General features: G+C 66.2%; 96 protein-coding genes, 1 tRNA gene and 1 other RNA gene (2 of these 98 cut by a window edge). 49 read left to right on the forward strand and 49 right to left on the reverse strand.

The genetic code is table 11. The features are described from left to right. On the reverse strand, positions 1 to 1,041 hold the beginning of the coding sequence (locus OCH7691_RS23365; RefSeq protein ID WP_176245098.1) for a hypothetical protein. Its footprint begins 2,313 nt before the window's first position; only the first 1,041 of its 3,354 coding nucleotides appear in the window; it begins with the start codon at positions 1,039 to 1,041; its stop codon lies beyond the left edge, outside the window. Positions 1,042 to 1,046: 5 nt separating this feature from the next. On the opposite strand from OCH7691_RS23365, the gene OCH7691_RS22980 reads away from it, so the two are divergent. After that, positions 1,047 to 1,367, forward strand: a complete 321-nt coding sequence (locus tag OCH7691_RS22980; RefSeq protein WP_139839745.1) for a hypothetical protein — start codon at positions 1,047 to 1,049, stop codon at positions 1,365 to 1,367. Positions 1,368 to 1,832: 465 nt separating this feature from the next. Here the strand turns inward: OCH7691_RS22980 and OCH7691_RS15680 are convergent, their stop codons facing one another. The 7 genes from OCH7691_RS15680 to OCH7691_RS15710 form a co-directional block, all read right to left on the reverse strand. Beyond that, on the reverse strand, positions 1,833 to 8,174 hold the full coding sequence (locus tag OCH7691_RS15680; protein ID WP_085884540.1) for an Ig-like domain-containing protein: 6,342 nt from the start codon (positions 8,172 to 8,174) through the stop codon (positions 1,833 to 1,835). A 785-nt stretch (positions 8,175 to 8,959) separates the two neighbouring features. After that, positions 8,960 to 10,102 (reverse strand): glycosyltransferase, encoded by a 1,143-nt coding sequence (locus OCH7691_RS15685; protein ID WP_085884541.1) that lies wholly within the window; start codon positions 10,100 to 10,102, stop codon positions 8,960 to 8,962. Beyond that, positions 10,089 to 11,294 carry a glycosyltransferase gene (locus tag OCH7691_RS15690; protein WP_176245099.1) on the reverse strand — a complete coding sequence of 402 codons (1,206 nt, stop codon included), beginning with the start codon at positions 11,292 to 11,294 and terminating at the stop codon, positions 10,089 to 10,091. The genes OCH7691_RS15685 and OCH7691_RS15690 overlap by 14 nt, the downstream gene beginning before the upstream one ends. Positions 11,295 to 11,534: 240 nt before the next feature. After that, positions 11,535 to 12,500 (reverse strand): division plane positioning ATPase MipZ, encoded by a 966-nt coding sequence (locus tag OCH7691_RS15695; RefSeq protein WP_085884543.1) that lies wholly within the window; start codon positions 12,498 to 12,500, stop codon positions 11,535 to 11,537. Between the two features lie 404 nt (positions 12,501 to 12,904). After that, the gene (locus OCH7691_RS15700; RefSeq protein ID WP_085884544.1) at positions 12,905 to 16,375 is read right to left on the reverse strand and encodes an adenylate/guanylate cyclase domain-containing protein; all 3,471 of its coding nucleotides are present in this window, start codon (positions 16,373 to 16,375) and stop codon (positions 12,905 to 12,907) included. 222 nt (positions 16,376 to 16,597) lie between these two features. Continuing rightward, a complete protein-coding gene (locus OCH7691_RS15705) occupies positions 16,598 to 17,716 on the reverse strand; it encodes a glycosyltransferase (protein WP_176245100.1) in 1,119 nt (372 codons plus the stop codon). Between the two features lie 5 nt (positions 17,717 to 17,721). Further along, positions 17,722 to 19,818 (reverse strand): Gfo/Idh/MocA family oxidoreductase, encoded by a 2,097-nt coding sequence (locus tag OCH7691_RS15710; RefSeq protein ID WP_085884546.1) that lies wholly within the window; start codon positions 19,816 to 19,818, stop codon positions 17,722 to 17,724. A gap of 271 nt (positions 19,819 to 20,089) precedes the next feature. Here OCH7691_RS15710 and OCH7691_RS15715 point away from each other — a divergent pair, with 271 nt between their 5' ends. Then, positions 20,090 to 20,569 carry a MaoC family dehydratase gene (locus OCH7691_RS15715; protein WP_085884547.1) on the forward strand — a complete coding sequence of 160 codons (480 nt, stop codon included), beginning with the start codon at positions 20,090 to 20,092 and terminating at the stop codon, positions 20,567 to 20,569. 6 nt (positions 20,570 to 20,575) lie between these two features. On the opposite strand, the gene OCH7691_RS15720 is transcribed toward OCH7691_RS15715, so the two are convergent. The 3 genes from OCH7691_RS15720 to OCH7691_RS15730 all read right to left on the reverse strand — a co-directional run bounded on the left by OCH7691_RS15720 (position 20,576) and on the right by OCH7691_RS15730 (position 23,279). Next, positions 20,576 to 21,376, reverse strand: a complete 801-nt coding sequence (locus tag OCH7691_RS15720; protein WP_085885125.1) for a DUF169 domain-containing protein — start codon at positions 21,374 to 21,376, stop codon at positions 20,576 to 20,578. Positions 21,377 to 21,392: 16 nt separating this feature from the next. After that, positions 21,393 to 22,697: an NADH:flavin oxidoreductase/NADH oxidase family protein gene (locus OCH7691_RS15725; protein ID WP_217808076.1), complete on the reverse strand. Its 1,305-nt coding sequence runs from the start codon at positions 22,695 to 22,697 to the stop codon at positions 21,393 to 21,395. Positions 22,698 to 22,859: 162 nt separating this feature from the next. Beyond that, positions 22,860 to 23,279: a PaaI family thioesterase gene (locus tag OCH7691_RS15730; RefSeq protein ID WP_176245101.1), complete on the reverse strand. Its 420-nt coding sequence runs from the start codon at positions 23,277 to 23,279 to the stop codon at positions 22,860 to 22,862. Positions 23,280 to 23,491: 212 nt separating this feature from the next. On the opposite strand from OCH7691_RS15730, the gene OCH7691_RS15735 reads away from it, so the two are divergent. The 3 genes from OCH7691_RS15735 (at position 23,492) to OCH7691_RS15745 (ending at position 27,766) form a co-directional block, all read left to right on the forward strand. Then, entirely contained in the window at positions 23,492 to 25,615 is a 2,124-nt protein-coding gene (locus tag OCH7691_RS15735) for a VTT domain-containing protein (RefSeq protein ID WP_085884549.1), read from the forward strand. A gap of 8 nt (positions 25,616 to 25,623) precedes the next feature. Then, positions 25,624 to 26,325 (forward strand): endonuclease/exonuclease/phosphatase family protein, encoded by a 702-nt coding sequence (locus tag OCH7691_RS15740; RefSeq protein ID WP_085884550.1) that lies wholly within the window; start codon positions 25,624 to 25,626, stop codon positions 26,323 to 26,325. Between the two features lie 85 nt (positions 26,326 to 26,410). Next, on the forward strand, positions 26,411 to 27,766 hold the full coding sequence (locus OCH7691_RS15745; RefSeq protein ID WP_085884551.1) for a tetratricopeptide repeat protein: 1,356 nt from the start codon (positions 26,411 to 26,413) through the stop codon (positions 27,764 to 27,766). 24 nt (positions 27,767 to 27,790) lie between these two features. Here OCH7691_RS15745 and OCH7691_RS15750 read toward each other — a convergent pair whose 3' ends face one another. Further along, the gene (locus tag OCH7691_RS15750; RefSeq protein WP_176245102.1) at positions 27,791 to 29,134 is read right to left on the reverse strand and encodes an alpha/beta fold hydrolase; all 1,344 of its coding nucleotides are present in this window, start codon (positions 29,132 to 29,134) and stop codon (positions 27,791 to 27,793) included. Between the two features lie 180 nt (positions 29,135 to 29,314). Beyond that, on the reverse strand, positions 29,315 to 29,758 hold the full coding sequence (locus OCH7691_RS15755; RefSeq protein ID WP_085884553.1) for a winged helix-turn-helix transcriptional regulator: 444 nt from the start codon (positions 29,756 to 29,758) through the stop codon (positions 29,315 to 29,317). 95 nt (positions 29,759 to 29,853) lie between these two features. Here OCH7691_RS15755 and OCH7691_RS15760 point away from each other — a divergent pair, with 95 nt between their 5' ends. The 5 genes from OCH7691_RS15760 to OCH7691_RS15780 all read left to right on the forward strand — a co-directional run bounded on the left by OCH7691_RS15760 (position 29,854) and on the right by OCH7691_RS15780 (position 35,934). After that, a complete protein-coding gene (locus OCH7691_RS15760) occupies positions 29,854 to 31,245 on the forward strand; it encodes an MATE family efflux transporter (RefSeq protein ID WP_176245103.1) in 1,392 nt (463 codons plus the stop codon). Positions 31,246 to 31,307: 62 nt separating this feature from the next. Then, the gene (locus OCH7691_RS15765; RefSeq protein ID WP_085884555.1) at positions 31,308 to 31,949 is read left to right on the forward strand and encodes a glutathione S-transferase family protein; all 642 of its coding nucleotides are present in this window, start codon (positions 31,308 to 31,310) and stop codon (positions 31,947 to 31,949) included. A 71-nt stretch (positions 31,950 to 32,020) separates the two neighbouring features. Next, complete coding sequence (locus OCH7691_RS15770; RefSeq protein WP_085884556.1) at positions 32,021 to 32,410, forward strand: YbaN family protein; 390 nt, start codon at positions 32,021 to 32,023, stop codon at positions 32,408 to 32,410. 235 nt (positions 32,411 to 32,645) lie between these two features. After that, positions 32,646 to 34,700: a hypothetical protein gene (locus tag OCH7691_RS15775; protein ID WP_139839746.1), complete on the forward strand. Its 2,055-nt coding sequence runs from the start codon at positions 32,646 to 32,648 to the stop codon at positions 34,698 to 34,700. 271 nt (positions 34,701 to 34,971) lie between these two features. Continuing rightward, the gene (locus OCH7691_RS15780) at positions 34,972 to 35,934 is read left to right on the forward strand and encodes a sulfotransferase family protein (protein WP_085884558.1); all 963 of its coding nucleotides are present in this window, start codon (positions 34,972 to 34,974) and stop codon (positions 35,932 to 35,934) included. A gap of 57 nt (positions 35,935 to 35,991) precedes the next feature. Here OCH7691_RS15780 and OCH7691_RS15785 read toward each other — a convergent pair whose 3' ends face one another. The 3 genes from OCH7691_RS15785 to OCH7691_RS15795 all read right to left on the reverse strand — a co-directional run bounded on the left by OCH7691_RS15785 (position 35,992) and on the right by OCH7691_RS15795 (position 38,263). Next, entirely contained in the window at positions 35,992 to 36,723 is a 732-nt protein-coding gene (locus tag OCH7691_RS15785; protein WP_176245104.1) for a TylF/MycF/NovP-related O-methyltransferase, read from the reverse strand. 335 nt (positions 36,724 to 37,058) lie between these two features. Then, positions 37,059 to 37,553: a VOC family protein gene (locus tag OCH7691_RS15790; protein WP_085884560.1), complete on the reverse strand. Its 495-nt coding sequence runs from the start codon at positions 37,551 to 37,553 to the stop codon at positions 37,059 to 37,061. Between the two features lie 26 nt (positions 37,554 to 37,579). After that, positions 37,580 to 38,263, reverse strand: coding sequence for a glutathione S-transferase family protein (locus tag OCH7691_RS15795; protein WP_217808077.1), 684 nt, complete (start codon positions 38,261 to 38,263; stop codon positions 37,580 to 37,582). A 273-nt stretch (positions 38,264 to 38,536) separates the two neighbouring features. On the opposite strand from OCH7691_RS15795, the gene OCH7691_RS15800 reads away from it, so the two are divergent. After that, the gene (locus OCH7691_RS15800; RefSeq protein ID WP_085884562.1) at positions 38,537 to 38,947 is read left to right on the forward strand and encodes a cupin domain-containing protein; all 411 of its coding nucleotides are present in this window, start codon (positions 38,537 to 38,539) and stop codon (positions 38,945 to 38,947) included. Positions 38,948 to 39,023: 76 nt separating this feature from the next. Next, positions 39,024 to 39,668, forward strand: coding sequence for a PAQR family membrane homeostasis protein TrhA (gene trhA, locus OCH7691_RS15805; RefSeq protein WP_085884563.1), 645 nt, complete (start codon positions 39,024 to 39,026; stop codon positions 39,666 to 39,668). Between the two features lie 98 nt (positions 39,669 to 39,766). On the opposite strand, the gene OCH7691_RS15810 is transcribed toward trhA, so the two are convergent. Further along, positions 39,767 to 39,843 (reverse strand) — tRNA-Met (locus OCH7691_RS15810). Between the two features lie 600 nt (positions 39,844 to 40,443). Here OCH7691_RS15810 and OCH7691_RS15815 point away from each other — a divergent pair. Together OCH7691_RS15815 and OCH7691_RS15820 are read left to right on the forward strand one after the other, a co-directional pair. Continuing rightward, on the forward strand, positions 40,444 to 41,955 hold the full coding sequence (locus tag OCH7691_RS15815) for a putative bifunctional diguanylate cyclase/phosphodiesterase (protein WP_176245105.1): 1,512 nt from the start codon (positions 40,444 to 40,446) through the stop codon (positions 41,953 to 41,955). Between the two features lie 237 nt (positions 41,956 to 42,192). Next, positions 42,193 to 43,914: a putative bifunctional diguanylate cyclase/phosphodiesterase gene (locus tag OCH7691_RS15820; RefSeq protein ID WP_085884565.1), complete on the forward strand. Its 1,722-nt coding sequence runs from the start codon at positions 42,193 to 42,195 to the stop codon at positions 43,912 to 43,914. A 23-nt stretch (positions 43,915 to 43,937) separates the two neighbouring features. Here the strand turns inward: OCH7691_RS15820 and mnmA are convergent, their stop codons facing one another. Continuing rightward, positions 43,938 to 45,065, reverse strand: coding sequence for a tRNA 2-thiouridine(34) synthase MnmA (gene mnmA / locus OCH7691_RS15825; RefSeq protein ID WP_085884566.1), 1,128 nt, complete (start codon positions 45,063 to 45,065; stop codon positions 43,938 to 43,940). Between the two features lie 196 nt (positions 45,066 to 45,261). Between mnmA and OCH7691_RS15830 the strand changes: the two genes are divergently transcribed. Beyond that, positions 45,262 to 45,924, forward strand: coding sequence for a hypothetical protein (locus OCH7691_RS15830; RefSeq protein WP_085884567.1), 663 nt, complete (start codon positions 45,262 to 45,264; stop codon positions 45,922 to 45,924). Here OCH7691_RS15830 and OCH7691_RS15835 read toward each other — a convergent pair. Next, positions 45,890 to 46,849 (reverse strand): flagellin, encoded by a 960-nt coding sequence (locus tag OCH7691_RS15835; protein ID WP_085884568.1) that lies wholly within the window; start codon positions 46,847 to 46,849, stop codon positions 45,890 to 45,892. The two genes, OCH7691_RS15830 and OCH7691_RS15835, sit on opposite strands and share 35 nt — an antisense overlap. 23 nt (positions 46,850 to 46,872) lie before the next feature. After that, complete coding sequence (gene flgK / locus OCH7691_RS15840; protein ID WP_085884569.1) at positions 46,873 to 48,969, reverse strand: flagellar hook-associated protein FlgK; 2,097 nt, start codon at positions 48,967 to 48,969, stop codon at positions 46,873 to 46,875. Positions 48,970 to 49,469: 500 nt separating this feature from the next. Here flgK and OCH7691_RS15845 point away from each other — a divergent pair, with 500 nt between their 5' ends. The 14 genes from OCH7691_RS15845 to OCH7691_RS15910 all read left to right on the forward strand — a co-directional run bounded on the left by OCH7691_RS15845 (position 49,470) and on the right by OCH7691_RS15910 (position 65,812). Then, a complete protein-coding gene (locus tag OCH7691_RS15845; protein ID WP_085884570.1) occupies positions 49,470 to 51,197 on the forward strand; it encodes a flagellar hook-length control protein FliK in 1,728 nt (575 codons plus the stop codon). 17 nt (positions 51,198 to 51,214) lie between these two features. Further along, on the forward strand, positions 51,215 to 51,913 hold the full coding sequence (locus OCH7691_RS15850; protein WP_085884571.1) for a flagellar hook assembly protein FlgD: 699 nt from the start codon (positions 51,215 to 51,217) through the stop codon (positions 51,911 to 51,913). Positions 51,914 to 51,976: 63 nt separating this feature from the next. Then, the gene (locus tag OCH7691_RS15855; RefSeq protein WP_085884572.1) at positions 51,977 to 53,302 is read left to right on the forward strand and encodes a flagellar hook protein FlgE; all 1,326 of its coding nucleotides are present in this window, start codon (positions 51,977 to 51,979) and stop codon (positions 53,300 to 53,302) included. A gap of 148 nt (positions 53,303 to 53,450) precedes the next feature. Then, positions 53,451 to 53,750, forward strand: a complete 300-nt coding sequence (gene sciP, locus OCH7691_RS15860) for a CtrA inhibitor SciP (RefSeq protein WP_085884573.1) — start codon at positions 53,451 to 53,453, stop codon at positions 53,748 to 53,750. A gap of 307 nt (positions 53,751 to 54,057) precedes the next feature. Next, complete coding sequence (gene fliF, locus OCH7691_RS15865) at positions 54,058 to 55,707, forward strand: flagellar basal-body MS-ring/collar protein FliF (RefSeq protein ID WP_217808081.1); 1,650 nt, start codon at positions 54,058 to 54,060, stop codon at positions 55,705 to 55,707. Positions 55,708 to 55,722: 15 nt separating this feature from the next. After that, positions 55,723 to 56,736 (forward strand): flagellar motor switch protein FliG, encoded by a 1,014-nt coding sequence (fliG, locus tag OCH7691_RS15870; protein WP_085884575.1) that lies wholly within the window; start codon positions 55,723 to 55,725, stop codon positions 56,734 to 56,736. Positions 56,737 to 56,746: 10 nt separating this feature from the next. Continuing rightward, a complete protein-coding gene (locus tag OCH7691_RS15875; protein ID WP_085884576.1) occupies positions 56,747 to 57,367 on the forward strand; it encodes a FliH/SctL family protein in 621 nt (206 codons plus the stop codon). 18 nt (positions 57,368 to 57,385) lie between these two features. Then, positions 57,386 to 57,757: a flagellar motor switch protein FliN gene (gene fliN / locus OCH7691_RS15880; RefSeq protein ID WP_085884577.1), complete on the forward strand. Its 372-nt coding sequence runs from the start codon at positions 57,386 to 57,388 to the stop codon at positions 57,755 to 57,757. 22 nt (positions 57,758 to 57,779) lie between these two features. Then, the gene (locus tag OCH7691_RS15885) at positions 57,780 to 58,547 is read left to right on the forward strand and encodes a motility protein A (RefSeq protein WP_085884578.1); all 768 of its coding nucleotides are present in this window, start codon (positions 57,780 to 57,782) and stop codon (positions 58,545 to 58,547) included. Between the two features lie 22 nt (positions 58,548 to 58,569). Then, positions 58,570 to 59,940 (forward strand): sigma-54-dependent transcriptional regulator FlbD, encoded by a 1,371-nt coding sequence (gene flbD, locus OCH7691_RS15890; protein ID WP_085884579.1) that lies wholly within the window; start codon positions 58,570 to 58,572, stop codon positions 59,938 to 59,940. Between the two features lie 86 nt (positions 59,941 to 60,026). Further along, positions 60,027 to 62,081 (forward strand): flagellar biosynthesis protein FlhA, encoded by a 2,055-nt coding sequence (flhA, locus tag OCH7691_RS15895; RefSeq protein ID WP_370853123.1) that lies wholly within the window; start codon positions 60,027 to 60,029, stop codon positions 62,079 to 62,081. A gap of 12 nt (positions 62,082 to 62,093) precedes the next feature. Next, the gene (locus tag OCH7691_RS15900; protein WP_085884581.1) at positions 62,094 to 63,170 is read left to right on the forward strand and encodes a flagellar biosynthesis protein FlhF; all 1,077 of its coding nucleotides are present in this window, start codon (positions 62,094 to 62,096) and stop codon (positions 63,168 to 63,170) included. Next, positions 63,167 to 63,997 carry a MinD/ParA family protein gene (locus OCH7691_RS15905; protein WP_085884582.1) on the forward strand — a complete coding sequence of 277 codons (831 nt, stop codon included), beginning with the start codon at positions 63,167 to 63,169 and terminating at the stop codon, positions 63,995 to 63,997. The genes OCH7691_RS15900 and OCH7691_RS15905 overlap by 4 nt, the downstream gene beginning before the upstream one ends. A gap of 3 nt (positions 63,998 to 64,000) precedes the next feature. Beyond that, entirely contained in the window at positions 64,001 to 65,812 is a 1,812-nt protein-coding gene (locus OCH7691_RS15910; RefSeq protein WP_085884583.1) for a hypothetical protein, read from the forward strand. A gap of 60 nt (positions 65,813 to 65,872) precedes the next feature. Here the strand turns inward: OCH7691_RS15910 and OCH7691_RS15915 are convergent, their stop codons facing one another. Both OCH7691_RS15915 and fliI read right to left on the reverse strand, forming a co-directional pair. Next, complete coding sequence (locus OCH7691_RS15915) at positions 65,873 to 66,298, reverse strand: flagellar export protein FliJ (RefSeq protein WP_085884584.1); 426 nt, start codon at positions 66,296 to 66,298, stop codon at positions 65,873 to 65,875. Positions 66,299 to 66,319: 21 nt separating this feature from the next. Further along, on the reverse strand, positions 66,320 to 67,645 hold the full coding sequence (gene fliI, locus OCH7691_RS15920) for a flagellar protein export ATPase FliI (protein WP_217808083.1): 1,326 nt from the start codon (positions 67,643 to 67,645) through the stop codon (positions 66,320 to 66,322). A gap of 221 nt (positions 67,646 to 67,866) precedes the next feature. Between fliI and ctrA the strand changes: the two genes are divergently transcribed. Beyond that, on the forward strand, positions 67,867 to 68,586 hold the full coding sequence (ctrA, locus tag OCH7691_RS15925) for a response regulator transcription factor CtrA (protein ID WP_085884586.1): 720 nt from the start codon (positions 67,867 to 67,869) through the stop codon (positions 68,584 to 68,586). 89 nt (positions 68,587 to 68,675) lie between these two features. Here the strand turns inward: ctrA and OCH7691_RS15930 are convergent, their stop codons facing one another. Together OCH7691_RS15930 and OCH7691_RS15935 are read right to left on the reverse strand one after the other, a co-directional pair. Continuing rightward, positions 68,676 to 69,326: a CheB methylesterase domain-containing protein gene (locus OCH7691_RS15930; RefSeq protein ID WP_085884587.1), complete on the reverse strand. Its 651-nt coding sequence runs from the start codon at positions 69,324 to 69,326 to the stop codon at positions 68,676 to 68,678. Positions 69,327 to 69,443: 117 nt separating this feature from the next. Continuing rightward, on the reverse strand, positions 69,444 to 70,109 hold the full coding sequence (locus OCH7691_RS15935; protein ID WP_176245106.1) for a histidine phosphotransferase family protein: 666 nt from the start codon (positions 70,107 to 70,109) through the stop codon (positions 69,444 to 69,446). A 72-nt stretch (positions 70,110 to 70,181) separates the two neighbouring features. Between OCH7691_RS15935 and OCH7691_RS15940 the strand changes: the two genes are divergently transcribed. The 4 genes from OCH7691_RS15940 (at position 70,182) to OCH7691_RS15955 (ending at position 76,723) form a co-directional block, all read left to right on the forward strand. Next, positions 70,182 to 70,364 (forward strand): DUF3553 domain-containing protein, encoded by a 183-nt coding sequence (locus OCH7691_RS15940; protein WP_085885127.1) that lies wholly within the window; start codon positions 70,182 to 70,184, stop codon positions 70,362 to 70,364. A 42-nt stretch (positions 70,365 to 70,406) separates the two neighbouring features. Beyond that, positions 70,407 to 72,122: an NAD(P)H-dependent oxidoreductase subunit E gene (locus tag OCH7691_RS15945; RefSeq protein WP_085884589.1), complete on the forward strand. Its 1,716-nt coding sequence runs from the start codon at positions 70,407 to 70,409 to the stop codon at positions 72,120 to 72,122. Beyond that, positions 72,119 to 74,875: a formate dehydrogenase subunit alpha gene (gene fdhF, locus OCH7691_RS15950; protein WP_085884590.1), complete on the forward strand. Its 2,757-nt coding sequence runs from the start codon at positions 72,119 to 72,121 to the stop codon at positions 74,873 to 74,875. The genes OCH7691_RS15945 and fdhF overlap by 4 nt, the downstream gene beginning before the upstream one ends. Before the next feature lie 147 nt (positions 74,876 to 75,022). After that, positions 75,023 to 76,723, forward strand: a complete 1,701-nt coding sequence (locus tag OCH7691_RS15955; RefSeq protein WP_085884591.1) for a formate--tetrahydrofolate ligase — start codon at positions 75,023 to 75,025, stop codon at positions 76,721 to 76,723. A gap of 30 nt (positions 76,724 to 76,753) precedes the next feature. On the opposite strand, the gene mobA is transcribed toward OCH7691_RS15955, so the two are convergent. Together mobA and OCH7691_RS15965 are read right to left on the reverse strand one after the other, a co-directional pair. Continuing rightward, the gene (gene mobA / locus OCH7691_RS15960; RefSeq protein ID WP_085885128.1) at positions 76,754 to 77,383 is read right to left on the reverse strand and encodes a molybdenum cofactor guanylyltransferase MobA; all 630 of its coding nucleotides are present in this window, start codon (positions 77,381 to 77,383) and stop codon (positions 76,754 to 76,756) included. Further along, on the reverse strand, positions 77,377 to 78,246 hold the full coding sequence (locus tag OCH7691_RS15965) for a formate dehydrogenase accessory sulfurtransferase FdhD (RefSeq protein WP_085884592.1): 870 nt from the start codon (positions 78,244 to 78,246) through the stop codon (positions 77,377 to 77,379). The genes mobA and OCH7691_RS15965 overlap by 7 nt, the downstream gene beginning before the upstream one ends. A 129-nt stretch (positions 78,247 to 78,375) precedes the next feature. Here OCH7691_RS15965 and OCH7691_RS15970 point away from each other — a divergent pair, with 129 nt between their 5' ends. The 3 genes from OCH7691_RS15970 to OCH7691_RS15980 are packed head-to-tail and all read left to right on the forward strand — an operon-like array spanning position 78,376 to position 80,451. Then, on the forward strand, positions 78,376 to 79,128 hold the full coding sequence (locus tag OCH7691_RS15970; RefSeq protein WP_085884593.1) for an SDR family NAD(P)-dependent oxidoreductase: 753 nt from the start codon (positions 78,376 to 78,378) through the stop codon (positions 79,126 to 79,128). A 41-nt stretch (positions 79,129 to 79,169) separates the two neighbouring features. Beyond that, positions 79,170 to 79,952: a 3'(2'),5'-bisphosphate nucleotidase CysQ gene (gene cysQ / locus OCH7691_RS15975; RefSeq protein ID WP_085884594.1), complete on the forward strand. Its 783-nt coding sequence runs from the start codon at positions 79,170 to 79,172 to the stop codon at positions 79,950 to 79,952. 13 nt (positions 79,953 to 79,965) lie between these two features. Further along, complete coding sequence (locus tag OCH7691_RS15980; RefSeq protein WP_085884595.1) at positions 79,966 to 80,451, forward strand: YajQ family cyclic di-GMP-binding protein; 486 nt, start codon at positions 79,966 to 79,968, stop codon at positions 80,449 to 80,451. Positions 80,452 to 80,460: 9 nt separating this feature from the next. On the opposite strand, the gene OCH7691_RS15985 is transcribed toward OCH7691_RS15980, so the two are convergent. Both OCH7691_RS15985 and OCH7691_RS15990 read right to left on the reverse strand, forming a co-directional pair. Then, positions 80,461 to 81,279 (reverse strand): FTR1 family iron permease, encoded by an 819-nt coding sequence (locus OCH7691_RS15985; RefSeq protein ID WP_085884596.1) that lies wholly within the window; start codon positions 81,277 to 81,279, stop codon positions 80,461 to 80,463. Positions 81,280 to 81,304: 25 nt separating this feature from the next. After that, positions 81,305 to 81,649, reverse strand: a complete 345-nt coding sequence (locus OCH7691_RS15990) for a cupredoxin domain-containing protein (RefSeq protein WP_085884597.1) — start codon at positions 81,647 to 81,649, stop codon at positions 81,305 to 81,307. 151 nt (positions 81,650 to 81,800) lie between these two features. Here OCH7691_RS15990 and OCH7691_RS15995 point away from each other — a divergent pair, with 151 nt between their 5' ends. Then, entirely contained in the window at positions 81,801 to 82,217 is a 417-nt protein-coding gene (locus tag OCH7691_RS15995) for a VOC family protein (protein WP_085884598.1), read from the forward strand. 199 nt (positions 82,218 to 82,416) lie between these two features. After that, positions 82,417 to 83,091 carry a type 1 glutamine amidotransferase domain-containing protein gene (locus OCH7691_RS16000; RefSeq protein ID WP_085884599.1) on the forward strand — a complete coding sequence of 225 codons (675 nt, stop codon included), beginning with the start codon at positions 82,417 to 82,419 and terminating at the stop codon, positions 83,089 to 83,091. 51 nt (positions 83,092 to 83,142) lie between these two features. On the opposite strand, the gene OCH7691_RS16005 is transcribed toward OCH7691_RS16000, so the two are convergent. After that, entirely contained in the window at positions 83,143 to 84,993 is a 1,851-nt protein-coding gene (locus OCH7691_RS16005; protein WP_085884600.1) for a feruloyl-CoA synthase, read from the reverse strand. 9 nt (positions 84,994 to 85,002) lie between these two features. Then, a complete protein-coding gene (gene acuI / locus OCH7691_RS16010) occupies positions 85,003 to 85,995 on the reverse strand; it encodes an acrylyl-CoA reductase (NADPH) (RefSeq protein WP_085884601.1) in 993 nt (330 codons plus the stop codon). Positions 85,996 to 86,431: 436 nt separating this feature from the next. Here acuI and OCH7691_RS16015 point away from each other — a divergent pair, with 436 nt between their 5' ends. Then, positions 86,432 to 86,695, forward strand: coding sequence for an usg protein (locus tag OCH7691_RS16015; RefSeq protein ID WP_085884602.1), 264 nt, complete (start codon positions 86,432 to 86,434; stop codon positions 86,693 to 86,695). Between the two features lie 126 nt (positions 86,696 to 86,821). Next, complete coding sequence (locus OCH7691_RS16020) at positions 86,822 to 87,892, forward strand: outer membrane protein (RefSeq protein ID WP_176245107.1); 1,071 nt, start codon at positions 86,822 to 86,824, stop codon at positions 87,890 to 87,892. 12 nt (positions 87,893 to 87,904) lie between these two features. On the opposite strand, the gene OCH7691_RS16025 is transcribed toward OCH7691_RS16020, so the two are convergent. Genes OCH7691_RS16025 through OCH7691_RS16035 form a run of 3 tightly spaced genes read right to left on the reverse strand, consistent with a single transcriptional unit; the run spans position 87,905 to position 90,995 of the window. Beyond that, positions 87,905 to 89,239 (reverse strand): dihydroorotase, encoded by a 1,335-nt coding sequence (locus tag OCH7691_RS16025; protein ID WP_085884604.1) that lies wholly within the window; start codon positions 89,237 to 89,239, stop codon positions 87,905 to 87,907. A gap of 17 nt (positions 89,240 to 89,256) precedes the next feature. Next, positions 89,257 to 90,036, reverse strand: a complete 780-nt coding sequence (locus OCH7691_RS16030; protein WP_085884605.1) for a glycosyltransferase family 2 protein — start codon at positions 90,034 to 90,036, stop codon at positions 89,257 to 89,259. After that, positions 90,033 to 90,995 (reverse strand): glycosyltransferase family 9 protein, encoded by a 963-nt coding sequence (locus tag OCH7691_RS16035; protein WP_217808088.1) that lies wholly within the window; start codon positions 90,993 to 90,995, stop codon positions 90,033 to 90,035. The genes OCH7691_RS16030 and OCH7691_RS16035 overlap by 4 nt, the downstream gene beginning before the upstream one ends. Between OCH7691_RS16035 and ygfZ the strand changes: the two genes are divergently transcribed. Beyond that, positions 90,973 to 92,055, forward strand: a complete 1,083-nt coding sequence (gene ygfZ, locus OCH7691_RS16040; RefSeq protein WP_085885130.1) for a CAF17-like 4Fe-4S cluster assembly/insertion protein YgfZ — start codon at positions 90,973 to 90,975, stop codon at positions 92,053 to 92,055. The genes OCH7691_RS16035 and ygfZ overlap by 23 nt on opposite strands. Then, positions 92,048 to 92,650 (forward strand): DNA-3-methyladenine glycosylase I, encoded by a 603-nt coding sequence (locus tag OCH7691_RS16045; protein ID WP_085884606.1) that lies wholly within the window; start codon positions 92,048 to 92,050, stop codon positions 92,648 to 92,650. Before ygfZ ends, OCH7691_RS16045 begins: the two co-directional genes overlap by 8 nt. Before the next feature lie 48 nt (positions 92,651 to 92,698). Here the strand turns inward: OCH7691_RS16045 and OCH7691_RS16050 are convergent, their stop codons facing one another. The 5 genes from OCH7691_RS16050 to OCH7691_RS16070 are packed head-to-tail and all read right to left on the reverse strand — an operon-like array spanning position 92,699 to position 98,164. Then, complete coding sequence (locus OCH7691_RS16050) at positions 92,699 to 94,153, reverse strand: M81 family metallopeptidase (RefSeq protein ID WP_085884607.1); 1,455 nt, start codon at positions 94,151 to 94,153, stop codon at positions 92,699 to 92,701. A gap of 35 nt (positions 94,154 to 94,188) precedes the next feature. After that, positions 94,189 to 94,704, reverse strand: a complete 516-nt coding sequence (locus tag OCH7691_RS16055) for a TRAP transporter small permease (protein ID WP_085884608.1) — start codon at positions 94,702 to 94,704, stop codon at positions 94,189 to 94,191. Positions 94,705 to 94,713: 9 nt separating this feature from the next. Continuing rightward, positions 94,714 to 95,697, reverse strand: a complete 984-nt coding sequence (locus OCH7691_RS16060; RefSeq protein WP_085884609.1) for a TRAP transporter substrate-binding protein — start codon at positions 95,695 to 95,697, stop codon at positions 94,714 to 94,716. 28 nt (positions 95,698 to 95,725) lie between these two features. Beyond that, positions 95,726 to 97,012 carry a TRAP transporter large permease gene (locus OCH7691_RS16065; RefSeq protein WP_085884610.1) on the reverse strand — a complete coding sequence of 429 codons (1,287 nt, stop codon included), beginning with the start codon at positions 97,010 to 97,012 and terminating at the stop codon, positions 95,726 to 95,728. Between the two features lie 3 nt (positions 97,013 to 97,015). Beyond that, positions 97,016 to 98,164, reverse strand: a complete 1,149-nt coding sequence (locus OCH7691_RS16070) for an NAD(P)/FAD-dependent oxidoreductase (protein WP_139839747.1) — start codon at positions 98,162 to 98,164, stop codon at positions 97,016 to 97,018. Positions 98,165 to 98,280: 116 nt separating this feature from the next. Between OCH7691_RS16070 and OCH7691_RS16075 the strand changes: the two genes are divergently transcribed. Then, positions 98,281 to 98,934 (forward strand): helix-turn-helix domain-containing protein, encoded by a 654-nt coding sequence (locus tag OCH7691_RS16075; RefSeq protein ID WP_217808090.1) that lies wholly within the window; start codon positions 98,281 to 98,283, stop codon positions 98,932 to 98,934. Positions 98,935 to 98,956: 22 nt separating this feature from the next. Here the strand turns inward: OCH7691_RS16075 and OCH7691_RS16080 are convergent, their stop codons facing one another. Both OCH7691_RS16080 and OCH7691_RS16085 read right to left on the reverse strand, forming a co-directional pair. After that, the gene (locus OCH7691_RS16080) at positions 98,957 to 99,964 is read right to left on the reverse strand and encodes a dipeptidase (protein ID WP_085884612.1); all 1,008 of its coding nucleotides are present in this window, start codon (positions 99,962 to 99,964) and stop codon (positions 98,957 to 98,959) included. 98 nt (positions 99,965 to 100,062) lie between these two features. After that, positions 100,063 to 101,064, reverse strand: a complete 1,002-nt coding sequence (locus OCH7691_RS16085) for a DUF6635 family protein (RefSeq protein ID WP_085884613.1) — start codon at positions 101,062 to 101,064, stop codon at positions 100,063 to 100,065. 148 nt (positions 101,065 to 101,212) lie between these two features. Between OCH7691_RS16085 and OCH7691_RS16090 the strand changes: the two genes are divergently transcribed. Then, positions 101,213 to 101,644 (forward strand): sll1863 family stress response protein, encoded by a 432-nt coding sequence (locus OCH7691_RS16090; RefSeq protein ID WP_085884614.1) that lies wholly within the window; start codon positions 101,213 to 101,215, stop codon positions 101,642 to 101,644. 129 nt (positions 101,645 to 101,773) lie between these two features. Continuing rightward, positions 101,774 to 102,652, forward strand: coding sequence for a mechanosensitive ion channel family protein (locus tag OCH7691_RS16095; RefSeq protein ID WP_085884615.1), 879 nt, complete (start codon positions 101,774 to 101,776; stop codon positions 102,650 to 102,652). 339 nt (positions 102,653 to 102,991) lie between these two features. Here OCH7691_RS16095 and OCH7691_RS16100 read toward each other — a convergent pair whose 3' ends face one another. Then, positions 102,992 to 103,687 (reverse strand): SPOR domain-containing protein, encoded by a 696-nt coding sequence (locus OCH7691_RS16100; protein WP_085884616.1) that lies wholly within the window; start codon positions 103,685 to 103,687, stop codon positions 102,992 to 102,994. 356 nt (positions 103,688 to 104,043) lie between these two features. Here OCH7691_RS16100 and OCH7691_RS16105 point away from each other — a divergent pair, with 356 nt between their 5' ends. After that, the gene (locus OCH7691_RS16105; protein WP_085885132.1) at positions 104,044 to 104,688 is read left to right on the forward strand and encodes an HAD-IA family hydrolase; all 645 of its coding nucleotides are present in this window, start codon (positions 104,044 to 104,046) and stop codon (positions 104,686 to 104,688) included. On the opposite strand, the gene OCH7691_RS16110 is transcribed toward OCH7691_RS16105, so the two are convergent. The 3 genes from OCH7691_RS16110 to OCH7691_RS16120 form a co-directional block, all read right to left on the reverse strand. Further along, positions 104,647 to 104,847, reverse strand: a complete 201-nt coding sequence (locus OCH7691_RS16110) for a hypothetical protein (protein WP_085884617.1) — start codon at positions 104,845 to 104,847, stop codon at positions 104,647 to 104,649. The two genes, OCH7691_RS16105 and OCH7691_RS16110, sit on opposite strands and share 42 nt — an antisense overlap. 234 nt (positions 104,848 to 105,081) lie before the next feature. After that, positions 105,082 to 106,746: an acetolactate synthase large subunit gene (locus tag OCH7691_RS16115; protein WP_085884618.1), complete on the reverse strand. Its 1,665-nt coding sequence runs from the start codon at positions 106,744 to 106,746 to the stop codon at positions 105,082 to 105,084. A 134-nt stretch (positions 106,747 to 106,880) separates the two neighbouring features. Continuing rightward, positions 106,881 to 107,087 (reverse strand): DUF4169 family protein, encoded by a 207-nt coding sequence (locus OCH7691_RS16120; protein ID WP_085884619.1) that lies wholly within the window; start codon positions 107,085 to 107,087, stop codon positions 106,881 to 106,883. Positions 107,088 to 107,224: 137 nt separating this feature from the next. Here OCH7691_RS16120 and OCH7691_RS16125 point away from each other — a divergent pair, with 137 nt between their 5' ends. Then, the gene (locus tag OCH7691_RS16125) at positions 107,225 to 110,545 is read left to right on the forward strand and encodes an AsmA family protein (protein ID WP_085884620.1); all 3,321 of its coding nucleotides are present in this window, start codon (positions 107,225 to 107,227) and stop codon (positions 110,543 to 110,545) included. On the opposite strand, the gene OCH7691_RS16130 is transcribed toward OCH7691_RS16125, so the two are convergent. The 5 genes from OCH7691_RS16130 to ssrA form a co-directional block, all read right to left on the reverse strand. Beyond that, positions 110,542 to 110,814 carry a ribbon-helix-helix domain-containing protein gene (locus OCH7691_RS16130; protein WP_217808092.1) on the reverse strand — a complete coding sequence of 91 codons (273 nt, stop codon included), beginning with the start codon at positions 110,812 to 110,814 and terminating at the stop codon, positions 110,542 to 110,544. The genes OCH7691_RS16125 and OCH7691_RS16130 overlap by 4 nt on opposite strands. Beyond that, complete coding sequence (locus OCH7691_RS16135) at positions 110,811 to 112,220, reverse strand: class II fumarate hydratase (protein WP_085884621.1); 1,410 nt, start codon at positions 112,218 to 112,220, stop codon at positions 110,811 to 110,813. The genes OCH7691_RS16130 and OCH7691_RS16135 overlap by 4 nt, the downstream gene beginning before the upstream one ends. A 30-nt stretch (positions 112,221 to 112,250) precedes the next feature. Beyond that, positions 112,251 to 113,861: a fumarate hydratase gene (locus tag OCH7691_RS16140; protein ID WP_085884622.1), complete on the reverse strand. Its 1,611-nt coding sequence runs from the start codon at positions 113,859 to 113,861 to the stop codon at positions 112,251 to 112,253. A 61-nt stretch (positions 113,862 to 113,922) separates the two neighbouring features. After that, complete coding sequence (locus OCH7691_RS16145; protein WP_085884623.1) at positions 113,923 to 114,402, reverse strand: SspB family protein; 480 nt, start codon at positions 114,400 to 114,402, stop codon at positions 113,923 to 113,925. Positions 114,403 to 114,543: 141 nt separating this feature from the next. Next, positions 114,544 to 114,874: a transfer-messenger RNA gene (ssrA, locus tag OCH7691_RS16150) on the reverse strand. A 78-nt stretch (positions 114,875 to 114,952) separates the two neighbouring features. Here ssrA and thyX point away from each other — a divergent pair. Beyond that, positions 114,953 to 115,343, forward strand: the 5' end (the start) of a protein-coding gene (thyX, locus tag OCH7691_RS16155; RefSeq protein ID WP_085884624.1) for an FAD-dependent thymidylate synthase. 545 nt of this gene lie beyond the right edge of the window; the window shows 391 of its 936 coding nt (coding positions 1-391); the start codon lies at positions 114,953 to 114,955; its stop codon lies off the right edge, out of view.

The following is a 115,343-nucleotide window of genomic DNA, read 5'->3' on the forward strand; positions in this document are numbered from 1 at the left end:
GCCGTTGATGTGGGCGACGAGGGCCTTCCCGGCAGGGACGTCGCCTTCGGCGAAGACATGGCCGAAGGTATAGTGATCGGCCGCTTCCTGCTTGTTGCCGTTGTTGGCAAGACGGATGGAAACGACTTCGTTCGAACCCTTCGCCTGGTCGAGTTCGGGTGCGTAGAGCAGGCCCTTCTGATTCAGCTTGCCGACCGACTCGTAGAAATCACCCGGAATGTCCGGCAGCTTGTCGACATTGCCCGACGAACTGTTTCCGGAAGAGCTGTTGCCCGACGAGCTGCTGCCCGAGGAACCCGATTTGCCGCTGCCGGACGAACCGGAACTGCCGCCGGACGAACTGGAACTGCCGCCGGAGGAACTGCTGCCGCCGGAGGAATTGCCGCCGGATCCGGCCGAGCCGTTGTTGTTGTAGACGTTCGTCTCGTGGCGGACGTCCCCGCCGTTCATGTAGCTGCCGCCGCCGTAGTTGCCTTCGTTCAGCGTGCCCGGGACGTAGCCGGAGTTGCCGCCTGTGTAGCTGCCGCCCGTGTGGCTGTTTCCGCCGGCGGCGCCGCTGCTGTAGACCGGCGTGCTGCCGCCGCCCGAAGAGTGGATCGTCTGCTCGTGCGACATGCCGCCGCCGACCGCCGAGTAATTGCCGCCACCGCCCGGCTGGCCATGCAGTATGTCGCCGCCATTCATCGGGTTGAAAGCGCCCTGCTGCCAGCTCGGGATGCTGAGACCCGGATGGCCGGCCTCGCCGCCGCCGTTGCTGATGTTGGCGTACCAGTTGTTGATTGCGCCGTTGGAGGAACCGTCCGCCGCGCCCGTGGTCGCCGTTGCATGCAGCGGACTTCCGGACCCGGATCCGCCGGCGGTCGCCGCTCCGGCCCCGGTGTGACCCTCCGTCGCGATCCTGAGAAAGGCTTCCATGCCGCTGGCGCTGAACTGCGAGCCGAATAGCCCCGCGCTCTGCGACGATGTCGAATTGCCTGCCTCGTTCATATACGAGGCGAGCAGATCGAAAGTAGCCATGAAATCGCTATAGTGGGAAGGCATGTAAAATGCTCCAGTTCGTCGTCCTACTGCATGCGCGCCTGCTAATCAGCGGTGCGCCTGCTCCTGATTACCGGGTCAACGCATGTCGTCGACCGAATGAATTGAAAAGGATCCCTGCAACCGTTCCGCCCATCGTCAGTGCCGGCAGCGGCGATTACGTATGTGGTATTACCGCTCGGCAATTTCACACACGCTTTCCCTTCGCCACACTTGGCGCTGACCAGATTCTCGTTCTGCTGCATGGTCCCCTGACCGACCCCAATCATCGTCCAGAGCGACCCGCCGAATTGATCTCCCCCAACCGGCTGGTCGCCCTCGGTTTCTAGCGAACCCTGCCAAACGTAGTTAACAAATTCGTTAACGCTGGGGCACCGTCGGATCGGACCGGCCTTCCGACAGTTAAGGCAATGTCTGAAGTAGAGCCCGCAACGTCTTGCGGACCCTGCCCGATCTCGACAATTGGCGTAGAGAATATATGCGCAATATCAAGCACTTAGGCTTGCAAGTGCATTTTTGCAACAGTGAAACAATAAGGCAAATACAGTGCTAGCTGCGAATCACTTGCCGAAATATTTCCGACAATCATCACAACTTTGTCACAGGCGGGGAAAGTGAAGAAATCGCGGACCAGCGAAAAGACCGGACATGCGATCAGTCAAGCCGCACCGGAGATCGCCGGCGACCGGTCGGTCGCCTCGACGACGGGGTGATTCCAGGAGCGGATTGGCACTGATCGGACATGACAACGGGGCCGGCTTGCAGCCGGCCCCGTGTCGTGGTGCCAGTAAGGCTCAGTTGAAGATGAAGTCGGAGGCCGAGAGATCGTCGGGGTCGACACCGAGCAGGGTAATATGGTTCCCGTTGCCGAGATCGATTACCGCGTCGCCGTCGCTATTGGCCGAAATCGCCGCCAGGGCATCCGCTCCACTATCGATACCGTTGCCGTTCATGTTCGCCTTCAGAACGATGTCATCGAGACCGGTCTCGAAGTCTTCAATAACATCCTTTCCGGTTCCGTTGCTATCGAAGATGAATTGGTCCGCACCGGCACCGCCGTTCAGAAGATCGTTGCCGGAGCCGCCGGTCAGCTGATCGTTGCCCTTGCCACCGAACAACTGGTCATCGCCGGCATTGCCATAGAGCTTGTCGTTGCCGTCGCCGCCGAACACCCAGTCGGCGCCGCCGCCGCCCGAGATCACGTCATTGCCCTTCAGGCCATGCAGGAACTCGTTGGCATTGGTGCCGGTGAGCGTGTTGGCCGAGTCGTTGCCGATGATGTAGTCCTCTTCACCGAGACGATCGCCGTCCGACCCGATCAGCGGCGCGAGATGGAAGACGCCGTTCTTCTCGTAGTTGGCGTGCATGCTCACCGTCTCGCCGACGACGAACCCGAAGGCCTCGACCGCACCATCGACACCGGCATCGATCATCGTCGCCAGCGCCCCGGCGGCGATCGCCGGATAGCCGTCCGCCGCGTTCGGCGTGCCGACCAGGCTGGTCGAACCGTCGTTCGAGTCGGTGTAGAGCTGATCCCAGGAACTAAAGTGGGTTCCCGTCTGTTCATCACGGACGAAGATACGATACGAGGTCGCAACATATGGATTGAAACCCTGTTCCTCGGCCAGGAAGCGGCCAACGGTCCAGTTCGCCTTCCATTCGAGCATCGTCTGCGCGAGGTCGTAGCCGCGGGACGCCAGCGTGCCCATTGCCATGGTGAAGAAATCGTCCTCCCACGGCGCCACGGCACCGGGTGCCACGTAGCGGTCGCGCCAGATGAAGCCTTCGAGTTCGCCGGCGGAGTCGTAGGCGCCGTCGATGACGTACTTCTGCACGTAGGCCTCGAGATTTTTGTCGAGGATCGATTCGAAGTAGCCCTTCATCTGGTCGTCGTCCGGCAGGATGTAGGCCGCGTCACCAAGGTTCCGCATCGTCCATGCCTGGCCGCGCACCTGGTTACCGCGCTCCATCAGGCCTTCGCCGTCCTCGCGGTAGTTCGGATCGACCGCTCCGATCGTCCAGGAGACCTGGGCCTTGAGCTCGTCGCGGTAGTACTGCGAGCCGGTGATCAGGTAGGGCACGTAGTTGAGGGCCGGCTGATGCGCCGAGTCGGGCTCCCACCCGGTGCCGGCCGCGGACGCGCCGCCCACCGGGGTGGTCGCGTTGCCGACGTTGGCACTCCCCAGGTAAAGGCGCGGATGATCCTCGACGCTGACCACGTCGCCGGTCGCCTCGTCGATATAGTGCCACGGGACCGAACCTGAAGCATCGGCGTTGCGGAGCATGACCGCTTCGGCGCGCGCATCCTGCGACAACAGGTAATCGACGGTCCAGGCCGGCATCAGGCCGATATCGTCACGGCCGCCCGGCGCCGGCATGCTTTCCCTGACACCCGCGTTCGACATCGGATCGTTGTCGTTGACCAGGCCGTCGTAGGCACTGACGACCTCGCCTTCGCGGGCACCCATGGAGGTATCGATGGCCGGGATCGCGCCGGTCTCGATCAGGTAGTCGACGTCGTAGATGACCTGCACGCTGTTGCCGCCATCGGATTCGACCTGGGCATGCCAGGTGCCGTTCTGGTGGTGCTGCAGGTTGTTGTGGCTCTCGACGACCTGCCCGTTCTGCTTGATCGACACGTCGTAGGTGACGTTCTGGGTATCGATCGAGAAGGTGTGGCTGTTGCTGAACACCACATCGGTCGTGACCGTTCCGTCCGCGTTGGCGCGGATGTCGAAGCGCACCTGGATCATGTCGGTGACGTCGACCTGGACCGAATATTCGCTGGTCAGCGGACCGTTCAGCCAGGTCGTGTAGTCGCCGCTCTGCAGGGCGTCGGCGAGCACGTCGGCAGCCTCGATGTGGTACGACTTGGAGCCGAATTTCATGTCGACATCGACGTCGTAACCGCCGTCGAGGATCGAGGCGATGCTGACGGACCCCGTCGGCGCCGGATCCGATGACGTCTTGAGCATGACGTCGATCGCCTCGCCCGCATCGAGGGCCGGGCTGGCAACCGTCAGTACCGCGTGGCGCACGGAACCGTCGTCATGGGTCGCCTTGACATCCATCTGGAGCGGCACTTCGACGCCATCGATCATCGCCGTCAGACCGGTGCCGGACGGCACGTCGCCCTTGGCGAATACCTGGCCAAACGTCTTGTAGCCGGAGTCCTCGGCGCTGCTGCCGTAGTTGTAGAGGCGAACCGCGACCACGTCCTCGGCTTCCGCCGCCTGGGTGATATGCGGCGCCTTCAGTACGTTGGCACCGGTCAGGCCCGGCGTCGAGATCGAGCCACTGCTGTCGACCGGGATCGGATCGGCCGGGACCGGGTCGGTCGGCGTCGGATCAGTCGGCGTCGGGTCCGTTGGCGTCGGGTCGGTCGGCGTCGGGTCGGTCGGCGTCGGGTCCGTCGGAGTCGGGTCGGTCGGCGTCGGATCGGTCGGCGTCGGATCGGTCGGCGTCGGATCGGTCGGCGTCGGGTCCGTCGGTGTCGGGTCGGTGGGCGTCTGACCGCCGTTCCACTCGCCGATCGTCTTGTCACCGTCGGCGAAGCGCAGCACCTCGATGTTCGAAAGCGTGTCGGTGCCTTCGCCGGTACCGTTCGACTTGACGACATAGTCGCCATAGGCGTTCTTGCTCACCGTGTAGTCGGAGGCGTTGCCGCTGTAGACCGCGACGTCCAGGCCATCGCCGCCGTCGAGCGTGTCGTTGCCGGCGCCGCCCTCCAGCGTGTCGTTGCCGGCATAGCCATACATCTTGTTGGCGCCGAGATTGCCGACGATCCGGTTGTCCAGATCGTTGCCGTGAACCGGCCAGGCCTCGGAACCGGTCAGGATCAGGTTCTCAACATTGTCCCAGAGCTTGCCGGTCTTGTAGGTGTCGAGATAGACGGTATCGATACCTTCGTTCGCCTTTTCCTCAACCGAGTCACCGTAGTGGGCGTAGTAGGTATCGTTGCCCTTGCCGCCGCGGAGCGTGTCCCAGTAGGAAAGGCCGTCCAGCCGGTTGTCGCCGTCGTTGCCGATCAGCAGGTTGCGGTTGGCGTTGCCGGTCGCGTTGATGTTGGCGCTGCCGACGAGACGGATGCTCTCGATCTCGTAGTTGTACTCGATCGAATAGTCGACCGAACTCACCGCCGTATCGAAGCCGCGGGCATAGCGCTCGCCGATGACATCGTTGACGTTGTCGACGAGATAGCTGTCGTCGCCCGAGCCACCGTCCATCCAGTCGGCCCCGGCGCCGCCCGAGATGACGTCGTTGACGCCGTCGACGCCGTAGATCCGGTCATTGGCGTCGGTGCCGAGGATCGTCGGGGTGACGCCCCAGTCGAGATTGCCGGAAACCGGGTCGACCGTGATGATCACCGTCGCCGTCGCCGTCGCGCCCTGGGCGTCCGTGGCCCGGTAGACGAAGGTGTCCTCGCCGCTGAAGCCGTCCGCGGGGACATAGGTCAGCGTGCCGTCGGCATTGACCGTGACAAGACCATGGGCCGGCTGCTGGACGATGCCGTCGATGGCCAGCGCATCGCCGTCCGCGTCGACATCGTTGGCCAGCACGTCGATGACGATCGACTGGCCGGCATCAACGCCGATGAAATCGTCGGTCGCTTCCGGCACCGCGTTGATCTTGTTGACCAGGACGCTCGCCGTCGCGATCGAGAAGCCGCCGTTACCGTCGCCGACCCGGTACTTGAAGCTGTCCTCGCCGTGGAAGCCTTCCGCGGGCGTATAGGTGATGGTGCCGTCGTTGTTGATGAAGACGGAACCGTGCGCCGGCTGCTCGGTGATCGCCTGGATGCTCAGCGCATCGCCGTCGCCGTCACTGTCGTTGGCCAGCACGTCGATGACGATCGAGCTGCCCTGGTCGGTCGTCGCGACATCGTCCGATGCGGTGGGACCGACATTGACCGCCGCCACGTCGATCCGCACGGTCGCCACCGAGGAGCCGCCGTTGCCGTCGCTGACGCGATAGCTGAAGCTGTCCTCGCCGGTATAACCATCCGCCGGAACATAGGTGATGGTGCCGTTTCCGTTCACGGTCACGACGCCGTGCGACGGCTGGGAGGCGATGCCGGAAACGGTCAGCACGTCACCGTCGGCGTCGCTGTCGTTGGCCAGCACATCGAAGGTGACAGGCTGGCCGGCCTTGGCCGCGACCGCATCCGCGGCCGCCTCCGGGGCCTGGTTGACCGCCGTGACGTTCAGCTCGACCGTGGCCGTGGAACTGCCGCCGCGGCCGTCGCTGATCTCGTAGGTGAAGCTGTCCGCGCCGTTGAAGCCGGCGGGCGGCACATAGGAGAAACTGCCGTCGGCATTGACGGTGATCTGGCCGCCCTCGGCGGTCTCGCCGGTGAAGGCCACGACCTGGAGTTGGTCGCCGTCGAAGTCGCCGTCGTTGGCCAGAAGACCGCCCGCGGCCGCGACGCCGAAGGTGTTGCCGGCGACCGAATAGCTGTCGTTCGCGGCATCAGGACCGTTGTTGCGGCCATCGAGGAAGACGGTGCGGTCGGCGAAGCGAACCTCCTCGACACCGCCCACCTTGATCGTGTCGGTACCGTTCGAGAAGGAAACCTCGACCGCCTGGAAAGTCGGCTGCTCGCCGCGATGGCCGGGCACGCGAATGATCTCGGTTTCGGCCTGCTTCTGGTAGTCGCCGATATTGCCGTCGATCGTCACGACGTCATAACCGGCACCGCCAAGAAGGACATCCTCGCCGCCGCCGCCACTGATGACGTCGTCGCCGTCATGGCCGACCAGCACGTTGTCACCGGCATCGCCGATGATCATGTCGTCGCCGCGACCGGCCACCACGTTCTCGATGCCGATCAACGTGTCGACGCCGATGTCCGGGTCGCCGGAGGCGACGCCTTCGGCCAGGTCGACGCGGATCGACTCGTCGGCGCTGGTGTAGACCACCCAGTCCTTGCCGCTGCCGCCGATCAGGGTGTCGTTGCCACGGCCGCTGCCGCCGATCAGGACGTCGTCGCCATCCGCGCCCGAGATCGTGTCGTTGCCGTCGCCACCCTCGAGAACGTCGTCAAGGTCAGTGCCCTCGACGTGAATGTCGGCACTGCTGCCGAACAACGGGATCGAGGGATCGTCGGTCGCCAGGATCTTGTCGGCGAACTGGATGTACTCGACCTTGTAAAGGGTATCGATGGTCTGCTGGTCCTTGGAGATAACGACGATCTTGCCGTCCTCCAGCCGGAAGACATCGAAATCCGCGCTCTGCGCGAAATAGGCGGCCGTGTCGTTGCCGTTGCCGCCGCTCAGGTAGTTGATCCCGGTGCCGCCGTTCAGGATATCGTCGCCGTCGGCGCCATAAAGCGAGTCGTCACCGTCGCCGCCGAACAGCGCGTCCGCGTCGGCGCCCCCGTGCAGCAAGTCGTCACCGGCGCCGCCATAGAGCGTGTCCTCGCCGTTCTGGCCCTTCAGGACGTCGTCGCCATCGTCGCCATACAGCATGTCGTCGCCGGCTTCGCCATAGAGCCGGTCGTCGCCGTCGCCACCGTTGAGGACATCGTCGCCGGTACCGCCGTAGAGCTTGTCGTTGCCGGCATCACCGTAAAGTTCGTCGTCGCCGTCCTGGCCCTTGAGCAGGTCGCTGCCCTCGCCGCCGTTCAGTTCGTCGTCGCCGTCACCGCCATAAAGCTTGTCGTCGCCGCCGTCGCCGAAGAGCTGGTCGTCGCCGTCATTGCCGCGAACGGTATCGTTGTTGTCGCCGCCGTGAACCTCGTCGTTGCCGGCGCCGCCACGGACGTCGTCATTGCCGTCGCCGCCATAAACGATGTCGTCGCCGTTGCCGCCGTTCAGATAGTCGTTACCGGCGCCGCCATCCATCTGGTCGTCGCCATTCTGACCCTCGAGGCGGTCCGCCCCGTCTTCGCCATGGATCTCGTCGTCGCCCGACCCGCCGCGTATCGTGTCCTCGCCGGCGCCACCATAGAAGGTCTCGTCCTGGCTGCTGCCGGTCATCTTGTCGTCGCCAGAGGTGCCGTACCTGGCATACATGTCCCAGGCGCTTTCGAGGCCGAACAGATCGATCGGCCAAAGGCTGTTATTCGCAGTCGTCCCGCTGGACTGGTTAAACAGGCTGTACAGGGAATTCATGAAATCGTCGTAGCGAGAAGGCATCGGTTACAACTCCAGTTCGCGGGCGTACTGCGCAATCGCGGTCTTGCGTAGGCACCAATTCTCGGCGCCGGTTCTGATCTACTGGTGAGCGGTCCGGTCTGATCGTTCAGATCCGTCCCCGCGTTCCAGCCCCCTCCTAAAACACGTCCCCTGATCGCCTTGACGATATCCCGGACCCGAGGCCGGCCTCACATCCGGCCGGGTCAGAGAGCTTCAGAGTTGATTGAGGTTTTAGGCCGAAATTCCTAAAAAGGTATTAAGCGAAGCAAATAAAAATCGATAACATTTTAGACAAATTCCCATATCGAGAGACAGAACAGGTTGTTTCAGACAATACAATTCCCTCTTCGGAAATTTTTCCGAACCTACATTCCATGTTATTTTGGGGTGATCTAGTTGATTATTGTCTTATTGAATGACTTCAACAGACAAAAATAGAAACTGATCTTCTAAACACAAGTACAGATGAAATCGGTCATCTAGCGGTTCACTAATCATGGTGCTACGCAAACTTACCTATTTTCTACTCACTGAGCATTATTACTGGTCGCCTTCGACGGCCTTGCCGCCGATCCGACAGCACCCGCCCGAACCGCGCCCCAGGGCGCATGGCGAATGCTGTCATGACGCCGTTATACCGCCGTCGCCGGGGCGGCAGTGTGGCTTGTGTGTGTCAAGAATGGCGCACACGCCCGGGCCTGCATGCCCGTCGGGTGGCATGACGATCGGTTGAATGGATCGGGGGGAAGTGTGCGGGCCGCGTAAGCGCGGCCGCGCGGGGCGGCTCAGCGTCCGGCCAGGACCTTGTCGTAGACGGCCTGCATCAGGGCCATCCGTCGCGTGAAGCTGTGCTCACGCTCGACGCGCTCGCGCGCCGCCACTGCAAGCCGCCGGCGCAGGGCGGCATCGCTGCAGAGCGGCGCGAGCCCCTCTCGGAGGCCCTCGGCGGAACCCGGATCGACGAGCCGCATGTCCCCGTCATCGCGCCCGAAGGCCGGCATCCCGCCGACCCGGGTCGAGAGAATCGGGACCTCCATCGCCATCGCTTCCAGGATGACGTTCGGCAGTCCTTCCCGGTGGCTCGAAAGACAGAATATGTCGAAGCCCTCGAACAGGCTGCGGGTATCCTGCGCGAAGCCGAGCAGGCGTACCCGGTCGGCCAGCCCGAGGGCGGCGATCTGCGCCTCCAGCGAAAGCCGCTCCGGGCCCTCGCCGGCAATCCGGAGCTCGAGATCGTGGCCGTCCCGGATCAGCCCGCCGACCGCCTCGATCAGCAGGTCGAAGCCCTTCTCGCCGGACAGGCGGCCAACCGCGCCGATGACCAGGCGACCGGGCGGCGTCTGCCGTCCCGGGGCGTCCTCGGCCGGAACCCGGCGACGGAACTCCTCCGTGTCGATCGCGTTCTCGATCAGGTGCATCCGGTCCTCGGCGACCCCGGCCGAACGACCGGCGGCGAACAGGTCGTCGGACACCGCGACGACGGCGTGATGGCGCGGCAGCGTCCAGCGGTCGATCGCGTAATAAAGGCCGGTGCGGCTGGTGTGCGTGACCCAGCCATGCATCGTGGTGACAAGGCGAAAGCCCAGCAACGGCCTGAGCAGGACACCGATGAGATTGGTCTTGTAGTCGTGCCCGTGCCAGATGCCGATCTTCTCTTCGCGGCAGATCCGGGCCAGCCGCCACAGGGTCCGCGGACTGAGCGCCCCGGCGTCGCCGATGCCGATCAGCGGACAGTCGCGTTCCCTGGCCCGCGCCTCGATAACCGAGAACTCGGAATCGCCCGGCGCGTGCAGGTAGCAGGCGATCGCCCGATAGCGCGCCGGATCGAGATGGCGCGGCGAGTTCAGAATCGTCTTTTCAGGCCCGCCGCCCGCACCGCTGACGATCCGGGTATGCAGGATGCCGACCGGAGCGTCAAAGCGGCCCATGCTCACCCTCACTTGAAAACCCCTGCAGCAGGGCTTCGAATTGCGTTGCCTTGGCGGCCCAGCTTTCCGCCTCCAGCGCCTCCCGTGCCCGCGCCTGCCCCGCCGGCAACGGCGCACCGGCACGTTCCAGGCACAAGTCGGCAAAGCGCGCCGGATCGGACGTCAGGTCCATTGCCGCCGCCCAGTCGCGGTTGGCCGGCAGCTCCGCCGCCACGACAGGCAGGCCGGTTGCCAGATATTCCTTCAGCTTGAGCGGCTGCATGGCCCGCGTTACAGGCAGGTCGCCATAGGGCATCACCAGGACGTCGGCCCGGGCCGCCTCGGCCGGCAGTTCGGAAAGGCCGACCTGGCCGACCCATTCGATTCCCGGATGGGCGAGCAGCGCCGGGTCCACGTCGGAGCGCGGGCCGACCATGCGCAGGGTCGCGACCTCGGCAAGCTTCAGGCAGATCGCGCTGTCGAGACGGCCGTCCGCGAGGCCCCAGAAAAGCAGCACCGGCTTTTCCTCCGGCCGACGCGGACGTCGCCGTGTCACCTGCCGCCAGAAATCGAGATCGACGCCGTGCGTCAGCATGGCCGGTGAATGCCCGAGCGTCCGCATCCGCCCGGCGAGATGACCGGAGACCGCGATCACGCCTCGCATGTGGGCAACCAGGTCGCGTTCCATCGTCACCAGGGTCTGCTTGTCCAGCCCGGGCCATTCGCTCAGGTCGTCGACGCAATAGTAGACCCAGTTGAGATCGGCCGTCCGCTCCGCCAGATCGGCGACGATCGGCACCGTGGTGATCACAGCGAGCGGGCGCGGCGCGCGATAGAGAACGTCGTGCAGGGCGCGCAGGAAAAGCCGGCGGTTCAACGCGCGCTCGGTCCGGCTGGCAAAGCCGGGCCAATGCACCGGCGCGTGGATGTCGGGTGCAAGCGACGTATCCGTCGCATTCCTCTCGTCGGCAGCCGGGCGCGGCCGGCCGCCTGAAATCCATTCACGCAGTTTCTCCGCCGCGCGCGCCAGATCCCGCATGCTGAGTGACGGTCGCCGGGTTCCGATCGTGTTGACCCAGTCGACCTGGTAGCTCGGCAGGAGATGCCCCAAGAGATGCTGGCTCGATGACGGGTGACGCCCCCAGTCGTCGCTGAAGACAACCAGTCGCGGCCTCACGCCGGCGGTGGCGTTGTCCGCTCCCCCGGCCGCCATGTCAGGTTTTCCTATCGCCTTCGGCGAAAGCGCTTTCATCACGTCACTCTACTCGGCCGCTATCGGGAATGCCGGCCGCCCCTGTCTGTCCGGGACCCTACCGGCCAAGCAATAACGATTACTGAACATGACGGAGATCGGACTGGCGGAAGCCGGCACGGGCCGGCTGACGTATGGTCGAACGGGCACCGGCGCCAGCGGGCGGCGCGATCACGTCGGGCGGCGCGACGCGTCCGCCTCTCAGGCCGCCGCGGTGCTCGCCCCTGTCCCGGCGCCCTCGGTACCGAGGAAGGCGGACGGTTCGTCGAGCCGGCGAAGACGCAGCGACGAGACGAGGTTGCGGACTTCCTGGCGCGCCGCGAGGTGACTCATCGACAGCGGCATGTCGACTCCGGGACGGGTCAGGTCGAGCAGGGTCAGCCCCTTGTGGAACAATTCGCGATAGATCACCCGTTCGCAGAAACCGGGCGCGACGCGATAACCGAGCCGCGGCGCCAGATCCTGCAGGACCGTCGCCATGCGGCGCTTGTTGTGGGCGTCGATATGGGTCAGGCGGTTGCGCATGATGACCCAGTCGATCCGGTGGCCGTCGATCGTCGAACGGCGCTTGCGCTGCGACCAGACCATCTCGCTGTACCAGGTCGGACGCAGGAACTCGCCGCTTTCCGGGTCGAGGCGGGCGATCAGGTCGAGATCGATGAAGCTGTCGTTCATCGGCGAGACCAGGGTATCGGCGAAGGAATGGCAGATCCGCGCGATCAGGTCGTCGCTGCCCGGGCAGTCGATGACAACGAAATCGTTCTGGAAGATCAGTTCCTCTAGCGCCCGGCCGAAACGCTGGATCTTGCTGTTCCGTTCGCTCAGCGCCTGGGTCAGATTGCTCGGCGGGATCGCGCGGATATCCGGCATCGGCAATTCGATGCCCCGGTTCCGCGCGAAGGCGGCGCGGTTCTCGAGATAGCGGGCAAGCGTCTGCTGCCGCCCGTCGAGGTCGATGGCGCCGACGCGATAACCGCGATCGACAAGGGCGACCGACAGGTGCATGGCGGTCGTCGACTTGCCCGACCCGCCCTTGATATTGCCGAGCACGATGATGTAGGCGCGGCGGACCGACTTCTTCTTCGGGCCTTTTCCAACTTCCGGGATACCATCGCCGAGGATGTGATCGTGCGGCAGCTGTGTACGCAACTGTTCGAGAATATTCATCCAGTGCCCTCAGACCTCGTTCGCGACCAAAGTCACAACATCTGAACTACAGCGATTGATCCACTATTCAGCGCACGATTTGGAACGCCGTTCCAACTAATCAAGATCGACAAATCGCCCGCGATGCCGGGCACGTTGGGTTTATCGCGTTTCCCGGCGGGTTTCAATACATTGCGTATGTAGAATAGACGCTCACCACATGTTGTGCCGGGATTTCCTCAAGGCTTTTCCGGGGCTTAGCATGAGCGCCTCACACCGCATTGAAGCCTCCGACGAATTCGTCTCGCCCCGACGACGCGGTGCGCCGCGCCGCGCGAGGTTGCCCGCGTGAGCGCGCGTGATCATCGAGGCTCACTGCTGAACAGCCGGGGACACGCGGCGGCGCGGAAATACCGGCTTAGAAGTCATCCGAGTTCATCCAGCAGCGACTGCGCGCACTTGAGGTCCGCCGTCTCGAACCCTTCGGTGAACCAGTCGTAGATGGGCCTCAAGAGATCGCGGGCATCGTCAGGCTTGCCCTGATCGAGCCACAGGCGCGCCAGATTGGTCGCGGCCCTCAGTTCCCACCCCCTGGCATTCTGGGCTTGGGCAACCGCGATGGCTTTCCGGAAACAGGTCTCGGATTCGGAAACATTCGCGTTGCCACCATTGAGGAGAAGCTGACCCTTGATCCGGAGGAGTTCGGCCTCCCAGATTCGTTCACTCGTCCGGGTTATCTCACCCAGAGCGTCGGCGACGATGGCCAGACCGTCTGCCGTCTGCCCATCCTGGCCGTAGGCAGGCGCCAACATGGACAGCCAGAGAGGGTTCACCAGATTCGAGCCAACCGCACGACAGGCATCGATGGTCACGCGTATGCGGGTGATGTTCTCGACGGCCTCTCCTTCTTCAAGATCGAGCAGCACCCGATGAAGGGGAATTCTGTTGAAATGGATATATTGCGGGAAACCTTTCTCAGTGGCCATATCCACTCCGGATGTGGCATGTCTCCGCGCCATTTCATGCTCGCCGCGCATCAGACAGATTACTGCCGAAGCACAATGCACAAAGGCTTCGCTGAGCGGGTGGTTCAGTTCCTGCGCCAGCTTCAAGCCTCGCGTCGTCGATTCCCGTGCCCGATCAGGAAAGCCAAGCGCAAAAAGGCACCAGGCGTTGAAGCAATAACTGCCGACGCCCATATCCGCCCCGCCGAGGCCCGCGGCAAATGCTCTGTGAATGGCGCTGTCATAGGACGAACTTGCGCGGTCCAGGCACGCGTGACCGGCTTCAAGTTCACCAAGGAATGTCAGGGCATAGCCAAGCGACCGGTCGGCGGCCAGATCGGGGCCGGGCACTTTGCGCGATCCCGCCAATTTGACAAGATACTCGGCAAGTTCGCGCGATCTCTTCAGGTCCGCGCGAACGAAATAAATGACGGACAGCCCTTGCACGATGGAGAATTCCTTCTCCACGTCTGCCATCTCCCGACACAATGCAAGCGCCCGAAGGTAAGCGGTTTCCGCCCGCACAGCCGCGTATCCTTCCGCGGCGATCAGGACCTGGCCCATCGACATCTGCATCGACAGCTCGAGTCGGTCGCGCGCACTCCCTTCCGGTAGAGTTTCGACCAGTTCCAGCCCTTTGGACAGATGGGCGATGGCTTCGCTGTGCGCCGACATGCGTATGGCGCGCGCGCTGGCCCTCTGGAAATAATCGACAGCGTTCTCGCCCTTGCCCGCCTCCAGATAGTGATGGGCAACCAGTTGCGGGCTCATCTCGACAATCTCCGGGAAGCTCGCTTCCATGAGCTGCGCTACCTGCAGGTGACATTGCTCGCGGGTCCGGCGCAGCAGCGAGCCGTAGGCCGCATCCTGAACAAGGGCGTGCTTGAAGATATACCTGGCGCGCGGGGGCCGCCCCCGCCGATACAGCAGTTCGGCATCGACCAATTGTTGAAGCCCATCCTGCAACACGCTGTCGCTGGTGGCCGACAAGCCAGAGATCATTTCGTAGGCGAATTCCCGCCCCAGGACCGAACCTAGCTGGGCCAACTCGCGAACCTGGGGAAGCCGATCCAGGCGCGCCATCAGGGATTCCTGCAACGTGTCGGGAATGCTCAACGAGGAGAGCGGCCCGGTCAGCACCAGACGGTCCCCGATATCCCGGAGGATGTCGGACGCGAGGATGGTCTTGGTCAGTTCCTCCACATACAACGGCACGCCGTCCGCCTTGGTAACGATGTGATCGATCACATCCTCGGGCAAGGTATTCCGGCCCGCGGTATTGGTGATGAGCGCCGCGGCATGCTGGGCTTCCAGACGATTCAACGTGATCGGCGTGATGTGCGAGCGCGCCGGCCAGGGCGGGATGAAATCCGGACGGGCGGTGAGAAGCATGAGCAGCGAAGCGGTCGGCACCTGATCGATCTGCACGCCGATCAGTTCCAGCGTCGACGGGTCCGCCCAGTGCAGGTCTTCCCAAATCTGCATTATCGGCCGACGTTCCGCCTCTTCCAGGATCATGGCAATTACAAGGTCCTGGATCCGCTGTTTCTGCTGTTGTGGCGTCAATGCGAGCGGCGGATAGCGGTCCTCCGGCAAAGGCAGGCTCAACAGCGCCGCCAAGAGGGGTACTGTCTCGCTGGTCGGTTGTTCGAAGTCCTGAAGTGCCACCTCCAGCTTGCCCAGGCGCGCGCCGGTGTCGTCTTCAGGCTGCCAGCCGGCCAGCCGCTTGAAATATTCGATGACCGGGAAAAATGCGCTGTTCACGTGGTAGGGCGAGCAACGCAAGACGATCTGCGGCAAGCCCTCTGCCCGAATTTCAGCCCGCAGCCCGTCGACCAGGACGCTCTTGCCGATGCCGGCTTCACCGCTGATCGTCACAGCCTGCCCGCGTCCCTCTTCCTGAACGCTTTGCCAGGCACGGCGCAGCAACCCAGACTCTTCCTCGCGCCCGACGAGGGGCGGGAGGTCCGCCGCGCCGTCAGGATCTTCGTGCTCCGCATCACGCGCCGCGTCGTCGCGGAGCCCGAGCACGCCCCAGGTCTTGACCAAACCCGGGATGCCCTTCAACTCGCGGGCACCGGTGTCGTCATAAATGAACGCGTCGCCCGAAAGTTCCTTGGTTAGCGAGCCGATGACGATCCCGTTGCGGCCGGCGACACCCTGCAAACGGGCTGCCATGTTTGGCGCCTCGCCAATCACTGTTCGTTCCTGTGCCATTCCGTCGCCGACGACCTCGCCGACCATCACGACGCCGGTGGCAATCCCGATCCGTACGGCAATCGCGATATCCTTGTCTCGACCGAGCGTCTGGTTCAGCCCGGCCATCGCCTCGACGATGGCCAGCGCACTTCGCACCGCTCTCTCGGCATCCCGCTCAAGGGATTTCGGGTAACCGAAATAGACCAGGATGCCGTCGCCCATATATTTCGCGACATAGCCATCATATTTCCGGACGAGCCTGGTGCTGGTTTCCTGATAGGCACGGATGACGTCTTGCAGGTCCTCCGGATCGAGCTTGGTCGAGAGAGCGGTCGAATCCGCCAGATCGCAGAACATGACAGTCAGCGGACGCCGTTCCGCATCCGTCGTCGTTGCCGGTGCGGGACGCTCGGGCGCGGTCCCGGTCGGGGCAAAAACCGTTGGCGTCTGTGCGGACGCCCACGGATCGGTTGGTTCCGGAACGTTGATCGGGGTTGCCGGAACCTGCAGGCCGGTTTCGGCAGCGATCGCCTTCAACAGTCGCAGCCGGTTGCCGAGGGAAACACCTAACTCCCTTAGATGGTCCTCCGTCAGATAGCCAAGAACGTCCAGACCGACGTCATTATCAGCAAAAATATCTGCATATTTTGCGAGTCCCAAATCCTGCAGCCATGCTCTCAAACCATCGTCCAATTTCCGAACTCCCTGAAATCGAACTTACCAAAAAACTCAGGGAAACCTATCAGTAATCGGGAATATTCGATCCTAGTCGCTGGAAACTATTGCGATTGCTCGGCGGATGACCGACGCGTCCCGGACCGGTTCTTCCGGGCCACAATCGGTTTGTGCGACGAGATTGCCCCGGCGGTCGGGGGTCAGCGGGTCTTCAGCCGGATCGGCGGCCGCCGGAATAGCCTAGACCCCGATCAGCTCGCGAAAGAGGGTGTCATAGCGGTTCGTCATGGCGGATTCGGAGAATTCCGCATCGACCCGAGCGCGGTTAGCCGCGCCCAGCGCATGACGGAGATCGCCGCGCTCCAGCAGCATCGAAAGCGCCGCGGTAAGCGCGCCGCGATCCTCGCGGGCGACGACGAAGCGCCGGTTGCGCTCGGCCAGCATCGCCTTCACGTCGCCGACATCGGTCGAGACCGCCGGCAGGCCAGCCGCCATCGCTTCCAGCAGGCTGATCGGCATCTGCTCGGTGTCGGAGGACAGGGCGAACACGTCGAAGCGCCTCAGCGCCCCTTCCGGCGCGTTCATACGGCCCGTGAAGATCACCCGCTCGGCAACGCCCCGGACCGACGCAAGATTCTCGAGCGCCGCCCGCTCGCCACCCTCGCCGACCAGCACCAGGTGGACATCGGGCTTGCCCTCGATATCGGCGAAAGCCTCGATCAGGCGCGCGAAATTCTTCTCGCCGCGCAGCGCGCCGACGCTGCCGATCACCGGCACACCGTCGGGCAGGCCGGGAATGGCAACGGGATTCGCGGTGGCGAACCGGTTGATGTCGACGCCATTGACGATGCGCAGCACATTCCGCGCCGGCAGGCGCCAGGTCTCCGTCGCGATCCGTTCGAGGCCGGTCGAAGGCACGACGACGGTCGCGCGCGGCAGCACGTGACGGCGGAAATGCACGCGCCGGGGAATCTGCCTGCCGTTCGCCTCTTCCGGCCCGAATCCGTCCTCGAAATGGAGATGGGGCAGCCGCGGCCCGAGCCGGTTGGCGAGCGCCCATTCCATCGCCCCCCAGTTGTAGGTGACGAGAAGGTCCGGCTTCCGTTCCTTCAGCAACTGCCGGAATCGGCGCAGGTTGCCGAGGCTGAGACCGCCGCCCTTCCGGACGTCAGGCGTCAGCTTTTCGAACGAGACCCGGGGCGCCAGCAGTTCGGCGCAGTCGAAGCGGCTATCCATCGAGACGATGTCGTGCCGGTAGCGGCCGGCGAGCGCGTTGGCAATGACCGTGAAGCGGACTTCGGGGCCACCGAAGGCAAAGGTCGAGAAGGCGTGCAGCAGCCGATATTCGCGCGCCGCCATCTGCCTCATCCCTCGCCGTGCACGTCGAAGGCCTTCCTCACGAATTCCTCGCGGGCGGCGATCGGCGTCCAGCCAAGGTCCTTCTTGATGTCCGACGTGTCGAAAGTCGCCGGCAGCCCGTTGGAGCGGGTCTCATGCACGCCCGGATAGGGTCCCCGGCGCCCGGTCAGGTATTTCACGCCCCATTTGAAGCTCTCGACCACGCCCTGCTTGGCGATCGATTGCGAATGGTATTCGAGCGGCCGCTTCAGCACCCGGGCGAGTTCGTGGGTATATTCCCGCGCGCTCATCCGGACGTCGCTGACCACGTTGTAGGTCTTGCCCTCGACCGCCTCGGCGTCCATGGCCCGGACCACGGCATCCGCGACTTCCTCGGCCAGGACCAGCGGCAGGGGATTGCGGCCGTCGTTCCAGCCCAGGCAATGCGGTTCGCTGTTGTAGAAGCCGACGCCGCTGTGGAACGGGCTCGTTCCCTCGCCGATCACGACACCCGGCCGCAGGATCACGACCGGCAGCTTCTCGGTCCGGTACATGGCGAGCAGCGCCTCGTCGGCGAGCGCCTTCGCGCGCGAATAGTCGTTCCGCTTGTCGAGCCGCGAATCGATCGCCCGGTCGCCGGTGATCCGCTCACCCGGCGTGCCGAGATAAAGCGAGGCGATGGTGCCGAGATGTATCAACCGCTTCGTGCCGGCGGCGAGACAGCAGGCCCCCAGGGTTTCCGCCCCGCCGACGATCGCCTTCCGCATGCCGTCCCAATCGGCGGCGCCGCCACCATGGGCCAGGTTGATGACCACGGGCGCCAGCGCGACGGCCTTCTCCAGCGCCGCGCGATCGGTCACGCTGGCGCGTACGATGGCGACATTCTCGTGCCCGAACAGCGGCGGGAGGTTGCGCGTGTTGCGGGCCATGACGGCGACCTTGCGGCCGGCGGCGACAAGCTGGCCGACGACGGCGCGGCCGATGAACCCGGTCCCGCCGATCACGAGCGCGTCGTACGGCCCCTTGCCGGCCTCGCGAACCTCGGTCCCCTCCGGCGTCTTGATCCGCGCCTTGCGGATCGCCTTGTCGCAAAAGCCGACGAGGCGCCGCCCGAGCGCGCCGTCAAGCGTCTCCGGCGAGCGCTCGAGCGCACCGTAGAAGGCCTCGATGCTGCCCTTCATGCTGAGGAAGAAGGGGTCGGAACGCCGTTTCAGCTTCAGCAGCGCGAGCGAGTAGTTCGCGAGGTTGGCGTGGGCCTGCCGGGCTGTCTGCCAGGCGAGATCGACGCCGGTCACATAATGGTCGAGCGCCTCCAGATAGCGGCTCGGGCGCTTGGCGATGACCCGGTTCTGCAGGTAGTCGACGCGCAACTCGCCATCGTCGCAGAGCGCAGTGATCGTCCAGTTCGGGTAACGGGCGCCAAGCGAGACGGCCAGATCCGCGTTGACGCTTTCGCCATTGAGGGTGAAGCGCCAGTCGGTCTGCAGGCTCACGCCGCCGAAATCGCGCATCGGCTCCGGCGTCGCCTTGAAGTCGCGGATCGCGCCGATGAAGTCGTCGATCTGCGACAGCGGATGGACGACCTGTTCCAGCAGCAGGTTCTTCGGCTCGTTGAACATCCAGTGTCCGAACTGGCGTCCCTCCATCTGGCCGACCGGCATGAAATAGTTGCAATGCAGGTAGCGGAGCCGGCCGAGCCGTCCCTCGTCGAGAATCTGCCGGGCCCGAAGCTGCGCCGGATGGCGGCGGAAATTCTGGTTGACCGAGAGCGCGACGCCCCTGGCCTTCGCCAGCTTCTGCAAGGCCTCGCAATCGGCCTCGCTTTCCGCCATCGGCTTCTCGAGGTAGACGTGAAGCCCCGCCTCGATCAGTTCCTCGGCGACCGGCCGGTGCAGGTTTGGCGGCACCAGCACATGGGCGACGTCGACCTCGACACGCTCCATCATCTCCGCGATCGAGGCGAAGCTGCCGGCGATGCCCCATTTCGCGGCGACCTGGCGGGCCCGCTCGACCGCCGGGTCGACGATCGCGACCACCCGCGCGCCGGGGAGGGTCTTCAGGGCCTCGGCGTGGAGGTCACTGATGAATCCGGCGCCGATCAGCGCGATACGTCGTTCTGCCATGGCCTCGAATGTTCAGTCAGTTGAAAAGACGGCACCCGGATAGCCTCGCGACTCCGGCTGTGCCAAGAGAAAACACGGGAATGCTTACAGAATCCCTTATATGGATCAGACGGCGATGATCGACGCCGCCCGGACGGTCGCCGGCTCAGTATCGCCGATCGGATACATATCGCGAAATCGCGACCGGTATGCATCGAACCGGCGCCCCGACTTGGCGCCGGCCGCCATTCTCTGCTAGAGGGAAAGACCCCCGCCGCACGGATGGCCGTCCATGGAACCTCCCTTCGATCCCGCCCGCCACCGCTTCGCCGAGAGCCGCTGGTTCGAGGATTTCGCGATCGGGGAGCGCTTCCATATCCCGTCCAGGACCATGACCGAGGCCCTGTTCGCCGCCTTCCAGCTGGCCTCCGGCGACAACGATCCGATCCACTACGACCGCGACTATTGCCGCCGCAAGGGCCATCCGGAAATGCTGGCACACGGCATGCAGGTCTTCATCCAGAGCGCCGCCGGGGCCGGCGTCTTTCCGGCGCTTGTCGCCGATTCGCTGGTCGCCATGCTCGGCTGCAGCTTCCGCACCCTGAAACCGGTCTATGTCGGCGACACGCTCTACCCGGAACTGTTCGTGCAGGAACTCACGCCCCAGAACACGACCGGTGTGCTGACGCTCGCCGCGACCATCCACAACCAGAAGGGCGAGCGCGTCCTCGACGGCGAGCACCGTTACCTGATCCGCAAGCGCGCCGCCTGACCCGGATCAGCGTTCGCCGTAGCTCCGGGTGATGCTGGTCATCGGCGATTTCTCGATCCCGTGATTGGGGATCGGGTAGCGGAGACCGTTCCGGCTCAGCGACTTCAGCCCCTCGACCACCGCCGGCAGGTAGCTCGGCGGCAGCGCGATCAGCAGTTCGTCGTCCTGCACGCCGCCGAACTTCCGTTCCGCGTAACAGGGGATCGACAGCGAAGGCTCGCCGGTCGCGAGCGCCCTGCCCCAGGAATCGGCGCAGGCGCTTTCGCCGACGCAGGAGAATTCGAGCTTCTTGTAGCCGATGTACTGCAAGCCGTTGACGAAGGTGATCATCTGCCCGGGCGTGCCGTAGATCAGGCAGATATCCGGGTTGTCGAGCCGGCCCGAGGTCAGTGGCGAACAGGCCAGCCCCTCGTAATCGCCGTAGGAGGCGCAGCTCATCGCCGCCTGGTGGCCGGCGCTGTCGGCCAGCGTGCCATACCAGACCCCTTCGAAATGATCGCCGCTCAGGAACTTCTCGTCGCGCGGATGCAGGCCGACAACCGCGCCGCACTGCGGCCCCATCAGGTTTTCCATGGTGATGCCGATGGTCCAGCCGATCCAGCGCGACTGCCCGACGATCTGGTCGGTCGCCATCTTCTCCGCCGGGTCGGGCCGCCGGATGCGCGGCACCGCCTCCATCTCGGCGACGGTCCGGAAGCGCTTCATGCCGATCGGCAGGGTTTTCAGCTTCAGGTAGCGGTTGAAATCGTCGACGAGCGCCGCGTAGTCGTACTCGTTCGCGTCGTCCCAGCAGTTGGCGGTGGTCATCTCGCTCACTCCGATCTCAGGAAGCACCCTGCCCGGTGCGGATCAGCGCCGCGGCGGCGGCGCGTTCGTTGGCGGCATAGTCGCGGAAGGCCTGGATGACGCCCAGCCCCTCGTCGGGATCGTCGCCGGCCCCCATCCGCAGGAGCTGGAGGCAGAACCAGCCCTGGATGCCCCAGGCCAGCATGGCGCGCGCCCTGTCGGCGGGGATCGCCGAATCGACCGGTCCCGGATGCTCGCGGAGCCGGCGTTCCCAGGCGATCGTGCCGTCGCTTTCGCCGGACAGCAGGAGACGCGGGAAATCGGGCTCGACGCAGAGTGGCCGACCAAGGCCGATCACGGAGATGCCGTCCTGCTCGATCGCCTCGACCATCGCTGCGCGGTTGCGGAAGCCGCCGGTGACCATCAGCGGCATGGTCGCGACCCTGGCGATCTCGGCGGCGTAGGCGAGGAAATAGGCCTCGCGCAGCCGGGTCGATTCGGGCAGCCCCTCGCGATAGGCGCTTTCCTTGCCGCCCATCATGCGCGGCTGCTCGTAGGTGCCACCGGAAATCTCCAGCAGGTCGACCGCTTCCGCGTTGAGCAGGCCGACGACCGTCTTGCAATCCTCGAAGGAGAAACCGCCCTTCTGGAAATCGGCCGAGTTGAGCTTGACCGAGACCGCGAAGTCCGTGCCGACGCGGGCACGCACGGCGCGGATCACCTCGATCAGCAGCCGGGCGCGTTTCCCTGTCGTCCCGCCCCAGTCATCCTCGCGCCTGTTGACCGCCGGCGACAGGAACTCGGAAATCAGATAACCGTGCGCGGCATGGATCTGAACGCCTGTGAAGCCCGCCTCTTCCGCCACGCCGGCGGCATGGGCAAAGCGGGCGACGATGTCGAGGATCTCCTCATGCGTCAGCGCACGCGGCACGCCGTAGCCGTCGCCCGGCAGATCGAGAGCGACCGCGGAGGGCGCGACAGGCTCGGTCGCGATGCTCTTCGGCGTCTGCCGCCCGGCATGGTTGAGCTGCATCCAGAGCTGGTTGCCAGCGACCGTGCCGGCTGCACCATAGGCGCGGAGCGCGGCCATCGCCTCACCGTCCTGCGGGCCATCGATCACCACGTTGCCCGGACGCTCGAGATAGCGGCGGTCGACCAGCACGTTGCCGGTCAGGATCAGCCCGGCGCCGCCCTCAGACCAGCGCCGGTAAAGCCTTTCATGCGCCGCCGTCGCCCGGTTCCGCGGATCGGCAAGCCCCTCCGTGAGCGCCGCCTTGCACAGCCGGTTGGGCAGGACCGCGCCGCAGGGCAGGTCCAGCGGCATGTTCAGGATATCCGGCACGATCGCTCTCCCCCGGGATGTTTCTTTGCGCCGACCTGACCGCCGGCCGGGCATTTCCAGGCGGCAAGCATCCACGACGGCGGGACCGCCGGTCAATGGCCGGCGCCGGAATGAACCGTTCCGGGCGAGCCGTCCGGCGCGGCGGGGGACCGGCCGTTCCGATTACTTCCGGCCGGCGGAGAGCTTGTAGGTGACGGTCGCGCGGGCGATCGGTTCGCCCTTGTCGTCACGCACCCAGACATCGGCGACATGGATCGAGCCGCCGCGGCGGATCACCTCCGCCTCGCAGACCAGCGCCGCCGCCATCGCCGCGTTCAGGTAGTTGATGGTGAAGCCGATCGTCGAGCCACGCGGGTTCTCCGGCAGCTTCTCGGTGTGCCAGAAGGCCGCGGTCGCCGTCGCATCGACCAGCGCGGCAATGGCGCCGCCATGGACCATCTCGCCGACGGTGACATTGTGGTCGGCGAAGGGCATTTCGAAGACCGCGCGCCCTTCCTCCAGCGTCACGCATTTCATGCCGAGATGGCGGCCAAACGGCGCCCCGGCGACCATGGAATCGATCCACTCCTTCAGCTTCGACATTTTCGCTCCCATATCTGTTCGAACGCCGGGCGCATCGTCGCGGCGAGCGGTGGCGTCCGCCATCGATAAGGCCGGGCCCGTACGCTGGCAATTACCTGCCGGGTCATGAAACCGGCCATGCCGATCCCTGGCGGGGAACCGTCGCCGCCGCAGGAACGTTATGAAAAGGGGCGTGCGTCTGTCCCGGGGGAAAATCGATCAAGAAACCGAGAATGGCGGAAGAAGAGAACGGGCTCCTGCAGGAAGGCAGCAATTGCTGGCGCCGCGTCGAGGCGGAACGCGCGGCCCTGCTCGTCGACGGCGACAACTATTTTCCGGTCCTGCGGCGGACGCTGATGACCGCGGAGAAGTCGATCTTCATCATCGGCTGGGATGTCGACAGTCGCTGTCGCCTGTGCATCGGCGAGGTCGCCGATGACGACGCGCCGACGACGCTTGGGCCGTTGCTGAACTGGATCGCGGTGAAGAAACCGGAATTGCGGGTTCATGTGCTGCTCTGGGATTATTCCATCGTCTATGCCGCCGAGCGGGAAACCCTGCCGACCGTCAGTCTGGACTGGGCGACGCCTGCCAATGTCCGCGTCTGCCTGGACGATTCCTGTCCGGTCGGCACCAGCCACCACCAGAAGATCGTCGTCGTCGACGATGCGATCGCTTTCTGCGGCGGCCTCGACCTGACGATCCGCCGCTGGGACCGGCGAGCGCACAAGGCGGACGATTCCGATCGCATCGATCCGTCCGGCGCCCCCTATCGCGCCTTCCACGACATGCAGATGATCGTGAACGGCGAAGCGGCCCGGGCGCTCGGTGAATTGTCCCGCGGACGCTGGCGGCGCGCCACGGGCAGGCCGGCCGCGGCCCTGGCGAAGCAGACCATTGCCTGGCCGGAGGGGCTGGAGCCGGACTTCAGGGGCGCGCTGCTGGGCATTGCCCGCACCGAAGCCGAGTTCGAAGATCACCCCGAGGTCCGCGAAGTCGAACAGCTCTTCATCGACACGGTCATGGCCGCCGAGCGGACGATCTACATCGAGAACCAGTTCATCACCGCCCGGCGGGTCGCCGAGGCGCTGGCCCGCCGGATGGAGGAGAGGCCGGAACTCGAACTCGTCATGGTCGCCCCCAAGCTCCATCACGGCTGGCTCGAGGAGAATTCCATGAATGGTGGCCGCCAGCGATTCCTGCGACGGCTGGCCGAGGCCGGCGTCGCCGACCGGGTCCGCCTTCTCTATCCGGCGATACCGGACGACGAAATCGGCGAAGGCGTCATGGTACATGCCAAGTGCATGATCGCGGACGACCGCTTCCTCCGGGTCGGCTCCGCCAATCTCGCGAACCGTTCCATGGGAACCGATACCGAGTGCGACCTCCTGGTCGAGGCGCGGAACGAGGAAGACCGGGCCGCCATTCGGCGGTTGCGGAACGGCCTGATCGGCGAACATTGCGGGCGCACGCCTGACGAGGTCGAGGCGGGAATCGATGAGGCCGGCTCGCTGCTCGCCTGGCTGGACGACGGCGCGGAAAGCGACCGCGCATTGCGGCCGATCGATCTCGATATCGGCACGACATCGGGACTTGGCATTGCCGTCTCCGAACTCGCCGACCCGGAAAACCCGGTCGATCCCGGCCTGCATCTCGGCGACAGCTTCAACGGCCAGGTGAAGCGGCCGCTGAAACCGTGGATCCGCCCCGCGCTGGCCGGACTGCTGCTGCTCGCGGTCGGCCTGGCCTGGGCGCTGACGCCGCTCTCGGAATTCGCCAGGCCGGCAGCACTCAAGGACTGGCTCGCGGCGAACGCGGGCGGCGACATGTCGGCGCTGGCGCTGCTTGGAATCTATCTGGTCGGCGGTCTGCTCGCCTTCCCCATCACCGTCCTGATCGCCGTCACGGCGATGCTCTACGATCCCCTCACCAGCTTCGTGCTTGCCCTGACGGGCAGCCTGCTGACGGCAACCGTCACCTACCTGGTCGGCTGGGCAACCGGGCGCGGATTCCTTCGCGGCGTAGTGGGGCGCCGGGTCAACCAGGTGAGCCGGGCGCTGGCGAGCCGCGGCGTGATGTCGGTGACCGCCTTGCGGCTCATGCCGATCGCGCCCTTCACGGTGGTCAATCTGGTGGCGGGCGCCAGCCATATCCGCTTCACCGACTACCTGATCGGCTCGATTCTCGGGCTTGTGCCGGGGATCCTGGTGATCACCGCGTTCGGCCACCAGCTCGCGCGGCTGGTCGAGGCGCCGACGATTTCCGGGCTGTCGCTGCTGGCGCTCTGCGTGCTTGCCTGGCTCGCGGTCACGCTCGGCCTGCAACGGCTGGTGCATCGCTTCGGGCCGAGGAACTGAGCGTCCGCATGACCTCCGGATTTCGCGTTGCAACCTGGAACATCCACGGCTGCGTCGGCACCGACGGAGTGTTCGATCGCGAACGGACCGCGGGCGTCATCAAGTCACTGGATGCCTCGATCGTCGCCCTGCAGGAGGTCGACGACGGCTGGCGCGGCCCCCCTGGTCTCGACATGTTCGAATTCCTGCGCACCCAGATCGGCGATCACGCTGTGCATGCCCGGGCGATCATCGCCGCCGACGGGCATTACGGCCAGATGCTGGCCAGCCGCTGGCCCTTCGTGGAATCGCGGATCCACGACATTTCCGTGGCCGGCCGCGAGCCGAGGCGGCTGATCGACGCCGTCATCGATACCGGCGCGCGCCACTGGCGGATCCTCGCCACCCATCTCGGCCTGCGGCTCGGCGAACGCGGGCGTCAACTCGACCATATCCGCGACGTGCTGGCCAAGGAGCGCGGCCTGCCGACGATCCTGCTCGGCGACTTCAATGTCTGGTATCCGCGCTCGCGCGCGCTCAAGCGGCTCTCCGGACACATGCCCTGCCGGTCGTATCACGCGACCTTCCCGTCCCGCTTCCCGCTTTTCCCGCTCGACCGGATCTGGTCGGACGCAGTCGAGGCCTGGGAGCATTCGGCGACGGTCACGTCGGCGCGTCCGGCTTCCGACCATCTGCCGGTCGTCGCACATTTCCGCGAGCCGCCCTGCTGAGCTGGCAGCCGATGCCTGCGCCTATGGCCGATGACGCACCGATCCGCTACCGTCCGACAATACCCGGACAACGGAGGAGGCGGCGATGGCGGTCTTCCACGATGCGCGCGGCTACCGGATCAGCACGGACAACGCGCTGGCGGCGGCGGAGATCTTCACCGCGCTCGAGAACTTCCTGCACTGGCGCGCGGACCTGATGCCCCATGTCAAGGCGGCGCTGGCCGCAGATCCCGCCTGCGGCTTCGCCCAGGCCCTGCACGGCCTGCTGCTCTACGGCACGCGGAATGCCGCCTTCCGCCCGATGGTCGTGGACTCGCTGAAGGCCGCCAACGCCGCGCGCGGCGCGATGAGCGCCCGCGAAGGGCGCTACGTCGATGCCCTGGCCGCCGCGTCGGCCGGGCGGATCACCGAGGCGGTATCGGTTTACGAGCAGATCCTGGCGGCCGACCCGACCGATCTCCTGGCCCAGCGGCTGGCGCAGTTCGAGCTTTTCTGGCTGGGCGAGATGGCCTGGTCGGCCGACATTTCCGGTCGCGTCGCGCCGGCCTGGAACGAGAACATTCCCGGTTACAGCGCGCATCTGGGCTGCCGCGCCTTCGATCTGGAGGAAACACACCAGTTCGGCGAGGCCGAGCGGATCGGTCGGGAGTCCGTCGCGCGCGACCCGGCCGAGGTCTGGGGCACGCATGCCGTCGCCCATGTTCTCATCATGCAGGGCAGGCATGCGGACGGCATCGCCTGGCTTGATGGCCTGAAGGACAACTGGGCCATGGCCAACCAGATGTCGCTGCATCTCTGGTGGCATCGCTGTCTGTTCCACCTCGAGCGCGGCGAAACCGACGCCGCGCTGGCGATCTACGACGCCTGGGTGCGGAACCGGGACCTGCCGGTACTGAAAGGCATGCCCGATCTCTATATCGACATGCAGAACGGCGCCTCGATGCTGATCCGGCTCGAACTGCGCGGCATCGATGTCGGCGACCGCTGGGACGAACTTGCCGAACTCACCCTGAAACGGCTGGACGATCATTCTAGCCCGTTCACCAGCGCGCATTATGTAGCGATCCTCGCCGCCGCCGGGCACTTCGCCGAGGCCGAAACGGCGATCGCTTCGATGACGACCTTCGCCCATGCCGACGACGGCACGCTCGGCCCGGTCTACCTGGCCGCCGGTATCCCCGCCGCCAAGGCGGCGCTGGCCCATCGCAAGGGCGACCATGAGGCCGTTATTCGGCATCTCCTGCCGGCCCGGCGGGCGCTCTGGCGGATGGGCGGGTCGCATGCCCAGCGCGACCTGTTTTTCATCCTGCTGGTCGATTCGGCGTCGAAGCTCGACCGCCGCGACATTCTCTCGATCGCGCTGGCCGATATCGCCGGCGCGGGCTTCGTCGACGTGCCCGGACGGGTCGCCTACCGGGACGCGGCGGCCGCGCTCGCCTGAGCGAAGGCGACCGCCGGCACCCTGTCAGTAGGTGAGCTGTATCCAGACCGTATGGCCGTCCGCGGCCGGCCAGCTCCTGGCCGCGATGGTCTCGCCGTTATAGCTGCCGACGACCGTTGCAGGCTCGGCCGAGTCGAGAGTTCTTGTCGTCTTCCAGACCATCGGGACGGCGGTGTCGGGAATGTCCGCGGGCATCTCGCCGCCGAGCGCGATCTGGTCCCGCTGACGGCCGAAATAGCCGCGCGGCCGCATCATGTTGACCGCCGCCACGGCCCCTTCGGCACCTTTCGGGGCCGAGACGAGGCGGAGATTGAGGATTTCCGACGAGCGGGGGAACGGCGAGCGGTAGATGTGATGTGTGCCGTAATCGCCTGCCTCGATGACGAACTCGTAAGTGGTATCCGCCTTCGCCTCGAACGGACCCCAACGGCCATCGTCGCCGACCGTCCTGTCATGAACGGCTTCACCGACGCGCTCGCCGGTGTCGGGATTGGTCTCGAAGACCATCACATGGGCACCGGCGACCGGCTGGTTGGTCGGACGATCGTTGACCCAGCCGCTGACCTCGCCATTCAGCACGATCTGTTCTTCCGCGACCACGTCGTTGGTCATCGGCGCCCGGCCGGTGATCGTCTTGTACATGATCGCGAAGGCCTTGGCCGAATAGCCGGTCTCGCGATGGTCCGCCCCCTCGATCACCAGGTTGGTGGCGCCGCGCAGGACGGCGGTATCGTGATCGATGCCGGTCGGCTTGCCGGCCATGCCGATCGCCTCGCCGGTCGGCTGGGCATAGAGGTCGAACTTGTCGGAGCGGATCGTCACCGTCTCGATTCCGGGAGTGACCTCGGATCCCGCATTCAGTCCGGAGAGGAAATTCCCGGCCCCGTTCCACTCGCTGCCCATGCTGACGCCGGGGAAGGAGAAGACGCCGTGGTTGAGACAGCCGGTCAGGATCAGCAGCCCCGCATTGGCCGCGCCGCCGCCGTTGCGGACATAGTTCCGGATCGTGTTGCAGCCGCGCGAATTGCCGATCAGAACGACCTTGTCGGCGCCGGTCTCGAGTTTCGCCCGGGCCACCGCGCCGGCGAGCTGGGCGGCGACATCGACAGTGGTCGAGCGGTTCTCCTCGGGCTTGGTGTCGTCGTTCCCCGAGCCCGGATGGTCGAGGTCCACGGCATAGATCCGATCGCGCGGATAGCCGTTCGATTCGAATCGCCAGACCTGGACGATCCAGCGGCCGGCGGTGTCGCTGTCACCGTGAACAAAGACAATCGGCATTGGTTCGGCCGCTGCCGCGAAACCGGGACCGGCGGTCCCGGCGACCCCGGCGGCGAGCAGGATCGCCCCGGCCATGATCAGTTTGCGCATGCTTCCGTATCCTCCCATTGCAGCCGGGCACGATCTTTTCTCCGTCGGCCGGCCTGCTCCACCCGCATTCTCCGGGCCGCCTACCATAACAGGTCGAGACGGTCCGATCATCGCGGCGCGGTAACAAGTTCGGGAAGAAGGGGTAACGGGAAGACGCAGATGCCCGGAAATTATTCCCGGTTAACGAGAATGACGAATGACCTCGAGGGCGCGGTCGTCGATCGCGATCCCGTCGTCGTCCCGGCAGAAACGCAGCGAAACCGGACGGCCGCTGCCCCGTTCTCGGGTCACCACGCGCCTGCCCTCCGGCGCCGGAAGCCAGCGGTCGCCCCATGCGGCGAGCGACAGCAGGGTGCGCTGCAGGTCCCGGCATTTTGCCGTGGGCGCATAGCCTTCCCGCTGGGTGCCGGGTAGCGCGACACGCTCCAGCAGCCCCATCTCCACCATCTCGGCCAGACGGTTTGTCAGCAGGTTCCGCGAGAGCCCGAGACTGTCCAGGAACTCGCCGAAGCGACGTTTTCCGTTCAGGGCGTCGCGGATGATCAGCAATGTCCACTGGTCGCCGACGATGGAGAGACTCTGGGCGATGGGACAGCGGTGCTGGGCATAATTCCGTGCGGTCATGGGCCCATGCTATTCGATTTGGTTGACTTTTTGAACCGAAACCGGCATCTGTCAAAATATATAGTTCATTTTTTGAACTCATGGAGACGAGGCTGGTGAAGCAGAGCACCGACTGGATCCTGACGGCACCGATCGGTGCGACCCTTGCGCGATTGGCGGCACCGAACGTGGTCGCCATGGTCTTCATGTTCGCGACATCGATGGCCGAGGCCTGGTATGTCGGGCATCTCGGCACCCCCGCCCTCGCCGGCCTCGCGCTCGCCTTCCCGATGTTCATGCTGACGACGATGCTGTCGGCCGGCGCCGTCGGCGGCGCCATCGCCGGCGCGGTCGCGCAAAGGCTCGGCGGCGGTGACCGGGAGGGCGCGGAGACGCTGGCATTTCATGCCATCCTGGTGGCTGTGTTTCTGGCCGCGGCCTCTGCCGCGCTGTTCATCGGCGCCGGCCGTCCCATCTACGTCGTTCTCGGCGGCACCGGGGCGGCGCTGGAGCAGGCGCTCGCCTATTCGGACATGTTTTTCGCCGGATGCGTCGCGGTCTGGCTGAGCAACTCGCTTTCGAGCATCATTCGCGCGACCGGCCGCATGCGGATCGCCGCCACGGCGATGATGACGGCCGCCTCGATCCAGGTCGTCGTCTCGGGTCTCCTGGTTTTCGGCATCGGTCCGCTGCCCGTGCTCGGTATCGCCGGCGCGGCGATCGGAGCGGTCGTCGGCTACGGCATCGCAGCGCTGTTCCAGATCGTCTATCTGGCGAAGGCCTGTCCGGAAATCACCCTGCGCGCCCACGGCCAGACTATTGCCTTCCGTCATTTCGCAAGTCTGCTCCGCGTCGGCCTGCTGGCTTCAATCTCTCCGCTGTCGTCGATCGCGACCGTGGTGGTAACCACGGGCCTGGTCTCGCGCCTCGGCGAGGAAGCACTCGCCGGCTACGGCATCGGGGCCCGGCTGGAATTCCTCATGATCCCGCTGATCTTCGGCATCGGCGCGGCCCTGATCATGATGGTCGGCGGCCATTTCGGCGCCGGCGCGATCGCGCGCGGCAAGCGCATCGCCTGGACCGGTGCGTTCGGCGCGGCCGCGATCACCGGCGCGATCGGCATCATTCTCGCCCTCCACCCAGGGCTCTGGGCCAATCTCTTCAGCCAGTCCGAAGCGGTCCGGGCCGCCTGCGCCACCTATCTCCGGATGGTCGGCCCCTTCTACGCCTTCTTCGGGCTCGGGCTGGCGCTCTATTTCGCCTCCCAGGGCGCGCGCAGGGTGTTCTGGCCGGTTGTCGCCTCCGTGCTCCGCCTCGGCGTCGTCTTCGCCGGCGGGCTCTATCTCTTCGCCGACGCCGCACCGCAGCTCGAATGGCTGTTCGCGCTGGTCGCCGCGGCGATGGCGGCCTATGGCGTCGCCACCGCGATCGCGATCCGCTTCGCCGGCTGGGGCCGGGGCCACGCGCCATCGCCGGCAGGCGCCCCGGCCGGACACCGGACCGCGTGACAAATGTCCGGCTTCGCGCCACTCTCGGGCCGCCTGCAACCCAGAAGCGAGCCAGAGAGCCGATGTATACGCTGCATTACTATCCCGGAAACGCCAGCCTGACGCCGCATATCCTGCTCGAGGAAATCGGCGCGCCGTATGAACTGGCACTCGTCGATCGCCAGAAGAATGCCCAGAAGAGCGCGGAGTATCTGAAGCTCAATCCGAGCGGACGCATTCCGGTGCTGATCGATGGCGACCTCGTGCTTTTCGAGACGGCGGCGATCTCGCTCCACCTGGCGGACCGGCATCCGGAGGCAAAGCTCGCGCCCGAACTCGGGTCCGCCGAACGCGCGCATTTCTACAAATGGCTGATGTATCTGACGAACACCATCCAGACCGAGGTGCTTACCTTCTACTATCCGGAGCGCTGGTCGGAGAGCGAGGCCGGACGCGCTGAAATCAACGCCCACGCCGGTGAGCGGCTCGGCCAGATGTTCGATCTGCTGGAGAACGCGTTCGCCGAGCATGGCGGCGACTATTTTCTGGGCGACCGCTTCTCCGCCCTCGATCCCTACCTGCTGATGGTCTCGCGCTGGAGCCGGAAGATCGCCCGACCGGCGATCACCCGCCCCCGTCTCGGCGCCTTCGTCGAGCGACTGTCGGCGCGGCCGTCGGTCATCCGCGCCTTCGAGGCGGAGGGTATCGCCCCGCCCTACTGCTGAGCCGGAGAGCGCGACAGCGGCCGGACACGGGCTTATGCTCTTCCGGCCCTTTCGCCTTCCGGGTTCGCCTGATGCACCGCCGCCTCTACCTGCTGCTCGGATTCGTCTGCGTCGCGCTCGGCATCGCCGGCGTGGTCCTGCCCGTGCTGCCGACGACACCCTTCATGCTGCTGGCGCTCTGGGCCTTCGCGCGAAGCTCGGAACGACTGCACGACTGGCTCTATCACCATCCGCGCTTCGGGCCGCCGCTGCGGCGCTGGCGCGACCACGGCGTGATTCCGCTGCGCGCCAAGCTGACCGCGATCGCCACGATGGCCGCAAGCCTCGTCGGGCTTGTCGTCTTCTCCGCCGCGCCGCCCTGGGCGATCGCCTCGGCCGCTGCGCTGATGGCGGTCGGCGCCACCGTCATCCTCTCGCGGCCGAGCCGGGTCCGTGCCGACATCGGCGCCAAAGAAAACTGAGACCCTGCCCGTAAGACTCCCTTTACACGCTGGTGGTCTATTAGAATGCGATTTCGTAACGTCCATGACGCCATTAGGATCATCATGACGCGTACTACGCGCTGGCACTGCCCGCGATCCGGCAGTTGCAAGGGGGGCCGCTCGTAACAGCCATGCCGACAACCGGTCTGCGCGGTGCGTCCGCGCCCCACCACGTTCTCGAGTGCCGGAACCCGACTTCCGCAGGGATGCACGCGTGAGCCTCGACCGCTCATCGACAGGTCACATGGCCGACAGCATGGTGCCGCGCTGGCTGACCATCCTCATCTTCGTGCTGCTGGCGATCGCCCTCGCGGTCGGCCTTTATGCCCGGCTCGCCGGTTTCGGCGGGCGCAGCCTCGCGGTCGACGAATATTATTTCGTATCCAGCGTCGACAATCTGCTCGCCCGTGGCCTGCCCGAGTTCGCCACCGGCGGCTATTACCTGCGCGGGATCACGCTGCAATATGTCACCGCAGCCTCGGCCCTGCTGTTCGGCGGCGGTGGCGTCGGCGACAGTGCCGCCTATCGCCTGCCGGTGCTGCTGTTCGGCCTCGGCGCCATCATCCTCAATGTCTTTTACCTGCGCCGCTTCGCGCGCTGGCACCTGATCGCCGCGGTCACGATCGCCCTGCTGGTTTCTTCCTGGCAGGTCGAATTCGACCGCTTCCTCAGGATGTATTCGGCGCTGCAGTTCGTCACCCTTGTCTTCTTCATCACCCTGCACCGGTCACTGACCGGGCCGGCGGCAACACAGGGCGGCCCGGCACGCTACCTGCCCCACCTTGCCGCGGTGCTGGCGGTGCTGACGCATTCGCTCGCGCTTTTCCTGGTGCCGTTCCTGTTCCTCGGGCTGCTGTTGCCGGACTACCGCCCACGTCTCGGCGGTCTCGCCGCGCGGGTCCGCTACGGCCTGGCCGGCACCGCGGTCCTGATCTTCAGCCTCGCCCTCTCGCGCACCGATTCGCGTGCGATCGGTGTGGCCGAGGCGAGGTTTCCGGAAGGTTTCGTATCACCGCTGGTGAACGACGGGCCGCTCTGGCTGCCCGAACTGCCCTTCTTCCATCTTGCGACCAGTCCACTGATGCATCTCGCGGTCGTGCTCGGCGCGGTCGGCGTGGTGGGCCTGGTGCTGGCGCTGCTGGCGCGCCGCCTGCGCGGGATCGGGATCGCCGATTTCTATGTCGTCGCCCTGATCCTGTTCACGGCCGCACATCTCTTCCTCCCCGCCGCGCTGATCGCCATGATCCTGTTCTTCCGGTACCAGGTGCATCGGGTCGCGGACCAGCCGACGCGCCGCCTTGCCGGGATCGCGCTCGCGATACTGATCGCCATCGGCTGGCTGATCTATGCGACCCTCGATCAGGGGTGGCTCAGCGCCTTCGGTGCCGACGCCGGACCGGTTCGGGGCTTCCGCCTCGCCTTCTTCGGCTGGCCCAATCTCTATCGCTCGGTTCTGCTGCCCTGGTCGCTCGAACTGCCCTGGCTCGGCCTTCTGGCGTTCTTCTCGATCTTCTACATTCTCGCCACCCTGGCCCGGCGCCCGCTCGGCGAGATCGCCCTTCATCCGGCGATGGTCGCGCTCTATACGCTGATGTGTTTCGGCGTTTTCAACACGCTCTATCCCACGACCCGCTACGCCTATTTCATCTATCCGTTCCTGCTCACGGCCATCGTCCTGACGATCGACGATGTGGCGGGGCGGCTGGCGCCGCGACAGCTGCGCGCCGCGCTTTCGGTGGCCGTCTTCCTCGGCCTCTTCGCGATCGCGGGCGATTTCCACCCGCGCCACCTGATGGCCACCGCCAGCGCCGACGTCACATACCGGAGCGGCCCGTTCGCGCCCTATGCCGCGACCTGGTATCCGCGGCGGGATGCCGCCGGCGCGGCACGCTACGCCCTTGAAACCGTTCCGGCCGACGCACCGGTCGTGGTCGTCGACCTGCTGCCCGCGTCCCATTACCTGCGGCGCGAGCACGCGGTCTATCTGTTCCGTGAAGACGAGGAATTCTACAACAACAGCCGGCGCGGCGGCACCGTCGACCTGTGGGCCAACCGGCCGCTGCTTAGCGAACCCGGCGCATTGTGCCGCTATGCCGGCGCGGCCGGCGAGATCTGGCTGCTGATCGAGCCGGACACGGCGAAGGCCCGGCAACTGCTCGAGGCCGCGTTCGGGGCGAGACAGACCGCCCGGGAAACCGTCTTCACCGGCCATGGCGGCAGCACGGCGGTCGTGCGCGTCACGCTCGGCCCGGGCGCCTGCCCACCCTGACGACCGGGGCGACCGGACGCGCCATCCTCCGGCGCCATCCGATCCGGTCACCCGGCAGGCCGGCGAAAGCCCGACCCGCCGAACCGGTACGGCGGCCCACGGGAACCCCGATCAACCCAGGGTGTTACACCGGTCGACAAAGCGGAATCCGCGAACGCGGAGAGGCTGGTATCCCCTGATTCACGCATTATTTATGGATATGTAACGTAATGTATCTGCAGGCTTCCTTGGCGTTGGGAGACTTTTGGCAGCAACACTGGATGGACATCGGATGATACTTGTAATCGGCAGCGGACGCTCCGGGACAACTTGGCTCGCCAAGCTTCTTGATAGCCACCCGGCAACGCTTTACCGGCACGAACCAGACTCGATCCACATGGAGGATCGCCTGCCGTTCCTGCCAGCGGCCGACGAGGTTGACGACCACGTTCCCCTGGCGCGCGATTACCTCGAACGGCTGACCGAGGTCCGCGCCGCGAAGACGGCCGGCTCGTTGCCGTTGTTCAGCAAATCCTATCGATGCCGCACGCGCCAGAGCCTGCACAGGTTATGGGTATACGGCGTGAAGGCGGCGCAACGGGTCGCCGGCCCGGTTCCGGTCATCGCGGGAGCAACCGTGCCTGACCTCATCCGCGAGGCCGACCGCGAGCAGATCGTGCCCGTCGTGAAATCGGTCAATTCGCTTGGCCGGACGACGCTTTTCGCCCGCGCACGGCCGTCGGCCCGCGTCCTGCACATCGTGCGCCATCCCTGCGGTCACGTTGCCTCGCGGTTACGCGGACTGAAGGCGCAGCTGCTGCAGAAGAACCTGTTCATGGACGATATCGCGGCGCTCGACGAAGCCCGGGAACGCGGTTTCACGGCCGAGACGCTGAATGCCCTCTCGATCGAGGAGCAGATCGCCTGCCAGTGGATGATCATGAACGAGAAGGTCATGAACGAGATGGACGGGCGGGAGAACTATCACGTCGTTTCCCATGACGAACTCTGCGCCGATACCGAGACCAGGACCCGCGAGATCTTCGACTTCTGCGACCTGTCCTGGAATGAACAGACGGCGGAATTCATCCAGTCCCTCGACGCGACGGGCGAAAACAATCCCGGCTATTTCCAGATCAGCCGCTCGCCGGCGGCGGAAGTGGGAAAGTGGCGGAACGAACTGGAACCGGAAACGGTCGCCCGGATCGAAGCGATCGTGCGCGGCTCGAAACCCGGCAGTCTCTTCAACATCTGACCCCGCCCAACTAACCGAATTCAGGCCGCGGTCGTCGTAATCCGGCCATCGGCCGCCTCAGTTCCCGTGGCGGCCGATCCTGAACACCTGTCCATAGGCACCGTAGCGCATCATCGGCTCGGCGATGAACTGAGGGTTCCGCTCCCGGAACTCCGCGAAGGCCCGCCGCTGTCCGCGCTTGTCGTCACCACCGAAGCAATTCCAGTCGTCGAAGATCAGGATGCTGCGGTCGGCAATCAGCGGTTCGAGAAATTCCAGCACATCGCGGGTCGAGGAATAGAGGTCGCAGTCGATGAGCGCCACGGATACCGGCCTGAGATCATGTTTCCGATACAGGTCCGGGACCAGCGATTCATCGAAATAGCCCTCGATCAGGAGCGCCTTGGACCAGTCGAATCCGCGCTCGTCGAGCTGCTCGACGACCATCTCCTTCGCGCACTGGTACTGCCCCTCGTAGAATTCGTCGTTCTCGGTCCTGTCGATGCCATCGACCTCGGGCAGTCCCTTGAAGGAATCGAAGCCGATATAGCGGACGTCATGGCCGTCATGGCGATTCCCGGCAACCTGGGCCTGCCAGAAGCTGTAGCCCTTGAACAGGCCGAACTCGTAATAGTCCCGTCCGTTCAGCGTACCGGCCGTAGCCGCCTCTCCGATCGCCAGCCGCACCGCGTCGACCGTCTCCGGCACCGCCGGGCGGAATCCGTGCAGATGGTTGTAATAGAGCCGGTGGGCGAACCGGTTCAGGCCGGCCTGTTGCAAAGTTCGTGCAATGATCTGTCGGGTTTTCATGGGGCAGCGCCTTTCATTTGTTTCTCGGGCCTCAAGTGCCCCGATCAATCGCTGAACACAGTCCCCGGCATTCAGTTCCGCCGGCAAAACTCCGGAACGCGCGCAACGCGCCCACATCGTTTCGCCATGACAGGATTCATATACGAAAGGTATAATTATCAGAATTTGCTGCTCCTTCCAACCCGGGGCGAACGACACGCCCGGGGAGGAGGTTCAATATCCTGTGAACCTGTGCATCGAATCGGAGCATCAAGGGCTGTCCCGAGCGGAGCGACCCGCCTGGGACAGCCTTGCCCATCGTGGTCGTCGCTTCCGCGACGGCGCGCGGCGATTCCCTATTCGGCAGCCATCGCCTTCTTGCGACGCTGCCAGGAATCGAGCTTGGCCCGGGCGTCGTTCAACGCCGGTTCGACCGCCGCGTCGTGATTGTCGCGCTTCGCGGTCAGTTCGATCACATAGCCGTTCGGATCGCGGAAATAGATCGAATCGATGAAGCCGTGATCCGAGATTCCGCGGGTCTCGATGCCGGCGGCCTTGCCCTTCTCGAACATCGCCAGCAGGGTCGCGCGATCGACCTCGAGCGCGATATGCAGGTCGTAGTCATGCTGGGGCTTGAACTCGAACGGGCTCCCGGGAACCTCGAAGAATGCGAGGAACGAGCCGTCTCCCATGCGGTAGAAGGTGTGCAGGAACGATGTCTCCCGGCCCGTCTTGGTTTCGCCGACTTCCAGGCTGTGGGCGAACTCGAGGCCGAGAAAGTCTTCGTAGAATTTCCGCGTCTCCTCCGAGTCCCGGCAGCGATAGGCATTGTGGTGCAGTCCGCGTATCACGATGATTCTCCTCCTGTCATTGCGCGTCAGGCGACTTTCGAGCGCAGATAGTCGAGATAGCCACGAACGTCGGCCGCGGGTTCCGACCAGGCGCTGGCCAATGCCGCCTCAATCCTGTGACGGTATGCCGTCAGCCAGTCGGGCTGCGGATAGTCGATGGCCGCAAGGAATTCCAGGCTGGCGGCGAAACGGATATCGGCGATCGACGGCGCGTCGCCGCCAATGAACGGACGGCCTGCCAGATAGAATTTCCCGAACACCGCGAGCGGATCGGCGAGCGCAGCGGTGGCCGCCGCCTGGGCCGCCTTCTTCGCGGCGTCGTCCGCGTCGCTCGCGCCGACCTCGCCCGGATAGAGCGGGAAACCGAGCGCCGGGTAGGTCGCCCGGGCGAGCAGCGGATAGAGCGTGCCGACCACGTAGAACATCGCACTGTCCTGGCGCGCCCGCTCTGCCGGGTCCGCCGGATAGAACCGGGTCAGGCCGTCCCTGTTGCAGAGATATTGCATGATCGCGCAGCCTTCCCAGAGCGCGCCGCCGGCAAGGCCGGGTTCCTCCAGCATCGGCGTCATGTGCGCCGGACAGAGCGCGAGATATCCGTCGCTCCGGGTCTGCCCGTAGGCATCGACCTCTTCGACCGCGATCCCGGCCGCGCGAACGAAGACCCTGACCGCGAGATTGTTGACGCTCGGCTTGATGACATGAAGCTTCATGGTCTCCACCCCTGTTGCCATTGCAGGCGGCCGGCGAGCGTTGTCAAACGGTCCCCCGCCCCTTCAACCATAAGGTTGCGTCGCGATCGGTCGCGACAAGGGGCCGGGCACGGTGAAGCAGGATAAACCGGGATCGCCGCCGATACGAGACGGCGTCCGGAAACGATCCGGAGTGTCGACGTGGACAATCAGGGCCGGTACACGGCAGAAAGGACTGTCCGCCGGACCGGGCCGGACAGTCACGAACGCACAGATGTTGCTGGAGATGAAACGATGACCGAGACGAGTGCCCTGCCCGCCGTAGTCGATATACAGGCGGCGATTGCGCCGCTTCCCGTCCTCAAGGGACGCCGCCCGGACAGCCCGGCAAGCGACACCGACCCGGTTTTCGCCACGCTCGCCCGATCGGAACGATGCGGCATCTATGCCGGCAGCTTCGAGGGAGAAAGCGCCTGGGAACGTCATTCGAACGGCGACGAGTTCGTGCAGGTGATTGCCGGGGAAACCCTGCTGACGATCCTGACCGACGCGGGCCGGGCCGAACTCCGCCTTGGCGCCGGCATGGTGACGATGGTGCCCAGGGGCTGCTGGCACAAGTTTCAGTCGCCCGCCGGCGTCACCGTGCTGACTATGACGCCGACGCCGACCGACCACTCGATGGCGGAGGATCCGCGCGCGCCCTGAGCCGGCGTGCGCCTCTGTGGCAGCCTGACACAGCCATGTTGATCCGCCGGAGGGACCACCCCATCTCGGTCGAAGCATGTTTCCGGACTATTCCCGCAGCGAACGACTGATCGATGGCCTGATCCACGGCCTGGGCGTCCTGCTGGCCGTCGTTGCCGTGCCGGTCCTGCTGGCGGTCGCCGCCGACGGGGCCACGCGGGACTTCGTCACGGCGGCAATCTACGGCGCCGGCCTGCTCGCGATGCTCGGCTTCTCCGCCGCCTACAATCTCGTCAGCGACCCGCTCTGGAAGGGGGTCTTGCGACGCTGCGACCACGCGGCGATCTACCTGATGATTGCCGGCACCTATACCCCGTTCAGTCTCGTCGCCCTTGGCGGCTGGGTCGGCTGGGCGCTGCTCGCGCTCGTCTGGGCGGTCGCGCTCGCCGGCGCGCTCTTCAAGCTGGCCGGCCCGGGTTCGCTCGACCGCGCCTCGGTGACAATCTACCTGGCGCTCGGCTGGATCGGCCTGCCGGCGGCATTCATGCTGGTGTCGGTGCTGCCGGTGACCACGCTGGTGCTGCTCGGGCTCGGCGGGCTGCTCTATACCGCCGGGGTCGCCTTCCATCTCTGGGAACGACTGCCCCATCACAACGCGATCTGGCACGCCTTCGTGCTCGGCGCGGCTGCCTGCCATTATGCCGCGGTCTTCCTCATGCTCGACGGCGCCGGCCCGGCCTGACGGCCCCGCCCTGTCGCGTGGCGCGTCGGGGCAACCTCCCGGAACCCGGGGCCAAACGAAAAAGGCCCGCGATGCTGCTGCGCCGCGGGCCTTTCGAATGGTAGCGGGAGAGGGACTTGAACCCCCGACACGCGGATTATGATTCCGCTGCTCTAACCAGCTGAGCTACCCCGCCACAGGGTCGAGACCGCTTCCATTAATGGAGCCGCCCCTGCCCTGTCAAGCATCCAGCGCCCCGGCTCTGCAGGATCCGCCGCGGGGCCGAAGGGCTCGCAGGCAGGGCCGCTCCTGCCATGTTTCAGCGGAACGATATGCGCCATCGCGACCGACGAAGGCGACGGCTAGGGCGAGCACGTCACGGCCGCCAGAGTCAGAAGAATTGAAATTACAATAACCCTATGCAACCAAAACGGAACACTTGCGAGTAACATTGCCTTCGCAACGGTATATTACCCGCAGTCATTTCGCACTCTATACTAACTGACGCACGAACTTGAGGATGATCGCGGCGCATTTTCGTTTAGCGTTAACGATTTTCTTAACGCTGTTCTCTACCGCGATTCAATTTGTTTCAAATTTAATCATGATTTGCTGAAATAGCGCGGTACAATTGCGGGAGATTGCGTCCTGGGGGGGATATTCGAGAATGCTGTTTTCGTACGTTGACGATCGTCGCGGCGCGTGGCGCCTAGACTGGACTGCGGGCGGCATATCGCCGCAGGTCGATCTGCCGGAGGAATGCCCAAGAACTGAAATCCCTTGGCGCGAGCATTTGATGACCGGTATCGACGCTGCCGATAGCCGGATCGCGGCCCTGCTCGCCGGTGAAGCGATCGAGGATATGTTGCGATTGCAGCTTCACGATGGATCGATACGACAGGCGCGACTGCTGGCGAAGACCGAATACCATCCCGAAACCCGCGAGGTTTTCCGGATCGTCGGCTACTGCGACTGGGTCGATAACGGCAGCAAAAGCAAATCGACCGGAACAGCCAGTCAGGACAAGCTTACCGGCCTCTACAATTCGGTCGGGTTCGAGGAACTTCTCGACAGCCTGCTCAACCGGAGACTTGGGAACATCGACCCGTTCGTCGTCATGTCCATCAGCCTTGATTGCTACAGCGACATATCGCTCGCCTTCGGCAAGTCGCTCGCCGATCGCGTTCTGATCGACGCGGCGCGCAGGCTTGCCAACGCCGTCGGCCTGTCGGGCATTCTCGCCAGGCTGCATACCGACCAGTTCATTCTCCTGATGCAGGATTGCGGCCCGGATGAATGTAGTCAGGTGGCACAGTCCTGCGTTGCCGCCCTGACTTCGCCATTCTCCGTCGGCGAGGCCCTGTTTCATGTCGAACCGGTTGTCGGGGCCTCCCGCTTCCCGCTTGACGGTGATTCTCCGCGCCTGCTGATCCGCCATGCCGGACTGGCGCAGGATCACGCCCGGCACATGTTTCAGCAGTTCGCGGTCTTCGAAAACGAGATGGAGCTGCGGGTCCAGCACAATCTCGCCCTGCTGGGCGATTTGCGCCGCGCGCTTGCGACGGAAGGCGAGCTGAAACTGGCCTACCAGCCGGTACGCAGTTTCGAGCAGCGGCGGGTCACCCATGTCGAGGCCCTGCTGCGCTGGGATCACCCGCAGCAGGGACGCATTCCGCCGGGCGATTTCGTGCCAATCCTGGAACAGTCGAGCCTGATCCAGCCGATCACCGACTGGGTCCTGCAACGGGCGCTCGAGGAGATCGCACCGCTCTGGAAAAGTAGCGCCCGCGTTGGCGTCTGCATCAATGTCTCCCCGCAGAATCTGGTTGGACGGGATTTTGTCGGCGCCGTCAGGAAAGCCCTCGCCCGGCACGACCTGCCGCCCGAAGCCCTCGGCGTCGAACTGACCGAGACCCAGCTCATGGCGCAGGAATCGCTCGGCCCGATCACGGAGACGCTTCGCGCCCTGACGAATGCCGGAGTGAAGGTCTGGCTGGACGACTTCGGCACCGGTGCGTCGACCCTCATCCGGCTCCAGCAGTTGCCGGCAACCGGCCTCAAGATCGATCGCAGCTTCACGCAGGATCTGGCGGAGAACCGGCGCAATCGGGACCTCGTGCGGATATCCGTCGATATCGCGCGCCTGCTCGGCCTCGAGGTCATCGCCGAGGGCATCGAGGAAAAGTCCGACTACGACGCCGTCTCGGTGCTCGGCTGCGATGCCAGCCAGGGCTATTTCGTCGGACATCCGCTGCCGATCGACAAGCTCGCCGACTTTCTCAGGGCTGGAGAAACGCCCGGCTCCTGAACCGGGCGCGTGCGGCGGCCAGGGATCTCGAAGTCGAGCGAACGGGACGATCAACCCGGGTGCCATTTTCACAGGACTGCATTGATACTGATCGCTCAATTCCAATTCCGAGAAGGAATACGCAAGAAATTGCCGGAGGCGACCGGAAATTCGAACAGAGTCGCCTCACGTCAACAATAAATTAGCAGTGAAGCACTAAATTCCGGGGAAGTTCGCGTGCCGGGGGATTTTGTCGCAATGCTGTTCTCATATGTCGATAGTACCCGGGGGTCGTGGCGCCTTGAGTGGACAGCGGGCGACCTTTCACCCCAGATCGACCTTCCGGAGGAATGCCCGAAGGCCGAGGGACCGTGGCGCCGTCTCGTCACGGCCGACGGGGCCAGCCTTGTCGACGCCCGGCTCTGCCATCTGCTCGCCGGAAAGACGGTCGAGGATGTCCTGCGATTTCGCCTTGCCGACGGCGCCGTGCGTCTCGCGCGCCTGCAGGCCAAGCCCGAACTGAACCCGGAGTCACGAGAAGTCGTCCGCATCATCGGCTCATGCGACTGGATCGATGCGGGGCATAACGACATCGCCCTCGGCATCACCAACCAGGACCGGCTTAGCGGGCTTTACAATGCCGGGGGCTTCGAACAGATCCTGCGCACGATGCTGAATGAGCGCGCGAACGACGCGGTCCCGTTCACTGTCTTCTCGCTCAGCCTCGACTGCTACAGCGAAGTCTCCCTGAACTTCGGAAAATCGATCGCCGATCTGGTCCTGCTGGAGGCGGCGCGCCGCCTGCGCGAGGCGATCGGCCGCGATGCAACCGTCGCGCGGCTGCATACCGATCAGTTCGCGGTCATCCTGCCGGATCGTTGCCTGAACAAGGCGCGCGCGCTCGCGCATTCCTGCATCATGGCCCTCGCTCCGCCATTCTCCGTCGGCGAAGCTCTGCTTCACGTCGAGCCGGTCATGGGCGCCTCCCGGTTTCCGCAGCACGGCGATGCGCCGCGGATGCTGATCCGCCATGCCGGGCTGGCCCAGGATCATGCGCGGCAGAACCGCCAGCCGTTCGCCGTCTTCGAGCGCGACATGGAGCGCCGGGTGCAACACAATCTCGCCCTGCTGGGCGACCTGCGCCGTGCGCTCTCGGCCGAAGGCGAACTGAACCTTGTCTACCAGCCCGTGCTCGGTTGCGAGGATCGCCGGGTCACCCATGTCGAGGCCCTGCTGCGCTGGCAGCACCCGCACCTGGGGCCGATCCCGCCGGGCGATTTCGTGCCGATCCTGGAACAGTCCAGCCTGATCCAGCCGCTCACCGACTGGGTACTGGACCGGGCCCTGGACGAGATCGGACCCCTATGGAGAAGCGAACGTATCGGCGTGTGCATCAATGTGTCGCCGCAGAATCTCGTGGGCCGGGATTTCGTCGGTACCGTCAGGGAAGCGCTCGCCCGTCACAACCTGCCGACCGACGCCCTCGGCGTGGAACTGACCGAGACCCAGCTCATGGCGCAGGACTCGCTCGGGCCGATCACCGAAACACTCCGCGAGCTCACGAATGCCGGCATCAAGGTCTGGCTGGACGATTTCGGAACCGGCTCGTCGACCCTCGTCCGGTTGCAGCAACTGCCCGCGACCGGTCTCAAGATCGACCGCGGCTTCACGCAGAACCTGGCCGAGAACAGGCGCAATCGCGATCTCGTCCGGATCTCCGTCGATATCGCCCGCCTGCTCGGCCTCGAAATCATCGCCGAAGGGGTCGAAACCAAGTCGGACTATGACGCGGTTTCCGTGCTCGGTTGCGATGCCGGGCAGGGCTATTTCATTGCCCGCCCGATGCCGGTCGACAAGTTGGTGGACTTCGTTCGGGAAAGTGCGCCTGAGGCGCGCGGTTCCGACACGCGCGCACCAGCGCTCGCGCCCGCCGCAACAGGTCGGGCCCCGCTCCGGTCACCCCAGCCGCGCCTGAACTGACCCGGCCTTCGCACCCGGCGCGCTCAGGCTGCCCTGGCCGCGCTTTCCGTCGCGACGATCCAGCCGCCGCCGAGCAGCCGGTCGCCATCGTAGAAGACACAGGCCTGTCCGGGCGAAACGCCCCCCTCCGGCCGGGCCAGCTCGATTTCCGCCCAGCCGTCGGCGGCGCCAAAAACGCGCGCCGGCAGCGGTCCCTGGGTCGAGCGGAGCTTGACCGAGATCTCGGCCCCGGCCTCACCGAGCGGCCCATCGCCGAGCCAGTTGACCTCCTTCAGGGTGACCCGCGCGACCAGCAACGCCTCGCGCGGGCCAACGACGACGCGGTTCCGCTCCGGATCCAGCCGGACGACGTAGAGCGGCTCGCCGGTGCCGATCCCGATGCCGCGCCGCTGGCCGATCGTGTAGCGCAGGATGCCCTCGTGACGGCCGAGCACGGCGCCGGACAGATCGACGATATCACCCGCGGCCGCGGCGCCGGGCCGCAGCTTCGCCACCAGTTCGTGATACTTGCCCTGGGGCACGAAGCAGATGTCCTGGCTGTCCGGCTTCGTCGCGACCGGCAGCGCCAGCCGCTCGGCATGGGCCCGGACCGTATCCTTGTTCATGTCGCCAAGGGGAAAGCGCAGATAATCGGCCTGTTCGGCGGTGGTCGCGAACAGGAAATAGCTCTGGTCGCGGCTTTCGTCCCGGGCCCGGTGCAGTGTCGCCCGGCCGCCCGCGGCTTCGGCGCGCCGCAGGTAATGGCCGGTCGCCAGGGCTTCCGCCCCGAGGCTTCGCGCCGTGTCCAGGAGATCGCGGAACTTGACCGTCTGGTTGCAGCGGATGCAGGGCACCGGCGTCTCGCCGCGCAGGTAGGAATCGGCGAAATCGTCGATCACCGCATCGCGGAACCGGCTTTCGTAGTCGAGCACGTAATGAGGAAAGCCGAGGCTCTCGGCGACCCGCCGGGCGTCGCGGATATCCTGCCCGGCGCAGCAGGCGCCCTTCCGCCCGACCGCCTCGCCGTGATCGTAGAGTTGAAGCGTGATGCCAACGACATCGTACCCCGCCTCCTTCAGCAGGGCCGCCGTGACTGATGAATCCACGCCACCCGACATCGCGACAACGATGCGGGTCTCCGACGGCGGCTTTCCGGGTACGAGCGGCTGCATGGCGGCGAATATAGGAGACCCGGCGGGCAAGGCAAGCCGGGTGCAAGAACCGCTGTTGCACGGCGCCGGCTCGCAGTGCTAACTAGGACGGCAACCCCAAGTTTATTTAAGTCATTCAAATTATACCGTTGAATGATGTTCGCGAAATAGAACAAGAGCCGGCATTGGCCCGCGGGACCCGGAGGCCCGAAACGACATGACGACAAACCCCTTTCCGACGCTCGCTCGCGGGACAATTCTGGCCATTGCATCTGTCGGCCTATCGGCCTGTGCCACGCTGGTCGAAGGCACCGATCAGACCCTGACGGTCATCACCGATCCGTCCGGCGCCACCTGTCGCCTGGAGCGGGACGGCACGGCCATCGCGGTGGTCAATCCGACACCGGGCAGCGTCAAGGTCGACAAGGACAAGGATCAGATCACCATTCTCTGCCAGAAGGACGGATTCCAGGAAAGCGGCGGGGTGCTCTCGTCGAAGTTCCAGGGCATGACGTTCGGCAACATCCTGTTCGGCGGCCTGATCGGTGTCGCCATCGACGCCGGCTCGGGTGCCATGCACGAATATCCCGACTCCCTGACCATCCGGCTGATTCCCGCAAGCTTCGTGTCGATCGAGGAACGCGATGCATTCTTCGATACCGCGCGCGCCGACATCGTCTCGGCGAGCGACACGCGGGCCACGGCAATCAGGGATACCTGCGATCCGAACAATCCGGCGGTATGCGAAGACGAATTGAAGGAAGCGGAAGAGAGCCGCGAAAGCGCACTTCGCGATATCGAGGCGAAGCGCACCGCGGCGCTGATCGTCCCGGCGATACCGGCCGCTAGCGCAGGAAGTTCAGCAGCGACATCTGATTGAGGCTGCCGAGCACCTGGTAGGAGGCCTCGAGCGCGAACTGGTCCTGGTTGAGCCGGTTGATCGCCTCGGTGATATCGACGTCCTCGATGTTGGAGACGAACTCGGTAAGGAAGATCTTCTCCGAGCCGAGCCGCTGCTGGGTTGCCTCGAGATCGGCAGCGCGGAAGCCGTTCTCGGAGCGGATCTGGGTGACGTCGCGCTGATACTGCTCGAGCTTCGGCAGTTCGCCGGTCAGGAAGGTGATCTGCGCATCGCTGAGATTGGTTCCGAACGGGCTCGCCGGCCCGCCGGCGACCGGCGCGGCCGGCAGTGTTCCGGCATTGTACATGGCAATCCGCTGGATCGCGCCCATCAGGTCGCCGCCGACCTCGTTGGCCAGCAGGCCGTAGACCATCTCGCGGGCATCGTCGACCTTGACGCTTGCGGCGATATTGTTGTTGGAGAACAGCGTCGTCGGCGGTTCGGGCGCGGCCAGAAGATCGGCAATATCCTGGCCGGTGAATGGCGCCGTATCGATCTTCGATCCGGCGAATATCTGCCGCCCCGCGACCTGCTGGTTCAGCAGATTGGCGACCCGGTCGAAAACCGCCTCGACCCCGTCCATCAGGCCGACGCCGGAGCGGACGGCAACGGCGTCGAGCACCGTCTGGCGAAGATCGCCGGCCAGCCCCTCGAGACCTTCGAGGGTGACGTCGTAGCTATCGAGCTGCAACTTCAGGCGGTCGTTGTTCTGAATATGCTGTTCGGTCCGGGCAAGCACCGACTTGGCGCCGGCGAGCGTCGTTACGTCGCGCGGCATATCCTTGTAGTACTCGGCCTTGTAGCCGGTGGAGATCTGGCGCTCGGCGATCTGCGACCGTTCCTGGTTCTGCACGAGATTGCGCAACAGAAGCTGGGTATGGGCGAACGAGCCTATTCGTGTCATGGCGCTATTCCCTTACTCGCAGGTCACAGATTGAGCAGCGTGTCGTACATCTCGCTGGCGGTGGTGATGAGCCGCGCCGCCGCGTTGTACGCGTTCTGGTAGATGATGAGATCGGACAGTTCCTCGTCCATGTTGACCGACGCGATCGCCTGATACCGGAAGTCGATCTCGTCGCGCAGCGCGGTCCGGTCGCTGCGCAGACTGTCGGCGCGGGCCGCATCGGTACCGGCTTCGGCGAGAATGGCGCCGGCAAAATCCTGCAGGGTGCCGGTCGCGGCGTTGAGGCCGCCGACGGCAGGCAGGTCGAGTTTCGTCAGGGCGAGATTCTGGAAGGCCACGGCGCCGCGGGAATCGGCCAGGGTCAGGGCCGGCGAGCCGGTCGGGTCGACCTTGCCGAGCGCGAGCCTGCTTTGCGGGTTGGCGGCGACATAGTCCCGCACCGCAAAACTGAGGGCCGCGTCGGCCGGATAGGGCTGCCCGACACCGAACAGCGCGGAAAAGCCGATCGAGGTGCCGTTCCGGTCCGAGGTGTCGGTATCGGTAATGAGGGAATACCCCTCGTAGCCGACCGCCGGGGTCACGACAAGCGCGCCGCTCGCGTCGAGTGAAACCGAGCCATATGGCGAGAGACCGGTGTTGATCGCCGTGACCGCATCCCCGAACGTCCCCCCGATCGCGCCGAAATCGACGCTGACCGTCCGCAGGCTGTTGCCGTTCGGGCCGACAAGATCGAGGTTCACGACGCCCGTCATGTTGTGGCTGTCGGTGGCGGCGAAGCCGGTCGCGAAGCTCGACGGAATGCCGGTCTCGACAAGGTCGTTGAGACCGAAGAAATGGGAGAAACCCTTGCCTGCGCGCAGCGCCGGATCGGCAGCGTCCTGCTGGATCCCGATGCCGGCGGCGCCTCCGGTCGCGGTCATCGTCAGCACGCCGCCGGAAAGCGCGAGCGTCCCGGCACCGAGCGCCCCGTCGACCGCCGCGATCACGTCAGCCATCGTGCTGATGGCGCCGCTGTCGAAGTCGACGGTGACCGAGGCGACGATCTCGTTGTCGGCGTCGAAGCTGTAGAAGGTCGCCTCGCCGGTGAAGCCGTGCGGCTCGGTCGTGGTCAGGGTCGTGTTGCGGCCGCTCATCACCGACGGCGGCGGGACCGCCATGTTGGCATTGTGAACCGCATTGAGCGCCTCCGCGGTCGAGGAGGCGAAGGCCCCGATCTGCGCGGCGAAGGCCGGCAGTTCGACATTCCGCATGTCGAGAAGACCGCGGAGCGATCCGGACTGCAGCTTGGTGTCGAGAACCCGGCCGTTGGCATCGGCGACGCCGGAGACCGGATCCAGCCTGTGAACGGTGATCTGCGAGAAATCCGTGGTCGACGAAACGCCGTTGGCCGGATCGTACTGCAGCTCGTACTGGAAATCGTCGAGCAGCGCGAGCCCGTTCCCGGTGGTTATCGAGACACCGCCGTTGCTGCGCGGGATGACGCGGATATCGACCACCTCGGACAACCTGTTCAGGGCCGCGTCGCGCTGGTCCTCGAGCGCGTAGGTCTCCTGGCCATTGTTGCGGAAGTCGATGATCTGGGCGTTGATGTCGAAGATCTGGCGAAGCGCCTCGTTGAGACTGGTGACGTCGGCGGAGATCTCCGAATCCAGTTCCGACCGATAGGTCTGCGTCTGGGCCGCCAGCCGACGCAGGTCGGAACCGAGATTCTCGATCTGGGTCAGCACCTCGCGGCGCAGCACGCTGGACGACGAGTCGGCCGTGAGCGCGGCAAACGCGTTGAAGACATTGTCGATCTTGCCGCTGAGCGTGGAATTAGACGCTGGATCGCCGAGCTGGCTCTGGATCCGGTCGTAAATGCTGGCCATCGCCCCGAAACGGTTCGCTTCGGCGGTCATGTTGCGCAGTTCGCGCAGCAGGAATTCGTCCGTCACCCGTTCGATGCTGCCGACCTTGACGCCGGCGCCCTCGCCGCCCAGCACGACGGACTCGAGGTTGGTCACCTTCCGGACATAACCCGGTGTGTTGACGTTGGAGATGTTGTTCGAGGTGATCCGGAGCGCTTCCTGCGACGTCGAAAGCCCGCTCACGCCGGAAGCGATGATCGAATTGAGGCTCATCTCCGAAATTCCTTCACACTCGGCACGAATTGCCAGCCCAGGGCGCGCAACACGAACAGACCGGCAGGAGCTGCCGGCTTGTTCGGATCCTGTTCATCACGCCTAACCATCTGATTTTTCGATGCTCTTTCTGTTGTCGGCACGGCCGGATCGAATTTCGACCGGAATCGCTCGCCCTCTACCAAGCAAGTCGGATGCCAAGTCGACCGCCCCCCACTCGAGCGCCCTCCCCGTCCCGGGCCGTGGCGCAGGCGTTCTCGCGCGCGAAGCTTTTGTTGAAACCGGATCAAGGGCGGCGAGCCGGCCGGGCGGCGGCACCCGGTCGACCCGGCAGAATGAGCCCCGGCACCGGGCCAAAGTTGCCGGACCGGACAAACCGTGCCGAGCACCGGCCCAGGTTCGGAACGCACAAATGACTGTTTTCATTGAAACTTTCGGAGGGAATGCGGATGGCACGCAACTTGCGGAAAGGGCTGCGACGAAATTTTGCGAGTGCGACCATGAACGTGGATGCCATCTTCAAACCCGCTCCGAAGCCGACACAGGCAGCCGGAGACGCCTTTCGCAGGGACGACCCGGCGTTCGCCAGGGAACTGGTCGAGCGCCGCGAGAAGCTCGAGCGGCCGGCTCCGGAACGGTCGACGCGACGGGCCGAGGATTCCGCAAGTCGGGACAGCGGGCGGGCCCAGGCGGCGGAGACCAGCGAGACGACCGGCCAGGCACGGACGGAGACGGCGTCCGTCGATGAAAGCACGGTCGACGGACAGTCGGACGCCGAGAGCGGATCGGATTCCGAGGCTTCCGGTCGCGAACAGCAGGACAACGACGCACAGGCCGCAGAGTCGGCGTCCCCGGACGGCAACGGCGCCGCGGCGGACGGCCGGGCGGCGGCGATCGCGGTGAGCATCACTGTGGGCGCCGCCCATTTTGCCCAGGCGACCGCCGAAGCGGGCGCCTCCAACGCGCAGTCCGCCGTTTCCGCGGCGGCAGCGCTCGAGAAGACCGGCGCGAAACAGGGTATCGCCGCCAACCCGGCCGCGACCGCCCCGGCCAGCACCGACGCCAGCGGCCGAACAGAGCCTGGCATGGCCGCCGCGGCCTCCGACGGCAAGGTTGCCAGCACACCTGCCGCGACACAGACGACCAACGATGGCGGAAGCCAGACGGCGGCGAACGCGACCGGCGGCGCCACGGCGACGAGCGGAAAGACCGACCCCGCCCCCGCCGCGAGCGCGTCGGCATCCGCCCAGGGCACGGCAACGCAGGTCGAAGGCGCGCCCTCGGCCGCAGCGGCCGCAACGGCCGCAGCCGCCACCGCGTCAACGACGGCCACCGGACCGGGCGCGAAGGCGGCCGCGTCGAAGACCGGCACCGGCGCCTCGACCGCCCTGCTTCCGATGCAGAGCGCCCTGCCAGCCAACGAGGCCGCGACGGAGTTCGCCGTTCGCCAGGCGACCGGTTCGCGTCGCGGCGGTGAAGGGCAGTCGCTCCGCGGCGAGAACAGCAACGCTGCAACACCGATGTCCGTCGCGCCCCAGGGCATGGAGACTGCTCTCGCCCGGGTCGCCGGCTCGCCCGCCAGCAATGCCGGGCAGAAGGCGACGCAGCCCTCGGCCGAGCAGAATGGGAACGGCAACGCCGCGAATGCCGTGGCGGCGGCCCAGGCCGCCGTGCCGGCGGCCGCGCAACTCGCCGCGACTACACCACAGGGCGCGGAAGTCGCGATCCATGGCCTGCACCAGGCCGGTGCCGCCGGCCCCGATCAGAGCCAGGCGGCCATGGCGAGCGCGCCTCGCCACATGCCCCCGCCGCCAGCGGCCCAGCAGCTCGCGGTTTCGATCAGCCAGGCCGTGCACGACGGCAAGGACCGGATCCGCATCCAGTTGCACCCGGCCGAGCTCGGACGGGTCGATATCAAGCTCGAGCTTTCGCATGACGGGCGGGTTTCGGCGGTCATCGCCGCCGACCGGCCGGAAACGCTCGACCTCCTGCAACGGGACGCCCGCGCCCTCGAACGTGCCCTTTCCGATGCCGGGCTCAAGGCTGACAGCAACAGCCTCAGCTTCGCCTCGAACGGCGATAACGCCCGACGCTTCGCCGAACTGGCCGGTGACGACAAGGGCTTGGTGGACGGCGACGACATCGATGCGGCGGACGAGGTCCAGTCACTGGCCGCGGCCCGTGCCCATCGCGGCAACCCAATGAGCGCCCTCGATATTCAGGTCTAAGGCAAGGACGAAAGAACATGGAAGTATCAGCATTGTCGCCGACGGCCTACACGAGCAAGGCGGACACCTCCGCCGCCAATCTGGCCGAGAACTTCGACGACTTCCTCATTCTGCTGACCACGCAGCTGCAGAACCAGGACCCGCTCGAACCGCTCGATTCGAACGAATTCACCCAGCAGCTCGTGCAGTTCACCAATGTCGAGCAGGCCATCCAGCAAAACAAGAATCTGGAAGCGCTGATCGAGTTGAGCGGCGCCAACCAGGCGCTCAGCCAGGCGACCACCCTGGTCAGCTATGTCGGCAAGGCGATCGAGGCCAATGGCAACGAAGCCAACCTGTCCGGTGGCACGGCAACCTGGAACTACGAGATGCCGCCGTCCGCCCACGATGCCCAGATCCGCATCTATGACGAGTTCAACAATCTCGTCTACCGGGGCGCAGCGGTGGCCTCCGGTGGCACACACAGCTTCACCTGGGACGGGACCGGCGTGAACGAGAACCTGCAGCCGACCGGGGTCACCCACCCGGACGGTGCCTACAGGATCGACGTCACCGCCACCGACGCCGACGGCGCGGCAGTCGATGACATCGGCGTGTTCGTGCGCGGTGTAGTGACCGGCGTCGAGAACGACGAGGGCACGCTCACCCTTCTGATCGGCAAGGCGAAGGTCGATCCCGGCGGCATCCGCTCGGTCCATCTCGCAGAAGACATCTAGGTAGCAGTTTAATCTCGGCCCCTGTGCAGCGGCCGGAATTCAGGCGTCAAGGAGACCCAGATCATGAGTATTTACTCCGCCCTCTTCTCCGGCGTGACCGGACTGTCAGCGCAAAGCCAGTCGCTCGGCATGATTGCCGACAACATCGCCAACGTGAACACGATCGGTTACAAGCGCGCGGAATCGCATTTCTCGACGCTCGTCACCAATCCGGCCAGCCGCACGACCTATTCGCCGGGCGGCGTCGTTTCCAGCCCGTTCCTGAATATCGACAAGCAGGGCCTCGTCCAGGCGTCAAACCGGATCACCAATCTGGCGATCTCCGGCCAGGGCTTCTTCGTGGTGACGCCGGACTCGGTGTCCGACCCGCTTGATACCAGTTACATGTTCACCCGGGCGGGCGCCTTCACCCCCGACGACGACGGCTTTCTCCGCAACTCAGCCAATCTCTACCTGAAGGGCTGGCGCATCGACAGCGATGGCAACATCCCGAGCAACCGCTCGGACCTGACGATCCTGGAATCGATCAACGTGAAGGGCCTGACCGGTAACGCCGAGGCGACGTCTCGCGTCAACCTGAAGACCAACCTCAGCAACAGCACCGCGATCAACGGCACCTACACCACCGGCGACATGGCGACCGGCACGACGGAGCCCGACTTCGAGACCTCGTTCAACGTCTTCGACAGCCAGGGCACGGCGCGCTCGATCAGCGTCGGCTTCATCCGCACCGGCGCGACGCAGTGGGCCGTCGAACTCTACAGCGACGACGCCCAGATGGCATCGCCGCCGGCCAATCTGATCCATTCGGGCCAGGTCGTCTTCGATACCAGCGGCAATCTCGACATGACCGCCACCAATGCGCTCGCCGATCCGCTGACCAACAGCTTCACGGCCGACTGGGATCCGCTGTTCGGCGTCGCCGCGCAGACCATCGACTTCAACTTCGGCACCGACGGGGTCTCGGACGGCTTCACCCAGTCGAGCGGCTCCTTCGCCTCCGATCCGCCAGAAGTGAACGGCGCGCTGTTCGGCGCCTTCAACGGCGTCTTCATCGACGAGGAAGGGGTTCTGACCGCGCTCTTCGACAACGGCACGCGCACGGATATCTTCAAGATCCCGGTCGCCATCTTCTCGAACCCGAACGGGCTTTCGAACAGGAACGGCAATGCCTTCGACGAAACCCCCAACTCCGGCGACTTCGTGCTGCTGGAGGCGGGTGTCGGACAGGCCGGCCTGCTCGCCTCATCGGCGCTGGAAGGCTCGAACGTCGACCTGGCCGATGAATTCTCGCAGATGATCATTACCCAGCGCGCCTTCTCGGCCGCCGGCAAGGTCGTCACCACCGCCGACGAGATGCTCGACGAACTCCTGAGGCTCAAGCGCTAACGAGCCGTCCGGGGCCGGTCTGAAACCGGCCGGCCCCGGCTTTCGCGCCATGTCCGGGCTTTAACCAATTCCCTTAGCGGAATGTTTAGAAGCGCCGCCATAGCATTCGAACCGCAGCAGTTATGGAATTGAGTGAGGTAGCGTCACGATGTTTTCCACGTCCTCAGGCGCGGTGACGAGAGTTATCGGTCCCGATGGGAGGCCGCTGACGATCGCCGATTTGCCGCCCCCGGACACCAAGCGTTGGGTTATCAGGCGGAAGGCCGAGGTCGTGGCCGCCGTTCGCGGCGGACTTCTCAGCCTCGAGGACGCGTGCCGACGCTATACTCTCTCGGTCGAGGAGTTTCTGTCCTGGCAGCGCGCCATCGAAAAACACGGTCTGGCCGGGCTTCGCGCCACGCGCTTGCAACAGTATCGCTACGACAATCTCGGTACCGGCGACGACTGACCAGCGTCGCGCCGGAGAATAGCGGGTTCGAAACCCGTCCGAAGACAGAACCCGGGCTCTGACCGAGCACCGGGTTCCTTCATTTCCGCCCCGGTTCGACGGCGCCTGTGATGGCCGGCCCCTGCCACCGGGCAAAACCTGCCGCCCACTAGGCAAAAATTTCCGCTGTTAACGAGTTGTTCAGCAGCCGCCCCTACTTTCGCAATCAGGCATTCAACCGCCACAGACCGTTGCGTAACAAAGGGCGACGACCTTGAACGGGCTTCTGCAACTCGCACGAAATTTGGGACCGGTCCGGATGGCCGTCATGGGCATCGTGGCACTGGCAACAGTGGGCTTCCTGCTGTTCATGGCCAACCGGATCTCGACGCCGGCAATGGGCCTGCTTTACAGCGGTCTTGACGGCAACGACGCCGGCGCCATCGCCGGCAAGCTTGAATCGATGAACGTGCCGTTCGAGCTGCGCAACCAGGGCGCCGACATCATGGTGCCTTCCGACCAGGTGCTGCGCCTGCGCATGAGCATGGCTCAGGAGGGGCTGCCGAACGGCGGCTCGGTCGGCTACGAGATCTTCGACCGCTCCGAGAATTTCGGCACTACCAGTTTCGTGCAGAACATCAACCGGCTGCGCGCGCTGGAAGGCGAACTGTCGCGCACTATCCGCGCCCTCGACCGGGTTTCCCAGGCGCGCGTCCATCTTGTCCTGCCGAAGCGCGAGGTGTTCAGCCGCGACCAGCAGCCGGCCACCGCGTCGATCATCCTGAAGCTGCGCGGCGCCGGGCTGCTCAACCCGACCCAGGTCGCCGCGGTCCAGCATATCGTCGCGGCCGCCGTCCCCGGCCTTTCGCCCGAGCGGATCTCGATCGCCGACGAACGCGGCAACCTGCTCGCCCGCGGCGGCGGCGAGGGCGAGGCCGGCAAGATCGCCGGCCAGCAGGACGCCATTCGCGTCGCCCACGAGGATCACATCAAGCGGCAGATCGAGACCCTGCTCGAACGCTCCGTCGGGGTCGGCAATGTGCGCGCCGAAGTGACCGCCGAAATGGATTTCGACGAGAAGACGGTCAAGTCCGAGACCTACGATCCGGAAGGCCAGGTCGTACGCTCGACGCAGCTCGTCGAGGAGACGAACCAGTCTTCCGAGGTCAGCGGCAACGAGGCCGTCACCGTCCAGAACAACCTGCCGGAAGCCGACGCCGGGGTCGGCAGCGGCGCCAACACCCAGAACAACGGCACCCGGAGCGAGGAGACCGTCAACTACGAGATCTCCAAGACCGTCACCACGAAGATCCAGCAGAGCGGCGTCGTCAAGCGCCTGGCCGTCGCGGTCCTGGTGAACGGTGTCTACACGACCGAGGCCGACGGCACGCGCAGCTATCAGCCGCGCAACGAGGAAGAGCTCGAGAAGCTCGCCAGCCTGGCCCGTTCCGCGATCGGCTATGACGCCGAGCGGGGCGACGTGATCGAGGTCGTCAACCTGCCCTTTGCCGAAGGCGACGCGGTCTCCGACGAGGCGATCGAGGAAGAATTCAACCTGCTTGGCCTCAACAAGGCCGACCTTTTCAAGATCGCCGAGATGGCGGTGCTCGCGATCGTCGCGATCCTCGCCCTGCTGCTGGTCGTCCGCCCCCTGCTCACCCGGGCGATGGCGATCGGCGGCCAGCCGGCGCTGGCTGGTGGCAACCGGCAGGCGGCACTGGCCGGGCCCGGCGGCGGCTATGACGGCGACCCGGCGCAGATCGCCGACGGCGGCGGAGCGCATCCGGCGCTCGAGGGCCCCCATTCCGGCGGCGGCCAGCGGCCGGCCCCGCGCAGTGAGACCGAGCACATGCTCGACATCGCCCGCATCGACGGCCAGGTGAAGGCGTCCTCGCTGAAGAAGATGGGTGAGATCGTCGACAAGCATCCGGACGAGGCGGTCGGCATCCTCCGCAGCTGGCTCTACGAAGACGCGTAATCGGGAGTATTACCGATGGCAATCACAGATCCCCAGAAGCTGACCGGGGCCCAACGCGTGGCGGCGATCATGCTCGCCCTCGGCGAGGAGCACTCGGCGCCCATCTGGGCCAAGTTCGACGACGAGGAGATCAAGGAAATCTCCCAGACGATGGCCAATCTCGGCAGCCTCGGCTCCGAGGCGATCGAGCGTCTCTTCCTCGATTTCGCCAACCAGATGTCGACGACCGGCAACCTTGTCGGCACGTTCGAGAGCACCCAGCGGCTGCTGCTCAAGGCGCTGCCGGGTGACCGCGTCGAGAACATTATGGAGGAGATCCGCGGCCCGGCCGGCCGGACGATGTGGGACAAGCTCGGCAACGTCAACGAGACGGTGCTCGCCGCCTATCTGAAGAACGAGTATCCGCAGACCGTCGCCGTCGTGATGAGCCGGGTCCGCCCGGAGCACGCCGCCCGCGTGCTCGCCTGTCTGCCCGAGGATTTCGCGCTCGAGGTCGTCTCCCGCATGCTGCGCATGGAATCGGTGCAGAAGGAGGTGCTCGACAAGATCGAGGAAACCCTGCGCATCGAGTTCATGAGCAACCTGGCGCGCACCAACCGGCGCGACAGCCACGAGGTCATGGCCGAGATCTTCAACAATCTCGACCGCAACACGGAAAGCCGCTTCCTGTCCTCTCTGGAGGAACGGAACCGCGACGCCGCCGAGCGCATCAAGGCGCTGATGTTCACCTTCGAGGACCTGGCCAAGCTCGACCCGGCCGGCGTGCAGACGCTGCTGCGTGTGGTCGAGAAGGACAAGCTGGCGCTCGCTCTGAAGGGTGCTTCGGACACGCTCCGCGATCTCTTCTTCTCCAACATGTCGGAACGCGCCGCGAAGATCCTGCGCGAGGACATGGAAGCCATGGGTCCGGTTCGCCTGCGCGACGTCGACGAGACGCAGATGGACATTGTCAATCAGGCCAAGGATCTCGCCGCCAAGGGCGAAATCATGCTGAGCGACAACAAGGGCGACGACGAGCTCGTGTACTGAGGCGGCGGACATGCAAGCGGGCAAATTTCTCTTCGATCGCGAATTCGGTGCCGGCGAGGTCGTCAAGGCCAAGCCCAAGCCGAAGCCGGTCCACACCGACGACGACCTTGCGGCAGCACGCGAGGCCGCCCACGCCGAGGGTGTCAGGGCCGGCGCTGAACAGGCCCGGGCCGGGATCGAGACCGTGCTGGTCCAGACGCTCGAGACGGTGAGCGCGCAGTTCCAGACGCTTGCCGCCCGCCACGAAGAGTCTCTGCGCGAAATCCGCGCCGAAGCCGCGGGCCTCGCGTTCGAGATTGCCAGCAAGCTCGCGCAATCGCTTACCGAACGCGAACCGCTCGCCGAGATCGAGCGCCTGATCGCGGATTGCCTGGAGAAACTGCAGCACGAACCCCGCGTGGTCGTGCGCGCCGCCGAGCCGATCTGCGAGGCCCTCGGCCCGCGCATCGACGCCATTGCCCGCGACAAGGCCTTTGCCGGCCAGATGGTGATTATTCCTGCCGACGACATGGCGCCCGGCGACTGTCGGGTCGAGTGGGCCGACGGCGGCGCCGAACGCGATCGTGAGGCACTGGAACAAAGCATCGGCGAGGCGGTCAGCCGCTACGTCGCATCGAAACAGTCCGCGTAGGCTCGAAAGGAGCGTCTCGTGTCCGAGAATGACGATCTGAACCTGGAAGAACTGGACGAGTCCGAGGCCGCGGCCGCGGCGGCAGCGGCCGCCGCGGCGCCCGACGACGATGACGGCGAATCCGATGACGACGGTGCCCGCACCGCCGCCGACCTGGAAGCGGTTTTCGACATCCCGGTCCAGGTTTCGGCCGTGCTCGGCAAGTCGCGCATGCAGGTCAGCCAGCTCATGAAACTCGGGCGCGGCGCGGTCGTCGAACTCGACCGCAAGGTCGGCGAGGCGATCGACATCTATGTCAACAACCGGCTCGTCGCGCGCGGCGAGGTCGTGGTCGTCGAGGATCGACTGGGCGTGACCATGACGGAAATCGTCAAGGCCGAACGTACCTGAGGCCGCGGAGCGTCACCAGACCATGGATATCGCAACGATAATCGGTCTCTTCGGGGCCTTCGGACTGGTCGGCGCGGCCATCGCCGTCGGCGGCTCGGTGCTGGCCTTCATCAACGTGCCATCGATGCTCATCGTGGTCGCCGGCACGTTCCTGGTGACGATGATGTGCTTCTCGCTGAACGAGGTCATTCGCGCCCAGGGGCTGATCCTGAAGACGCTGTTCTTCCGCATCACCGACCCCGAGGATGCCGCCCATGACATGCTCGAGCTGGCCGAGAAGGCCCGCAAGGAGGGTGTCCTCGTCCTGCAGAAGACGGTCGACAACTACCTCGACGAACCGTTCCTCCACAAGGCGCTGCTGCTCGTCGTCGACGGGCTGCCGGGCGACGACGTGGAACGCGTCCTGCAACGCGATCTCGCGGCCATGACACAGCGCCACCAGCGCGGCGCCGGGATCCTTCGCAAGGCGGCGGAAATCGCACCGGCGATGGGCCTGATCGGCACCCTGGTCGGCCTCGTGCAGATGCTGAGCAACCTGAACGATCCCGCCTCGATCGGGCCGGCGATGGCGGTGGCCCTGCTCACCACCTTCTACGGCGCCCTGCTGGCGAACATGGTGTTCTCGCCGCTCGCCGCGAAGCTGGAGCGCAATTCCGAAGCGGAAACCGTGCTCTGCAAGATCTACACCCAGGCTGCCGTCTCTATCGGCCGCCAGGAGAATCCGCGTCGGCTGGAGATGATCCTGAACACGATGCTCCCGCCCGCACAGCGCCTCGAATATTTCGCGTAAGCCCGTTCCAAGGAGAACATCCATGCGTTTGCTCATTATCGGCTCTTTGAACGGCCAGATCGGTATCGCGAGCCAGATCGCCATGTCGCGCGGCGCCAAGGTGAGCCAGGTCGGCGATATCGACGGGGCATTGACGACGCTGCGCGCCGGGCGCGGCGCCGACATGGTGATGATCGATATCGGGCTGGACGTGAAAGGGCTGGTCGAACGGCTCGACAACGAACGCTTCAGCCTTCCGGTCGTGGCCTGCGGGATCGGCCATGACGCCGCCGCCGCCGCCGCCGCGATCCGTGCCGGTGCCAAGGAATATCTGCCGCTGCCGCCGGACCCGGACCTGATCGCCGCGGTTCTCGAGGCGGTTGCCGATGACAGCCGGCCGCTGATCCATGCCGATCCGGCGATGGAGCACGTCATCAAGCTCGCCGACCAGGTCGCGTCGTCGATGGCCTCCATCCTGATCACCGGCGAGACCGGCACCGGCAAGGAGGTCCTGGCCCGCTACCTGCACAGCAAGAGCAACCGCGCCGACGAAGTCTTCATCTCGGTCAACTGCGCCGCGATCCCGGAGAATCTGCTGGAATCGGAGCTGTTCGGCCATGAGAAGGGCGCCTTCACCGGCGCTGTCGCCCGCCGCGTCGGCAAGTTCGAGGAGGCGAACGGCGGCACGCTCCTGCTTGACGAAATCAGCGAAATGGACATCCGCCTGCAGGCCAAGCTGCTGCGCGCGATCCAGGAACGCGAGATCGACCGCGTCGGGGGATCCAAGCCGGTCAAGGTTGACATCCGCGTGCTCGCGACCTCGAACCGCGATCTCGCCCAGGAGGTGAAGAAGGGAACCTTCCGCGAGGATCTCCTGTTCCGCCTGAACGTCGTCAACCTGCGCATTCCGCCGCTCCGCGAGCGCCCCGCCGACGTCGAGGTGCTGAGCCGGCACTTCGCACGGAAATACGCCGACCTGAATGCCGTCGAGAAGCGTCCGATCAGCGCCGCCGCAATGCGTGAACTTCAGCAGCATGCCTGGACCGGCAATGTCCGCGAGCTCGAGAACACCATGCATCGCGCTGTCCTGCTGGCCAACGGTCCGGAAATCGGGCCCGAGGCAATCATGCTGCCGGACGGTTCGCGCGCCAGCGCCAGCCCGGCCGTCGCGAACGCTGTGGCGGGCGAGAGCGCCCAGGCCGGCGGCGACGCCGCCTCGATGGTCGGCCGCACCGTAGCCGAGGTCGAGCGCGACCTCATCATCGACACGCTCAGCCATTGCCTCGGCAACCGGACCCATGCCGCGAACATTCTCGGGATCTCGATCCGCACGCTGCGCAACAAGCTGAAGCTCTATACCGAGGAAGGCCTGCCAGTGCCGATGCCCGGCGACGGCATGCGTTCGGCGTATTGATTGCGTGACGATCCTTTCTCGAAGCGGACACCGAAATGAGCGATAGCGACAGCGCCGCGCCGGCGGACGACGACGTGCTCGGCAAGATGTGGCGCGCGGTTCGCCGCGGCGACGTGGCGCTGGCGCTTGGCGTCGTCGCAATTCTCGTCGTGCTCATCATGCCGATGCCGGCATGGCTGCTCGATTTCAGCCTGGCGATCTCGATCACGCTCTCGATCCTGATCCTGATGACCTGCCTGTTCATCTCGAAGCCGCTCGACTTCAACTCCTTCCCGACCGTGCTGCTGATCGCGACTATGCTCAGGCTGTCGCTGAACCTTGCCTCGACCCGGCTGATCCTCGCCGACGGGCATGAGGGGCCGGCCGCTGCCGGCGCCGTCATCGAGGCCTTCGGCAGTTTCGTCATGGGTGGCAATTTCGTCATCGGGATCATCGTCTTCGCGATCCTGGTGATCGTGAATTTCGTCGTCATCACCAAGGGTTCGGGCCGAATCGCGGAAGTGGCCGCGCGCTTCTCCCTCGACGCCATGCCGGGCAAGCAGATGGCGATTGACGCCGACCTCTCCGCCGGCCTGATCGACGAGAAGCAGGCCCGCCTCCGGCGCAAGGAGCTGGAGGACGAGAGCGGCTTCTTCGGTGCCATGGACGGCGCCGCGAAATTCGTCCGCGGCGACGCCATCGCCGGCCTGCTGATCACCTTCATCAACGTGATCGGCGGCATGATCGTCGGCGTCGCGCAGATGGACCTGAGTTTCTCCGACGCGGCGCGTTTCTACACCATGCTGACCGTCGGCGACGGCCTCGTCAGCCAGATCCCGGCGCTGATCGTCTCGACCGCGGCCGGCCTGCTGGTCTCCAAGGGCGGGGTCAGCGGGACTACCGACAAGGCGCTGTTCGGCCAGCTCGGCGGCTATCCCCGGGCACTCGGCGTCTCCGCCTTCCTGATGACCTGCCTGGCCCTGCTGCCGGGCATTCCGATGGTGCCCTTCCTGGCGCTTGCCGGCATCGCCGGCGGTGCAGCCTTCGCCATCACCCGGCGGCGCGAGCAGGCCGTGGAGTTCGAACAGAAGCGGCAGATCGACGAGGAGAAGCAGGCCCAGCCGGTCGAGGAGCCGATCACCGCCGCGCTCGCCATCGACGAGCTCCGCATCGAGCTCGGCTATGGCCTGCTGCCGCTGATCAACGACAACAACAACTACCGCCTGACCGACCAGATCAAGGCGCTGCGCCGCCAGATCGCCAGCGACATGGGCTTCGTGATGCCGAGCGTCCGGATCCTCGACAACATGCAGCTGCCGGCCAACGCCTATGTCATCCGCATCAAGGAGGTCGAGGCCGGCGCCGGCGAACTGCGCCCCGGTCATCTCCTGGTCATGGATCCGAGCGGCCAGCCGATCGACCTCGCCGGCGAGGAAACCCGCGAGCCGGCCTTCGGCCTGCCCGCCCTCTGGGTCGACGAGAGCCAGCGCGAGGAGGCCTCGTTCCGCGGCTACACGGTCGTCGATCCCTCCACGGTGGTCACCACGCACCTGACCGAAATTCTCAAGGACTACATGCCGGAACTGCTTTCCTACGCGGAGACGCAGAAGCTGCTGGACGACCTGCCTCAACGCCACCAGAAGCTGATCGGCGACCTGGTGCCGCAGCAGATCACCCTGAGCGGCCTGCAAAGGGTCCTGCAGAACCTGCTCGGCGAGCGGATCTCGATCCGCGACCTGCCGACGATCCTCGAGGGGATCGCCGAGGCGACCGGCTACACCCACAATTCGACCCAGATCACCGAGCATGTCCGCGCCCGCCTGGCACGCCAGATCTCGTCGGCCAACACCGCGCCGGAAGGACATATTCCGCTGGTCGTCATGTCGCCGCGCTGGGAGCAGGAATTCGCCGAGGCGCTGATCGGCCAAGGCGACGAACGCCAGCTCTCGATGGCGCCGACCAAGCTGCAGGAATTCATTGCCCAGGTCCGCAAGAGTTACGAGAACTTCGCCGCGAACGGGGAAACGCCGGTGCTGCTGACGTCGCCCGGCATTCGTCCCTACGTCCGCTCGATCGTAGAACGCTTCCGCCCGGCCACCGTCGTGATGTCCCAGAACGAGGTGCATCCGAAGGCGAAGCTGCGCACCATCGGCCAGATCTAGGCGGGCCCGGCAATGCGCATCCATTCCTTCACCGCGCCGTCGATGAACCAGGCCATGCGCGCCGTGCGCGAGCGGCTCGGCGACGACGCGATCATCCTTTCCAGCCAGCAGAAGAACGGCAAGGTCGAGGTCACCGCGGCAATCGACGAGATCGCCGAGGTGGGCGTCGGCGACACCTCCGGACCGGGCCTGCCCGACTGGGAAACGAACTGGAGCAACGACTGGGCGGAACCGGCCGGCGTGACCGCCCCGCTCGTGAACGGCGCGGCCGAACCCGCCGCCGAGAAAACCGATCCCGCGACGCGCAAGCTGATCGACGACCTCGTCGCCGTGCTCGCCTTTCATGGCATCCCGTCCCGGCTCGGCGAGCGACTCGGCCGCCTCGCGCTGGCCGCCGGCGCGGACGAGGCGACGATCGCACTGGCCGCCGCCTTCGACGAGCGTTTCCGCTTCAAGCCGCTGCAACTGCCGGCGCGCCGGCCGATCCTGTTCGTCGGGCCGTCCGGCAGCGGCAAGACCCTCACCCTGGCCAAGATCGCGACCCAGATGGCGCTGGCAGGCACCGCGCCCGAGATCGTCACCACGGATGTCAGCCGGCCGGGCGCGATGGCCCAGCTTGCCGGCTTCACGCGCATCCTCGACCTGCCGTTGTCCAAGGCGGACGGGCCGGAGGCGCTCGCCGAGCGGATCGCCGGGGCAAGCGCGCCGCTCCTCATCGACAGCGCCGGTGTCGACCCCTACTCGCCCGATCAGATGACCGCGACGGCCCGCCTGGCCGTCGCCGCCGATGCCGAGATCGTGCTGGTCCTGGCTGCCGGATTCGATCCGGAGGAAATGGCCGATCAGGCCCAGGCCTTCGCCAAGATCGGCGCGTCGCGGCTGATCGTCACCCGGGCCGATGCCAGCCGGCGGCTCGGCGGCATCGTCTGCGCGGCGGCCGGCAGCGGTCTCGCGCTCTCCCATATCTGCCATGCGCCATCGGCGGCGCACGGCCTTTCCACCCTCAATCCGGTGAAACTGGCGCGGCTCCTGATACGTGACCCGTTGCAGCCGCTCCAGTTTACCGACCTCAGCGAGGCCGCCCGATGACCCTCCCCGAAAGCAGCAGGCCCGCCCGTCCGCTCCACCACCCGGCATCGCGGACCGCCGGCCGAAACATCGTGACCATCGCCTCGGGCAAGGGCGGCGTCGGCAAGACCGTGCTGGCCATCAGCCTGACCCATGCGATCGCCCGCGAGGGGCGTAGGAGCCTGCTCTTCGACGGCGATCTCGGATTGGCCAATGTCGACGTGCAGCTCGGCCTGGTGCCGGAACACGATCTTGGCGCCGTGGTCGCCGGCCGGCTGCGGCTGGCGGACGCGGTGACCCGTTTCCCGGAAGGCGGCTTCGATATCCTGGCCGGGCGCTCCGGCTCGGGCAGTCTGGCGGCGCTCGGGCGTGCCGAACTGCAGGCCCTCCGCGAGGATCTCTTCGCGCTCGCCGCCGGTTACGACGCCATCGTCCTCGATCTCGGCGCCGGCATCGATCAGCCGGTCCGCGCCCTGACCGTGCCGAGCGGGCCGAAGCTGGTCATCGCCACGGAGGAGCCGACCTCGCTAACCGACGCCTATGCCTTCATCAAGGTCACGGCGGCGCAGATTCCCGGGGCCGACATCCGCATCGTCGTCAACATGGCGACGTCGAAGGCGGAGGCCCAGCGAACCTACGAGAAGCTTCGCCGGGCCTGCGAGAATTTCCTCAAGCTGTCGCCGCCGCTGGCCGGCATCGTGCATCGCGACGACAAGGTCCGCGACGCGATCCGCCACCAGACCGCGATCTTCATCCGCCACCCGAATTCCCGGGTCGCCAGCGATATCGAGGCGCTGGCGCAATCGCTTTGCCGCGAACTGGAATCCGGCGGAAGTCCCGGAGGCTGAACAATGAGCGACCTGCGCGGCACCTCCTCGGTACCGGCATCGGGCGTCAGCGCGCCCGGCCCGGCATCGCGGGGACAGGCGCCGACGCCGGTCGCGGCCCCCCAGCCGGCCGCCGCCACCGGGGGCCATGCGGATCCGGCCTATGACCTCTCGGGCGCCATTGCCCGGCTGCGGATCGGCGCCCGCCTGGAAGCCATCGTCCAGCAGCAGACCCCGGCAGGCGAGACCGTGATCCAGAGCGATGCCGGCCGCTTCACGGTGGTGCTGCCCCGGGCCCTGCCGCCGGCAACCCGGCTCTCGCTCGAGATCCTCGGTCTTGGCCAGGCAATCCGCGCGATCCTCGTCTCCATCGATGGCCGCGTGATCGCCCAGCCGGCAGAGATCGCCCTGCATCCGACCGGCAACGCACCGACGCAGGGCGGCTACTCGGCCCTGATCCAGAATGCCGGCCGCGCCGCTCCCGCCGGAGCGGTTCCGCCCGCGCCGCTCCTGCCACCGGGACCGACGACTGCGGCTCCGCCGCCGCCTTCACAACCGCCGGCGCATGGCCCGCCGTCCTACGGCCCGCCGACCGCGCCGACGCTGCCGTCGACGGCCATCGCCGCCGCCCCGAACATCCCGGCTGGTGTCGGCGGCTCCAGCAATATCGCGACCGCGGCGCCCGGTCCGATGACCAGCGGCCCGAACATGCAGCAGGCCGCCGTCCCGAACATACCGGCGTCCGGCTCCGTCCCGGCTCCGTCGCCGACGGCAATCGCGACGCCGCATCCCGCCTCGCTGCCGGCGACCGCCCTGTCCTTCGCGGCCGGTGAGGCGCCGATCACGCAAGGTCGTGCGTTGCGAGCGTTCGTCGTCAGTTCCGGCGCCGGCGCCCCCCCGACACAATCCGCCTTCGCGACCGGCGAAGTCCTGAACATTCGCATCGTCCCGGCATCGAACGGCGATGCCGCGAACCGGTTCACCGGGATCGCCACCAGCCCCGGGCTGGCCGGCAATCTCCAGGTCAGGATCGGCACGTCGTTGCTGCAGATCGACAGCCGGGCGGCGCTGCCGGCCGGACAGGAAGTCACCTTCGCGATTACCGGCCGTACGCCCCCGGCGCCGCTGGCGCCGCTGCTGCTGCCCGCCACCGGCCACCCGGCCAGCGAATTCGCAAGCCATTGGCCTGCGCTGGAACAGGCGATCGGTGTGCTCGCGGCGATCGATCCCGGCTATGCGGGACAGCTCGCGGCAAGCCGCATTCCGACCGCCGGGCCGCGACTGGCCGCCGATATCCTGTTCTTCCTGGCGGCGCTCGGAAACAACGGCGTCGGGTCCTGGCTGGGTCACGACGCCACGGCGGCGCTCGAACGGGCCGGCCGTCGCGACCTTCTCGCCCGGCTTGACGACGATTTCGCGACCCTGTCCCGCCTCGCACGCGACCGGCAAGACAGCGAATGGCGAACCCTGCTGGTACCATTCTACGACGGCCGCGATCTGCAACAGCTGAGCGTCTTCCTGCGCCATCCCCGCCGGGACGACACCGACGGCGAGAAGAGCGGCGAGGAAACCCGGTTCGTGCTCGATCTGGAACTGCAAAGCATGGGACCGCTGCAGATCGACGGCTGGCTGCGCAGGCGGCGGCTCGATCTCTATGTGCGCAGCCAGCGCGTGCTGCCGATATCGCTCAGGCGGGGAGTCGCTGCGATTTTCGAGGAATCGCTCGCCATCACCGGGATCACCGGCGGACTGAGCTTCCAGGTCGTCCGCCCCTTCCCCGTCGATCCGCGCGGCGACATCGAATCCCGGGCCGCGCACGAGGCCTTTCTCGCCTGAACGGGGCCGGTCCGCGCCGCCCGGCCGGCGCGGCCGGATCAGCGACGCGAATCAGTAATCCTAATAGCCGGCCCGCCGCATCAGCATGCGGGCGGCGCGCTCGTCCATGTCGCGCTGTTCGCGCCGCCGTTCGGCAAGCTCCCGCTTCCGTTCGTCGGCCTCGACAGCAAGTTCGTAACGCTTGAGTTCCTGGAACGCCGCGGAAACGTCCTCATGGGCCCGTTCGATCTGGCGTTCGAGTTCCTCGACCGATTGCAGGATCGCGTTGCGCCGGGTCCGCATCTCGCGGGCATAAGCGGGGAAGGCAAACACCACGTCACGGTCTTCACCGGCGGCCCGCTGCTCGGCCGCGAACTGGTCGTCGATCGCGGCGACCTGGGTCTCCATCTCGCTCTTCATGCGACCCAGTTCGGCCAGTTGCCGGCGCTGCTCATCGAGCCGCCAGCGCTGGGCGCGGATCAACGTGTTCAGTCCCTTGGTTGACATGTCTTACCCCCGTTTCTTGTACTATTGCGCCTGGCTGCCGTCGGCCAGCAGATCGGCCAGCGCCGCATAGCCCGCAGCAAGCGTTACACGTTCTTCCTTCTTCTGGCTGAGGAACGCCTCGAGTGCCGGGTAATACCGGATCGCCTCATCGACCTTCGGGTCGGTGCCGGCCCGGTAGGCGCCGAGGCGGATCAGCTCGGCCATGTCCTCGTAAGTCGAAAGCAATCCGCGCGCGGCGCGCACGAGATCGTTCTCCTGCTCGTCGTTGCAGCCCGGCATGGTCCGCGAGATCGACTGCAGGATATTGATGGCCGGATAACGGCCACGCTCGGCGATCGCCCGCTGCAGGACGATATGGCCGTCGAGAATGCCGCGCACGGCGTCGGCGATCGGCTCGTTGTGGTCATCGCCCTCGACCAGAACCGCGAACAGTCCGGTGATCGAACCGGCGCCGGTGCCCGGCCCGGCGCGCTCCAGCAGCTTCGGCAATTCGGCGAAAACGGTCGGCGTATACCCCTTGGTGGTCGGCGGTTCGCCGCTCGAGAGCCCGATCTCGCGCTGAGCCATGGCAAAGCGCGTCACCGAATCCATTAGGCAGAGCACGTCCTTCTGGCGATCGCGGAAATATTCCGCCAGCGTGAGTGTCAGGTAAGCCGCCTGGCGGCGCATCAGCGGCGGCTCGTCCGATGTCGAAACGACGACGACACTGCGCGCGAGACCTTCGGGCCCGAGGTCGTCCTCGATGAACTCCTGGACTTCCCGGCCGCGCTCGCCGACCAGCCCGATGATGCTCACATCGGCTTCCGTGTAGCGCGCCAGCATCGACATCAGCACCGACTTGCCGACACCGGAACCGGCGAAGATGCCCATGCGCTGGCCGCGGCAACAGGTGATGAAGGTGTTGAGCGCCTTGACGCCCAGGTCGATCTTGCCGGCGACTCGCTGGCGCGACTGCGGCGGCGGCGGGGCCTGGCGAAGCGCGCAGGCGACCGAGCCGCGGGCCAGCGGCGGCCCCCCGTCGATCGGCTCGCCCATCGCGTTGACCACTCGGCCGAGCCAGGATTCGTCCGGATAGATGAAGCCGTCCTGGCCTTCGACGATCGCCTTGCAGCCGATCCCGACCCCTTCGAGCGAGTCGAACGGCATCGCCAGAACGCGGCCGCCGCGGAATCCCACCGCCTCGACTTTCACAGAACGGCCCTCGCGGCCGAGAACGCGCAGCCGGCTGCCGATGCTGACCTCGCGCTCGATGCCGGCGATCTCGATCAGCAGTCCCTGTACGGCGGCGACCCGGCCATAAAGCCTGTGGGTGGGAATACGCGCCAGATCGGCCTTTACGCTTCGCAAGAATAACCCTCGTGAGATCCGGAAATGGTACGGTGGCGGGACCGCGCGGATATTGCTGACGGGCAACAAGCCGGAGTGTCGCCCGTCACGCTTAATGTTCGGTAAAACCGCCATCCGAAGCCGCGCACATTCCGCATCAATAATTATTAACGAAGCTGTCTGGTTTTAATTGTTTATTAAGGTAAATTGCCGATAACGGATCTCGATTGAGGGAGGTCGCTATGCGCGTTTTATTGATCGAAGACGACAGTGCCATGACCCGCAGCATCGAACTGATGCTGTCGGCGGAGGGCTTCAGCATCTACGCCACGGATCTCGGCGAGGAAGGTCTGGATCTCGGCAAGTTGTATGACTACGACATCATCATTCTGGATCTCAACCTTCCGGACATGTCGGGTTACGACGTACTGAAGAAGCTCCGCACGTCGAAGGTTGCGACACCGATTCTGATCCTTTCAGGCATGTCGGAGCCGGACAAGAAGGTCATGGGTCTCGGCTTCGGCGCCGACGACTACCTGACAAAGCCGTTCAACAAGGATGAACTGGTGGCGCGCATTCGCGCCATCGTGCGCCGCTCGAAAGGGCACGCACAATCCATCATCAAGACCGGGCGTCTGGCCGTGAATCTCGATTCGAAGTCAGTCGAGGTCGACGGCCAGAGGCTGCACCTGACCGGCAAGGAATACGGGATGCTGGAGCTGTTGAGCCTGCGCAAGGGCACGACGCTCACCAAGGAGATGTTCCTGAACCATCTCTACGGCGGCATGGACGAGCCGGAACTCAAGATCATCGACGTCTTCGTCTGCAAGCTTCGCAAGAAGCTCGCCCAGGCGACCGAAGGCGACAATTACATCGAGACCGTCTGGGGCCGCGGCTACGTGCTGCGCGACCCGGAAGAAACCCCCGACACTGCCGGGAAGAGGCGCGCCGCGGCGGGCTGATCTCCCGATCTCCGAAGACGACCGAAAGCGGTCCGGCATCATGCCGGGCCGTTTTTCGTTGCAGACAAGGTAGTCCGAAGGATTCGGATTCAGGCCGCGCTGCCGGCGACAAGCCCCCGCACCCGTGCGCCGATCTCGCCCGGCGGCAGCACAGCCGTGCAGAGGCCGGCTCTGGCGACGGCGCCAGGCATGCCCCAGGCGACGCTCGTCCCCGCGTCCTGGGCAACCGCCATGCCGCCACCGGCAACGACGGCGCGGACACCGGCCAGACCGTCCTCGCCCGTGCCGCTCAGCATTACCGTCAGGACCCTGCAGTCATAGACCTTGGCCAGGCCGTCCAGCAGGACGTCGACGGACGGGCGGCAGAAGTTCACCGGTGCCTGTCGGTGGATCCGGATGACCGGTTCCGCGTCGCCTCGCCGCTCCACCGACATGTGATGGCCGCCCGGCGCGATGTATATTCGTCCGGCGCCGACCGGCTCGCCGTCCTGCCCTTCGTGGCAGTCGGCGCCGCATTCGCGGGCGAGCTGCGCGGCAAGGATCGCGGTGAATGTCGCCGGCATGTGCTGCACGACGAAGACCGGCAGGTCGAGCGGCGGTCGAAGTGCCTCGAGAAAGGCCTGCAGGGCCTGCGGCCCGCCGGTCGAGCAGCCGACCGCGATCGCCTGCGGCCGCAGGCGCGAAACCGGGCGCAGGCGGATCGGCGACGCATCCGCAGGCTGTTCTATGTCGGGATGCATCGAGCGGCCATCTCCGGGAAAGCAACATGGCGTCAGGGAGAGGCGCCCGTCACGTTCCGCAGCGTGACCGCGAAGTCCTAAAATTGAATGAAACGGGATATTCGCAACCCGTGCGTTTCAAGCCGCGCTGAAGGCAAGCTCGACCTGGTCTTCCGACGCGCGCTCGAGCGCAAGCGCGGCGCCGAGTTCGTCGGCAAGCAGGCGAGCCATGTAATAGGGCACGTCGCGGGGGGTCACGTCGTCGAGCGCGATTCGACCCGCCAGCGCATTCGTCGCGGCCTCGTCGAAAACCACCCTCCCCCGGCCGCTGACCCGATACTCCCAGTCGTCGCCGCCGGCGCCCCTGACCGCGATGGTGCCGCCGCGTGGCATCGCCGCCAGCGCGATCGACAGCAGCAGCGCCAGCACCTTGGCGGCATCCTTGGGCAGGTCGTGCGGCGAACCCGGGCCGTCCGGCCAGACAAGCTCGGCTTTCGAGAATTCGAACAGCCCGGCGACCAGCCGGTGCACGTCGCGCACCGGGATGCGCGTGTCCGGCCCGCCCGAGAAGCCGAAGGCAAGGCGGTAGAACTGCAGCTTGGCGACCGCTTCCCGGGCGCTTACCGACAGCAGCTTCACCGCCTCTTCGCGGATCGCGGGCTCCTCCTCGTCCTCGAGAATCTCGATCCCGTTATTGACCGCCCCGACCGGGCTGATCACATCGTGGCAAAGGCGGGAACACAGCAACGCGGCAAGTTTCGTATCGGGCATCAGGTCGACCAGTCTGTTGTGAGCGGCCATCATGGCAATGGCGCCGCGTATTGCAATGCCTTGCTTGGCGCCCGAAGTATGAGTGGAAGGAGAAGTTCCATGCGCATGAGTCTGTTCACCTGCCCCGGGGCGCTTGTCCGTCATCCGGACCAGCCCGATTGGGGCATCGGACAGGTCCAATCCGTCATCGGGCTTCGCGTCACCGTCAATTTCGAACATGCCGGAAAGCGACTCATACGCGCCGACAATGTCGAACTTGTCCCTGTCCGGCCGGAGGAAATCGAGTAGAACACCTCTCGGGGACGCACGAAACGCGTAGCGGGGGTTAGCATGACGGACGCGGTAACATCGATCGGCACACCAGTTCCTCCCGGCCGCCACAAGCGGAAAGGCCGGATGCAGGAGCGAGGCCGGCAGGCCCGGCCGGAGGACCGGAACGATGTGCGCGCGCTGCTCGTAGACGATCCCCGCCGCCCCGACCTGCTGATCGAGTACCTGCACCGGATACAGGACCGCTACGGCCGGCTCGCGGCCGGCCATCTCGCCGCACTTGCCGAGGAGATGCGGCTGTCGCTCTCCGAGGTTTACGAGGTTGCGACCTTCTATCACAATTTCGACGTCGTCACCGACGAGACCGCGAAGCCGGTGGCGCTCACCATCCGGGTCTGCGACAGCCTGAGTTGCGCCCTCGCCGGGGCTGCCGGCCTGCAGGAGGCGCTGGTCCGGCGCTACGGCGGGAGCCTGCGCGTCACCCACGCAGCCTGCATGGGACGCTGCGACATGGCACCGGTGGTGCGCGTCGGCGGCGAGACCTACGTCGAGCGCGCGACCGCGGATTCCGCCGCTGCAGCGACCGAGGTCGCGCTGAAGGGGGAGGCGCCGCCGGCCCTGCCCGACTATCCCGATCTCGTCCGCTACCGCGCCGACGGCGGCTACCGGCTGCTGGAATCCTGTCGGAGCGGCACACTGTCGTTCGAGACCCTGGTCGAGCGGCTGGAGAAGAGCGGCCTGCGGGGCCTCGGCGGCGCCGGCTTCCCGACCGGCCGCAAATGGCGCTTCGTCCGCCAGGAGCCCGGCCCGCGGCTGGTCGCGGTCAATGCCGACGAGAGCGAGCCGGGCACCTTCAAGGACCGGCATTTCCTGCTGTCCGACCCGCACCGCATGCTGGAAGGCATCCTGATTGCCGCCTGGGCAATGGAGGCGGATGAGGCATACATATTCCTGCGCGACGAATATGCGGACGCACGCGCCATCCTCACCCGCGAGATCGCGGCGCTCGAACAGGCCGGCCTCGCCGGCGGCACCCGGATCATTCTCCGGCGCGGCGCCGGCGCCTATATCTGCGGCGAGGAATCGGCGATGCTCGAAAGCCTCGAGGGCAAGCGCGCCCTGCCACGCCACAAGCCCCCGTTCCCGAGCCAGGTCGGCCTGTTCGGCCGCCCGACCCTGATCAACAATGTCGAAACCCTGTTCTGGGTCCGCGACATCGTCGAGAAGGGGCCGGACTGGTTCGCCGAGGGCGGGCGCAACGGCAGCAAGGGCTTCCGCAGCTTCTCGGTTTCCGGCCGCGTCAGGGAGCCGGGCGTCAAGATCGCCCCCGCCGGAATCACGGCGCGCGAGCTGATCGACGAATTCTGCGGCGGCATGGCCGATGGCAAGGTCCTGAAGGGCTACCTGCCGGGCGGCGCCTCGGGCGGCATCCTGCCGGCCTCGATGGCCGACCTGCCGCTCGATTTCGGCACGCTGGAGGCACATGGCTGCTTCATCGGCTCGGCCGCGGTGATCGTGCTGGCGGAGGGCGACGACATCGCCGACGTGGCGCGCAACCTGATGGAATTCTTCGAGGACGAATCCTGCGGCCAGTGCACGCCCTGCCGGGTCGGCGCCGAGAAGACACTGGCGCTGATGGCGGCGGAGCGCTGGGACCGGCCGTTGCTCGGCGAGGTCGCCCGCTGCATGACCGACGCGTCGATCTGCGGGCTCGGCCAGGCCGCGCCGAACGGCCTGCTGTCGCTGTTCCGCTATTTCCCGGAGGACGTCCGATGAGCGATCCGATCCGCTTCACGCTCGACGGCCGGGAGGTCGGGGCGGGCCCCGGGGAGACGATCTGGCAGGTCGCCGAGCGACATGGCACGACGATTCCCCATCTCTGCTACAGCACCAAGGCGCGTTATCCGGCGGACGGCAACTGCCGCGCCTGCATGGTGGAGATCGAGGGCGAGCGCGTGCTGGCGGCGAGCTGCATCCGCAAGCCGGCCCCGGGCATGGTGGTCAAGAGCGCCAGCGAGCGCGCCCAGACGGCGCGCCAGATGGTCACCGAGATGCTGCTCGCCGACCAGCCGGCGCGCGCGGCATCGCATGACCCGAACTCGCATTTCTGGGCGATGGCCGACCTGCAGGCTGTCTCCGAAAGCCGCCTGCCGGCAAGCCCGCGCCCGGAGGCCGATCTCAGCCATCCGGCGATGGCGGTCAATCTCGACGCCTGCATCAACTGCAATCTCTGTATCCGGGCCTGCCGGGAAATCCAGGTCAACGACGTGATCGGCATGGCCGGGCGCGGCGCGCATTCGAAGATCGTCTTCGATTTCGACGACCCGATGGGCGCCTCGACCTGTGTCGGCTGCGGCGAATGCGTGCAGGCCTGCCCGACCGGAGCGCTGATGGAGGCCGGCGGCGTCGGCAAGCAGGAGGTTGACCGGGAAGTGCATTCGGTCTGTCCCTATTGCGGGGTCGGCTGCCAGATCACCTACAAGATCAAGGACGACCGGATTCTCTATGTCGACGGCCGCGAGGGGCCGGCCAATCTGGGCCGGCTCTGCGTCAAGGGCCGCTTCGGCTTCGATTACGTGTCCAGCCCGCAACGGCTGACGAAGCCGCTGATCCGCCGCGACGGCATCGCCAAGGACGCGATCGCCGACCTCGATCCGGCGAACCCGCTGACCCATTTCCGCGAGGCAACCTGGGAAGAGGCGCTCGATCGCGCCGCCGCTGGCCTGCGCGCCATCCGTGACGCGGACGGCGGAAAGGCGCTGGCCGGTTTCGGCTCGGCCAAGGGCTCGAACGAGGAAGCCTACCTGTTCCAGAAACTCGTCCGGACCGGTTTCGGCAGCAACAATGTCGATCACTGCACGCGGCTCTGCCATGCCTCCTCGGTCGCCGCGCTGATGGAAACGGTCGGCTCGGGCGCCGTGTCGGCGCCGTTCAACGATGCCGAGAAGGCCGACGTCATCCTGGTGATCGGCGCCAACCCGACCGTCAATCACCCGGTCGCGGCGAGCTTCTTCAAGAATGCCGCCAAGCGCGGCGCCAAGCTGATCATCATCGATCCGCGCGGCACCGCGATGCGCCGCTACGCCACCTGGATGGTGCAGCACCGGCCCGGCAGCGATGTCGCGCTGATCAACTCGATGCTGCAGGTGATCGTCGCCGAAGGGCTGGTCGACCGGCAGTATGTCGAGGGCTATACTGAGGGCTATGCGGCGCTGGCCGAGAGCCTCGGCGATTTCACGCCCGAGGCGATGGCGGCGATCTCCGGGGTCGAGCCGGAGACCGTCCGCGAGGTTGCCCGCGCCTTCGCCACCGCCAAGTCGGCGATCATCTTCTGGGGCATGGGCCTGAGCCAGCATATCCACGGCACCGACAATGCGCGGGCACTGATCAGCCTCGCCCTGATGACCGGACAGGTCGGCCGTCCGGGCACCGGGCTACATCCCCTGCGCGGCCAGAACAACGTGCAGGGCGCCTCGGACGCCGGGTTGATCCCGATGGTCTTCCCCGATTACCAGCCGGTCTCCGATCCGGCGGTGCGCGCCCGCTTCGAGGCGATGTGGGGCACGGAACTCGATCCGGAACCGGGCCTGACCGTGGTCGAGATCACCGACGCAGTGCATCGCGGGGTGATCCGCGGGATGTATATCATGGGCGAGAACCCGGCGATGTCGGACCCGAACGTCAGCCACGCCCGGGCGGCGCTCGCCAAGCTCGATCACCTGGTGGTGCAGGACCTGTTCCTGACCGAGACCGCCGCCTTCGCCGACGTCGTGCTGCCGGCCTCGGCCTGGCCCGAGAAGGACGGCACGGTCACCAACACCAATCGCCAGGTGCAGCGCGGCCGCAAGGCCCTGCCGCTTCCGGGCGAGGCGCGCCAGGATCTCTGGATCATCCAGGAGATGGCCCGCCGCCTCGGCCTCGACTGGCATTATGACGGCCCGGCCGAAGCCTTCGCCGAGATGCGCCGGGCGATGCCGTCGATCGCCGGCATCAGCTGGGAACGCCTGGAGCGGGAAAGCTGCGTCACCTATCCCTGCCATGCCGAGGACGAACCCGGCGAGGCGGTGATCTTCACCGAGGGCTTCCCGACCAAGAGCGGCCGCGGACGCTTCGTGCCGACAGCGATGGTGCCGCCGGACGAACGCCCGGACCGCGACTTCCCGCTCGTGCTGACCACCGGCCGCGTCCTCGAACACTGGCATACCGGGGCGATGACGCGGCGGACCCGGGTGCTCGACGCGGTCGAACCGGAGGCCGCCGTCGAGATCTCGCCAAGCGATCTCGAACGGTTCGGGATCGACCCGGGCGACCGGGTCCGCGTGGTCACCCGGCGTGGCGCGATCGAGCTCCGGGCGCGCTTCGATTCCTCGCTGCCGGAAGGAATGATCTTCATTCCCTTCTGCTACGCCGAGGCAGCCGCCAACATCCTTACCAATGACGCGCTCGACCCCTTCGGCAAGATCGCCGAGGTGAAATATTGCGCCGTTCGCCTGGAGCCCGCGACGGCCGGCCGCGACGCCGCGGAATGACCGCGCCGCGACAATGCGCGCCGGTTCCGGCCGCGAGGGAGGCGAAACAGGCGCGGAGGGGTTAGTCGATGTCGCTTGCGACGAATCGCGGGTGGCCTCGATTTCCGCAGAGTGACAGGCGCAAGAGCCGTTTTCGGGGGGTAATCAATGGCCGACGCTCAACAGCACAAGGCGCCGCAATCCGACATCGACATCGCCCAGGCGGCCCGCATGCGGCCGATCGTCGAACTGGCACGCGACCGGCTCGGCCTCGCCGAGACCGACCTGCATCCCTATGGCCACCACAAGGCGAAGCTCACCTTCGATTGCGTTCGCGGCCTGGAGGATCGGCCGGACGGCAAGCTCATCCTGGTCACGGCGATGACGCCAACGCCGGCGGGCGAAGGCAAGACGACGACGACCGTCGGCCTCGGCGACGCGCTCAACCATATCGGCAAGAAGGCGATGATCTGCCTGCGCGAGCCCTCGCTCGGTCCCTGCTTCGGGATGAAGGGCGGCGCCGCCGGCGGCGGTTACGCACAAGTCGTCCCGATGGAGGACATCAACCTCCATTTCACCGGCGACTTCCACGCCATCGGCATCGCCCACAACCTGCTGGCAGCGATGATCGACAACCACATCTACTGGGGCAACGAGCTCAAGCTCGACCAGCGCCGGATTGCCTTCCGGCGCGTCGTCGACATGAACGACCGGGCGCTTCGCCAGATCACCTCGTCGCTTGGCGGCGTCGCCAACGGCTTCCCGCGCGAGGACGGTTTCGACATCACCGTCGCCTCCGAGGTCATGGCGATCTTCTGCCTGGCGCGGAGCCTGGACGACCTGAAGGAGCGGCTCGGCAACATCATCGTCGGCTACACCCGTGAAAAGACGCCGGTCTATGCCCGGCAGCTCGAAGCCCACGGCGCCATGGCGGCGCTGCTGAAGGATGCGCTGGCGCCCAACCTGGTGCAGACGCTGGAAGGCAACCCGGCCTTCGTCCACGGCGGGCCGTTCGCCAACATCGCGCATGGCTGCAACTCGGTCCTGGCGACCCGGACGGCGCTCAAGCTCGCCGATTACGTGGTCACCGAGGCCGGCTTCGGCGCCGATCTCGGGGCTGAGAAATTCTTCGACATCAAATGCCGCAAGGCCGGGCTGAAGCCCGCCTGCGCGGTCGTCGTCTGCACGATCCGCGCGCTCAAGATGCATGGCGGCGTCGCCAAGGAAGACCTGGGCCAGGAAAATCTCGAGGCGCTGAAGCAGGGCTCGGAGAATCTCGCCCGCCATGTCGAGAACGTGCGCCAGTTCGGCGTGCCCGCGATCGTCGCCATCAACCGTTTCTCGGCCGACACCGAAGCCGAGCGCGACCTCGTTCGCCAGATCGGCGCCGAGCTCGGCGTCGAGGTGATCGAGAGCGATCACTGGGCGAGCGGCGGAGCCGGCGCGGCGGAACTGGCCGAGGCCGTGGTCGCGACCGTCGAAAAGGACGAGGCCGCCTTCCACCCGCTTTACCCGGACGAGATGCCGCTCTGGGACAAGGTCCGGACGATCGCGCAATCGCTCTACGGGGCGCAGGGGATCATCGCCGACAAGGTGATCCGCGCGCGCTTCGCCGAGCTGCAGTCCGGCGGCTTCGGCCACTACCCGGTCTGCATTGCCAAGACCCAGTACAGCTTCTCGACAGATCCGAACCTGAAGGGCGCGCCGTCCAATCACGTGGTCCCGATCCGCGAGCTCAGGCTCGCCAGCGGCGCCGAGTTCCTGGTCGTCGTCTGCGGCGACATCATGACCATGCCGGGACTGCCGAGGGTGCCGGCGGCGAACCGCATCAGCGTCGACAGCGACGGGCGGATCGTCGGCCTGTTCTGAGCCCGCCGGGCAACAGCCTTCCCTGCTGGCTCAGTGCTCCGCTTCGGCGAGCAGGCGGCCCGCCTCTTCCAGGTCGGCGGGCCGGTTGGCGTTGAAGAACGGATCGAACGGCTCGCTCGGCCAGTCGACGGTCGCCAGCCGGTAGCGGGCGGTCCAGCGGTCGATCTTACGGATGTCCTCTTCCGTCATGGCCCGGCGCAGCGCTTCGCGGAGGGCAACCGGCCATAGCCCGATTACCGGATGGCTGCGTCCGTCCGAGGCGGCACAGGCAAGCTCGGCCGCCTCCGACCGCAATCCGGCGAGCAGACCGTCGGCGAGATCCGCCGGGATCAGCGGCGCGTCGGTCGGCAGGCTCAGCACATAGTCGAAGGATGATGTCGCGCGGGCGGCCCAGTCGAGGCCGGTGAGGATACCGGCGAGCGGGCCCGCGAAGCCCTCCACCACGTCGGCCGCGACCGGCATCCGCCAGCGGGCGAAACGCGCCGGATCGCCGTTCGCGTTGATGATCAGGTCGTCGACCTGGGGCCGTGCACGGGCGATCACATGGTCCAACAGGGTCCGGCCGCCGAGCGGACGCAGGCACTTGTCGCCGCCTCCCATGCGCCGGGCCTGGCCGCCGGCCAGCAGCAGGCCGAGAATGCGGGGACGGTCGCTCACGATCGCGCGCCCTTTCGCTCGTAACGGGGATCCTCGTCCTCCTGGTCGGCGCTCGCCGCGTCGTAGATCAGCCGGTCCTCGCCCGAGAGGCAGAGAAAGCGCTTGCCCTTGGCGCGGCCGATCAGGGTCAGCCCCGCCTGTCGGGCGAGCGCCACGCCGGACGAGGTGAAGCCGGACCGGGAAATCACGATCGGCACCTCCATCTGGACGCACTTGATGACCATTTCCGAGGTCAGCCGGCCGGTCGTGTAGAAGATCTTGTCGCGCGCGCCGAGGCCGTGCCGGTACATGAAGCCCGCGATCTTGTCGATCGCGTTGTGGCGGCCGACGTCCTCGACATAGATCAGTGGCCTGTCGCCCTCGGCCAGCACGCAGCCGTGAATCGCCCCCGCGGTCAGGTAAAGCGACGGGCGCTGGTTGACCTTCCGGCTCAGCGCATAGATCCAGGATGTCCGGAGCCGCGCGGCCGGGTCGAGGACGACGCTCTCGAACTTCTCCATCATGTCGCCGAACACCGTCCCTTGCGCGCAGCCCGAGGTGACCGTTCGCCGCGCCAGCTTCTCCTCGAAGTCGGTCTCCTCGCGGGTACGGACGACGACGACATCGAGGTCGTCGTCATAATCGACGCCGATGACCTCGTCGTCCGGGCGGAGCATGTTCTGGTTGAGCAGGTAGCCGAGCGCGAGCAGATCCGGATAGTCGCCGATGGTCATCATCGTCACGACTTCCTGCGAATTCAGGTAGAGCGTCAGCGGCCGCTCGACGGTCACCGAGGTTTCCACCGACCGGCCGTCCTGGTCCAGGCCGCGAACCCGCTCGGTCAGGCGCGGATCGTCCGGGTCCGGGGCGATTTCGAATTCCTTCATGCCGTCACTATGGTGCGCCGGGCATCAGCCGGAAAGACCGAATATACGGTAAACACATGGTTACGCGCGGCTTGACCTTTGACGCGTCCAATGGTTCTCTCCGCGCCTCTTCGTTGCATTCGGGTACTGATGAGAAAAGTAATTATCGTCACGGGCGGTAGCCGGGGGATCGGCGCCGCCACAGCCGTCGCGGCAGCACGCGCCGGTTACGACGTGGCCTTCAACTATCGCGCCGACCACGCGGCCGCCGAGGCCGTGGCCGATTCGATCACCGGGCTGGGCCGGAAGGCCCTCGCCATGCATGCCGACCTGACCTCGGAGGCGGACATCAAACGCATGTTCCGCGAGGTCGACCAGGAGCTCGGGCCGGCCACCGCGCTGGTGAACAACGCCAGTGCCGGCGAGGGCCCGCGCCGCCGCCTCGACGACATGGAGGTCGAGAGCCTGTCGAATCTCTTCGGCGTCAACGTCGTCGCAACCCTGCTCTGCACGCGTGAGGCGGTTCGCCGCATGTCGACGCAGGGCGAAGGCTTCGACGACGGCAATGCCGGCGGGACGATCATCAACGTTTCCTGCGCGCCGCTGGCGAGCGACGGCAGCCGGCTCGGCCTCGACCATATCGCGAGCAAGGGCGCCATCGAGCATGTCACCCGGGCGCTCGCCGAGGAACTGTCCGGCGAGGGCATCCGGGTGAACGCGGTGCGGCCGCGCGCCGAGAGCGCAAAGGCAAGCGATGACGACGACGAGAGTGACAGCCTGCCGCCGCTCGACCGGGCGACCTGCGAGGCAATCGCCGAGGCCATCATGCGCCTGATCGAGGACGAGGGCGGCGCGGATTCCGGACAGATCGTCGATGTGGAACGGCCGGGCCGGACCGGCTGACCGGAACTGAACAGCGGATCCAGAGCGGGACGGAGGGGCGTGTGAGCGACGACAGGGACAGCCAACTGCTGGCGGCGATCTACGAGATTGCGCTGGAGGCCGGCGAGAAGATCCTCGAGATCTACCGGAAGCCGATCGCCGTCGACCGCAAGGACGACAAGTCACCGGTCACCGAGGCGGATGTAGCGGGCGAGAAGATCATCCTGGCGGGGCTTGCCCGGCTCACTCCCGAGATCCCGGTGATCGCCGAGGAAAGCGTCGCCGCCGGCCGCATCCCGGAGGTCGATGGCCGCGATTTCTGGCTTGTCGACCCGCTCGACGGGACCAAGGAATTCATCAGCAAGAACGGCGAGTTCACCGTCAATATCGCGCTCGTCCGCAGGGGCCGCCCGGTGCTCGGCGTGATCCATGTCCCGGCCAAGGCGATGAGCTACGGCGGCGCCGGGGCCGGCACCGCCTGGCGGCGACCGCTCGGTGGCGCGGCGGAGCCGATCACCGTCCGGAACCCTGACGACGCCGGCCTGATCGCCGTCGCCAGCCGCTCGCACCGCAGCCCGGAGACCGACGCGTTCCTCGAAGATTACAAGGTCGCCTCGATCGCCTCGGCCGGCTCGTCGCTGAAATTCTGCCTCGTCGCCGAGGGCAGCGCCGACATCTATCCCCGGCTTGGCCGGACCATGGAATGGGACATCGGCGCCGGCGTCGCCATCCTCGAGGCAGCCGGTGGCCGGGTCACGAAAACCGACGGCTCGGCCCTTGCATTCGGCAAGCCGGGCTTCGACAATCCGCATTTCGTCGCCTGGGGTAACGTCACCCCCGCCTGATGGGAGCCCTGCCATGCCCACCTTCGACATCGTCAGCAAGATCGAGCTTCCCGAAGTCGACAACGCCGTCAACGGCGTGTTGCGCGAGATCGAGGTCCGCTACGACTTCAAGGGCTCGAAGGCGACCCTCGAATGGGACAAGGAGACGCTGACGATCCTGGCCGACGACGACATGAAGCTCCGCCAGATGCAGGAGCTCGTGCGCGGCCATTTCGCCAAGCGCAAGATCGAGGCCGGCTCGCTCGACTTCCAGAAGGCGGAGCCGGCGGCCGGCCAGAGCGTGCGCCAGAAGATACTGCTGCGCCAGGGTATCGACCGGGACGCCGCCAAGACCATCACCAAGGCAATCAAAGACGCCAAGCTGAAGGTCCAGGTGCAGATCCAGGGCGACGAGCTGCGCGTGACCGGCAAGAAGCGCGACGACCTGCAGGACGCGATCGCCGTCTGCAAGGCGCTGCCGATGGAACAGCCCCTGCAGTACGTGAATTTCCGCGACTGACGCCGCCGCTCAGGCGGCCGGGCGTCTCGGCGCCCTGAACAGGTACATCAGCCCGCCGATGGCGATCAGCGTGACGCAATAGAACAGGACCTGGATCCCGTCCGGGCGGGCGGTATAGCCGATCAGCACGTGAAGCAGGGTGCCGACGGTGCCGTTTTCCGAGAGCAGGTCCGAGCTGTCCCAGATCCGGTGGCCGAGGCTCGGCAGGTAGGCCGCCTGGGCGAGGAAACGGGCCGCCTGCGCCGCCATGCCGGCGGCGAGGAACAGGATCAGCCCGCCGGTGATCGCGAACAGATAGCGCCCGGCGAACCGGGCAAGCCCGAAATAGATCAGCGCCCCGGCCGCGCCGCCGAGCGCGAGCCCGAGCAGCCCGCCGGCCAGCATGCTGCCCGCCTCCCCGCCCTCGGCGGCGGCGATGCCGTAGAGAAACAGCACCACCTCGGCCCCCTCCCGGAGCACCGCGACCCCGACGACGACCGCCAGCACCGAAATCGGCCGGCTGGCCGCGCGCACCGCCTTGCCGACCGCGGAAAGCTGGCGGCTCATCTCGCGGCCGTGGCGGCTCATCCAGATGTTGTGCCAGCCCAGCATGACGACCGCGATGAACAGGATGATCGCGTTCAGCAGCTCCTGCCCCATGCCGGCCGCGGCGGAGGCGACCGCTTCCGCGAAGAACGCCACCAGTACCGCGCCCGCGATCCCCAACAGGACGCCGAGGCCGATCCAGAGGCCGCGCCGGTCAAGGCCGCTGGTCGCGGCCATGACGATCCCGATGATCAGGGCTGCTTCGAGAACCTCGCGGAAGACGATGATCGCCGTGGCAGACATGTTTCGATACCTTCCCGGTTCCGGGTTACCTGACGACGATCGTGCCCTTCGCCGTATCCTCGTGGAACTCGCCGACGAACGGATAGGTCCCGGCGTCGAGCGGGCCGATCAGGATCGTCGCCCTGCTGTTGCCGGCGATCACCTTCTCGCGGTTCAGTTCGTGGCTCTCGAATTCCTCGGGCGTCGCATCGGCGTTCACGACGACGAGCCTGACACGCGTGTTGGCCGGTACCTCCAGGGTCGCGGGCTGGAACCGGTGGTCGCGGATGGTCAGTTCGAAGACCGGTTCTTCCGCGAGCGCTGCCGGAGCCCACAGGGCGGCGGCGAGCGTCAGGGCCGCGAGTACGCGACCCGGTTTGCCGTGATGCATGATGTCCTCTTGTTGCGAATGCGTTGCATTGTCATTTTAATACAACCGGAACGTGACGAACGCAACAGGATTGCGACGCATTCGCAACAGGGAATCGGGATTCGCCGAAGGGCGCGTCAGCTCATGCGCGTTCCAGCCGGGCGGCGACCGAATGGACCAGCGCGGCTTCATCATGCAACCGACCGACATCGTCGAGGATGACAGCAACATCGGCCGGATGTGCACGGACGTGTTCGGGCCCGGCTGGAAATCGCTTCGCATCGCGCATCTCGCGACCGCCGACCGTATCGGCATCGAGCTGTTCGAGTTCGATGGCAACCATGCGCCGGACGACAATCTGTCCTTCCGACGCCACGGCACCTTCCATTTCGCGATTCAGGACCCGAATCCCGAAGATCTTCTGGAGAAGATCGTCGCGGCCGGCGGCAAGCAGAGAATGCCGGTCCGCGAGTACTACCCCGGCGAGAAGCCGTACCGCATGGTCTATGTCGAGGACCCGTTCGGGGTTGTTTTCGAGCTCTACAGTCACAGTTATGAACTCACCTACTCGGCCGGCGCCTACGCCTGAACTTCCTGCAAACGACCACCCGTTGACGATGTTCCGGACCGCCTGGCGGCAGGAACGACGGGATCCATCAATGCATGGGAATGCGGCGTGGGACGGGGACGGCGGTTGCCGCTGTCTCGGCATCCATGTGTGGACAGGGACCGCGCCAGGTGCGGTTCAGCCGGCATCGTGACATCGACAACCCAAGGAAAGCGATCCGATGAGAGTTCTCATGGTCCTGACGTCGCACGACAGACTCGGCGATACCGGCGAGAAGACCGGATTCTGGCTGGAGGAGTTCGCGGCCCCCTACTACGTCTTCAAGGATGCCGGCGCCGGGATCGTGCTGGCCTCGCCGAAGGGCGGCCAGCCGCCGGTCGACCCCAAGAGCGATGCCGAGGACGCCCAGACCGAGGCGACGAGACGCTTCAAGGGCGATCCGGCCTCGCAGAAGGCGCTGGCCGAAACCCGGGTCCTGTCCGAGATCGGCGACGAAGGCTTCGATGCCGTGTTCTATCCCGGCGGTCACGGTCCGCTCTGGGACCTGGCCGAGGACGCCGACAGCACCCGCCTGATCGAGCGCTTCGCCCGTAGCGACCGCCCGGTAGCCGCCGTATGCCACGCCCCCGCCGTTTTCCGCCACCCGAAAGGCGCCGACGGCAAACCGCTGGTCGCGGGCAAGCGTGTCACAGGCTTCACCAACAGCGAAGAGGCCGCGGCGGGCCTGACCGACGTCGTCCCGTTCCTGGTCGAGGACATGCTCGCCGCCAACGGCGGCAGATACGAGAAAGGCGACGACTGGGCGCCGTTCGCGATCACCGACGGGAAGCTCGTGACCGGTCAGAACCCGGCGTCGTCCGAGGAAGCGGCCCGCAGGTTGCTGGCACTCCTGTAGGGACCGGACCGTGGCAGGACGGCTGCTTCCCGCCCCGCCTGCCGGCCGGATCTAGTCGGCGATCACGATGACCGCATCGTCGGGCGTCTCGGCGAACAGGCGCGCCACCTCGCCGGCGCGTTGCTCGAGCACGGCGCGCTGGTTGATATAACCCTTGTCGGTAATCTCGTTGGCATCGATCGACGGCGGTACGGTCTGCAGGACCAGGCGCGGGATCCGCACCGATGCGCCCGGATTGCGCCGGTTGTAACCGGCGAAGGCGGCAGTGATCGTCTCCCGCAGTGCCGGCGAGGCGACGATCGCAGCGGCCTCCCCTTCCCCGGTCAGGGTCTTGCAGGCGGCCAGGTTCGGCCAGGCGATCAGCCCGATCTCGTCACGGTCCTGGCCGGCCACGACCACATCCTGCAGGTAGGGCGCGGCCGCCTCGAGCGCGGCGATCCGCAGTGCCCCGACATGGACCCAGGTGCCGGAGGTCAGCTTGAAATCCTCCGACACGCGGCCGTCGAAAACGACGCCCTTCTCGGGCGCCGACGGATCGGCAAGCCGGCCGGCATCGCCGATACGGTAGAAGCCGTCGGCGTCGAAGGCTTCCGCGGTCAGATCGGCGCGATCCAGGTAGCCGGGCGTGACGTTCGGCCCCCGAACCCGCATTTCCAGCTTCTCGCCCGACGGCACGAACTTCAATTCGGCCCCCGGCAGCGGCAGGCCGATGATCCCGGCCCGGTCGATCTCCCAGTGTACCGCGGTTACCGCCGGCGCGGTTTCGGTCGCGCCCCATGAGGAGACCATCACCACCCGCTCCTTCCGCGCGGCGACGGAGAGCGCCTCCACGCGCTTCCACAGATCCTGCGGCAGCGCCGAGGCTGCGTAGAAGATCAGCCGGAGGCGGCTGAAGAAGTGATCGCGGAACGCGGGATCGCTCTCCAGGTAGGGCAGGAACAGCGCGAAGCCGCCGGGCACGTTGAAATAATGGGTCGGCGCGATTTCCCTGTAGGCGGCAACCGATTTCTCGATCAGGCCCGGCGCCGGCTTGCCCTCGTCGATATAGAGCGTCCCCTTGTGCTTCAGCACGAGATTGAAATTGTGGTTGCCGCCAAAGGTATGGTTCCACGGCAACCAGTCGACGATCACCGGCGGCACCTCGGCCAGATGCGGGCTCGCCTGCAGGATCTGCTGCTGGTTCGCGCACATCATGCGCTGGGTGTTGAGAACCCCTTTCGGCTGCCCGGTCGAGCCCGATGTGAAGAGAATCTTGCCGACATGGTCGGGGCCGATCGCCGCGAAGGCGGCCTCGACCTCCGGCCCCGGCGTCGTCGCCAGCAACTCGGAGAACGGCGCCGCATCGCTGCCGTCGGCAGGCGGCGTCTTGCCATAGAACAGTTCGATGCCGTCCATCGGCAGGGCCGCGAGCGCCTTCGCGAAAGGCGGCGCATGCTCGACATAGACGAGCGCCGGCCGGATCTGCCGGAAGATCGTCCTGAGCTTGACGTGATCCTCGCTCATCAGCGAATAGGCGGGCGATACCGGGACCACCGTGACGCCGGCCTGCATCGCGCCGAGCGTCAGCAGCGCCGAATCGATGCTGTTGCCCGACAGGATCATGACCCGGGCATCCTCCGCCCCGCCATGGCCGAGGCCGCGGGCCAGCAGGCTCGCGGCAACCGCGTCGATGTCGCGCCGCGCCTGCCCGTAGGTCAGCCGACGCCAGCCGTCGTCGCCGGCCCGCTCGCAGAGGAAATCCCGCTCCGGCGCCTCCGCCGCGGCGGCCCGCAACATCTCGCCGAGATGCCGTTCGTACGGCAGCAGGGGTTCCGGCGATCGCAGGATCATGCCGCCGCCGCCGAGCGGTTCGACGTCTACGACGGGTTTGGCGAAGGCGAGGCTGGCGAACGGTGACGACATCCCGTCACCTCACGCATTGACGTCGATGACGACCCGACCTCTCGTCTGGCCGGCGAGGATCTTGTCGGCGAGCGCGAAGATATTGCTCATCGGTTCGACCTCGGTCATTTCCGCGAGCAATCCCTGATCGAGATCGCTGGCAAGCCGCTGCCAGGCGCGTTCCCGCTTCGCCTTCGGCGCCATCACCGAATCGACGCCAAGAAGACTGACGCCGCGCAGGATGAAAGGCAGCACCGTCGCCGGCAGGTCATTGCCGCCGGCCAGGCCGCAGGCCGCGACCGCGCCGCCATACTTGATCTGCGCCAGAAGGGTCGCGAGGGTCTGGCTGCCGACGCTGTCGACCGCACCGGCCCAGCGCTCCTTGTCGAGCGGACGGCCGCGTTCGGAAAGCGTCGCCCGGTCGACGATTTCGCTGGCGCCCAGGCGCTTCAGGTAATCATGGGTTTCGGCCCGCCCGGTCGACGCGGCAACGCGATAGCCGAGCCTGGACAGCAGGGCGATCGCTACCGATCCGACACCGCCGCCGGCCCCGGTGACCAGGATCTCACCCTGGTCGGGCGTGATCCCGTGATCCTCGAGCGCCAGCACGCACAGCATCGACGTGTAACCGGCAGTGCCGATCGCCATCGTCTGTTCCAGGGTGAAGGCATCGGGCACGCGCACCAGCCAGTCGGACTTGACCCGCTGACGCTGGGTATAGCCGCCCCAGTGCCGCTCCGACAGGCCCCAGCCATTGACCAGGACCTTGTCCCCGGGCTTGTAATCCGAATTGGCGGATTCGACGATCGTGCCGGCCAGATCGACACCGCAGACCATCGGCAGCGAGCGGGCGATCGGCGCCTTGCCGGAGACCGCGAGGCCGTCCTTGTAGTTGAGAGTGGAGTAGGCGACGTCGACCAGCACGTCATGGGCAGGCAAGTCTGCCAGCCCCAACTCACGGATACGGGTCACCGGCTGACCGTCGACTTCTTCCCGAATGACGGCCTTGAACGTCTCGCTCATGCTACTCCCCAGCGTCAAAAATCCACTTGCAAGGGTTATAGCGCAACAGGCCGGCGTGGGAACAGCGGCGCAAAATTCCGGCGGACGGAATGAAAGGGGGCTGATCCCGTCCGCCGGAGAGTGACCGGCGCCGTCCGCGATCGAGGGGGGCTGCAGACGGTGCCGGATTTCGTGGCCGCCCTGCGAGGGGGCGCAGGACAACCACTCGCCATAGAGACTAGATGGTTCGCCGGCTCGGCGGTTGCAAGTAACCAGATCGTGTGGTCACGCGACCCACCTCTCACGACAGGTTGATTCAGGCAGGACGCGCCGGGCTTTGATATTCTTAACCGGGAGCGGCTATCCTGTAGACAGGAGAAAAGCGGCCAGAAGCGCCGCGCGGGAAGGAAAGGCCGAGGCATCGGGAATACGTCAACCGTAACGGAGGACTGTTGTGATGACCGATTTCGCGAAGATGCTGCAGGACTACCGGCTGACAACGGCAGAGATTCTCTATCACATGCCCGATCACCCCTCCTTGTTGCAGACCTATATCTGGCAGGACTATGACCTCGCCCCGAAATATCCGGTGCTGAAGCGCTTTCTCGATTTCTGGGAAGCCCGGCTCGATGGTCGTCTGCATTCCGTGCAGGTCGCCTCGCAGCGCCTGATCACGCCGACCGACGTCCGCAACGCGACGGCGATGTTCACCTTGCACTGAAGCCCCCTCCCCCGTCGCCGGCGCCGCCCCGGTTGGTGGCGGCGGCAAAGAGTGCTAAACGGAGGCATCGAAACGGGGTGGGTTGGAGCGATGGGGAACAGGATCGCGTTCGGCGGGGCGCTTGCCTTGGCTGTCACATTTTTCGGCGCCGGGGTCGAAGCAAGCGATCGCAGCTATGATTTCGGCTACTTTCTGGACCCGAACTACCGGGGCGGCGAGACCTCCCGCCTTCAGGCTGCCGAGATTGCCGCGCCGTCGGCCTACCAGCCTGCCGCGCCAATGGCGATCGCGCCGATCACCGACAACCGGAGCTACGGCTTCGAGCGTTTCTTCAACGAGCCCCATCCCTTCGCAGGCAACGGTTACCAGGCCGGCGGCGCGCAGCCGCCCGCCCGGCTCGGTCTCGCCGCGACAGGCACCGACTACGGCGCCTCGCAGGTGCCGAACCGGCAACCGGTGTTGCGGACCACGGTGACGCCGGATTCGGCCATCTACCGGACCGCCGCCTCGACCGCGCCGCTCGATGTCGCCGAGAATTCCGCCGCGGCGTCTTCCGCCCGCCCGCACGCGAGCGCCGGCGACGATTCCTTCTTCGACGGATTCTACGTCGGTTTCGGGATCTTCGGCTCCTACGCCTGGGTCGACAATGTCGAGGTCAGCGGCTCGACCGACGTCAATCGCGTCCACGACCAGGACGAGGTCGCCGGCAACACCATCTCGGTCGGCTATTCCTGGGCCGCCTCGGGCACGCCGATCCGGGCCGAGCTGGAAGGCGGCATCCGCTATCGCTACGACCGCGATCTCCGGGCCGACCTGCCGGGCGTCGGCACGGTCGAGTACAAGGACAACCTGGCCACCGTCTACGCGCTGGCGAACGTCTATTACGACTTCGACCTCGGCGACGGCTGGCGACCGTTCCTCGGTGCGGGCATGGGCTTTGCCCGCCACTGGTCGGACTCGACCCGGCGGGTGACCCCGGGCACCACGCTGGTTTCCGAGGACACCTACAAGACCGACTTCATCTGGACCGTCGGCGCCGGCATCAACTACAACTGGTCGGAGAACTGGGGCGTCGGCCTGAATGTCCGTTACATCGACCTCGGCTCGCCCGAGAACGGTCCCTATGTCAACGGCGACAAGGTGACGTCCGACTATGCCTCGATCGATATCCTGCTGAGCCTGCTCTATTCCTTCTGAGCACCGAACGGCTCAGCCGCGCAGCAGGGATTCCTGGAAGCGAACCGGCACGCCCGGCGGATTGCCGTCCAGCGTACCGTCGCGCATCACGACATTGCCGCGCACGACCGTCGCAACCGGCCACCCGGTCACGGTCCGGCCCTCGAACGGAGACCAGCCGCACTTGCTGGCCAGCCAGTCGGAGCCGATGGTCTCGCTCCGCCGCAGGTCAACGAGCGTCAGGTCGCCGTCATAGCCCTCGGCGAGGCGACCCTTCCCGGCAACCCCGTAAACCCGTGCCGGTCCGCCCGCCAGCAGGTCGACGAGCCGTTCCAGACTGAGCTCGCCGGCATTCACCCGGTCGAGCATCAGCGGCAGCATGGTCTGCACGCCGGGCATGCCGGACGGGCTCTCCGGATAGGGCCTCGCCTTTTCCTCCGCCGTGTGCGGCGCGTGGTCGGAGCCCATCACGTCGGCAATTCCGGCGCGTACGGCGCGCCATAGCGCGAGCCGGTGACGACCGTCGCGGATCGGCGGATTCATCTGCGCGTATGCGCCCAGGCGGTCGTAGGCATCGGGCGCTTCCAGCGTCAGATGCTGCGGCGTCACCTCGACGGTCGCGACATCGCGGGCACCGGCCAGGATCTCCATTTCCTCGGCCGTCGAGATATGCAGCACATGGACCCGCCGCCCGGTCTCCCGGGCCAGCGCGAGGATCCGCTGTGTCGCGCGGATGGCACTTTCCGCATCGCGCCAGACCGGATGATTGCGGGGATGATCGACGGCAAGTCCCTTCCGCTCAATCAGCCGCGCCTCGTCCTCGGCATGGATGGCGACCCGGCGACTGCCGTTCCGCAGCACCTCGCGGATCACGTCGTCGTCGGCAACCAGCAGGTTGCCGGTCGAGGAGCCCATGAACAGCTTGACCCCGGCAACGCCCGGCAACCGTTCCAGTTCGCCGAGTTCGGCCGCATTCGCCTCGGTCGCGCCGGCAAAGAAGGCGTGGTCGGTCCAGGCCCGGCCGGCCGCGCGCGCGAACTTGCCCTCGATGTCCGCGACGGTCGCGGTCGGCGGCTTGGTGTTCGGCATTTCGAAGACCGTGGCGATGCCGCCAAGCGCCGCCGCCGCGGTGCCCGTCGCCAGGTCCTCCTTGTGCTCCAGCCCCGGCTCGCGGAAATGCACCTGGCTGTCGATCAGGCCAGGCAGGACATGCAGACCCGCCGCGTCGATGGTTTCGGCCGCGGAGGCGCCGCCGAGCGAACCGATCCGGGCAATCCGCCCGTCCCGCACCCCGACATCGCCCGCGCCGATCCCGTTGGGCGTCACGAGAACGCCGCCCTGCACGATCAGGTCGAATGTTTCGGCCATGGCTTCCTGCCTTCCTTTCAGTCCGTCTCGAGGCGCGCCTTCAGATAGGAGAGGATCGGATAGAGCCCCGCCATCAGCGCGATCAGAAATCCGTAGGGTCCTTCCCGGTATCCTTTACGGGACACGTAACACTTGAAGAAACGGGAAAAGATCCGCCGGACATTATGCCCGAAGGTCCCGATATCGCCGCTCTCTCTCAGATCCCTGGCATGTGCCGTGGTGTAGCTGTCGAGCCGGCGCAGCATGTCGGAGATGTCGCGGTCGACATAATGCGCGATCGGGTTCTGCAGATGCCCCTCGACGCCGCTGACCCGGGTCGCCGGATGGACCCGTCCCGCGCCCCAACTCTTGCAGCCACGCGCGAACAGGACCCGTCGGGTGCGCACGCCCCAGTAGCCGCCCCAGCCATGCCGGACCAGCGTCGTCCCGATGTAATGGTCGAACGGGATGTTGAAGAACCCTGGCGGCGCATTGGCGATCGCGGCGCGGATTTCCGCCGCCAGGGCCGGTGTCGGCCGCTCGTCGGCATCGAGTTCGAGAATCCAGTCGCCCTCGCAGGCGGCGATCCCGGCATTGCGCCGATCCCCCTCGAGCGGCCATTCCCCGGCCACGATTCGGGCGCCGGCCGCCTCGGCAATCTCCCGCGTCCGGTCGGTACAGCGATCCAGCACGACGACGATCTCGTCGCAGAAGGCGAGGCTCGCGAGGCAGTCGGCGATCCGCGCCTCCTCGTTGCGGGCGACCACGAGGCCGGAAAGCTTCGGCGCCCCGTCGCCGCCACCCGTCCCGTCGCTCATGCCGCCGCTCCCGCCATGCGGTCGACGAGCCGGGCCGCCGCGGCGACGACCGTCTCGATCTGCAGGCCCTGCATCCGGCTGCGGGCGGAACGCGCATCGAACCCCGGCGCGCCGACAATCTCGGCAACGCTTTCCCGTGTCCTGACGGCCCGGCAGTGTTCGCCGCAGGGGCCGTTCACGGTCTCGTCGGTCGGCCCGAACAGGCCGAGCGTCGGCACCCCGCTGGCGGCAGCCAGATGCATCAGACCGCTGTCATTGCCGATGAAGAGATCGGCGCGCGCGAGGCAGGCCGCCGCCGTCGCGACGTCGAGCCGGCCGGCCAGGTCGACGACCCAGCCCTTCGGCAGCGCCGCGACAAGGGGCTCGACCGCCGCGCGCTCGTCGGGGGCCGAGAGCAGCATGACGCGGCCGCCGGCGAGCGCGCCGCCATAGCCGATCAGCCGGCGCGCCGCGGCCACGAACCGTTCCGCGGGCCATTGCCGTCCGCCCCAGCTTGCCGCCGGCCCGAGTGCCAGGACCGGCGTTGCCGGGCCGACCAGTTCCGCGCCGCGCGACAGCACGGGCCCGCTCAGCCAGAGCCGCGGAGCGGGCGGCGGATCGAGATCGAGAACCCGGGCCAGCGATGTGAGCCGATGCTCGCCGGTCGATGCGGCGCCCAGCACCCGGCGGCGACGCGCCAGCAGCAGCCGCGCGACGCCGAGCCGGGCCAGGTCGACGACCAGGCCCCAGCGCCGCAAGCCGCCGAGCTGTCGCCAGAGCGCGGCCCCGCCACGCTCGGTGAGGACGCGGATCACGTTCGGCGCGCTCTCGAACAGCGGCATTGCGGCCGGTGTCGTGACAACGGTGATCGCGGATTTCGGGTGACGCGCAGCCAGATCGCCGAGCAAACCGGTCGAAAGCACCGTGTCGCCGATGCCGGCGGGCGTGATGAAAAGGATGCTGCGAAGATGTCCCGACAAGGGGCGCGGACCTCGAACACGGGGGCTGGCGGTCGTTGGCGCCGTTATACGGTGCGGTCGGACACTTGCCAAGCCGTCGCCCCTCGCCTACCTCTCGCGCAGGCGTCGAAACGAACTTCGGCAACGGGAGACCACACGCGTGAGCCACGGACGAACCTATACCCGGCTGGATCAGCGCGGCGTCATCGCCGTCGGCGGGCCGGAGGCGCGCAGCCTGCTCCAGCGCATCGTTTCCAACGATGTCGATCGCCTGACGACCGGACAGGCCATCTACAGCGCGTTGCTGACCCCACAGGGCAAGTTCCTGCATGACTTTTTCCTCGTCGACCTGGGCGAGACGCTGCTTCTCGATTGCGAAGCCGACCGGCGCGACGACCTCATGCGCCGCCTGACCATGTACCGGCTGCGCTCCCGGGTAACCCTGGAAGACGCGACAGCGGCCTATGCGGTCTTCGCGGTCCGGGGCGACGGCGCGGCCGCGACCTTCGAGATCGGCGAGCCGGCAGGCGCCGCCCGGCCGGCATTCGGCGGCGCGCTGTTCGTCGATCCACGCCATCCGGGGCTGGGGCTCCGGGCGATCCTGCCCGCCGATGCCGGCGCAGCCACCATCGCCAAGGCCGGCTTCGAGCCCGCGCCCGTCGCGGACTACGAGACCGCCCGGCTCACCCTCGGCATTCCCGACGGCAGCCGCGACATCACGCCTGAGAAAGGCTTCCTGCTGGAGAACAATTTCGAGGAGCTGCACGGCGTCGATTTCGCCAAGGGCTGCTATGTCGGCCAGGAACTGACGACGCGGACCAAGCATCGCGGCAAGATCCGCAAACGCCTCCTGCGGGTCGAGTTCGACGGCGCGCCGCCGCCGCCGGATACGCCGCTCGAGGCCGACGGCGCCGAGGTCGGCGAAATGCGCTCCGGCATGGATGGCCAGGGCCTCGCCATGATCCGCCTGGAGCGGCTCGCCGAGGCGCGTGCGAAGAATGTCGCGATCATGGCCGGCAACCGGCCGGTGCAGGTCCGCGTCCCCGACTGGATCAGCCTCGCCGAGCCGGCCGATGTCTGAGGCGCCGCCGTCGGTCGACCGGTGCACCTGGTGCGGCAGCCTGCCCGAATATGTCGCCTATCACGACGAGGAATGGGGGGTGCCCGAGTATGACGACCGGGCACTCTTCGAGAAGCTCATCCTCGACGGCTTTCAGGCCGGGTTGTCCTGGATCACCATCCTGCGCAAGCGGGAGAATTTCCGCCGCGCCTTCGCCGGCTTCGAGCCCGCGGCGATCGCCCGCTTCGGCGACGACGACGTCGAGCGCCTGATGCAGGATGCCGGCATCATCCGTAATCGCGCCAAGATCGTGAACACGGTGAAGAGCGCCCGCCTCTGGCTCGACATCCAGGAAAAGGAGGCGGGCTTCGCCGCCCTCCTCTGGTCGCACCTGGACGGCGGCAGACCGGTTCAGAACGAGTGGGAAAGCGACCGCCAGGTGCCCGCCGAGACGCCGCTCAGCGTCGCCATGTCCAAGGACCTGAAGGCGCGCGGCTTCCGCTTCGTCGGGCCGACGATCGTCTATGCCTTCATGCAGGCGGTCGGCATGGTCAACGACCATGTCGTCACCTGCCACCGCCACGGCGCGGTCAGGGCGCTCGCCCGGAAAGCCTGAGGGCGGGACCTCGCGGCCCCGCCCCGTTCACCCGTCGACGGTCCCGTTTCAGGCGAAGGGATTCTCGACCTTCGGCCAGTAGGGCGCGTCGAACTTTCGGTAGGGGATGGTCGCGAAGTCGGGCGGAATGGCGCTCGGCGTCGCGGCATAGTGCACCTCGCTCGCGATCGGCGCGAAGCCGGCATGGAAATGCTGGGTCGACTTGACGAAGATTGCCTTCGCCTTCGCGAGATCGATGCCGAACTGGGTCATCGAATCCGGGTGGAAGCACTGGGTGCGTACCGAGTTCAGGACCAGGTCGATGCCGTTGGCGCTGACCCAGACGGAATCGCCCATCGCGCCCCGCGTGGTGCCGAAGGTCTGCTCGGCATGCTCGACGATCCTGCGAACGGTGACGGTCAGGTCGAGCGGATCGCCCGAGGTCACGCCGCACTTGCCGCCGATCCGCAGATCGAAGGTCGCCCCCTCGCCGGCTTCCTTGCAGAAGCGCACGGCGACCGGATCCCAGTACAGCCCGCTGACGATCCCGGTCATGCCGCGATCGAGCGCGGCGCGCAGCAGGAAGGTCGAATCGCTGGCCGCGCCGCCACCGGCATTGTCGGCGACATCGGCGACCACGACCGGGCCGCTGGCCGCGGCCTCGACCGCGTCGAGCGCCTCGTCGATGGTCAGGACCCGGGTCTGGGTCTCGTGGCGCAGATCCCATATGCGCTTGCCGAAGCGCTCGGCGAGCGCCGCACCCTTGGCCAGGTCGCCGTCGGTGACGACCACCATCTTGGCGCTGGCGTCCGGCACGTCGCCCCAGGGGAAGCCGTGCGCGAAGGAGACGGACAGCACGCCATCCTTGCCTTCGGCGGCCTGCATCTCCTTCACGAAGGTGGCCATCGGCTCCATCGTCGTCCGCCACATGTTGATCATGCGGCAATCGTAGGTGCTGATCACCGGCTTGACGGTGCCCTGCTGCTTGGCGAGCAGCAGCCTGAACAGCTCCTCCGCCCGTTCCTTGCCGTCGATATGGGGATATTCCTTGAAGGTGATCAGCGCGTCGGCCGCGCCCGTCATCTTCTTCGTGATCGAGCAATGCAGGTCGAGCTCGGCACCGACCGCCGCGTTCGGTCCGACGATCGCCCGCGCGCGCTCCAGGATGTCGCCCTCGCAGTCGTCGTAGCCGTCGGCGACCATTGCCCCGTGCATGGCGATCAGCACCATGTCGACCGGCATCGCCTCCTTCAGGTCGTCGAGCAGCTCGTCGCGGAGCGCCTCGTATACCGGGCGCGTGGTAATCCCCGCCGGTTGCGCGAAGGCGGCAACGCTTTCCACGACATCGGCCTGCTGGGCTTCCGCATCGCGGCGCCAGATATGCATCGGCTCGGAGAACAGGTCCGGCGTGTGCTGCGTCGCGTCGCCGTGATACAGCATCGATTCGGTGTACGCCTCCATCCCCGTCGGAATCGGCGAGAAGGTATTGGTCTCGGTGCCGAGACAGGCGATGAAAACCTTCATGTGTCCTCCTTCGGCGCCCGGCAGAAGGGCGCAACTCAATCGATTGACGGATCGTCGCCGGTGGCCTCCTCGCCGAAGCGGGCCAGCCAGTGGATGAGAATGGCGCAGGCCGCGATCGGCACGGCGAGCGCGATATAGATCATCGGAAAGCCGAGCGTGTCGGCGGTCCGGAGCGCGCTCCGGCCGAGGAAGCCGCGCGCCATGTCCATGTTCGGACCGAAGATCGAGAAATACAGTACCGGCCCGAGAAAGATCGGCGGCGCCGCCAGGCGGATGAGACGCATCGCCCAGCGGAGGAACGCCGAATTGCGGTCCGAGAGCCGGATCAGCACCGGATCGTATTGCGACTTGTAGGCCACCGTCGCCCCGAGCAGCCCGCCCCAGACCATGGCGAAGCGGGCCAGTTCCTCGGTCCAGGTCGGCGGCTCGCGAAGAATGTAGCGGGCGACCACCTGGATCGAGACGAAGACCAGCATCCCGACGAAGCAGCCCGCCGCGAGGCGGCGCAGCAGCCAGTCGAGACCGTCGCTCACCCTGATGATCGCCCGCATGGTCTCAGGTCACTTCGTCGAGGCCGACGCGTCGATCCAGAGCTTGGCATCCTCGGGCGACAGCACGCCGTCGGAATATGTCTGCTTCGAGCGTTCGACGAACTCGGCCCGCGCCTCGGGCGTGAGATAGGTGACGGCGACGCCGGCGGCCTTGACCTCCTCGATCATCTTCGATTCGCGGGCAGCCAGCCATTCGCGATTGGCCTTGGTCGCGGCCACGGTGGCGGCATCGACGATCCCGCGTTCCTTGTCGGACAGGCCGTCGTACCAGTCGGACGACGCGATCGCGAGCCGGACCGCGTTGGTCAGCTTGGCGTCGGTGAAATACTTGATGAAATCGGTATGCCCGAACATCACCGGGACGAAGACCGGGTTGATGTAACCGTCGGCGACACCGGTCTGCAGCGCGTTCGGGACTTCCGCCCAGCTCACGATCGTGCCCGTCGTGCCCCAGGTCTTGAACAGCGCGATCTGCGATTCATCGAGCGCCCGCATGCGGAGGTCGGCCATGTCGGCGACCGTCTCGACCGGCTTCTTGGTATTGAAGATGCCCGACGGCGGGCCGAGCGCGGTCAGCGCCAGGACGCGGATGCCGCCCTGCTTCACGCGCTTGTTGATCTCTGCCATCAGGCCGGCGTCGTTCATCGCCCGGTCGAGATGGTCGATGTCGTCGAACAGGTACGGCAGGTAGGCGCCGAAGATCAGCTTGTCGACCTTGCCGGCGGACTTGACGTCCGACATGGACACCTCGAGCAGGCCCTGGCTGACCTGGTCGAGCCGTTCTGCCTCCTCGCCGAGCGAACCGCGCTCGTATTCCTTGGCGTCCATCCCGTTCGCCTTGAGATGCTCGGCGAAGGCGTGACCCCAGACATAGGTACCCGATCCTTCCGGATCGGCGGGCGAATCGTGGGCGATCTTGACTTCGGCCAGGGCCGTCGTCGACAGGCCCAGAGTCAGGCCGGCAGCAATGCAGAGACTCCACAGATTGCGCATGTCGCGCTCCTCCTCTTTTGTTTGCGCCTCAACGGGAGACGAAACCTGCCAGTCGCGGCAGGAACAGGGACAGTTCGGGAATCAGGACGAGACAGCCCAATACCACCAGTTCGGCGAGCGCGAAGGGCAACACCGCGCGCGCCAGTTCCCAGTAATTCACCTTGGCCACCGTCGAGGTGACGATCAGGCAGCCGCCGAGCGGCGGCGTGATCAGGCCGATGCACAGATTGAAGCAGAGCACGATGCCGAGATGGACCGGATCGATGCCCTGCTGCAGCGCGACCGGGGCCAGGATCGGCACCAGCAGGGTGAGCGCCACGGGAACGTCCATGATCATCCCGGCGATGAGGAAGATCAGGTTCATCACCAGGAGATATTCGAGGCCGCTGAAGCCGCCGGCGGCGACCAGGTTGCCGAGCTGCTGCGGCCATTGCAGAAGCCCCGCCAGGTAGCCCAGGCAGGCGACCGCGGACAGGATGATGAAGATCGCGCCCGAGAGGATCGCCGTCCGCGTGAGCGCCTCCCAGATCACCGAGCGGTCGATGCCGCCATAGAGCATGCCGACCAGTGTCGCCGTCACCACCGACAGGGTCGCCGCCTCGGTCGGCGTCACGACGCCGAAGATGATGCCGCCGACGATGATGATCGGCAGCGCCAGCGCCGGCGCCGCCTTGACGAAGGACGGCCAGAACGGCGGCAGATCGGCGTTCCGGCCGCCCGGATGATTGTCGCGATAGGCGTAGAAGGCATTGACGGCGAAGAGCACGAAGGCGAGCAGCAGGCCCGGGATGATGCCGGCGACGAACAACGCGGCGACCGAGGTTTCCATCAGCGCGCCGTAGATGATCAGGATGATGCTCGGCGGGATGATCGGGCCGATCACCGACGAGGCCGCCGTCACAGCGGCGGCATAGATCCGCTTGTAGCCCTGCTCCTCCATCGCCGGGACGAGGGTGTTGGAGAGCGCCGCCGCATCGGCGACCGCCGAGCCCGAGATCCCGGCGAAGAAGACCGACGTCATTATGTTGACATGGCCGAGCCCGCCCTTGAGGCGGCCGACCACGCTCATCGAGAAATCGATCAGCGCCTTCGTGATACCCGCCCGGTTCATGATCTCGCCGGTCAGGATGAAGAGCGGCATCGCCATCAAGGCGAAGACGTCGAGCTGGGCGAAGATCCGCTGCGGCAGGATCGCCAGGTAGCGCGACTTGTCGGAAGCCAGGTAGGCGAGAACGGTCGAGGCGCCGGCGACATAGGCGATGGCCGTTCCCGAGACCAGGAAGATCACCATCGAGACGACGACCGCCCATCCCATCGTTCAGGACCCGCCCTTGCCGACACCGCGAAAGCGCGCCGGCGACAGCGCCGCGGCGCTGACCCCGAGCGCCGCGAGATCGTCCGGCACCGCCTCGCCCCGGGCCAGCGCGGCGGAGACCCGCCCCATCGAGGGCGCGGTCTGGATGCCGTAACCGCCCTGGCCGGCGAGCCAAAAGAAACCGTCCACACCGGCTTCGAAACCGACCACCGGGGTCTTGTCGGCCACGAAGGACCGGAGTCCCGCCCAGCGGTGCTCGATCCGGCGAATGGACATCGTCGTCGCCCGCTCGATCCGGTCGACGGCGATGGCGATGTCGAGTTCCTCCGGCTGCACGTCGCACGGCTCCATCGGCGTCTCGTCGGCGGGCGAGCCGATCAGCTTGCCGGCGTCGGGTTTGAAGTAGAATTCCTCGTCGGCGTCGACGCAGAGCGGCCAGCGATCGCTGTCCGCGCCACCCGGCGCCCCGAACAGCACTGCCGTCCGCCGCTTCGGCACGAGACCGACCGGCGCGATGCCGGCCAGTGCCGCGATCCGGTCGCACCAGGCGCCCGCCGCGTTGACCACGACCGGGGCCCTGAAGCGTCGTCCGTCGGCCAGCGTCACGGTCCAGGCGCCGTCCTGGCGATCGAGACCCATCACCTCCGCATCGGTCGCCAGTTGCCCGTCACGGCCACGGAATCCACGCAAGAAACCCTGGTGCAGGGCATGGACGTCGATGTCCATCGCATCCGGCTCGAACACGCCACCGCCGACATAATCCTCGCGCAGGACCGGGACCAGGTCGCGGGTCTCGGCCCGGTCGATGCGACGGACCGTCGGCACCAGCGTGCCGGCCTCGGCCGCGATCACGTCGAGCCTGGTCGCCTGATCCTCGCGCCCGACGAACATCGCGCCACGCGGGGTCAGGATCGGATTGGCGGTGAAGCCGTCAGGCGGCGCATTGAAGAACGGCTTGCCGCCGGTCGTGAGCGCCCGGATCGCCGCGTTGCCGTAGGCCTCGGAATACAGGGCCGCCGAGCGCCCGGTCGAGTGATAGCCCGGCTGCGTTTCACGCTCGAGGACCAGGACCCGGGCGCCGAATGACAGGAAAAAGGCCGCCGAGGCCCCCGCCATGCCGCCGCCGACCACGATGTAGTCGAATTCCCCCACCCGAAACTCCCGTCGGTCCGTTTTTTCGCCCCGTCGATCGCGAGACTTGTCGTACGGACGATTGGAGCATATTTTTTTCCGATCGTAAAAGCCCATTTTTCGGATTGGAAAATTTCTTGACCGTCCAGGCCCCTCCCCTGACCGGACTCCGCAAGCAGGACGGCCTGTCGGCATCGACCGACCGGATCTCCATGGGCGAAAGACTGCGCGCCGTGCGGAAGAAACAGGGACTCACGCTTTCCGATGTCGCGGCGCGGACCGGCCTGGCGATCTCGACCATCTCGAAGGTCGAGCGCGGCAGGATGGCGCTCGCCTACGATCGTTTCATGCAGCTTGCCAGCGGCCTCGGGCTCGACGTCGGCGAACTGTTCGGCGACGGCGGTCAAAGCTTCGCCCCCGGCACCGTCTGCCTCACCCGGCGCGGCGAGAGCGGCCTGCATGAAACGGAGAACTACGTCTACCGCATGCTGGGCGCCGAGCTTCGCAACAAGCGCATGGTGCCGATGTATGGCGTCCTGAAGGCGCGCGACCGGAAGACCTTCGCCGACTACGTGCGTCACCCGGGCGAGGAGTTCCTGTACATTCTCGCCGGGCGCGTCACGGTCGAGTTCGAGGGCATGGCGCCGATGCATCTGGAAGAAGAGGACTCCCTCTATTTCGACAGCTCGCGCGGCCATATCTACCTGACCGCAGGCGACGAGGAGGCCCGCATACTGGTCGTCTGCTGGAATCCGGGAGGCCCCGCCGGGGACCAACTGCCGGCAGGTTAGAGGGGAACCGGCGGGACCTCGGTCAGCGCCAGACGGCCTTCGCGACCCGCAGCCAGTTGCCACCCAGGATGGCCCGGACATCCGCCTCCGCGTAGCCGCGGTCGAGCAGCGCCTGGGTGACCTCGACCGCCCGCCAGGGCCGGATCTGTTCGATGTCGGGCGTCGTGTAGCCCCATTCCTTCGGCCATTTGCCGCCGGAGTTGACCACCAGTTCGGTCAAGTACGGCAGGTCGTACATGTAGTCGAAGCCGATTCCCACATGCTCGACGCCGACGAGATTCACCGCGTGGTCGACATGGTCGACGAAGCGCGTCGGCGAGGCGTCGTTCTCGGCCAGGAAGATGCCGAGGCCGGTGATCCCGACCACGCCGCCGGTCGCCGCCACCGCCCTGATCTGCTCGTCGCGCACGCAGCGCGGGTGCTGGCGCAGCGCCCAGGCGTTGCTGTGGCTGATGATCACCGGCGCGGTCGAGCGTTCCACCGCCTCCAGCGAGGAGGCGAGCCCGGTATGGGCGATATCGACCATCATCCCGACCCGGTTCATCTCCGCGATCAGTTCCCGGCCGAAGCCGCTCAACCCGCCGTCGGTCAATTCATGGCAACCGTCGCCCACGAAGTTCTTCTGGTTGTAGGCCATCAGCATGTGCCGGATGCCGAGCTTGTAGAAGGCCTCGACCAGGCGCAGGTCGCGTCCCACCGGCCGGCTACCCTGGAAATGCAGGCCGACGGCGATCTGTCCGCCGGCCTTCGCGGCGAGGATATCGTCGACGCCGTCGATCAGGCGAAAGCGTTCGGGGTCGCGTCCGAAGGCGTGCCGGGCCTCGGCGATCCCGGCGAGCGCCGAGGCGGAATCGTCGTCATCGGTTGCCACCGTGATCGAGACCGCGTCATAGCCGCCCTCGACAAGCTGTCCGGGCAACGCCGCGCGAAGCGCCGGATCGCCGGGCATCCGCCAGGGCATGGTCATGTCCCAGAACAGCGCATCCCCGTGAAGGGCGGCGGCGGCATCGGATACGTCCTTGCGCGTCATCGGGTCCTCTTCTCTGAACAGCACAGGATTCCTAGCAGCACCCTATGCCCCTCGCCAAGCGCGACGCGCCCGACGGGCGCGCCGGCAAGGCCGAACGGTCAGGTCGCCGCGCGAAGCGCCGCCTGCAGGATGTCGACGATATCGAGAACCCGCGCGACATAGTGATCGGCGACGATCCCGCGGGCCGCCTCCCGCCCGAGCAGGCGCTGCTCGACGCGATCGAGCATGGTCGCGAAGCGCCGCCGGTGCAGGCCGAGACGGCGCTGGACCGGGTCGGCGGCGACGCCGGCGAAGGCGGTGAGCGGTGCCAGGGCCAGGATCAGGCCGGCGGTGACCCCGGCGGTCGCGGCCACACCCGCCGTCGCCGGGAAGACGCCGTAATAAAGACCGCCGAGCGTCGCGCCGAGCGGGAAGCTGCCGATCGCGCCGGCCTGGGCGATCGAGCCGGCAAGCGCCGCGCCGAGCGAGACCGCACCGGGGGTGAAGGACTTGAGCGCGGCGGCCCCCGAGGCGAGCACGATCAGGTTCGTGGTGATCTCGGCCGAGGCCCAGCGGCTGCCGCCCAGCCGATCGATCTCCTCGCGCAGGCGGGCACGGAAATCCTCGCTCCCTGCCCGTTCCCCAAGCGCGGCAAGCGCCGGCAGCAGCGCCGACTGCACCGCCCGGTCGTCAAGCAGGGCCTCGAGAAGCGCGTCCCGTTCGCTGCGCCGCCCGGGCTGCTCGAGCGGCAGTTCGAGAAACTCGGTATGCACCCGCCAGTCGAGTTCGCGCATCAGGTCGGTCGGCACGTACCAGCGCCCGTTCCTGAGCCTCGCCGCAAGGCCCTTCCCGCCCGCCGCGTCGAGCGCGCCGGCCCCCATCATCGCCACCAGGCGCGGGACAGCGAGCGCGATATTGACCGGGGCCCGGACGACGTCCCAGCCGAGCGCCGAGCGGTGCAGTCGCAGGCTGCCGCGGAAGGTAAAGTTCCGGTCAATGAACTCTGGCAGGCGCGCCCGCCGGGCCGCCATGTAGCGGCCGACCGCCCGCTCATAGGCATCGCGGATCTCGGCCTCCGGAAGCGCCGGAAGCGTCTGCGCCCGCTCCTCATCCATGCTCATGTTCCGGGTCTCGCCTGATCCTGCCGCCCCTCAACAGATAATCGGTCAGCGCGGTGGCGCCAGCGTTATACCTTGATGAATGCGGGCGCCGGCTTATCTCATGATGTTGTAGCGGCGGCCGCCGCGACCGTCATCTGTCGAGGATCCCATGACCCGCATACCGCTACTGGCCTCCGTCATCGTCGCGGCATCGTTGCTCTTCGCGGCGGTCCCGCCGGCCCATGCCGACGAGGCATCGAAGCTGGCAGCGGAAACGGAAGAGGCGTGGAACGCCTTCAAGAACTATTCGGCGGCACAGCGCGACGAGGCCAAGGAGGCCGGCCAGAATCTCCTCGATTCCGTCGACCGGCAACTCGAGGCGGCGAACCGCAAGATCGGCGAGAGCACCGGCGCGGCCAAGGAAGCCTGGGAGAACCGGCAGGAAAATCTCGCCAGGCTCCGCGCCGAAACCGAACGCAAACTCGACGCCCTGAACGAGGAAAGCGGGGAGACCTGGGAGAAGATGAAGGAGGGCTTCAGCAGTACCTACGACCGCCTGCGCAAGGCAGTCAAGGAAGCGGTCGACGAGACGGAGACCTGATCGACCCGCCGGCGCCTAGCCGCCCGCCCGCGCCCCGGGCAGCCTGACCCCACGCGACCCATTGCCAAGTCATGTCCGAATCCGGATGCTGGACGCGCTGCGTAATTCCCATCCGGTGCGAGTGACAGCATGGAAAACCAGATCGAGACCATCAACAGCCTGCTGGAAACGCTGATCGCGTTCGTCGTCGCCTACGGCTTCCAGATCCTGGGCGCGCTTGTCGTCCTGGTGATCGGCCTGAAGGTCGCCTCCTGGTTCGGCCGCTATGTCGCCCGCCGGATGGAAGCGCGCGCCGTCGACACGACGCTCAGCCGCTTCCTCGGCAACGTGGTGAAACTCGTGCTCGTAGTGATGGTGGTGATCATCACGCTCGGAAACTTTGGGATCACGATCGCGCCGCTGATCGCCGCCGCCGGGGCCGCGGCCTTCGGCGCGACGGTCGCGATACAGGGTCCGCTGTCGAACTACGGGGCCGGCATCAGCATCATCCTCACCCGCCCCTTCGTCGTCGGCAACACGCTGACGGTCAAGCATGTGAGCGGCGTGGTCGAGGAGATCACCCTCGGACAAACGATCCTGATCGGCGAGGACGGCGAGCGGATCACCATCCCGAACCGCCAGATCGTCGGCGAGATACTGATCAATTCCGACGCGGTCCGGATCGTCGAAAGCCGCCTGCACCTAGCCTTTGGCGAGAATCCCAAAAGCGCCGTGGCCGCGATACGCGAAGCGATCGCCGAGACGATGAACGTGGGCAAGCCGGACTTGGCATCGCTTGCGCGTCCGGAAGCTCAGGTCGGGATCGAGGATTTCGCCCCCTGGGGCTTTGTCATCGGCCTGCGATACTGGGTGCCGAGCCAGCAATATTACATCGAGCGCTTCCGCATCAACGCCGCCGTGCACGCGGCCCTGGCCGGCAAGGGCATAAAGCTGTTGCCGGTCGCTGCAGCAACGGCGCAGTCGGTCGCCAGCATAACCGCTAATACGTCAGGATATCGCGAAAGCTAGACAGGAATTCTTCGGAACCGCCCAAGTTGTCCGGACAAAATAAAAGGGTGGAACAATGTCCACCCTCCCAGTCTTTTTTATGCAAGGTTTGTTCTGTTTCCACGATCATTCGTTTCCGGATAACCGCCCCGCGGATCCATTTGCGGATCCGACCCCCCTGCTTGTTTTCCTCCCCTGACTTGGGCCGCGAATTCCTGAGCGACCGGCATTATGATCGCCCCTCCGTGCCGCGTCTAGCGCTTTCTGGGCAACACCTTTGCGCCACGATGTGGCAATATTGGCGCAAGCGGCACGGGCCGATTGCGCGTCGCACGGCAATTCGCGGGGCCTGCCCGGCGTTCAGCGTCGGCCGGCCGTGTTCATCGCCAGCGCCGTGACGCCGCCCCGGGACGGGCTTCCGTCGGCGAGCGCGACAGGCCAGGTTTCCTTAAAACCGCGGGCCTCGAGCGTGGCGCGGGCAGCATCGATCCGTTCAGCCGCGAACGGCCCGACGGTGACCCTGTGATAACGCGACCCGTCGACCTCGACATCGACCATCATGGGCCGGAGGTCGACGGCCCGCACCATCATCGCGTGCGCGTGGTCGCGGCTGCGATAACTGCCGAGCACCAGATAGCGGGGTTCGGACAATCCTGCCACGCCGCCCGGCAAGCCCACGGGAACTCGGGCCGCGACAGGCTGCGAACCCGGGCCGGAGGCGCTGGCGGCGGCAGATGCCGGTGCCGCCTCGGCGATCGTCGCGGCATCGACGGTCCGATCGGCAGGAATCGCGGAATAGCCGCCGTCCCGGCCGGTCGGATAGACCGGATCGTCATCGGCCGCGAGCAGGACCGATCCGTCACCTTCTTCAAACTCCGAGCAAACCGGCTCGCCATCGAGCAGGCGAAGAATCGCGCAATCCTCGTCGACAACCGCCGACAGCGCATGATCGGTCATGCTTTTCCCGGACATCGCCAGGCTGATACCGTCGAGCGCCCAGCTCGCCGCCGTGATCGCAGGAGGAAGGGCGCAACCGCCCAGCAGAAAGGACGCCATCCCGATTATCGCCAGGGCTCGCATAGTCGCACCCTCCGTTCAGAGACCCCCGCCCTGTTGAAAAATTGTGAATGATTGAGGATAACGACAGTTTAACGGTAGAATTTTCTACAATTTTTATCTTTTCATTATATGTTACCTCAATTGTACGGAATCATTACTTAAATCGATATCCATAAAGATCGCATTATTAGATAAATTTTCATTTTGTGTGACTTCTGTGAGGCAACTTGCCGGCCAGGCGCGGAACACGGGTTTGCGTGCCAACCTGCGTTCAGGCCAGCCGGGCATTTACCGCTGCGCCATTGTCGGCTAGACCGACGGTCGCGTACGAACCGTTACAGGGATCCGGTATTCTGATGATCAAGGCCGTGCTTTGGGATTTCGGGGGCGTTTTCACGACGAGCCCGTTCGACAATTTCAGCCGATACGAGCGGGAGAACGGCCTCCCGGCGAATTTCCTGCGCGGTATCAACGCGACCAATCCGGACAGCAACGCCTGGGCGCGGTTCGAGCGGAGCGAGATCGACCTGGATGCGTTCGACCGGCTTTTCGAGACCGAGAGCCGGGCGGCCGGTCGTCCGGTTCCGGGCCGCCAGATCATCGCGCTGCTGGCGGGCCAGGTCCGCCCGGAAATGGTGATCGCGCTCCGTCGTTGCCGCGAGCAATTCGTCTGCGGCTGCATCACCAACAACGTCGCCGCCGGCAGTGGCCCGGGCATGGCGACGGACCCTGAGCGCGCCGACGAAGTCGCCGAGGTGATGTCCCTCTTTCATCTGGTCGTCGAATCGAGCCGCCTCGGCCTGAGGAAACCGGACCCGGAAATCTACGCCCATGCCTGCCGGGAACTCGCCATCGACCCGAAGGAGACCGTCTATCTGGACGATCTCGGCATCAATCTGAAGCCTGCCAGGGCAATGGGAATGCGGACGATCAAGGTCAGTGCGGCCGGGCCCGCCCTAGCGGAGCTCGAGACGCTGCTCGGTATCCCGCTTCGCTAGGCGTGCGGTCCGCCGGAGTACCGACTGCCGATAATGCCTGACGACCTCCTTGAGGGTCGCCTCGGTCACGCCATCACGCCGCATCACGGCGCGAACCAGCGGATCGGCCAGCACGTCCCGCAAGTCGGGCTCACCGGCCATGAATTCGGAATCGAGCATTACGTTTCCCATCACTGCCTCTAAAGCGCCCCCCAATCGGGGAGACCGACCCTGAGCATCTCCGTGCCCTATTCCAACATAGGAACGGGGTCGTGAAATTTCTGTGACTTCCGCTACGAGATGCGAAACGAATCGTGAAATCGGCCGACGCCGTGGCGCCGGGAATGCAAAGGCCGCCGTCCCGATAGGGACGACGGCCCCGGCATCCGCTCCGGCCGAAGCCGGACGACAGGCTCAGATCGTCTGCTCGATATTGCCGAGACGGGCGGTGAGCTTCAGGTTTTCCGCGTAATCGACGGGTACCGCGATCAGCGCGGGGCCGTCCTGGCGGAACGCCTCTTCGAGAGCCGGCTTGAACTGGTCAGCCGACGTCAGGGTCTTGCCCCACATCCCGAACGACTTTGCCAGCAGTTCGAAATCGGGATTGTTGAAGGCGAGTTCGGAATGCTCGCCGTTGAAGGAGTTCTGCTGCTTCCACTTGATCAGGCCGTACTCGTTGTCGCACCAGACCAGGACGACGAAGCGCATCTTCTCGCGGACCGCGGTTTCCAGATCCTGGACGTTCATCAGGAAGCCGGCATCGCCGCAAATGGCCAGCACGCGCGATTCCGGACAGGCGACGGTCGCCCCCATCGCGCCGGGCAGCGCGAAGCCCATCGAGCAGAAGCCGTTGGAGATCAGGCAGGTATTGGCTTCGTCGCATTGGTAGTAGCGGGAAACCCACATCTTGTGGGCCCCGACGTCAGACAGCAGGATGTCGGCCGGGCCCATGACTTCGCGGACGTCCCACAGCATCTTCTGCGGCTTCATCGGGAAGGACTTGTCGTCCTTCTCCATCGCGAAATCGTCGAGGATGCGCTGGCGCAGCTTGGCCCAGCGCTTCGGGTCGAACAGCGGCAGCTTGCCGAAATCGCCGAACCGGGCGTTCAGTTCCTCGTTGATCTGCCAGAGGGCGTCGGCGATGTCCGCCACGACCTCGGCCGCGACCGGATAGGCATCGTCGACCTCCGCCGGCCAGAAATCGATATGCACGATGGTCTTGTCGCCGTCCTTGTTCCAGCGCTCCGGCGAATACTCGACGAGGTCATAGCCGACGGTGATGATGACGTCGGCATTGTCGACCGCGACATTCGTGTGATCGCGCCCCTGGAGGCCGATCGTGAACAGGCAATGCTCGTCGCTGCGCGGCACCGCGCCCTTGCCCATGAAGGTATTGATGACCGGGATACCGGTCTTCCGGGAGAACCGGCGGAGCTGCTTGGCGGTGCGTTTGCGGACCGCGCCGTTGCCGGCGAGCACCAGCGGGTTCTTGGCTGCGGCGATGACATCGACCGCCTGCTTGACCGCCTTGTGGTCGGCGGCGGCGCGGCGCGTCGTCGTCGGCCGCATCGGCCCGGCCTTGGTCATTTCCTCCGCGAGATTCTCTGGCAGTTCGATCAGGCAGGCGCCGGGCTTCTCCGACTCGGCGACCTTGAAGGCCTTGCGGACCACCTCGGGGATGTTGTCCGGGTGATGGATCGACTGCGCCCACTTGGTGATCGGGCGGAACATCGCCACCGAATCCATGTTCTGGTGGCTTTCCTTGTGCAGCCGCTCGGTATCGGCCTGGCCGATGATCGCGACCAGCGGCGCGCGATCCATGTTGGCGTCCGCCACGCCGGTCACCAGGTTGGTCGCTCCCGGCCCGAGCGTCGCCAGGCAGACACCGGTCTTGCCGGTCAACCGGCCATAGGCATCCGCCATGAACGCCGCGGCCTGCTCGTGACGGCACAGCACGAATTTGATCTTGCTCTTGTTGAGCGAAATCATGACATCGGCATTCTCCTCGCCCGGAATGCCGAAGATGTGCGTCACCCCCTCATTTTCCAGACAGCGGACAAACAGATCGGATGCTTTCATGGTTCTTGTTCTCCCTAGGTTTTGAGCCGACCGGTCGGGGCCGCGCGTTATGATCTGGTCAGGAGGTGAATATCGACCTAATAGAGTCGCATACTCGGCGCCAGGTGAATCCACCTCGATAGGGAGGCCCTGATTCAGGCACCCTTTTTCGGCGGATCGTCCTGTTCGCCGTCTAGTTTCTTGCCTTCAAGCGTCCTTTCCGCTTTTGTTCGAGCCTGCCGCTCGCGATCCTTCTCGGCCTTGGTCAGGCCGGTTCGTCGGCGGTTTTCCTCGGCGCGGCTCTGCGCTTCAGCGCGGACCCTCGCCTTTCGGTATTTGTTCAGGTTGACGATATCTCCCATGACGCTTCCCCCTCACCGTGCGCCGATATTTTGTTTCGCCATCCAGCAACATGTAATTTAGACGAAAGCGGGAGCGGCGAAAACCATTGAGACTCCATCACTTGATCTTCATCACTTGATCCTCCGGTGAGCCACCCGTGACGCGCCTGACGATCGCACTCCTGATTCCACTCGTATTCCTGGGTCTCGCCGCCCTCGTCGCGCCGAGCTTCATCGACTGGAACGCCCACAAGCCGCGGATCGCCGGCGTCGTGGCGCGTGAGACCGGTCTCAACCCCGATCTGGCCGGCAACGTCTCGCTGACGCTGCTGCCTCGGCCGGCACTTTCGCTCGGGGATGTCACGCTGTCCGGTGATCGCGGCGACTCGCCGCTGCGGGCCCTGACGGCCGAGCGGCTCGATATCCGTCTCGCGCTCCTTCCGCTGCTGACCGGCGCGATCGAGGCCGAGGATATCGTCCTCGTTCGCCCGGCGATGACCGTCGATCTCGGTGCGCTCGCCTCCGGTCGGGCCAACGATCCGCTGGCCGGGACCGCCGCGCTCCGCCGGCTGCAACTCGAGAATGCCAGTCTTCGCCTGATCGACGAGGACCGCGGGATCGACATCGCCATCCCGGAAATCGACGGGCGTTTCGATGCCCGCGATTCGCGCGGCCCGTTCGATCTCAAGGGCCGGCTGATGCTGGCAGACGAGCCGGCCGCCTTCCAGGTCTCGATCGGACGGATCGGCGACGACGGCAGCGCCGCGCTCGGCGCGCAGTTGCTGATCGAACGCCCGGCGACCGGTTCGATCCGTTTCAACGGGCGCCTCGGCGGGCGCCCCGGCACAGGTTCCGGCGGCGGCAGGTCGGCCGACGGCATTGCCCTGACCGGCCGGCTGAAAGCCGAGGGGCCCGACGGCTGGGCGCTGCTCGCCGCGTTGCCGCCGCTCGGCGCCCTGGCGGCCGATAGCCCGAACGCACCGCTCGCGCTCGACCTGACCGCCGACCTTGGCCTCGAAGGGGGGCGGCTGACACTTACCGGGCTTTCCCTCAGACTGGGCGACATGCTCGCCAAAGGCCTGGTCGGGGTTCGCTTCGGCCAGACACCGACGGTAACCGCGTCACTCGAACTGAACCGCCTGGATATCGACCGCGAACTGGCCCGCTGGCCGGACTCCGATCGCGCCGGATCGTTCGCCGGGCGGCTGCGCCAGGCCTCGGTTCCCGAGGCCATGCATGGCAGCCTGAGCGTCGCCGTCGGTGCGATCAACTGGCGCGGGCAGATAGTCCGGCAGGCCCGGTTCACGGCCGAGGCAATCCACGGCCGGATCGCGATCGGCGAGGCCTCGGCATTTCTTCCCGGCGACACGGAGCTGCGCGCCGATGGCACTGTCGAGAACAGCGCGGCAGGCCTCGCCTTCGACGGCAAGGTCCGGCTCCGCTCCAGCAACATCCGCGGCCTGGCCGAATGGCTCGGCGCCGACAGCGCGGCGATCCCGGAGGACAGGCTTCGCCAGACACAGCTCGCGGCCCGGCTGCATATCGATCACCGGGCGGTCGCGCTGAGCAAGATCGACGGCATCGTCGACAACAGCCGCCTCGGCGGCGCGGCGACGATCGCGCTGCGCAGCCGGCCGTCCTTCGGCCTGGACATCGCCATCGACCGGCTCAATCTCGACGCCTATCTCGCGCCCGCGTCGGACGCTCCGGCGACGGCGAACATGCCCCGTGATGCCTTCCTCGCCCGCCTGGCCGGCTTCGACAGCTCGGCCGCGCTGCAGATCGGCGCCCTGACCTGGCACGGGGTCAACCTGCAGAACTTCGCGCTCGACGCCTATCTCTATAATGGTGCGCTCGCCCTCAACCAGCTTTCAGTCGGCGACCTGTCAGGGCTCCGGGCCTCAGCCGGCGGCCGGGTCGAGAACCTTGCGGGGAATCCGCAGTTCGACATCGTCTTCGATGGCCGGACAGACAGCCTCGCCCGGACCGCGCGCGGTCTCGACCTCGAACTGCCGGCCCATTTCAAGGCGCTGCGCGAGGCGCGGGTGAACGGCAAGGTGAGCGGGCGCGCCGACCGGCTCTCCATCGACGCGGACGGGGAGATCAACGCCGCCGACTTCACTCTCCAGGGGTTTCTCGGCGACCCCTTCGGCCACGTCACCTATGACGGAAGCGTCGCCGTGCATACCCGCGACCTCGCTCTCCTGCTCGGCCCCTACGCGCGGGGCTTCGCCGGCGACGGCGACAACGCGGAGCTCAAGATCGACGGTCACGGCGACGAGAAGGCCGCGCGCCTCCGGGCCAGCGCGACCGTGAACCGTCTCGAAGCGTCGTTCGATGGAGACCTTCTGGTCTCGCCGGCGGCCGACAGCGGGCTCCGCGGCACGCTCGCGCTGCGCCATCCGTCGCTCGACACGATCCCGCTTCCCGACGGCCGCATGCTGCCCGGGCCCTTCGGCGCCGCGAAACTCGTCGCGGCGGTCGACGCGGGCTCCGACGGCTTCCGGCTCGACGAACTCGTCATGACCCTGGGCAACAGCGACGCCGAGGGCGGGCTCGCAATCGACTGGCAAGGTCCGCGAACGACGGTCGCGGCCACGCTCGATGCCCGTCGGCTCGACCTCGCGCCCCTGGTGGAGACGCTCGAGCGCGAGGCCGGGCAGGAGGGCGGCCCGGCGGCCGGTGGCGGCTGGCCGCGTTCGGTCATCGATTTCTCCAGCCTCCTTGGCTTTGACGGCACGCTGACGCTGCATGCTGCGATCGTCGATCTCGGCGCGACGGCACTCGGCGACATGGCCTTCGATGGCGCGCTGAAAGCCGGTCGGCTGGAGGTCCGGGACTGGCGCGCCGGCCTGTTCGACGGTGCCATGACGGCATCCGGCAGCCTCGACGTCGCGACCTCGCCGGCCCGGGTCGCCTTCGATTTCCGGCTCGACAACGGCGCCGTCGACGCCTTGCCGCCGCCCTACGACGGCATGATGATCGGCAAGGCGCGCGGCGATCTCCATCTCAGGGGCGAGAGCGCGGGACGGAGCATCTTCCAGCTCGTCCGCAGCCTGGACGGCGAGGCCCGCATCAGCGGCCGCGACGGCGTGCTGCGCGGGCTGGACCTGGCCGGACTGCTGGACCGGCGCGGCGAGCGGCCGGGCATCGCCGAGGCCCGCGCGCTTGTCGCCGCGGCGCTCGACGGCGGCGAAACCCCCTTCGCGCACGGCGGCGGGGCCTGGCGGATCGAGCGCGGTGTGGCAACCACCGAACCGACCGTCTTCAGCCTTGATGGCGCCCGGGCGATCCTGACCGGCCGTGTCGACCTGGATCGCTGGGAAACCCGCAGCAGGCTGATGATCGAGCTCGATGGGCCGCCGGGCGCGCCGCCGTTCGGCGTCGGCCTGTCCGGCCCCCTGCTCCGGCCGGATCGGGATCCGATCCTGCGTCCGCTCGCGACCTTCATAGCCGACGGCGGTTTCGCCCGGAACTAGGCGGAACCCGTTCCGTCCCCCTCCGGAATGTCCCACGAATCCCTCGCGACCGCGTCGAGGACGAAGACCCGGATGGCGCTCGACAGATTGCCACTCCGGCGGGCGTCTATATCGCTCGCCAGCCTGTTCACGCTGACCCCCCGCGCCTCGGCGATCGCCACGAAATGGCGCCAGAAGGCCGCCTCCAGCGAGACCGAGGTGCGGTGCCCGGAGATGACCAGGCTGTGCTTTTCCATGGCCGATGCCGCCGGATCCGGCGCGACTGTCATTCGCCGGTCATTGTCGCCGGGTCGACCAGCCGGTCGAAGCTTTCGGCGTCGATCCTGCCCGAGGCGAGCGCCGCCTCGCGAAGCGTGAGGCCCTCGGCATGGGCATGCTTGGCGATCGCGGCGGCGGCGTCGTAACCGATTTCCGGCGCCAGCGCGGTCACCAGCATCAGCGAACGACCGAGATGGAGCGCGATCCGCTCGCGATCCGGCTCGATGCCCTCGACACAGCGCTGGTGGAAGGAAGCGGCCGCGTCGCCAAGCAGGACGATCGACTGCAACACATCGAAGACGATCAGCGGCTTGGCGATATTGAGTTCGAGTTCGCCGCCGCTCGCCGCGATCGTGACCGCGACATGGAGCCCCATCACCTGGGCGGCAACCATCGCCAGCGCCTCGGCCTGCGTGGGATTGACCTTGCCCGGCATGATCGAGGAGCCGGGTTCGTTCGCCGGCAGGCGGATCTCACCGATCCCCGTGCGCGGCCCGGAACTGAGCAGGCGGATATCGTTGGCGATCTTGCGAAGCGCCACGGCGGTCGTGTTGAGCGCGCCGGAGAAGCCGACCATGGCATCATGCGCGGCGATCCCGGAAAAGCGGTTGTCCGCGACGCGGAACGGCGCGCCGGTCGCGGCCGACAGCCGTTCGGCGACGCCTGCCGCGAAGCCGGCCGGCGCGTTCAGCCCGGTTCCCACCGCGGTGCCACCGATCGCCAGTTCATGGAGCGGCCCGGCTGCCGCGTCGAGCTGCCCGATCGCCTGGCGGACCTGTGCCGTGTAGCCGGAAAAAACCTGGCCGAGGGTAATCGGCACCGCGTCCTGCAGATGGGTTCGACCGGTCTTGACGATATCGGCGAAGGCGTCGGCCTTCTGCTCCAGCGCGTCGCCGAGCCCGTCGAGGGCCGGCCGCAGGCGGTCGCGGAACGCGATCACGGTCGCGACATGCATCGTCGTCGGCACGGAATCGTTCGAGGACTGGCCCCGGTTCACATGGTCGTTCGGATGCACCGGCCGCGTCCGGTCGAGCGGCGCATCGAGCGGCACGCCGAGCAGTTCGTTGGCCCGGCTGGCGATCACCTCGTTCACGTTCATGTTGCTTTGCGTGCCCGAGCCGGTCTGCCAGACGACTAGCGGGAAATGTCCGTCAAAGCGGCCGGCGACGACCTCGCCGGCGGCCCGGACGATCGCCTGGCCGGGCTCGGCCGGCAGGTTGCCAAGGGCCATGTTGGTTTCGGCTGCGACGCGCTTCAGCAACGCATGCGCGTGGATGAAGGCAAGCGGCATGCGGTCGCCGCCGATCGGGAAATTCGCGAGCGAGCGCTGGGTCTGCGCGCCCCAGTAGCGATCAGCCGGGACGCGGACTTCGCCCAGGCTGTCGCGCTCGACCCGCATCTCCTCGTCGCCCTGCATGATGCTGCCCCGACCGGGCGTGCCGGCCCCTCAGATCTCCGCGAAGAAGTCGTTGCCCTTGTCGTCGACGACGATGAAGGCGGGGAAATCCTCGACCTCGATGCGCCAGACCGCCTCCATCCCGAGTTCGGGAAATTCCTGCACCTCGACCTTCTTGATGCAGTTGAGTGCCAGGATCGCGGCCGGCCCGCCGATCGAACCGAGATAGAAGCCGCCATGCTTCTTGCAGGCGACCGTGACCTGCTTGCTGCGGTTGCCCTTGGCGAGCGTGATCATGCTGCCGCCAAGCGCCTGGAACTGGTCGACATAGGCATCCATGCGTCCCGCGGTGGTCGGCCCGAACGAACCGGAGGCGTAACCGGCCGGGGTTTTCGCGGGCCCGGCGTAATAGATCATGTGATTCTTGAAATAGTCCGGCATCTCGCCGCCGCCCTCGATCCGTTCCCGGATCAGCTTGTGAGCCTGGTCGCGGGCGACGATCAGGGTCCCGGTCAGGCTCAATCGCGTGCGGATCGGATATTGCGAAAGCTTCGCCAGGATATCCTTCATCGGCATGTTGAGGTCGATCTTGACGACGTCGCCGCTCAGTGCGTCCTCGGTGATCTCCGGCAGATACTTGGCGGGATCGGTTTCCAACTTCTCCAGGAAAACGCCGTCGCGGTTGATCTTGGCCTTGACCTGGCGATCGGCCGAGCAGGAAACGCCGACCCCGATCGGCACGCTGGCGCCGTGGCGCGGCAGCCGGATGACGCGAACGTCATGGCAGAAATACTTGCCGCCGAACTGCGCGCCGATGCCGATCTTGCGGCTCAGTTCCAGAACCTTCTGCTCCATTTCGGGATCGCGGAAGGCCCGGCCATGCTCGTTGCCCTCGGTCGGCAGTTCGTCGAGATAGTGGCAGGAGGCGAGCTTGACGGTCTTCAGGTTGAGTTCCGCCGAGGTGCCGCCGATGACGATCGCCAGGTGATAGGGCGGGCAGGCCGCGGTGCCGAGAGCCCGGATCTTTTCCTCGATGAACGGCATCAGCCGCTCGGGCGTCAGGACGCTCGGCGTCTCCTGATAGAGGAAGGTCTTGTTGGCCGAGCCGCCGCCCTTGGCCACGAAGAGGAACTTGTACTCGCTGCCGGGCGTCGCGTAGAGGTCGATCTGGGCCGGCAGGTTGGTCGCGGTGTTCTTCTCCAGGAACATCGACAGCGGCGCGAGCTGGGAATATCGGAGATTCGTCTCCGTATAGGTCTTGAAGACCCCGCGCGAAAGCGCCGCCTCGTCCTCGCCGTCGGTCCAGACGAACTGGCCCTTCTTGCCCATGATGATCGCAGTGCCGGTATCCTGGCAGCCGGGCAGGACCATGCCGGCGGCGATGTTGGCATTCTTCATCAGTTCCAGGGCGACGAAGCGGTCATTCGCCGAAGCCTCGTCGTCCTCGAGAATGTTCCGGAGCTGCTGGAGATGCCCGGGCCGCAGCAGATGAGCGACATCGCGCATCGCCTCGGCGGCAAGCTGGGTCAGCGCGTCGGCCTTCACTTCCAGCACTTCGCGGCCGCCGACATCCCGGACCGTGACGAAATCGCCGTCGATGCGCCGGTAGGGCGTGTCGTCGGACGCGAGCGGAAACATTTCCTGGTAATGGAAATCAGCCATTGTGCCAGTCGCCTCTTTTGCCTTGGTGATCCGCCGGACCCGCGCGCAGGCGCGCCGGCTGCTACTTCTTGCGGAACGCGTCCAGGGTCACGACCTCGGCCCCTTCCGCGGGGCGGGGCTTCTCGTTCTCCTGCGGGCTCGGCGCATCGTCGCCGGCCGGCTCCGGGGCTGGAGGCGCCGCACCGGATGGGACATTGAACTGCAGGCCGAACTGGACGCTCGGATCGGCAAACGCGGTCACCGCCGCATACGGGATGACCAGCTGCTCCTGCACCTTGTTGAACGAGAGCCCGACGCTGAAGCCCTCCTCCTCCACCGTCAGTTCCCAGAACTGGTGCTGCAGGACGATCGTCATTTCTTCCGGATAGCGCGCGCGCAGGTAGGGCGGAATTCGCACACCCGGGAAATGCGTGCGGAAGGTCACGTAGAAATGGTGTTCGCCCGGCATGCCTTCGGTCGCGGCAACCAGCAACGCCCGGCGGAGCACACTGCGAAGCGCGCTCTCAACCATCTCGTTATAATCCAGCGATTCCTGATTCATCGATGTCCCGTCCGTGTCGGCCCCGAGTATAGACGTGGACGGAGGCGCAATTCGAGCCCAAAAAATGCACGCACATATGGCCCGGCCAACGGCACGCGGCCCCGGACGGGCACGAACGGGTGAACTGCAAGAGAGGAGAGGAGTGGAGGGCTTCTGTTGCCAGGTGCCCTCCGAACCCCGTTATTGCTGCCTAATTAGGCAGCAACAGCAAATGCCTCATTGTCGTTGGCATTTGTGAAAAAGACCCGATAACGGTGGTATCATGCCGGGCGAAAACTGTATCTTTACTGCGCGCGTCGAGCCTGTTTCGCCCCCAGCAGAACGACACCGGGATGACCCCGTCGATGTCGTTGTGGTGGAGGCGCCGGGTACCGCCCCCGGGTCCGCTACGCCTATTCCATAGAGCGTTTATCGCCATAGTCGGTTGCCCGACACCCCTAATATAGGCGGTAAAAGCGGGATTGCAAAGTGCGGCGGAGCACGATTCCGGGGTGGCTCAGCGGAAGCACCCTGCGCTATATATAGCGGCCCGGAACCGAAGAGAGGCCAGATGCGGATCAATCCCGAGCAGCAAGCCGAAATCGACAGCCTGCGGGCCGAGCCCAGGCCGAGTCTGCGGCCGTCGGTCGCCGCGCTTGAGGAAATCCTCTACCAGCCGCTCCCGGTGCTCGATCACGGCTTCGTTCGCGTCATCGACTACATGGGCGACGACGCCGCCGTCGTGCAGGCGGCCCGGGTCTCCTACGGCAAGGGAACCAAGCGGGTTTCCGAGGACCGCGGGCTGATCAACTATCTCATCCGGCACTGGCACACGACGCCGTTCGAGATGTGCGAGATCAAGTATCACGTGAAGCTGCCGATTTTCGTTGCCCGCCAGTGGATCCGCCACCGGACCGCCAACGTGAACGAATATTCGGCGCGCTACTCGATCCTCGATCGCG

The organism is Oceanibacterium hippocampi, from assembly GCF_900172325.1.
Lineage (GTDB): Bacteria > Pseudomonadota > Alphaproteobacteria > Sneathiellales > Sneathiellaceae > Oceanibacterium > Oceanibacterium hippocampi.

Coding starts and splice junctions, on each gene's coding strand:
- OCH7691_RS22980 (WP_139839745.1), top strand. CDS start 1,047: ATGCTCCAGTTCGTCGTCCTACTGCATGCGCGCCTGCTAATCAGCGGT.
- OCH7691_RS15680 (WP_085884540.1), bottom strand. CDS start 8,174: ATGCCTTCTCGCTACGACGATTTCATGAATTCCCTGTACAGCCTGTTT.
- OCH7691_RS15685 (WP_085884541.1), bottom strand. CDS start 10,102: ATGGGCCGCTTTGACGCTCCGGTCGGCATCCTGCATACCCGGATCGTC.
- OCH7691_RS15690 (WP_176245099.1), bottom strand. CDS start 11,294: ATGGCGGCCGGGGGAGCGGACAACGCCACCGCCGGCGTGAGGCCGCGA.
- OCH7691_RS15695 (WP_085884543.1), bottom strand. CDS start 12,500: ATGAATATTCTCGAACAGTTGCGTACACAGCTGCCGCACGATCACATC.
- OCH7691_RS15705 (WP_176245100.1), bottom strand. CDS start 17,716: ATGGCGGCGCGCGAATATCGGCTGCTGCACGCCTTCTCGACCTTTGCC.
- OCH7691_RS15710 (WP_085884546.1), bottom strand. CDS start 19,818: ATGGCAGAACGACGTATCGCGCTGATCGGCGCCGGATTCATCAGTGAC.
- OCH7691_RS15715 (WP_085884547.1), top strand. CDS start 20,090: ATGGAACCTCCCTTCGATCCCGCCCGCCACCGCTTCGCCGAGAGCCGC.
- OCH7691_RS15720 (WP_085885125.1), bottom strand. CDS start 21,376: ATGACCACCGCCAACTGCTGGGACGACGCGAACGAGTACGACTACGCG.
- OCH7691_RS15730 (WP_176245101.1), bottom strand. CDS start 23,279: ATGTCGAAGCTGAAGGAGTGGATCGATTCCATGGTCGCCGGGGCGCCG.
- OCH7691_RS15735 (WP_085884549.1), top strand. CDS start 23,492: ATGGCGGAAGAAGAGAACGGGCTCCTGCAGGAAGGCAGCAATTGCTGG.
- OCH7691_RS15740 (WP_085884550.1), top strand. CDS start 25,624: ATGACCTCCGGATTTCGCGTTGCAACCTGGAACATCCACGGCTGCGTC.
- OCH7691_RS15745 (WP_085884551.1), top strand. CDS start 26,411: ATGGCGGTCTTCCACGATGCGCGCGGCTACCGGATCAGCACGGACAAC.
- OCH7691_RS15750 (WP_176245102.1), bottom strand. CDS start 29,134: ATGCGCAAACTGATCATGGCCGGGGCGATCCTGCTCGCCGCCGGGGTC.
- OCH7691_RS15755 (WP_085884553.1), bottom strand. CDS start 29,758: ATGACCGCACGGAATTATGCCCAGCACCGCTGTCCCATCGCCCAGAGT.
- OCH7691_RS15765 (WP_085884555.1), top strand. CDS start 31,308: ATGTATACGCTGCATTACTATCCCGGAAACGCCAGCCTGACGCCGCAT.
- OCH7691_RS15770 (WP_085884556.1), top strand. CDS start 32,021: ATGCACCGCCGCCTCTACCTGCTGCTCGGATTCGTCTGCGTCGCGCTC.
- OCH7691_RS15780 (WP_085884558.1), top strand. CDS start 34,972: ATGATACTTGTAATCGGCAGCGGACGCTCCGGGACAACTTGGCTCGCC.
- OCH7691_RS15785 (WP_176245104.1), bottom strand. CDS start 36,723: ATGAAAACCCGACAGATCATTGCACGAACTTTGCAACAGGCCGGCCTG.
- OCH7691_RS15795 (WP_217808077.1), bottom strand. CDS start 38,263: ATGAAGCTTCATGTCATCAAGCCGAGCGTCAACAATCTCGCGGTCAGG.
- OCH7691_RS15800 (WP_085884562.1), top strand. CDS start 38,537: ATGACCGAGACGAGTGCCCTGCCCGCCGTAGTCGATATACAGGCGGCG.
- trhA (WP_085884563.1), top strand. CDS start 39,024: ATGTTTCCGGACTATTCCCGCAGCGAACGACTGATCGATGGCCTGATC.
- OCH7691_RS15815 (WP_176245105.1), top strand. CDS start 40,444: ATGACCGGTATCGACGCTGCCGATAGCCGGATCGCGGCCCTGCTCGCC.
- OCH7691_RS15820 (WP_085884565.1), top strand. CDS start 42,193: ATGCTGTTCTCATATGTCGATAGTACCCGGGGGTCGTGGCGCCTTGAG.
- mnmA (WP_085884566.1), bottom strand. CDS start 45,065: ATGCAGCCGCTCGTACCCGGAAAGCCGCCGTCGGAGACCCGCATCGTT.
- OCH7691_RS15830 (WP_085884567.1), top strand. CDS start 45,262: ATGACGACAAACCCCTTTCCGACGCTCGCTCGCGGGACAATTCTGGCC.
- OCH7691_RS15835 (WP_085884568.1), bottom strand. CDS start 46,849: ATGACACGAATAGGCTCGTTCGCCCATACCCAGCTTCTGTTGCGCAAT.
- flgK (WP_085884569.1), bottom strand. CDS start 48,969: ATGAGCCTCAATTCGATCATCGCTTCCGGCGTGAGCGGGCTTTCGACG.
- OCH7691_RS15845 (WP_085884570.1), top strand. CDS start 49,470: ATGAACGTGGATGCCATCTTCAAACCCGCTCCGAAGCCGACACAGGCA.
- OCH7691_RS15850 (WP_085884571.1), top strand. CDS start 51,215: ATGGAAGTATCAGCATTGTCGCCGACGGCCTACACGAGCAAGGCGGAC.
- OCH7691_RS15855 (WP_085884572.1), top strand. CDS start 51,977: ATGAGTATTTACTCCGCCCTCTTCTCCGGCGTGACCGGACTGTCAGCG.
- sciP (WP_085884573.1), top strand. CDS start 53,451: ATGTTTTCCACGTCCTCAGGCGCGGTGACGAGAGTTATCGGTCCCGAT.
- fliF (WP_217808081.1), top strand. CDS start 54,058: ATGGGCATCGTGGCACTGGCAACAGTGGGCTTCCTGCTGTTCATGGCC.
- fliG (WP_085884575.1), top strand. CDS start 55,723: ATGGCAATCACAGATCCCCAGAAGCTGACCGGGGCCCAACGCGTGGCG.
- OCH7691_RS15875 (WP_085884576.1), top strand. CDS start 56,747: ATGCAAGCGGGCAAATTTCTCTTCGATCGCGAATTCGGTGCCGGCGAG.
- OCH7691_RS15885 (WP_085884578.1), top strand. CDS start 57,780: ATGGATATCGCAACGATAATCGGTCTCTTCGGGGCCTTCGGACTGGTC.
- flbD (WP_085884579.1), top strand. CDS start 58,570: ATGCGTTTGCTCATTATCGGCTCTTTGAACGGCCAGATCGGTATCGCG.
- flhA (WP_370853123.1), top strand. CDS start 60,027: ATGTGGCGCGCGGTTCGCCGCGGCGACGTGGCGCTGGCGCTTGGCGTC.
- OCH7691_RS15900 (WP_085884581.1), top strand. CDS start 62,094: ATGCGCATCCATTCCTTCACCGCGCCGTCGATGAACCAGGCCATGCGC.
- OCH7691_RS15905 (WP_085884582.1), top strand. CDS start 63,167: ATGACCCTCCCCGAAAGCAGCAGGCCCGCCCGTCCGCTCCACCACCCG.
- OCH7691_RS15910 (WP_085884583.1), top strand. CDS start 64,001: ATGAGCGACCTGCGCGGCACCTCCTCGGTACCGGCATCGGGCGTCAGC.
- OCH7691_RS15915 (WP_085884584.1), bottom strand. CDS start 66,298: ATGTCAACCAAGGGACTGAACACGTTGATCCGCGCCCAGCGCTGGCGG.
- ctrA (WP_085884586.1), top strand. CDS start 67,867: ATGCGCGTTTTATTGATCGAAGACGACAGTGCCATGACCCGCAGCATC.
- OCH7691_RS15930 (WP_085884587.1), bottom strand. CDS start 69,326: ATGCATCCCGACATAGAACAGCCTGCGGATGCGTCGCCGATCCGCCTG.
- OCH7691_RS15935 (WP_176245106.1), bottom strand. CDS start 70,109: ATGATGGCCGCTCACAACAGACTGGTCGACCTGATGCCCGATACGAAA.
- OCH7691_RS15940 (WP_085885127.1), top strand. CDS start 70,182: ATGAGTCTGTTCACCTGCCCCGGGGCGCTTGTCCGTCATCCGGACCAG.
- OCH7691_RS15945 (WP_085884589.1), top strand. CDS start 70,407: ATGACGGACGCGGTAACATCGATCGGCACACCAGTTCCTCCCGGCCGC.
- fdhF (WP_085884590.1), top strand. CDS start 72,119: ATGAGCGATCCGATCCGCTTCACGCTCGACGGCCGGGAGGTCGGGGCG.
- OCH7691_RS15955 (WP_085884591.1), top strand. CDS start 75,023: ATGGCCGACGCTCAACAGCACAAGGCGCCGCAATCCGACATCGACATC.
- OCH7691_RS15965 (WP_085884592.1), bottom strand. CDS start 78,246: ATGAAGGAATTCGAAATCGCCCCGGACCCGGACGATCCGCGCCTGACC.
- OCH7691_RS15970 (WP_085884593.1), top strand. CDS start 78,376: ATGAGAAAAGTAATTATCGTCACGGGCGGTAGCCGGGGGATCGGCGCC.
- OCH7691_RS15980 (WP_085884595.1), top strand. CDS start 79,966: ATGCCCACCTTCGACATCGTCAGCAAGATCGAGCTTCCCGAAGTCGAC.
- OCH7691_RS15985 (WP_085884596.1), bottom strand. CDS start 81,279: ATGTCTGCCACGGCGATCATCGTCTTCCGCGAGGTTCTCGAAGCAGCC.
- OCH7691_RS15990 (WP_085884597.1), bottom strand. CDS start 81,649: ATGCATCACGGCAAACCGGGTCGCGTACTCGCGGCCCTGACGCTCGCC.
- OCH7691_RS15995 (WP_085884598.1), top strand. CDS start 81,801: ATGGACCAGCGCGGCTTCATCATGCAACCGACCGACATCGTCGAGGAT.
- OCH7691_RS16000 (WP_085884599.1), top strand. CDS start 82,417: ATGAGAGTTCTCATGGTCCTGACGTCGCACGACAGACTCGGCGATACC.
- OCH7691_RS16005 (WP_085884600.1), bottom strand. CDS start 84,993: ATGTCGTCACCGTTCGCCAGCCTCGCCTTCGCCAAACCCGTCGTAGAC.
- acuI (WP_085884601.1), bottom strand. CDS start 85,995: ATGAGCGAGACGTTCAAGGCCGTCATTCGGGAAGAAGTCGACGGTCAG.
- OCH7691_RS16015 (WP_085884602.1), top strand. CDS start 86,432: ATGACCGATTTCGCGAAGATGCTGCAGGACTACCGGCTGACAACGGCA.
- OCH7691_RS16025 (WP_085884604.1), bottom strand. CDS start 89,239: ATGGCCGAAACATTCGACCTGATCGTGCAGGGCGGCGTTCTCGTGACG.
- OCH7691_RS16030 (WP_085884605.1), bottom strand. CDS start 90,036: ATGAGCGACGGGACGGGTGGCGGCGACGGGGCGCCGAAGCTTTCCGGC.
- ygfZ (WP_085885130.1), top strand. CDS start 90,973: ATGCTGCGAAGATGTCCCGACAAGGGGCGCGGACCTCGAACACGGGGG.
- OCH7691_RS16045 (WP_085884606.1), top strand. CDS start 92,048: ATGTCTGAGGCGCCGCCGTCGGTCGACCGGTGCACCTGGTGCGGCAGC.
- OCH7691_RS16050 (WP_085884607.1), bottom strand. CDS start 94,153: ATGAAGGTTTTCATCGCCTGTCTCGGCACCGAGACCAATACCTTCTCG.
- OCH7691_RS16055 (WP_085884608.1), bottom strand. CDS start 94,704: ATGCGGGCGATCATCAGGGTGAGCGACGGTCTCGACTGGCTGCTGCGC.
- OCH7691_RS16060 (WP_085884609.1), bottom strand. CDS start 95,697: ATGCGCAATCTGTGGAGTCTCTGCATTGCTGCCGGCCTGACTCTGGGC.
- OCH7691_RS16065 (WP_085884610.1), bottom strand. CDS start 97,012: ATGGGATGGGCGGTCGTCGTCTCGATGGTGATCTTCCTGGTCTCGGGA.
- OCH7691_RS16080 (WP_085884612.1), bottom strand. CDS start 99,964: ATGACGCGCAAGGACGTATCCGATGCCGCCGCCGCCCTTCACGGGGAT.
- OCH7691_RS16085 (WP_085884613.1), bottom strand. CDS start 101,064: ATGAGCATGGATGAGGAGCGGGCGCAGACGCTTCCGGCGCTTCCGGAG.
- OCH7691_RS16090 (WP_085884614.1), top strand. CDS start 101,213: ATGACCCGCATACCGCTACTGGCCTCCGTCATCGTCGCGGCATCGTTG.
- OCH7691_RS16095 (WP_085884615.1), top strand. CDS start 101,774: ATGGAAAACCAGATCGAGACCATCAACAGCCTGCTGGAAACGCTGATC.
- OCH7691_RS16100 (WP_085884616.1), bottom strand. CDS start 103,687: ATGGCGTCCTTTCTGCTGGGCGGTTGCGCCCTTCCTCCTGCGATCACG.
- OCH7691_RS16110 (WP_085884617.1), bottom strand. CDS start 104,847: ATGCTCGATTCCGAATTCATGGCCGGTGAGCCCGACTTGCGGGACGTG.
- OCH7691_RS16115 (WP_085884618.1), bottom strand. CDS start 106,746: ATGAAAGCATCCGATCTGTTTGTCCGCTGTCTGGAAAATGAGGGGGTG.
- OCH7691_RS16120 (WP_085884619.1), bottom strand. CDS start 107,087: ATGGGAGATATCGTCAACCTGAACAAATACCGAAAGGCGAGGGTCCGC.
- OCH7691_RS16130 (WP_217808092.1), bottom strand. CDS start 110,814: ATGACAGTCGCGCCGGATCCGGCGGCATCGGCCATGGAAAAGCACAGC.
- OCH7691_RS16135 (WP_085884621.1), bottom strand. CDS start 112,220: ATGCAGGGCGACGAGGAGATGCGGGTCGAGCGCGACAGCCTGGGCGAA.
- OCH7691_RS16140 (WP_085884622.1), bottom strand. CDS start 113,861: ATGGCTGATTTCCATTACCAGGAAATGTTTCCGCTCGCGTCCGACGAC.
- OCH7691_RS16145 (WP_085884623.1), bottom strand. CDS start 114,402: ATGAATCAGGAATCGCTGGATTATAACGAGATGGTTGAGAGCGCGCTT.